Genomic DNA, 113,849 nt, shown 5'->3' on the forward strand with positions numbered 1-113,849 from the left:
GTGAGCGCCCCACCCAATGCCGGGCCAACGCCGGAATCGACCAGCACCTGCTTGAATACCCCGCCCGCACCGATCACCAGCAGGATAATGCCCGCCGGCTGCAGCGCGTGACCGCAGATCTCCATCACTCTGTCTTTCGCCATCCCCTGGCGCATCGCCAGACCGTAAATCGCCACCAGACAGGCCACCAGGATCGCGGTGAACGGATGGCCGATAAACTCAAACCACTCGTAAGCACTCGAGCCCACCGGCACAAAGCGCGCGGCGATGGTTTTCAGCCCCACCAGCACCAGCGGCAGCAGGATCAGCGCGAGGCTAAAGCCGAAGGACGGCATTTTGTTCTCGCCCAGATGCGGCTCGGAGACGTCATCAGGAATGTGCAACTCAACGTAACGGCTGATGAAATTGCCCCACAGCGGACCGGCAATCAGCATCCCCGGGATCGCCGCGCACAGACCAATCAGGATCATCCAGCCAAAATCAGCGTGCATCTGCGAGGCCAGCAGCATCGGAGCAGGCCCCGGCAGCAGGAACGCCGCGGCGGCGGCCACACCGGCAAACAGCGGGATCACCAGCTTCACCAGGTTGGTGCCGGTATGGCGGGCCATGGAGAAGGCCACGCTAATCAGCAGCACCACCGCCACTTCGAAGAACAGCGGCAGCGCGCAGATCAGACCGGCCAGACCAATGGCGTAGTGCGCCCGGCTGTGACCGAAGGATTTCAGCATTTTGACGGCGATCTGATCGACCGCGCCGGTTTCATGCAGGATTTTGCCGAACATCGCGCCAAGCGCGACCACAATCGCCAGGAAGCCTAACGTGCCTCCCATCCCTTTTTCCATGGTCGCTGCGATTTTATCGAGCGGCATTCCGGAAAAGAGACCTGCACCAATAGAGACCACCATCAAAGCAACGAAGGCGTGCATACGGGCCTTCATCACTAAAAACAGCAGTAACAGCACGGAGCCGACTGCTGTTAAAACAAGCGTTAACGTACTCAAAACTTACTGCCTTTTGTTAATGACCTCGATGGTGCTTGCTACAACACCGTCCAGCGGTTGATCGATATCCACCACCAGCACATCGCTTTCGTCAGCGCCCGGTTCCTGCAGCGTTTCGAACTGCGTCACCAGCATCTGGGTTTTGAAGAAGTGCCCTTTGCGCGCTTTCAGACGGGTTTCGATCACATCGAAATCGCCCTTCAGGTAGATAAAGGAGAGATTGGCGTTACCTTCGCGCAGCTGGTCGCGGTAGGTCTTTTTCAGCGCGGAGCAGACGATCAGCGACACTTTATTGGTGCGCTGCATGGCAAAGGCGGCATCGTTCAGCGCCTGCAGCCACGGCTTACGATCGTCGTCGTTCAGCGGCTCACCGGAGGCCATTTTGGTGATGTTGCTGCGCGGATGGAGAAAATCACCATCAAGGAACGCGGCATGAATTTGATGCGCCACTTCACTGGCAACGGCGGACTTACCGCTACCGGAAACGCCCATCAGGACATAAACGTGGTGATCAGGATTAGTGGTGCTCAAGGTATGTCCCTCAGTCGATTGTTACGGGTAACAGTTATCGGTAACATTGTCCTGCCGGGGCTATCGAGAAGCAATATCCAAACGTGCGCGAAGTGAATAAGTGTGAGCTAGTTCAAACTTGTCAGGCTAAATAGATCCACCTGGTGACAGCGTGAAACCTAAATCTAACATTTTAGGCGTCACCGTCTCACCGCGAATGCGCGCCAGCAGGCGTTCCGCACCGATACGGCCCATGCGCTCGCGCGGCGTCAGGACGCTCGCCAGACGTGGCTCCATCACCTGGCCGATGTCATGACCGTGGAAACCGGCGATCGCCATATCCTGCGGGATGGAAAGCCCCAGACGCTGGCATTCAAAAGCGGCGCCCACCGCGAGGTCATCGTTGGTACAGAAGATGCCATCAAGCTGCGGATATTCACGACGCGCCTGACGCATCAGCTCAATGCCGGAGGTGTAGGAAGAGGATTGCTCGACCATCACACTGTACGGCGTTAAGTTCGCGTCGAGCATCGCCTGCTCGTACCCCTTCTGTTTGATGATAGTACGTTCATCCAGACGTGCGCCAAGATAGGCGACATGACGATGGCCGCGGGCGATGATCGCCGCCGTCATCTGGCGTGCGGCTTCAAAGTTGTCGAATCCGACCGCGATATCGAGACAGGGTGACTGGCTGTCCATCAGCTCCACCACCGGAATACCCGCCACTTCGATCATCTTCAGGGTGCGGGGGGTGTGGGTGCGCTCGGTAAGGATCAGGCCGTCAATGTTCCAGGAGAGCATCGACTCCAGACGCTCCTCTTCCAGCTCCGGCTTGTAGCCGTAGTGGGCGAGCATGGTCTGATAGCCAAAGGCGTCGGTCACGCTTTCAATGCCGCGAAGCACTTCGGCGAAAACCTGGTTGGTCAGGGAGGGAAGCAGGACACCCACCGCGCGGCTGGTGGCGTTGGAGAGAATATCCGGGGCGCGGTTAGGAATATAACCCAGTTCATCGAGAGCAGCGGCAATCTTGCCACGTAACGCCACGGAGACCTGCTCCGGGTTACGTAAGAAACGGCTGACCGTCATTTTAGTCACACCGACGCGATCGGCTACATCCTGAAGTACGGGTCTTTTCTTTTTCATCGTCCTGAGAGAAATCGGTAGCAATAGATTTCCTCAGTTTATCACGGACAAAGACCAACCTTCCCCTGCGAAAGGAGAAGGCTGGAAATTATTTATGATTTAGACCGGCGGCAGGTCGAACAGCAGGATTTCAGCAGCGCTGTCGGCATGCACGGAGATCGCCTGCTCATCCCAGATAGCCAGACCATCGCTGGTGGTGGCTTTAGTGCCGTTGATGGTCACTTCGCCTTTCACCACCTGGATCCACACTTTGCGGTTGGCGGCAATCTGGTGCACGGACTGCTCGTCTTTCGCCAGCGCCCAGCGGTAGAGCTCCATGTCCTGATGCACTTTCAGCGAGCCGTCACGGGCATCCGGGGAAAGCACCAGCTGTTTACCCTGCTGCGCGTCAAAGCGGCGTTGCTCGTAGCGCGGGGTGATGCCTTTCGCTTCCGGAATGATCCAGATCTGGTACAGACGCAGACGGTCGGTTTTGCTTGGGTTGTACTCGGAGTGACGCACCCCGGTACCCGCGCTCATAATCTGAAACTCGCCCGCCGGAACCTGCTCTTTGTTACCCATGCTGTCCTGGTGCTCAACCGCCCCTTCCAGCACGTAGGTCAGGATTTCCATGTCTTTGTGCGGGTGGGTACCAAAGCCCTGGCCGCCATCGATCACGTCATCGTTAATCACGCGCAGTGCCGAGAAACCCATAAAATTCGGGTCGTAATAATCGGCGAACGAGAAGCTGTGCCATGAGTCCAGCCAGCCATGGTTTGCGTGACCGCGGTCGTTTGCTTTGCGTAAGAAGATCATTGTTTTTACCCTCAGTTCGTTTCGATGGAGTAAGTGTGGACGCAATCGACCTGGGATCATAGAGGGTGAAAATTGACTCCTCTGTTCAAAATATCTGAACAAACACAGAGGAGTCATTCAGGCTTATCTGGCAAGGGTTACTGTGGCAGGTGAAGCCTGTTCAAAGGCCCGTTCAAGGATTTCAAGGTTGGTCATCACTTCAATTTCCTTGACGTAATTAGGGGCGCCGCTGGTGAGGGTTTCAAACAGCGCGTCGTAGACCTGACCGTAGTCGCCGGTGCCCGGTTTGATCTCCTCTTTCACCGTCACGCCCGCGTCGTTAACGTACTCCAGCACGCCCACGGAATCATCCGCCGCAAACCCTGGCTCGCCCGGCATGATGTTGGCTTTCAGGCTGGTCTCCTGCTGGTCGATACCGTATTTGATAAACGAGCCTTTGGTGCCGTGGACGATGAATTTCGGGTAGTCGATTTTCACCAGATGGCTGGTTTTGACGATTGCCTTCAGGTCGCCGTAGAACAGCTGCGCTTCAAAGGTATCGTCAGGATTAGCTTTGTTACGCAGGCTGCGGATGTCATAGGCCACGTGGTCCGGGCGACCGAACAGGGAGATGATTTGATCCATGGTGTGCACGCCGAGGCCGTAGAACGAGCCGTCCTGCGGCAGGCCGGGTTTGGTCTCGGCCACCGGACGGTAGTAATCGAAGTGGCTTTCAACTTCGACGATGTTGCCCAGCTTGCCGCTCTCAATGGCCTGTTTCGCGGTGAGGAAGCAGGTGTCGAAGCGGCGGTTCTGATACGGGCTGACGGTCAGCCCTTTGCTGCGGGCCAGCTCGAAGAGCTCTTTTGCTTCGGCCATCGTCGGGGTGAACGGCTTTTCCACCAGCACGTTTTTACCGGCTTCCAGGGCGCGTTTCGCGTACTCAAAATGGCTGTCGGCATGAGTACAGACGATCACCAGCTTCACTTCAGGATCGTTCAGTACCTCGTCGAGATCGCTGGTGAAGTGAATATGGGAGTACTGCGGGGACTGCTCTTCCGGTTTCGGGTGGCGGCGGAAGATGTGCGCCACGTGCCAGCTGGCTTTACGGGTAAGAACATACGGAAGGTGATAGCGGGTGGTGCTTTTGCCAAATCCAATAAATGCGCAATGTAGTGTCATGGTGTTGTTCCTGGCTAAGGTCTCTGCTTTCAACCATAGCGCAACATGACGCTGAAATATATTTCTATAAAGAATCCTAAAATGGCAGCCAGGACCTTGATCCTGGCCGAAATTATCAGGATAAGGAGGCGGTCAAATCAATCTGCTCGCGAACGGAGTCGCGCTCATTTTCTATGGACAGAAAATATCTCGCGTTGAATAGCGCACTTCTCTTCTGGCTGCTCGCCCTGGTCGCCTGGTGCTTTAACGCCCGCTCCCTGACGTGGCTGTTCGCGGCATTGACCCTAATGGCTTTTGCTATTCCCCTCTTATCTAATCAGGTCAACCTTATGTTTAAAAAGCAAAAAATCACCGAAATTGACAAGCCAGAGATGATCGCACCGGCCCCGGTCAGCGAGAAAGAGCCCACCGCGGTGGAGAAACACGGCACCACCGTTATCGCCAGCGATGTGCACTTTGAAGGCAATATCGTCTCAGGCGGACACGTCTACGTTCACGGTACGCTGACCGGCAATATCGACTCCAAAGAGAGCCTGATAAAAATCATGCGCGGCGGCCAGGTGGAGGGAAACATCACCTGCCGGGAGCTGATTGTCGATGGCAAGGTTATCGGCCAGTGCAGCGGCGATGCCATTGAGATCTGCGAAAACGGTCAGGTCACGGGCACCCTGCTCTACCGGACGCTGGCGGTCAAAAAGGGCGGTGTGTTTTCCGGCCAGGCGGAGGTGTTACCCGCTATTGTGGAGAAGAATAACGTGGTGGGCATGGTGAAAGAGAACGTGCCTGACGCGCCTGAACTCATACCGTTGCAAAAGCTTTAGGCAAAAAAAAGCCAGCGAAACGCTGGCTAAAATAATACTGGAAGCAATGTGAGCAATGTCGTGCTTTCAGGTTTCCGTCGCGGACTTCCTGAATGCAGGACAATAATAATCATTCTCATTCGCACTTGTCCACTCATTTTTTGCAAAAAATGCTAGTTGACTCACATTTCAATCTCATGGATGTTGGAAAGGAACCTAACTAACTGAGGACGAAGGAATGAGTGAGATAGTGATACGCCACGTTGAAGCCGCCGATGCCGAAGCTTTACGCCAGCTAAATGCCCATCCAGGGGTGTATCACAACACACTACAACTTCCTCATCCTTCGATGGAGATGTGGCAGGAACGGGTGATGAGAAAGCCAGGCAGACGCCAACTGGTGGCCTGCCTGGACGATAAGGTAGTCGGTCATCTGGTGCTGGATGTGATGGAAAACCCGCGCCGCAGCCATGTGGCAACCTTTGGCATCGGCGTTTCTGCCGACGTGCAGGGCCACGGTGTGGGCAGCGCGTTAATGCGGGAGATGATCAACCTGTGCGACAACTGGCTGCGCATCGAACGCATTGAGCTGACGGTATTTTCCGACAATCCGTCCGCCGTTGCCCTGTACCGCAAATACGGCTTTGTCGTGGAAGGCACCGGGAATAAGTTTGCCCTGCGCGACGGCGAATTTGTGGATGCGCTTTATATGGCGCGGGTGAAGTAGCCCCTCACCCTAACCCTCTCCCCATAGGGGAGAGGGAACTTGAACACCCTCTCCCCTATGGGGAGAGGGCCGGGGTGAGGGGAATAACTCAATACCCCGCCGTTAAATCCCCTGGCGTACGCGGATCCGATGCCCCATACAGCGTGCCATCCGGCCCGACCATAATGCTCTGGGTGCTGCCCATCGCCTCTTTCACCGCCACTTTCTGCCCGCGCTGCTCCAGCAGTTTCAGGGTATCCGGGCTGAAGCCCTTCTCCACCCGCAGCTCATCCGGCAGCCACTGGTGATGGAAGCGCGGCGCGTTGGTAGCTTCCGCCACGTTCATCCCGAAATCGATGCTGTTGACCACCATCTGCAGGACGGTGGTGATAATGCGGCTCCCGCCCGGGCTGCCGGTCACCAGCCAGGTTTTACCGTCTTTCACCACGATGGTCGGCGACATCGACGACAGCGGACGCTTCTTCGGCCCGACGGCGTTGGCATCCCCGCCCACCAGCCCGTAAACGTTCGGCACGCCCGGCTTGGCCGAGAAGTCATCCATCTCGTTGTTCAGCAGAATGCCGCTGTTGCCCGCCACGATCCCGGTCCCGAAGGTGGTGTTGAGCGTATAGGTCACCGCCACCGCGTTTCCGTCTTTATCCACCACCGAGAAGTGGGTGGTCTGGTTGCTCTCATACGGCGCCAGCTTGCCGGGGCGGATCTCGCTCGAGGGTTTGGCTTTGTTGATATCGATCTGATCGGCCAGGGATTTGGCATAGGCTTTGTTGGTCAGCGCCTGCCACGGCACCTTGACGAAGTCCGGGTCGCCCAGATACTCCGAGCGGTCGGCATAGGCATACTTCTCTGCCTCGGCCATCACCTGCAACGTATCCGCGCTGCCGAAGCCAAATTTGTGCATATCGAAGTTTTCAAGAATGTTGAGGATCTGCACGATATGGATGCCCCCGGAAGACGGCGGCGGCATGGAGTAGACCTGATACCCGCGATAGTCGCCGCTGATTGGCGTGCGCTCCACCGCTTTGTAGGCGGCCAGATCCGCTTTGGTGATCAGCCCGCCATTTTTACTCATCTCTTCGGCAATCTGGTCGGCAATCGGACCTTTATAGAAGGCATCCGGGCCGTTCTCCGCGATCATCTCCAGGCTTTTGGCGAGGTTGGTCTGCACCAGCTTGTCGCCCTTCTTCAGCGGCTCGCCATCCTTCCAGAAGATCGCTTTGCTGTTCTCATGGTTGGGGATCACTTCGCTGCCGTAGGTTTTCAGATCGTCGGCCAGGGCGTCGTTGACCTCAAAGCCGTCGCGCGCCAGCTTGATGGCCGGCTGCACCACCTTGTTCAGCGGCAGAGTGCCGTATTTATCCAGCGCCAGCGAGAAGCCCGCCACGGTGCCCGGCGTACCGGTCGCCAGATGGGAGGTGAGGGATTTTTTACTGTCGGCGTTGCCCTGCTCGTCGAGGAACATGTCGCGCGTCGCCTGATCCGGGGCCATTTCACGGAAGTCGATGGCCGTGGTCACGCCCTCTTTGGTGCGCAGCATCATGAAACCGCCGCCGCCGAGGTTACCAGCCTGCGGGTGGGTGACCGCCAGCGCGTAACCCACCGCCACCGCCGCATCTACCGCATTACCGCCCTGCCTGAGGATATCCACCCCGACCTGGGTGGCGAGAGCATCTACCGAGGCAACCATCCCCTTCTGCGCCCGTACGGGATGGAACACATCCTCCTCCACGCCGTAGGATACCGGCGGTGCCGCCGGAGGATTCGCCGCCACGCAAAACGTACCGCCTGCCGTCAGGGCAGCAATCGCTACCCAGCGTATAAACGTTGGTTTCATCTTTATAATTCTCCAGGTGATGGGACTCGGGCTCCCGCTTAATCCTGGTTCATAACTCTTAAAAAATCATCGTAATGGCGGATTCGAGGTAAACTTAGGTAAGGCCTCAGAAGGAGGGAATGACCATGAAACGACTCATTCTTGTTGCGGCGTTACTGCCGTTTGCCGTGTTCGCGCAGCCGATCAACACCCTGAATAACCCCAACCAGCCGGGCTATCAGAACCCCAGCCAGCAGCGAATGCAAAATCAGATGATGATCCAGCAGCAGCGGCAGACAGGGATGCTCAACCAGCAGCTGCAGACGCAGACCCGCGTCCAGCAGCAGCATCTGCAAACCCAGATGAATAACAACACCCAGCGGATTCAGCAGAGCCAGCCGGGGGCGCAGGTTCTGCCTAACACCAACGGCGGGATGCTCAGCGGCGGTGGGGTCGATGCCAGCGGCGTGCAGCAGCAACATATGCTGCCGCAGCCGCAGAATGGCTCGATGCTGAATAACCCTTAGGGCTGAAAGTCCGGGCCAATAAGGGCAATCGCATCGGTACAGATACAATCCACACCCCAGCGCAGCAGTTCGGCTGCACGCTGGGGCTGGTTGACGGTATAAACCAGGATATGTAATCCCGCGGCTTTCAGCGCCTCTACCCGCCCTTCATTCAGCAGACGATGGTTCAGGTGAATCGACACGCAGCCCAGCCGGGTGGTCAGTTCGCGCCAGTCTTCCCGCCACTCGTCCAGCAATAGCCCGCGCGGCAGTTCCGGAGCCGCAGCCTGGGCCGCTTCCAGCGCATCCATTTCAAACGACGACAGCAGCGGCGGCGTCATGCCTGCCCACAGCTCCCGGGCCGCTAACGCAATCACCTTGCCGGTTAACGGCCCCGTGCCGGTGGTCGGTTTAATTTCGATGTTGGCCATCATCCCGTGCTGGCGACAGCGATCGGCCACTTCCGCAAGCAGCGGCAGCGGCTCGCCTGTGAATTCGCCGCTGAACCAGCTTCCGGCATCCACTTTCAGCAGGTCGCGCCACGGCAGATCCCCCGCCACGCCCCAGCCGTTGCTGGTACGCTCGAGGTTGTCATCATGCAGGAGGAAGATCTCCCCGTCTTTCGACAGCTTGGCGTCGAACTCGATCATGGTGTGACCGTAGCGTGCGCCGGTGTCGATGGCCGCCAGCGTGTTTTCCGGGGCCAGTTTACCGCCGCCCCGGTGGGCGACGATGCGGGGATAAGGCCAGTTACTCATATGCGTTGTCCTGTTTCACCATCAAATAAGTGCAGATGATTTTCCGGCAGGTGCAGCCACAGCGTGCTGCCCGCTTTCGGGCGCTCCTGATGCGACATGCGCACCACCAGCTTCTGCTCGCCCCAGCGTCCGTGCGCCAGGTTATCGGCCCCCAGCATCTCCAGGGTGTCCATCACCAGCGGTACGCCGCCTTCCGCCTGCGAGCTTAGCGCAATATGTTCCGGGCGGATACCCAGGGTCATCTTGCGTCCGGCATAGCCGCGATAGAACCAGTTGATGGGCAGCGCCATGCCGCTGTCCATTTCAAAATGGGTGCCCGCAGCGCTGATGCGCCCCTCCAGCAGGTTCATCGCCGGGCTGCCGATAAAGCTCGCCACAAAGCGGCTGGCAGGCTTTTCGTACACCTCCACCGGGGTGCCAATCTGCTCGGCGACACCTTTGTTCATCACCATCACCCGCTGGGCGAGGGTCATCGCCTCGACCTGATCGTGGGTGACGTACAGGGAGGTGGTTTTCAGGCGGCGGTGCAGCTGCTGCAGCTCAAGACGCATCTGCACGCGCAGCTTGGCGTCGAGGTTCGAGAGCGGTTCGTCGAAGAGGAATACCGCCGGGTCGCGCACGATGGCGCGGCCCATCGCCACGCGCTGACGCTGGCCGCCGGAGAGCTCGCGCGGGCGGCGCTTCAGCAGGCCGTCCAGCTCCAGAATGCGCGCCGCCTCTTTGACGCGCTCCTCAATGTGGCCCTTGCCCATGCCGCGGATTTTCAGCCCCCAGGCCATGTTCTCCTCCACGCTCATGTGCGGATAAAGCGCGTAGTTCTGGAACACCATCGCGATGCCCCTGTCTTTCGGCTCCATCTCGGTGACGCGCTTGCGGTCGATCCAGATATCGCCCGAAGTGACGCGCTCAAGGCCAGCCACCATCCGCAGCAGGGTTGATTTGCCGCAGCCCGACGGGCCGACCATCACGATAAATTCTCCGTCCGCCACGTCGAGGGTGAGGGGCTGAATGACCTGGGTTTTGCCGTCCCAGCTTTTGGTAACTGCCTGTAGTTTTAAACCTGCCATCTTATTTCTCGCTATCGACCAGGCCGCGGACAAACGCACGCTGCATGGCTAAAACAATGACTACGGGTGGGATAAGGGTGAGCAGCATCGCCGCCATCACCTGGTTCCAGAGGGTGGTGCCTTCGCCGGTGGCGATCATGCCTTTGATGCCCGCCACGGCGGTGCCGAGGTTGACGTCCTGGATAATCAGCAGCGGCCACAGGTACTGGTTCCAGCCGTAGATAAAGGTGATCACAAACAGCGCCGCGAGGTTGGTTCTCGACAGCGGCAGCACGATGTCGCGGAAGAAGCGCATCGGTGACGCGCCGTCGATACGCGCGGCCTCAATCAGTTCGTCCGGCAGGGTCATAAAGAACTGGCGGAACAGGAAGGTGGCGGTGGCCGAGGCCATCAGCGGCAGGGTTAAGCCCGCATAGCTGTCCAGCATCCCGAGGTTGGCGATCACCTCCACCGTCGGGAAGATACGCACCTCAACCGGCAGCATCAGGGTGATAAAGATCATCCAGAAAAACAGGTTACGCAGCGGAAAGCGGAACCAGACGATGGCGAAAGCCGAGAGCATCGACACCGTGATTTTGCCGATCGTAATGCCCAGCGCCATGATGAAGCTGTTGAGCATCATCAGCCAGAACGGGGCGCTGTTAACGCCGACGCCCTGGGTCCAGATGGTTGCCATGTTCTCGAAAAGATGGCCGCCGGGGATAAGCGTCATCGGGGTTTCGAATATGGCGTTGCGATCCAGCGTGGCGGCAACAAAGGCCACGTACAGCGGGAACAGGATGACGACGATCCCCAGAATCAGCATGGTGTGGCTGAAAATCGTCAGCCAGCGACGGTTCTCAATCATTGGTAGCGCACCTTACTTTCGACATAGCGGAACTGCACCACCGTGAGGATGATGACAAGGAACATCAGCACCACCGACTGGGCGGCAGAGGCCGAGAGATCCAGACCGGCAAACCCTTCGCGGTAGATCTTATAGATAAGCGTGGTGGTCGCCTGCACCGGGCCGCCTGCGGTGGCGGCGTCGATCACCGGGAAGGTGTCGAAGAAGGCGTAGACCAGGTTGACCACCAGCAGGAAGAAACTCACCGGGGCGATCAGCGGCAGCGCCAGTTTAAAGAAGCGGCGGATCGGGCCTGCGCCGTCAATCGCGGCGGCTTCCACCAGCGAGCGCGGGATGGACTGCAGCGCGGCAAAGAAGAACAGGAAGTTGTAGCTGATCTGCTTCCATACCGAGGCGAACACGACCAGGAACATCGCCTGGCCGCTGTTCTGGGCGTGGTTCCAGTCATAGCCGAATTCACCGAGAAAATGGGTGATCAGCCCGCGCCCGGGGTTGAAGAGGAAGATCCACAGCACGGCGGCGACGGCGGGCGCCACGGCGTAGGGCAGCAGCATCAGGGTCTGATAGAGACGGCTGCCGCGCACCACGTAATCCACCAGCGCGGCGAAAAACAGCGAGGCGATCAGGCCGCTGAAGGTAACCAGGGTGCTGAACTTGATCGTCGTCCAGAAGGCGTCGATGTAGTAGCTGTCGTGCCACAGGGCAGCGAAATTATCCAGGCCAACAAACTGGCTGGAGAGCCCGAACGGATCGACGCTCTGCACCGAGTACCACAGCGCTTCGCCCGCAGGCCAGATAAAGAAGATAACGGTGATGACCAGTTGCGGCGCGACCAGCAGGTACGGCAGCCAACGGGAACGAAACACCGGACGGGATGAGGACATAGGTTAGCTCAAGTTGGTTTCCCCTCACCCTAACCCTCTCCCCATAGGGGAGAGGGAACGATTACACCCTCTCCCCTATGGGGAGAGGGCCGGGGTGAGGGGCAGGTTTTAATTACGATTTAGTCGACTGCTCAAAGCGGCGCAGCAGCTGGTTACCACGCTCTACAGCCGCATCCAGCGCCTGCTGTGGGGTTTTCTTACCGGTCCATACGCTCTCCAGCTCTTCATCCACGATGGTACGGATCTGCGGCATGTTGCCCAGGCGCAGGCCTTTGGTGTACGGCAACGGCGGCTTGTTCAGCATCTGGCGCGTGGCGATATCCGCCCCTGGGTTCTTGTCGTAGAAGCCCTGCTCGCGGGTCAGGTCATAGGCGGCTTTGGTGATCGGCAGGTAGCCGGTCTTCTGGTGCCATTCCGCCGCGTTTTCTGGTTTCGCCAGGAAGTCGAGGAACTCGGCTACGCCTTTGTAGGTCTCCTTGTCTTTGCCCTGCATCACCCACAGGCTTGCCCCGCCGATGATGGCGTTCTGCGGCGCGCCTTCAGAATCAGCGTCGTACGGCATCATCCCCACGCCGTAGTTGAATTTGGCGTAGTGGCGAATATCCGCCAGCGAGCCGGATGAGGCGGTGGTGATGGCGCAGTCGCCGCTGTAGAACTTCTCGGTGGATTCGTCTTTACGCCCGAAGTAGCTGAAATCGCCCTTCTTGTTTAGTTCTTCCAGCAGGGCGATGTGCTTCACCTGCTCCGGCTTGTTGAATTCCAGTACCGCGTTGGTGCCGTTGAAACCGTTGTTTTCGGTCGCCACCGGCTTGCCGTGCCAGGCGCTGAAGTTCTCGATCTGGATCCAGCCCTGCCAGCCGCTCGCGTAGCCACACTTCATGCCGGCCGCTTTCAGTTTGGCGGTGTACGCCGCCAGATCCTGCCAGGTTTTCGGCGGCTGCTCCGGATCTAAACCGGCTTTTTTGAAGGCGTCTTTGTTGTAGTACAGCACCGGGGTGGAGCTGTTAAACGGCTGGGAGAGCAGATGGCCGGATTTTGAGTCGGTGTAGTAACCGGAGACGGTCGGCACGAACTGGGATTCGTCGAAGTTGATGCCCGCATCTTTAAACACTTCATAGACCGGCTTGATGGCTTTGGAGGCCATCATGGTGGCGGTGCCCACTTCGTAAACCTGCAGCAGCGCAGGGGCGTTGCCGGTACGGAATGCGGCAATGCCCGCGCTCAGGCTCTGCTCGTAGTTGCCTTTATACACCGGCACAATCTTGTAGTCCGGGTGGCTGTCGTTGAAACGTTGCGCCAGGGAGTCAACTTCTTTACCCAACTCCCCTTCCATGGAATGCCAGAACGGAATAGTGGTGACGGCCATTGCGTTAGTCGCAAACGCCAGACCCATTGCCAGACCCAAAGCTGTGTGTCGTAACGATGTCATTGTCATCTCTCTTATTGTGCCGGATGCGCGATATCACGCGTTTTGTGCTCGCGAGGTAACATGACATGCTCGAATTACAGAAAAATAACTTTTTGTTTACAGAGAGATGACAGCAAGGCGTCAGGGGGATGATGGAAATATGAAAAAGTTGGGTGCGGTCGGTTGCCCTCACCCCGGCCCTCTCCCACAGGGAGAGGGTGCAAACATTAAAAAAGGCAACTTGCGTTGCCTTTTTGCTTTTACCTACCCGCCCAGGTACGCACTCCGCACCGCTTCGTTCGCCAGCAGCGCGTCGCCGGTGTCTTCCAGCACCACGCGACCGTTCTCCAGCACGTAGCCGCGATCCGCGAGCTTCAGCGCCTGGTTGGCGTTCTGCTCCACGAGGAAGATGGTCATCCCTTCGCTACGCAACTGCTCGATGGTGTCGAAGATCTGCTGAATGATGATTGGCGCCAGCCCGAGGGACGGTTCGTCGAGCAGCAGCAGGCGCGGCTGGCTCATCAGCGCACGGCCAATGGCCAGCATCTGCTGTTCACCGCCGGACATGGTGCCCGCTCGCTGAATACGACGCTCAAACAGACGCGGGAACAGGTCATACACGCGCTTGATGCGGGTCTGGAACTGCTCGCGCTCGGCAAAGAAACCGCCCATCGCCAGGTTCTCTTCCACCGTCATGCGGGAGAAGACGCGACGCCCTTCCGGGACAATCGCCACTGCTTCACGCATGATTCTGGCGGTCTGCCAGTCGGTGATGTCTTTACCATCAAAAACGATACGCCCGCTGGTGGCGCGCGGATCGCCGCACAGGGTGCCGAGCAGGGTGGTTTTCCCCGCGCCGTTGGCCCCAATCAGGGTGACGATCTCCCCCTGGTTGATGTGCAGGCTGACGTCGTGCAGCGCCTGGATCTTGCCGTAGTGGGCATTAACCTTGTCAAAAGATAACATCGCTTTTTCCATCTTATGCCTCACCCAGATAAGCGCGGATCACGTCCGGGTTGTTGCGGATCTCTTCCGGCGTCCCGTTCGCCAGCGGCGTGCCCTGGTTCACCACGTAAATACGATCCGAAATGCCCATCACCAGCTTCATATCATGCTCAATCAGCAGGATGGTGGTGTCGTGATGGTTACGCAGCTCGACAATCAGCTCGTCCAGCTCTTTGGTCTCTTTCGGGTTAAGCCCTGCCGCCGGTTCGTCGAGCATCAGGATCTCCGGCTGAGTCACCATGCAGCGGATAATCTCCAGACGACGCTGGTCACCGTAGGCCAGGTTGCTGGCCTGACGGTTAGCGTGCTGCAGCAGGCCGATACGGTCGAGCCAGGTGGCGGCGCGATCTAAAGCTTCATCCTGGGCACGGCGAAACGCCGGGGTTTTCAGCAGGCCGGAGAAGAGCCCGGTTTTCAGCTGCTGATGTTGCGCCACCAGCAGGTTCTCGATCACCGTCATCTCGCGGAACAGACGCACGTGCTGGAAGGTACGCACCACGCCCATGCGGGCAATCTGCTGGCCCGGCAGCCCTTCCAGGTGCTGGTCGCGCAGCATGATGGTGCCGCCCGTCGGTTTGTAGAAACCGGTCAGGCAGTTAAAGACCGTGGTTTTACCGGCACCATTCGGGCCGATCAGCGAAACAATCTCTTTTTGATGCAGATCCAGAGACACATTGTTGACCGCCAGCAGGCCGCCAAAACGCATCATCAGGCCGTTAACGGATAATAATGGCTGACTCATGCCTGCTCTCCTTTCGCTTGCCCGTTTTTCAGTTTCAGCTGTGGACGGGTCATCGGCAGCAAGCCCTGCGGACGCCAGATCATCATCAGTACCATCAAACCACCGAGCATCAGCATGCTGTACTCGTTAAAGTCGCGCATCAGCTCACGGGAGACCACCAGCAGGATGGCCGCGAGAATAACGGCAAACTGCGAGCCCATCCCGCCGAGCACCACGATAGCCAGCACGAATGCGGATTCCGCAAAGGTAAAGGATTCCGGGCTGACGAAGCCCTGGCGCGCGGCAAACAGCGTTCCGGCAAAACCGGCAAACGCGGCGCTGATGGTAAAGGCGGTCAGCTTGATGCGGGTCGGGTTCAGGCCCAGAGAGCGACAGGCGATCTCATCTTCACGCAGCGCTTCCCACGCACGTCCCAGCGGCATGCGCAGCAGGCGGTTAATCACGAACAGGGTGATGACCACCAGCAGCAGCGCCACCAGGTAGAGCCAGATCACGCGGTCGGACGGATCGTACTTCACGCCGAAGAAGTTGCTGAAGGTATCCCAGCCGCCTTCACGGGCGGAACGGCTGAACTCCAGACCGAAGAAGGTCGGTTTTGGGATCTGGCTGATACCGTTCGGGCCGCCGGTCACTTCGGTATTGTTGAGCAGCAGGATACGGACGATTTCGCCGAAGCCTAAGGTCACAATCGCCAGATAGTCACCGCGCAGGCGCAGCACCGGGAAGCCGAGCAGGAAGCCCGCCGCCGCAGAGACCAGCCCCGCCAACGGCAGACAGGTCCAGAAGCCGAGACCGTAATAGTGGTTCAACAGGGCAAAAGTATACGCGCCGATGGCGTAGAAGCCGCCGTAGCCCAGCACCAGCAGGCCAGACAGACCTACCACCACGTTCAGGCCGAGGCCCAGAATGACGTAAATCATGGTCAGGGTGGCGATGTCCACCGTCCCGCGCGAGACCACGAACGGCCACGCCACGGCAGCCACCAGCAGTGCCACCAGGAACAGCTTCTGTTTAACGGTCGAGCCGTCAATCGCCGGCAGAACAAACTTCGGCCCGGAGACGTTTTTCAGCGCCTTCTGGAACAGCGGACGCAGCAGCTGGAAGAAGAAGACCACCGCGGTGCCGACAAACACCCACTGCCAGCGGATATCAGAGGCGGAATCCACCACCAGCTTTGTGCCGCTCAGCTGCAGCTGCACGCCCATAAAGACGCCCGCCAGCAGGAAGAACATCGCCGCAGAAAGCAGCGCCATCGCAAAATGCATCGGTTTCATACTTTCTCTACCTCCGGACGACCCAGAATACCGGTAGGCATAACCAGCAGAACCAGAATCAGCAGGGCAAATGACACCACATCTTTATATTCGGTACTCAGGTAAGCAGAGGAGAGCGCTTCGGCCACGCCCAGAATCAGGCCGCCGATCATCGCGCCCGGAATGCTGCCGATACCGCCCAGTACCGCTGCGGTGAAGGCTTTCATCCCGGCCATAAAGCCGATGTACGGGTTGATCACGCCGTAGAACTGGCCGAGCAGAACACCCGCGACGGCCGCCATCGCCGCACCAATCACGAAGGTCAGGGCGATCACGCGGTCGGTGTTGATGCCGAGCAGGCTCGCCATTTTCAGATCTTCCGCACAGGCGCGGCAGGCGCGGCCCATACGGGAGTAGCGGATAAACAGGGTCAGCGCCAGCATGGCGAGGAAGGTCACAATCCAGATCACCAGCTGCATGGTGGTAATCGACGCCGAGAAGTTCTCGCTGGCACCTACAATCCACTGGCCGTTAAACAGGCTTGGCAGCGCCACGTCGCGGGACCCTTCGGTCAGGCTGACGTAGTTCTGCAGGAAGATGGACATACCAATCGCGGAGATCAGCGCAATCAGACGCTTGGAGCTACGCACCGGGCGATAGGCCACCCGTTCGATACTCCAGCCGTAGGCGCTGGCAATGACAATCGCCCCGACAAATCCGGCGGCCACCAGCAGCCAGCTGCTGTCGATCCCCATCATCATCAGTGCGGCGATAATCATAAAGGAGACATAACTGCCGATCATATACACCTCGCCGTGGGCGAAGTTGATCATGCCGATAATGCCATACACCATCGTGTAGCCGATGGCGATCAGTGCATAGGTGCTTCCCAGCGTAACGCCGTTAAACATCTGCTGCAGAAAATAGAGAAACTGCTCGGACATAAGGTAACCTTTCTATTCCCGCCCGGACCTGCCGGGCGGTGGGATCATGATTATTTGGCGACCGAGGATGACCCGTCGGCGTGCCACTTAAAGACACCAAACTCAAATCCCTTCAGATCGCCTTTCTCATCCCAGTTCAGCGGCCCAATCACGGTATCTGCCCCGTGTGCTTTTAAATCTTTAATCAGATCCTGCGGCGCTTTGCTGCCGGTACGATCCATGGCGGTGGCCAGAGACTGTACGGCGGCATAGGTGATCCAGACGTAAGGACCACTTGCGTCTTTCTTCTCGGCTTTCAGCGCGTTCACGATAGCGCTGTTCGCCGGATCCTGGTCATAGCGTTTTGGCATCGTCACCAGCATGCCTTCGCCCGCATCGCCCGCAATGTTCGACAGCGAGGCGTTACCCACCCCTTCCGGCCCCATAAACTGGGTTTTCAGGCCGATAGAACGCGCCTGGCGCAGCATCTGCCCCATTTCCGGGTAGTAGCCGCCGTAGTAAACGAAGTCAATATTCTCTTTTTGCAGTCGCGCCAGCAGCGCGGAGAAGTCTTTTTCGCCCGCGGTAATGCCGTCGAAGAAGACCACGTTAGCGCCGCCTTTCTTCAGGCCGTCCTGGACGGAGCGGGCCAGCCCTTCGCCGTACTGCTGCTTATCGTGAATGATGGCAATACGCTGCGGCTTAACGCTTTCGAGGATGTACTTCGCCGCGGTCGGCCCCTGAGACGAGTCGAGCCCGGCGGTACGCATGATGTACTGATAGCCGCGCTGGGTCAGTTCCGGGTTAGTGGCGCCCGGCGTGATCATCAGAATGCCTTCGTCCTCGTAGATATCGGACGCTGGCTGGGTGGAGGAGGAGCAGAGATGGCCAATCACATACTGAATGCCATCGTTAACAATTTTGTTAGCAACGGCAACGGCCTGTTTCGGGTCGCAGGCATCGTCATATTCCACGGCAACCAGTTTGTCGCCTTTGATGCCGCCTTTGGCGTTGATGTCTTTAATTGCCTGGCGCGCGCCATTGAACTCCATATCACCCCATTGGGCAACAGGGCCGGACAACGCACCTACTACGGCAACTTTAATATCTTCCGCCATGGCCGCCTGTGAAACTGCCAGTGCAACCATTCCCGCGAGTAATGCTTTCGCGTTCCTTTTCATCGGTGAATCCCCATTCGTGACGTGATGTATATATTTTGTTTTATTATGGTTAAAAAGCATTCTGTACTTTTAATAAACAACGCAACTTTTGCTATTGCCTTTAATGGTTTAGCGCAGTTTTTTCACAAAAATCAGACTAAAATCTCTATATTTCAGGCGATTAAGCAAAGATAATATTCTGAAATCAGGCAGAGATAAACAAATAAAAGTACGAATTGCAGCATAAAATAACGGTACATTGCGCCGAATAAAACGCTGCCTTTTAGGTTAAAATTCTGCTTATTTTTCGATCCCTGCGTTTTAAAACTACGCAACGCAACGCTAAAAAAGTAATCAGCTAGGTAATGGGTTTAAAAAGTGGAAGCGTCTGACAGAATAAATTGAGTACACTGCCTGCACTCTTTTTGATTTGGACAAGCGGCTAATGAAACTGACCATCCACCGTCTGGAGAACTTTAGCGACCAGGATCATATCGACCTCAACAAGATCTGGCCGGAATATTCCCCCTCCTCCCTCAACGTTGACGACACCCACCGTATTTATGCTGCGCGCTTTAACGAGCGGCTGTTAGGCGCGGTGCGGGTAACGCTGAGCGGGACGCAAGGGGCGCTGGATTCCCTGCGCGTGCGCGAAGTCACCCGCCGTCGCGGCGTGGGGCAATATTTGATTGAGGAAGTGATTCGCGACAACCCGAGCGTGGCCTCGTGGTGGATGGCGGACGTCGGCGTGGAAGACAGGGGCGTGATGGCGGCCTTTATGCAGGCGCTGGGGTTCACGGCGCAAAGTAATGGTTGGGAGAAGCGTTAAAAAAGCCGGGTGGCGCTACGCTTACCCGGCCTACATGCTCCGCAGCATTTTCCCAAGAATTTCGTGTTGCAGGAAGGCGGCAAGTTATGAAATCCCCGGGAGCTTACATAAGTAAGTGACCGGGGTTGAATAACGCAGCCAACGCACCTGCGGCGCGAAAGGCGACGGGAAAATTATTTGGCGTCGGTCGCTGTACCGTTAGCATGCCAGTCGAATACACCAAACTCGAAGCCTTTCAGGTCACCCTTCTCATCCCAGGACAGCGGCCCCATTACGGTTTCAACGGAGTTCGCTTTCAGCCAGGTGGCGATTTCAGCCGGTTCAGCTGACTGATTCAGGCCCGCCTGCAGGGTTTGCAGCGCAGCGTAGGTGGTCCATACGAAAGCACCGCTTGGATCCTGTTTCTTCGCCTTGATGGCATCTACGATAGGTTTGTTCGCAGGAACCTGGTCGTAGTTCTTCGGCTTGGTCACCAGCAGACCTTCAGCAGATTCACCGGCGATGTTAGACAGGGAGACGTTCGCAACGCCTTCCGGACCCATGAACTGGGTTTTCAGACCGGCCGCACGAGACTGACGCAGGATCTGGCCCATCTCCGGATGGTAGCCACCGTAGTAAACGAAATCGATGTTCTCTTTCTTCAGGCGCGCCACCAGGGTAGAGAAGTCTTTCTCACCGGCGGTGATACCGTCGAAGAACACCACGTTGGCGTTAGATTTTTTCAGGTTGTCCTGCACGGAACGCGCCAGGCCTTCACCGTACTGCTGTTTGTCATGAACGATTGCGATACGCTTCGGCTTCACTTTATCGACGATGTATTTCGCCGCAGTTGGGCCCTGGTCGGAGTCCAGACCGGTGGTACGCATCACCATCTTATAGCCACGGGAAGTCAGCTCCGGCGCGGTGGCGGCAGGGGTGATCATCAGAATGCCTTCGTCTTCGTAGATGTCAGACGCTGGCTGTGTGGAAGAGGAGCACAGGTGGCCGATAACATATTTGATGCCGTCATTCACCACTTTGTTGGCAACCGCAACCGCTTGTTTCGGGTCACAGGCATCATCATATTTTACGATCTGCAGCTTTTCGCCTTTGATTCCGCCCTTGGCATTAATGTCGGCAACCGCCTGCTCTGCACCAGTAAATTCCTGGTCGCCGTACTGCGCTACCGGACCGGACATGGCGCCAACCACGGCCACTTTGATATCCGCCTGAGCCATAGTGCTGAATGCCAGCGCGATACATCCTGCCAGTAAGGCTTTACCCTTCATATTCATCCTGAGAATCCCCATTGTGATGGTTATTGTGTTTGTTGTGATGTTGTTTTATGGCGCTTTATTTCGATTATGTGTCTGCCGTGCGCGCCTTTTCAGCATACTCTGCTAAAACATACCCCATTTTTATCTATTTGGAATAGCTATTTTGAAATGTATATAAGGTAAGCGAGGCTTTAACGAGTCAGCACACAACGCTGCGATAAGTGTTTGCGAAGGAGGGAGAATTCGCCAGGAGAGGGGCTAAAAAAACAAAACCCCCGAATTTGCATTCGAGGGTTATCGGGGCACTTCGCGAGGATTAGGCTTCGATAGCGGCGCGAAGTTTTTTCATGGCGTTCTTTTCCAGCTGACGTACACGTTCAGCGGAGACGCCGTAGCGGTCGGCCAGCTCCTGCAGGGTGGACTTGTTGTCTTCGTCCAGCCAGCGGGCACGGATAATATCCTGACTACGCTCGTCGAGGCCTTCCATTGCATAGGTCAGCTTGTTAGCGGCCTGCTCTTCCCAGTTGTCGTCTTCAATGCCGTCAGCAAAGTTGGACGATTTATCCTGCAGATACAGGACCGGGGCCATCGGCTGGCTGTCGGAGGCATCGTCGTCGGAGGACATATCAAAGGTCATGTCCTGCGCGGCCATCCGCGATTCCATTTCACGCACGTCTTTGCTGGAAACACCCAGCTCGCGGGCAACCATTTCAACTTCATCCTGGTTGAACCAGCCCAGACGCTGCTTGGTTTTACGCAGGTTAAAGAACAGCTTACGCTGTGCTTTGGTGGTCGCGACCTTCACGATACGCCAGTTACGCAGCACGTATTCGTGGATTTCCGCTTTGATCCAGTGCACAGCAAAGGAGACCAGACGCACACCCACTTCCGGGTTAAAGCGACGCACCGCCTTCATCAGGCCGATGTTACCTTCCTGGATCAGGTCTGCCTGCGGCAGGCCGTAGCCCGCGTAGTTACGAGCAACGTGAACAACAAAGCGCAGGTGAGACAGGATCAGCGTCTTAGCTGCTTCCAGATCGCCCTGGTAATGCAGCTTTTCAGCAAGCTCCTTTTCTTCCTCAGCCGTCAACATCGGCCAGGTGTTAGCGGCCCGGATGTAAGATTCCAGGTTACCAACAGGGGCTAAAGCTAAAGTTTGCATTTCTTTGGTCATTCATTCCTCTCAATCTATTCTTTCTGGCGGCGGTTTGTCCCCATCAGGCAACGAACATGCCAGAATTAATGAGCAACGAGAATATCATTCACTCTTTTATCAGACAGTGATTTTATCCACAAGTTCCGTGTGTAACTGTGAATAAATTACGCACAAATTGTGACACGGGGATGATAATGCGGGTCAGAGACAACAGGGGGACTCTTTCCCTGCACGGTGATTCTCAATGCAGGGAAAGATTATACCAGAGATTTTTTAGTCAGGGGTAAAGTGACGTAAATGTTGCACAGTTGCTAACCAGGCGGCTATCCAGCCAATCATCGAGCAAACCAGCAGCAGTAACAGGCACTCATCGAAGGATAAGCCACTGATATTAAACTTGGTTCCGAAAACCTGCGCCACATCGGTCACCGCAGCGGAAAGACGCATCACCAAAATTTCTGACAAAATCAGTGAAAGAAATGCGCCGACAAAACCGAGCAGTGCGCCGCCATAAAGGAACGGACGCAGGATGAAACCATCGGTGGCGCCAATCAGCTTCTGCACGTTGATGGTGTCGCGACGGGCGAAGATGCTCAGACGCACGCTGTTACCGATCACCAGGAACACCGCCGCCACCATCAGCACGCCGATCATCGCCGCCACGCGTCCGACCAGACCGGTTAACGCCGTGAGGCGGGCGAACCAGCTGTCGTCCATCCGCACTTCATCAATACCATGAATACGGGAAACGCGATCGCGCAGAGTATTCAGCGACTCGGTGCCCTGGAAATCCAGTTTCGGGATCACCACCGCCACCGCCGGCAGCGGGTTCTCTTCCAGCATATCCAGCGCGCCGCCAAACCCGGACCAGTTACGGAACTCACCCAGCGCGTCTTCCCGCGACAGGTAGTTCACCTTCTCGACGCCCTGCTCGGCCTGCAGCTGCCCTACGACCTGCGCAGCGGCGTTATCGTCGAGGGATTTATCGAGATAGACGGTGATCTGCGGGGAAGGATAGTACTGCGATGCCGCCTCATTGACGTTTTTGTAAACCATGTAGCAGACGCTGGGCAGGGTCAGGGAGATGGCGATAACCATCACCGTCAGGAAGGTAGCGAAGGGTTTGCTTTTCAGATCCTGCAGCGCGCCCTGGAAGGCGTAACGCACCTGCTCGTTAAAGACGTTCGTCTTGCGCGAGTTGGGTTTTGGCGAGGATTTGCTGCGCTTCGGCACGTTGCGGTTGCCGTCACCCGGGCCGCCTGCCGATTTACGAAAACGGTCGAGTTTGCTACCAAACTGCCGCATCTGGTTCATTGCGTCACGCTTATTCACCGAGGCCTCCGTGCAAATGCCCGTCGCTGAGCGTCAGCATGCGGTACGAACGACGGGAGATAAGCCCCATGTCGTGCGTCGCCATCAGTACTGTCACTCCCACGCGGTTAAACTCCTCAAACAGACGCAGGATCCCTTCGGAAAGGGCGTCGTCCAGGTTACCGGTCGGTTCATCCGCCAGCAGCACCGCCGGTTTGTTCACCACCGCACGGGCAATGCCGACGCGCTGCTGTTCACCGCCGGAGAGCTGGATAGGGAAGTTCTTCGCTTTGTCCAGCAGCCCGACCTTATCCAGCGCCGCCGACACGCGACGACGAATATCATCCCCGCTTGCGCCCGCGATAATCAGCGGGATCGCCACGTTGTCGAATACCGTGCGGTCCATCAGCAGATGGTGATCCTGAAAAATCATGCCGATCTGCCGACGCAGGAACGGCACTTCGCGGTTTTTCAGGCGGCTGATGTCATGGCCGCTGAACCAGATTTTCCCGGCGCTGGGCCGTTCGATCCCGCAGATAAGCTTGAGCAGGGTACTTTTCCCCGCGCCGGAGTGGCCGGTCAGAAATGCCATCTCGCCCGGCTGCAGGTGGAAATTAACCCCCTGCAGCGCTTGTCTCCCACCGAGATAGGCCTTGCTGACGTGTTCAAAGCGAATCATTGTTAATCCTCTCGGGCAAAAAGTGCCTCAATAAAGTCGCCCGATTTAAACGGACGTAAATCCTCGATACGTTCGCCAACACCGATGTAACGGATAGGAATACCAAACTGGTCCGCCACCGAGAAGATCACCCCGCCTTTCGCGGTGCCATCCAGCTTGGTCAGCGTGATCCCGGTCAGCCCTACCGCTTCATGGAACAGCTTCGCCTGGCTGATGGCGTTCTGCCCGGTGCTGGCATCAATAGTCAGCATAATTTCATGCGGTGCATCTTCGTCCAGCTTCTTCATGACGCGGACGATCTTCTTCAGTTCTTCCATCAGGTGCGATTTATTCTGCAAACGCCCTGCGGTATCGGCAATCAGGACATCCACATTACGCGCTTTCGCCGCCTGAATGGCGTCAAAAATTACCGATGCGGAGTCTGCGCCAGTGTGCTGGGCAATCACCGGAATATTGTTGCGCTGGCCCCACACCTGCAGCTGCTCAACGGCGGCAGCACGGAAGGTATCCCCCGCGGCCAGCATCACCGATTTGCCCTGCTGCTCAAACTGACGCGCCAGCTTGCCGATGGTGGTGGTTTTACCCACGCCGTTAACGCCGACCATCAGAATAACAAAAGGCATTTTGCCTTCAATATTAAGCGGTTCGTCAACTTTTGCGAGGATTTCGCCCATCTCTTCTTTCAGCAGTCCGTACAGCGCTTCGGCGTCGCGCAGCTGCTTACGGCTGGCGCTCTCGGTCAGGCTGCTGATGATTTTGCGGGTAGTTTCCACACCAACGTCGGCAATCAGGAGCTGTTCTTCCAGCTCTTCAAAGAGATCATCGTCGATTTTCTTGCCGCGGAACAGGCTGATAAATCCGGAACCGAGGTTCTCTTTGGTCTTGATCAGGCTGCGTTTCAGGCGGGCGAAGAACCCTTCTTTAGTCGGTTTTTCCTGCTCCTGAACAATCTCTTCGACCGGCTCGTCTTCTTCAGCGACCGGAACAACGATCACCGCCTCTTCTGCCGCCTCGGCCGCCAGCGCCTGAGCTTCCAGCTCTTCGTCGCTGATTACCTCTTCTTCAGACTCTGGCAGATACTCTTCCGGAATGACTTCTTCAATCTGTTCGGCGATCTCTTCCGGCAGCGGCAGCTCTTCATGCTCAACCGCCTGCACCGGCTCGGCTTCAGGCTCGGGCTCGACAACCGGTTCCGGCACAATGGCGACAGGTTCTGGTTCTACGGCGACAGGCTCCGGCTCGACCGGCTGCGGTTTTTCGCTCTCCTGAACCTGCTCAGTAACCTCAACCACCTCTTCAGCAAAGGCTTCAGTCTCTTGCTGGCTGTGGGCGTGTTCTTCTGCTTCTACGTCAGCGACGGTTTCAACAGGGGTTTCAGGCTGCGGCTGTTCAACAACCGCCGGCTGCTCTGCGACCTGTTGTTCTTCGTTCTGCTGCTCGGTTTCCTGCTCTTTTTGACCAAATCCCAGCCAGGAAAAGAAGCCACGTTTTTTCTCTTTTGCCATCTGCGACTACACCCCTCGCGGTTAATTACTGGCGCTATATACATGGAAGCTAAAAAAATGATGAAATAGTTTATCACTTAACTTAACGCACATCACCGCCTGCAAGCGCAGGCCGTACGAGTGACCTGAGCAACAATATGAAGAAACCCAACCGTGCCGCCGCTGGCCAGATCCGCATTATCGGCGGCCAGTGGCGAGGCCGTAAACTTCCCGTACCGGACAGCCCCGGCCTGCGCCCGACCACCGACCGCGTCCGCGAGACGCTGTTTAACTGGCTGGCACCTTCAATGGTAGATGCCCGCTGCCTGGACTGCTTCGCCGGAAGCGGCGCGCTCGGCATCGAAGCCCTGTCGCGCTACGCCGCCAGCGCCACGCTGCTGGAGATGGATCGCAGCGTCGCCCAGCAGCTGCAGCAAAACCTCGTTACGTTAAAAGCGGCGCACGCCCGCGTCGTTAACACCAACTCCCTCGCGTTTCTGGCCCAGGCGGGCACGCCGCACGATGTGGTGTTTGTCGATCCGCCGTTTCGTAAAGGGCTGCTGGAAGAGACGTTAACGCTGCTGGAAAACAACGGCTGGCTGGCGAATGATGCGCTAATCTACGTCGAGAGCGAGGTAGAAAACGGTTTACCGCCGGTGCCTGCCCACTGGGATCTGCACCGGGAAAAAGTGGCCGGACAGGTCGCCTATCGTCTTTATCACCGACAATCACAAGGAGAGACTGATGCCGGTACTGATTAATCTGGGTCGTTTGCTGATGATTGGGGTCTGGGCATTTTTACTGCTCAACCTCGTCCACCCGTTCCCGCGCCCAATGAACATTTTCGTCAACGTGGCGTTGATTTTTACCTCATTCATGCACGCCCTGCAGATGGTGATGCTGAAAAACGGGATGCCGAAAGATGGCCCGAAAATGACCGGCTGGCAGCAGTTCCGGGTCTTTGTTTTTGGCGTGTTTGAGCTGCTGGTATGGATGAATAAGTTTAAGGCGCAGGCGAAGAAGTAACGTGCGCGCTGTTGCCCGGTGGCGCTTCGCTTACCGGGCCTACGGGTTCGCCGCACATCACGGCGCCGGATCAAACCCCTCAAACCGCGATCCCTTGTAGCTCAGCACCCCTTTATCCCCCACCGTCAGTTGATGGTACTGCTTCTCGTCGAGGCGAAAGGTCATCTCCAGACCGCCGCTTTCCGGCTTAAAGCTCGCTTCATAGCGCATGGTGGTGCCGACAGGCGTCACCTGCTGCTGGCGCGAGCGCCTGTCGTTGAGGGCTTTTTCCCGTTTATTGCTCACCACCACCCGCTTTTGCAGCAGCGGCGCGGCGTCGTTATCGGCCTTTTCCCGGCGCTGCTGCACAAAGCGAAATGACGCTGCAACGACGATAATCGCCAGCACGATAATAAAAAAGAGCGGCATCTTGCTCATTAGACCATCCTATAAGACCAGGCTGAAATCAGAATAGCGTGCCGCGTCAGGCATTGCTATTGGCCCGTCTGCACCACTACACTGAAGTGAAACTGTTTATTCAACAATAACAGATACAGGGACTTAATATGCTTTGGTCATTTATCGCTGTCTGTTTCTCCGCATGGCTGTATGTCGATGCGTCCTACCGCGGCCCTGCCTGGCAGCGCTGGCTTTTTAAACCCGTCACCCTGTTGCTCCTGCTGCTGCTGGCCTGGCAGGCGCCGATGTTTAACGCGATCAGCTACCTGGTACTCGCCGGGCTCTGCGCCTCGCTGGCAGGCGATGCCCTGACTCTGCTGCCGCGCCAGCGTCTACTGTATGCCGTGGGGGCGTTCTTCTTATCCCACCTGCTCTACACCATCTATTTTGCCAGCCAGATGACGCTCTCCTTCTTCTGGCCGCTGCCGCTGGCGCTGCTGGTGATTGGCGCGCTGCTGATCGCGGTGATCTGGTCGCGTCTGGAAGAGCTGCGCTGGGCGGTGTGTACTTTTATCGCCATGACCCTGGTGATGGTGTGGCTTGCGGGCGAACTGTGGTTCTTCCGTCCAACGGCTCCGGCGCTGTCGGCCTTCATCGGCGCTACGCTCCTGCTGCTGGGCAATATCGTCTGGCTGGGGAGCCACTATCGTCGCCGTTTCCGCGCCGATAACGCCATTGCCGCCGCGTGCTACTTTGCCGGGCACTTCCTGATTGTGCGTTCGCTCTATATTTAACGCTTGACTCTGGAGTCGACTCCAGAGTGCATACTGCGGTTAATGAGAAAATTATCATTGCCGGAGAGTGCCATGTCGACTCCAGAAACACCGAAAAAAGTGCCGCAGTTCTCGGCGCTTAAACTTGCCCCCCTTCCCGCTAAAGACGCCTGTTGCGCCGTGGATCACGCTGCGCCGCAGGCCGAAACCGTGCCGCCCGAAGACGGCCAGCGTTACAGCTGGGTGGTCAACGGCATGGACTGCGCCGCCTGCGCCCGCAAAGTAGAAACCGCCGTTCGCCAGGTGCCGGGCGTGAATCATGTCCAGGTGCTGTTTGCCACGGAAAAACTGCTGGTGGATGCGGCAAGCAACGTCAGCACCCAGGTCGAGGCCGCAGTGGTGAAAGCGGGCTACACCCTGCGCAACGAAAACACCCCGGCCGAAAAAACCTCCCTGCTGCGCGATAACCTGCCGCTCATCACGCTGGTGGTGCTGATGGCGCTGAGCTGGAGCCTTACGCAGTTCAACCACCCGCTCGGCAACCTTGCCTTTATCGCCACCACCCTCGTCGGGCTATGGCCGGTAGCCCGTCAGGCGCTGCGCCTGATGAAAAGCGGCAGCTGGTTCGCCATCGAAACGCTGATGAGCGTGGCCGCCATCGGGGCGCTGTTTATCGGCGCCACGGCGGAAGCGGCGATGGTGCTGCTGCTGTTTCTGATTGGCGAGCGGCTCGAAGGCTGGGCGGCGAGCCGGGCGCGTAAAGGGGTGAGCGCGCTGATGGCGCTGAAGCCCGAGACCGCCACCCAGGTGATTAACGGCGAGCGCAAAACCGTGCCCATTGCCGCGCTGCGTCCGGGGGATGTGATCGAAGTCGCCGCCGGGGGCCGTCTGCCCGCTGACGGAACGCTGCTTACCGCCGCGGCCAGCTTTGACGAAAGCGCGCTGACCGGCGAATCCATCCCGGTCGACCGTGCAGCGGGTGAAAAAGTCCCGGCAGGCGCCACCAGCGTCGATCGGCTGGTCGAGCTGAGGGTATTGTCCGAACCCGGTGACAGCGCCATCGACCGCATCCTGAAGCTGATCGAAGAGGCCGAAGAGCGCCGCGCCCCGGTGGAGCGTTTCATCGACCGTTTCAGCCGCATCTATACCCCGGTGATTATGCTGGTTGCCCTGCTGGTGGCCGTGGTGCCGCCGCTGCTGTTCAGCGCCCCGTGGGAGGGCTGGATCTATAAGGGGCTGACCCTGCTGCTGATTGGCTGTCCATGCGCGCTGGTGATCTCCACCCCGGCGGCCATCACCTCCGGGCTGGCGGCGGCGGCGCGACGTGGCGCGTTGATTAAGGGCGGCGCGGCACTGGAGCAGCTGGCGCAGGTGCAGCAGGTGGCCTTTGATAAAACCGGCACTCTGACGGTCGGCAAGCCGCAGGTGACGGGCGTTTATCCTCTCGACATCAGCGAAAACGATCTGCTGGCGCTGGCGGCGGCGGTGGAGCAAGGTTCCACCCACCCGCTGGCGCAGGCAATTGTGCGTGAAGCAAAGGCCCGGAGTCTGACGATTGCGGCAGCGAGTGCCCAGCGCGCGCTGATGGGTTCGGGCATCGAGGCCAGGGTAGCGGACAGCACGATCCTGATTTGTGCGGCGGATAAATTCCCTGCCCCGCCGTTGACGGCGCAAATCGCGTCTCTTGAGCAGGCCGGACAAACTGTGGTCATGCTCGTGCAGGATGGCGTGGCAAAAGGGCTGATTACCCTGCGCGACACTTTGCGTGAGGATGCGAAGGAGGCGGTTCAGGCCCTGCACCAGCTTGGGGTCAACGGGGTGATTTTGACCGGGGATAACCCGCGCGCGGCCGCCGCCATTGCCGGGGAGCTGGGGCTGGACTTCCGCGCTGGCCTGCTGCCCGCCGATAAAGTGCAGGCGGTGACGGCGCTGAATGCGCAAGCGCCGCTGGCGATGGTCGGGGACGGGATCAACGACGCCCCGGCGATGAAGGCAGCTACGATTGGGATCGCGATGGGCAGCGGCACCGACGTGGCGCTGGAGACCGCCGACGCGGCGCTCACCCACAACCGCCTGACCGGGCTGGCGCAGATGATTGCTCTTTCCCGCGCCGCCCGGGCCAATATCCGGCAGAACATCGCTATCGCGCTGGGGTTAAAGGGGATTTTCCTGGTGACCACGCTACTGGGAATAACGGGATTGTGGCTGGCGGTGCTGGCGGATACCGGGGCGACGGTGTTAGTGACGGCGAACGCGTTGCGGTTGTTGCGTCGTCGGTAAGAAAACGCCCGGTGGCGGCTACGCCTTACCGGGCCTACAAAACATTTGCACTGGCCGTAAAACGCCCGGTGGCGGCTGCGCCTTACCGGGCCTACAACGTCCTCGAACCGTAGGCCGGGCAAGCGCAGCGCCGCCCGGCATTTTCACTACTGCATACCCAACATCCTCGGCAACCACAACGATATCGCCGGAATGTAGGTCACCATCCCCAGCACCACCAGCAACATGCCGTAGAATGGCAGCATCTCCCGCACCACCACCTCAATCTTCTGCTTGCTCACCGCACTGGCAACAAACAGCACCGATCCTACCGGCGGGGTAATCAGGCCGATCCCAAGGTTAACCATCATGATCATGCCGAAATGCACCGGATCGATGCCCAGCGAATTGGTCACCGGCAGCAGGACAGGGGTCAGGATCAGGATGATCGGCGCCATGTCCATCAGGGTGCCAATCAGCAGCAGCATGATGTTGAGGTACATCAGGATCACGTACTTGTTATCCGAGAGTGAAGTAAAGAACTCGGTGATCCGCATCGGCAGCTGCATGTAGGTCATCACCGCGCCAAACGCCGCCGCAAAGCCAATCAGGATCATCACGATGGTTACCGTCTTCACCGTGCGGCACATCAGCTTCGGCAGCTCGTTCCACTTGTAGTCGCGATAGATAAACATGGTGACAAAGAATGCCCACAGACAGGCGACCGCCGCAGATTCCGTGGCGGTAAAGATCCCCGACAGGATACCGCCAAGGATAATCACCACCGTCATCAGCCCCCACAGGGCATCGAAGAAGATCTTCAGCGCCTGTTTAAAAGGCACCCTTTCGCCTTTTGGATAACCCCGTTTGTGGGCAAAGCCCAGGCACAGCACCATCAGGCTTAACCCGAGGATCAGCCCCGGCAGCACGCCCGCGATAAACAGCGTGGCGATGGAGACGGTCCCCCCGGCCGCCAGCGAGTAAATCACCGAGTTGTGGCTGGGCGGGATCAAAATCGCCTGCACCGAACCGCTGGCGGTCACCGCCGCCGCGTATTCGCGTGGATAGCCCTTCTTCTCCATCTCGGGGATCATCACGGTCCCGATGGAGGCAGTATCCGCCACCGACGAGCCGGAAATCGCGCCGAAGAAGGTCGAGGCGACGATATTCACCAGCGACAGCCCGCCGCGAATAAAGCCGACAAAGATGTAGGCAAAGTTCACCAGACGGCGGGCAATCCCCCCTTCCGCCATGATCGCCCCGGCGAGGATAAAGAACGGGATCGCCAGCAGGGTGAACTTATTCACCCCGCTGGTTATCTGGATCATCAGCGCTTCCAGCGGCAGGTCAATCCACAGCGCACCGGCCACGGCACTTAAGCCGACGGCAAAGGCCACCGGCATCCCCAGCGCCAGCAGAATGGCGAGGGTGAATAACAAAACAAATGCATCCATTGTTCACCCCTTAACTGTGGTTGCCGATCAGGACGACCGGGCGATGTTCCTGAGAGCCAAACATCAGGCGCTCAAGCACAAACAGGATTAACACCGCCGATCCGATCGGCAATGGCAGATAGCTTTCGCCGGAGGTCATGATCGGGAACTCCGCCACCGGTTGCTCCCAGAGTTCAATGCACAGCAGGTAGCTGTACCAGAACATGATCCCCGAGATCGCCAGCATCAGCAGATCCACCGCGCGCGCGCAGAGCGTTTTCAGTGAAGCCGGTAATCTGTCAGTAAGCATATTCACCGCAATATGCGAGCCGGCGCGGTAGCTCACCGCCGCGCCGATAAAGGTGAACGTCACCATGCAGATAATGGCAATCGGCTCCGGCCACGACTCACCGCGGTTGAGTACGTAGCGCGAAAAGATGCCAATGGGGATAACGATAGTCATCACCAGCAGCGACAGCCCGGCTACGGCCATCGCCAGCAGGTAGAGACGGTCCATCCACTTTAGATAAAGTTCGGACATAGAGACTCCGGCTTACTGAACGTCAGCGATCGCTTTCATCAGATCCTGATGCTTCTCGCCATACTGGGCGCGCACCGGCTCTGTCGCTTTGATAAAGACGGCCTTGTCGATGTCATGGAACTGCACGCCGCCGGCCTTCATTTTTTCCAGCGCCTGGGCGTTGTATTCCTGCCACAGTTTGCGTTGCTCCATCTGGGCTTCACGGGCCAGAGTCTTAATCTTCTCCTGCTCGTCGGCGCTCAGCTTGTCCCACTTCACTTTGGAGTAGAGCAGCATTTCCGGGGTGATAAAGTGGCCGCTGAGGGTGTAGTTTTTGGCAACCGGCATGTAGTTGTGGGCGATAAAGGTCGGTGGGTTATTCTCTGCGCCGTCGATAACGCCGGTCTGCATGCCGCTGTACACTTCACTGACCCCCATCGCGACCGAGTTGGCGCCCATATCTTTCAGCGTGGCCAGCGCCACCGGGCTACCCTGAACGCGGATCTTCATCCCTTTCAGATCTTCAGGTTTCACCACCGGGTTCTTGGTGATCAGGTTACGGGTGCCGGAGTCCATCCAGCCGAGGAAGACGAGACGGGATTTCGGGTTATTCGTGAGCTTCTCGCCGATGGATTTGCCGATATCGCCGTCGATCACTTTGTGCATATGGTCTTCATCGCGGAAAACGTAGGGCAGGGTAAAGACTTCGATATCCGGCAGAATCGCCGCAACCGGCGCCATAGAGACGCGGATCATGTCGATGGCGCCCATTTGCGCCTGCTCGATCATCTGCTTCTCATCACCCAACACGCCGCCCGGGAAGACTTTGATATCCAGCTTGCCGTCGGTTTGTTGTTTGAGTTTTTCACCCATATGCTGTACCGCCACCACGTTGGGGTAGCCTTCGGGATGCACATCAGCGGCTTTAATGGTTTGCGCAGAGACGGAGGCAGCAAAAGCTGACAGGCACAGAGCAGCCAGCAACGGCTTGAGGGTCGTTTTCATTGAGTCAACTCCAGGGTAGTGAGGGTGAGTATCGGAACGTTGTTTTAATTATTAACGCTTCAAAACTAGCCTACTGCCTGGAAAACGTGGGTGAAGCACTTCACAAAAAGCGCTAAAAAATGAAATGGTGGTTTAAATTTGTGGCGGCGGTCATGCCGGGTGGCGGCTGCGCCTACCCCCGGCCTACACGTAGGCCCGTGCAAGCGAAGCGCCGCCGGGCAAAATGGCATTAGCCTTTGCGGATAAGATACCGATACGGCAGCGACGCGGTCTCCTGCGCCAGCAGCTCATGTTCCATAAAGGTACAGAAGCCGGGAATATCGCGGGTGGTAGCCGGATCGTCGGCAATAATTAACAGCGTTTCGCCGGTTTGCATCGTGCGCACGGTTTTGCGCACCATCATGACGGGTTCCGGGCAGCGCAGGCCCTGGGCATCAAGGGTGTGGTCCGGGTGGGTTAACAGATCGGTCATCGTCGTCTCGTCCAGATAAAAACGGCAGTAGTTTACGCCCCGGACCGGGCAATGCAAACCAGGTTAACGATTGCGTAAAAATTAGCCGTTGCAAAGCATAGTGAAAGCAGTATGATGCGGCGGTTTTATTGGGTTCCCTCACCCCAAATTTTTAATCAAAAAGGTCACAATATGACGCAGTTCTCTCAATCGCAGCGCGTAAAAGCGTTGTTCTGGCTTTCGCTTTTTCATCTGCTGGTGATCACCTCCAGTAACTACCTTGTGCAGCTCCCGATCTCCATTTTTGGTTTTCATACCACCTGGGGCGCGTTCAGTTTCCCGTTTATCTTCCTCGCGACCGACCTCACCGTCCGTATCTTTGGCGCACCTCTGGCCCGACGCATTATTTTTGCCGTCATGCTGCCGGCGCTGTTTGTCTCGTACGTGATCTCCTCGCTGTTCTACATGGGAAGCTGGCAGGGCTTCGGGGCGCTGGCGCACTTTAACCTGTTTGTCGCCCGTATCGCCGCCGCCAGCTTTATGGCCTACGCGCTGGGGCAGATCCTCGACGTGCATGTGTTTAACCGCCTGCGCCAGAACCATCGCTGGTGGATGGCACCGACCGCCTCCACGCTGTTTGGCAACGTCAGCGATACGCTGGCCTTCTTCTTTATCGCTTTCTGGCGTAGCCCGGATGCCTTTATGGCCGAACACTGGATGGAAATCGCGCTGGTGGATTACGCCTTCAAGGTGCTTATCAGCCTGGTCTTCTTCCTGCCGATGTACGGCGTGCTGCTGAATATGTTGCTGAAAAGATTCGCGGATAAATCTGAAATCTCAGCATTGCGGGCAGGTTAAGGGTTCCCCTGAACAGTTGTGTTAAGATGAGCAGATGCGCCGTTATGGCCGTTTATCGAAAGGAAGAATTCAATGCGCAATCTGGTTAAATATGTCGGGATTGGCCTGCTGGTGATGGGGCTTGCTGCTTGTGACAACAGCGACACCAAAACGCCTGCTCAGGGTGCGTCTGCTGAAAGCAATGCCACGGGTCAGCCGGTCAGCCTGATGGATGGCAAACTCAGCTTCTCGCTGCCTGCGGATATGACCGATCAGAGCGGCAAGCTGGGCACCCAGTCGAATAACATGCACGTCTACTCCGATGCCACCGGGCAAAAAGCGGTGATTGTGATCGTCGGCGACGACACCAGCGAAGACCTGGGCGTGCTGGCGAAACGTCTGGAAGATCAGCAGCGCAGCCGCGACCCGCAGCTGCAGGTGGTCACCAACAAAACCATCGAGCTGAAAGGCCACAACCTGCAGCAGCTGGACAGCATCATCTCTGCCAAAGGCCAGACCGCCTACTCTTCCGTGGTGCTGGGAAAAGTGGACAACAAGCTGCTGACCCTGCAGATCACGCTGCCTGCTGACGATCAGCAGAAAGCGCAGACCGCCGCAGAGAACATCATCAATACCCTCGTGATTCAGTAAGTTATCACGATGAAATGGCCTCCTCCGGAGGCCATTTTTTTAGCCGCCACGTCAGCAGTAACGCCACCGCCACCAGCCCCGCCGCTGCCAGATAGATAACCGGCACGCCGGCCCACGCCATTACCAGCCCGGCCAGCGGCCCGGTGATCCCCAGCGACATATCCATAAACACCGTATAGGTCGCCAGCGCCGCGCCCTGATTCTGCTGCGGCACGGCCTTTACCGCCACCACGCCCAGCGCCGGGAAGACCAGCGAGAAACCTGCCCCGGCGAGGAACACCCCGATCCGCGCCACCCACGGCTCCCCGGCGATGCCGGTCAGCAGCAAGCCGATAATCTCGACGCCAAAGCAGATCATCGCCACATTCAGCCCGCCCAGCCGGTTGATGCCGTTCGGGAACAGCAGACGCGTACCGACGAAGGCGCAGCTAAACAGGGTCAGCGCAAAGGCCGCCCCGTCCCAGCCTTTATCGGCGTAGAACAGCGTAATGAAGGTGGCGATCACCCCAAAGCCCGCCGAGCCGAGGGCCAGCGCCATACCGTAGGGCCAGACGCGCCCCAGCACCGCGCGAAACGGCATCGGCTTGCCCTTGCTGGCTTTGACTTTCGGGCGCGGCAGGGCGAACAATATCGCCAGCAGCGCTACCCCCATGATGGTCAGCGCCAGCCCGTTCAGGCCGGTGTAGCGATAGCAAAGCACGCCCAGCGGGGCCCCCATCGCCATCGCCCCGTAGGTGACAATCCCGTTCCAGGAGATCACCCGCTCGATGTGCGAGGCTCCCACCACGCCCACGCCCCACAGGGTGGAGCCGGTGCCGGCAAGGCTCTGCCCGACGCCTAAAATCACCCGACCAAAACAGAGCAACGCAAGGCTCACCACCGGCCAGCCGCTGGTGAGTCCGGCGAGAAAATAGCTCACCCCACTGAGGAAGCAGCCGCACAGCCCCAGCACCACGATGCTTTTTGGCCCGAACAGATCGGCATAGCGCCCGGCATAGGGGCGGCTTAGCAGGGTGGCGAAGTATTGCAGGCTGATTACCAGGCCCGCCCAGAAGGCGCTAAAGCCCATGATGTCATGCACATAGCCCGGCAGGACGGCCAGCGGCAGGCCGATGGTCAGGTAGCTGGCAAAGTTGAAAATAACGACGGAAACAATACGCAGGTTGAGGCGTAATCCACTCAGTGCCGGTTCGGCGGCAGGTTCGGGCATCAGGTTCACCAGAATTTTTACAACAGTGTTTCACTATTACCATGCCAGGGGCAGAAATGCAGCAGTGACTTTAAGAATAACAGCGTCAGCCGAAGCGCCGCGCGCGCACTACACTTATGAGCATCTTATAAGAGGAAAAACCATGATCATCACACCACCCGATAAAACGGGTCTTCCGCCCACTGATAAAGCGGGTCTCCATATTTTGATGAAGCTGGCCTGTCTGGTCATCATCCTGGCAGGCATTCACGCCGCAGCAGATATTCTCGTACAGCTCTTGCTGGCGCTCTTTTTCGCCATCGTCCTTAACCCTCTCGTCACCTGGTTTTTGCGCCGGGGGGTGAGCCGTCCTGTCGCCATCACCATTGTGGTGCTGGTGATGCTGATTGGCCTGACGGCGCTGTTTGGGGTGCTGGCGGCCTCGCTCAATGAATTTGCCGCCATGCTGCCGAAATACAACAAAGAGCTGACGCGCAAGATTGTCGATCTGCAGCAGATGTTCCCGTTCCTCAACCTGCATATCTCCCCGGAGCGCATGCTGAGACGGATGGACTCGGAAAAGGTGATGACCTTTGCCACGGCGCTGATGACCCAGCTGTCCGGGGCGATGGCCAGCATCCTGCTGCTGGTGATGACCGTGGTGTTTATGCTGTTTGAAGTGCGCCACGTGCCGTACAAAATGCGTTTCGCCCTCAATAATCCGCAGATCCATATCGCCGGTTTACACCGCGCGCTGAAGGGCGTTTCCCACTATCTGGCGCTGAAAACGCTGTTAAGCCTGTGGACCGGGGCCATCGTCTGGCTGGGGCTGGCGCTGCTGGGGGTACAGTTTGCCCTGATGTGGGGCGTGCTGGCCTTCCTGCTGAACTATGTTCCCAACATCGGGGCGGTGATTTCCGCCGTGCCGCCGATGATCCAGGCGTTTCTGTTTAACGGTTTTTACGAATGCATGATGGTGGGCGCGCTGTTCCTGGTGGTCCACATGGTGCTGGGCAATATCGTCGAGCCGCGCATGATGGGCCACCGGCTGGGGATGTCCACCCTGGTGGTATTTCTGTCGTTATTGATCTGGGGCTGGTTACTCGGTCCGGTAGGAATGTTACTGTCCGTGCCGCTCACCAGCGTCTGTAAGATCTGGATGGAGACCACCAAGGGCGGGAGCAAACTGGCGATCCTGCTCGGGCCAGGCAGACCGAAAAGCAGGCTACCGGGATAACATTCATGTACGAAAAAGACAGCCTCAGCGCGCTTGAGGCTATCACTGAAGCGCAACGTATCGCCTTTGCCCCGATGCTGTTCCAGACCGCGCTCTGCCTGCGTAATTCCGGGGTACTCGCCTGGCTGGACCAACAGGGCCAGCGCGGCGCGACGCTTGAGGAGATCGTGGCCAACAGCACCCTCGGCGACTATGGCGTCGGGGTTCTGCTGGATATGGGGTTAAGCGGGCGGATAGTGACCCACAGCGACGGCCGCTACTATCTGGCGAAAATCGGCCACTATCTGCTGCACGACAGCATGACCCGCGTAAACATGGATTTCACCCAGGACGTTTGCTACCAGGGGCTGTTTCACCTTGCCGATTCCCTGAAAGCGGAGAGACCGGCGGGGCTTGCGGTCTTTGGCGACTGGCCGACCATTTATCCGGCGCTCTCTGCCCTGCCCGACCAGGCGCGACGGAGCTGGTTTGCGTTCGATCACTTCTATTCCGACGGCGCATTCGACGCCGCGTTGCCCCTTATATTCGCAAGCAAGCCGACAAAATTGTACGATGTCGGCGGCAATACGGGTAAATGGGCGCTACGCTGCTGTAGATACGATGAAAATGTCGCCGTTACGCTGCTCGATCTGCCGCAGCAAATTGCACTGGCCCAGGAAAATATCGCAAAAGCAGGATTATCTCATCGTATTGGGTTCCATCCTGTCGATATGCTTAGCGACGCTGCTCTGCCGGATGACGCTGATGTCTGGTGGATGAGCCAGTTTCTGGACTGCTTCTCTCCCGATCAGATTGTGACCCTGCTGAGCAACGTGGCGAAGGTGATGAAGCCGGGTGCCCGCCTGTGCATCCTGGAACCGTTCTGGGATGCGCAACGATTCGAAGCGGCCGCCTTCAGCCTGAACGCCACCTCGCTCTATTTCACCTGCATGGCGAACGGCAACAGCCGTTTTTACAGCGCAGAGAAATTTTATCACTATCTGGAACAAGCAGGATTCCGGGTAGAAGAGCGGCATGACAATCTCGGAGTGGGCCACACCCTGTTGATTTGCCAGAAAAATGACTAATAACGCCGCCTGATCCTGGCGGCGCTACCGGATGACGGGTTTTCGCGGACGCGCGCAGATGAAATTTGCACTTAACATTCTCGACTGGCAAGCCAGAGCGCCAGGCCTTTGTGATGCCAGTCAGTGGCAGGCATGGTCACAGGGTCTGCACGCCATCGATCCTGCTGCGCCGCAGGCCAAACTGTCCGAACTGCCGATGATGACCGCCCGCCGCCTGAGCTCGGGCAGCAAGCTGGCGGTGGAGTGCGGGATGGCGATGGTGAGAAAGCACGCCATCGACGCCGTGGTCTACACCAGCCGTCATGGCGAGCTGGAGCGTAACTATCGTCTCCTGCATGCCCTGGCGACCGGGCAGGATGTCTCCCCCACCGACTTCGCCATGTCGGTGCACAACTCCGCGGTGGGCAATCTCACCATCGCCGCGCGTCAGCCGATTGTCTCCTCGTCGCTCTCCGCCGGCATGGACACCTTCCAGCAGGGGCTGTGCGAGGTGCTGAGCCTGCTGCATGCCGGGTATAAGCGGGTGTTGATGGTGGATTTCGACGGCGCCCTGCCCGACTTTTACCGCCCTTCGCTTCCAGAGCAGATGCCCGCCTGGCCCTATGCCCTGGCGCTGGTTATCGAGGCCGGTAACGACCTGTGCTGCGAAACCCGCCCTGCCCGCTGCGACGAAGAGCTCCCCCTGCCGCAGAGCCTGCTGTTCCTGCGCCACTACCTGGGTGACGATGCGCAGTTTGCGGTGCCTGGCGAGCGCCTGCGGTGGCAGTGGACGCGGGCATGAACGCTGTCCGGGCGGCGCTGAGCCGCGGCTGGCGGCTGGTGATGACCGGTCTGTGCTTCGTGCTGTTTGGCGTGGGCGGGCTGCTGCTGTCCCTGGTGTGGTTCAACCTGCTGAACCTGGTCCAGCGGGATCGCGCCCGTCGTCGTCGCCTCGCCCGACGCAGCATTGCCGCCAGCTTCCGGACGTTTTTAACCGTGGCGCGCGCGCTCGGCGTGCTGGATTACCGCTTCGACAATCTCGACGTGCTGCGCCAGGAGCGCGGCTGTCTGGTGGTGGCGAACCATCCGACGCTGATCGACTACGTGCTTATCGCCTCGGTGATGCCGGAAACCGACTGCCTGGTGAAAGGCGCCCTGCTGCGCAACCCCTTTCTCAGCGGGGCGATCCGGGCGGCGGATTACCTGATCAACAGCGAGGCCGACACGCTTCTGAGCGCCTGTCAGCAGCGGCTGAGCCAGGGCGACACCCTGCTGATCTTCCCGGAAGGGACGCGCACGCAGGCGGGAAAAGCCATTACCCTGCAGCGCGGCGCGGCGAACATTGCGGTGCGGTGCGCCAGCGACCTGCGGCTGGTGCTGATCCACTGCAGCGAGCATCTGCTCGATAAACAGAGCCGGTGGTATGACATACCGCCGAACAAACCCTTTTTCACGGTCGATGTCCGTGAGCGGGTGAATATTAATGATTTTTACGATGCAGCAGTTCAGGAGCCCGCTCTGGCGGCCAGACAGCTCAACCGGCACCTGCAGCATCGCTTAACAGCCGGTCTTCAATCTTTGTCAGGAATTAATGATGCAAGCGCTCTACCTGGAAATTAAAAATCTTATTATTACGACCCTGAATCTGGACGAATTGACCGCAGAGGATATCGATACGGATGCCCCGTTGTTTGGCGATGGGTTGGGGCTCGACTCGATCGATGCCCTTGAACTGGGTCTGGCGGTAAAAAACCAGTACGGCGTGGTGTTATCTGCCGAAAGCGAAGAGATGCGTCAGCACTTCTATTCCGTTGCCACCCTGGCCTCTTTCATTACTGCCCAACGCGCCTGAGATTGAACTGAACATGACGACTGAACAAAAATCCGTTTATCAGGAAGTGACCTCCCTGCTGATCACCCTGTTTGAAGTTGCGCCCGATGACATCACCCCTGAGGCGCGCCTGTACGAAGATCTTGAGCTGGACAGCATCGACGCCGTCGACATGGTAGTGCATCTGCAGAAGCGCACCGGTGCCCGCATCAAACCGGAAACCTTCAAGTCGGTGCGTACCGTGCAGGACGTGGTGGATGCGGTAGAAAAACTGCTGCGCGAAGCCTGATACCTCATGCGTGGCGGCAAGTCATTTCCGGCGATCCCGCTGCTGACGGGGCTGATGCTGCTCGGCTGGCCCTTTCTGGTGGGCTTTGGGCTGACGCACAACAACCTGCACTGGCTGTTGCCGCTGATGGCCATCCTGCTGCTGTGCCGTTTTTACCAGGCGCGGCGCAACGCCGGGCCGCTGCGCTATGTGATCCAGAGCGTGGCGCTGGTGGGTATCGCCCTGTGCGCGGCCAGCTACCTGCTGAAGGCGCACCACTGGCTGCTGCTCTATCCGGTGGTGGTGAACCTCGCGATGCTGGCGGTGTTTGGCGGCTCGCTGTGGACGGCGATGCCGCTGGTCGAGCGGCTGGCGCGCCTGCGTGAACCCAACTTACCCCCTGCCGGGGTGCGCTATACCCGCGTTGTGACCCGGGTATGGTGCGGCTTTTTCATCTTTAACGGCAGCGTGGCGCTGTTCACCGTATTGCACGGGGATATGCGGCTCTGGACGCTGTGGAACGGCATGATCGCCTACATCCTGATGGGAACCTTAATGGCATGCGAGTGGCTGGTACGTCAGCGGATCAAAAAAGATGCATAACCCTCTGCCTTTGAACCAGTGGCTGAACGCCCCCCGCCCGGACGACACCCCTGTCGCCTGGTCCGGCGATCGTCGCTGGACGCTGGGGGAGCTGCGCTACGACGTCCACGCCCTGATGGCTCGTTTACAGCAGCAGGAAGGCGAGCGCTGGGCGCTCTGCTTTGACGACAGTTATCTGTTTATCGTCGCCCTGCTGGCGACCCTGCACGCGGGCAAAACCCCGGTGCTGCCCGGCCACAGCCGCGAATCGCAGCTCGACGAACAAAAGGCGCTGTTCAGCGGCGTGCTGAGCGACAGAACGCTTAACGTCAGTGGTCCCCTGCTGGTGGTCAGCTCTGCCTGTCGCCGTGCCACCACCTTCACGCCGCTGCCGCTTATTGAAGACGCCCGCGTTATCGAGCTGTTCACCTCCGGTTCGACCGGGGTGCCCGAGCGGATAGGCAAAACCATCGCCCAGCTTGACCAGGAAGCCCGCCTGCTGGCGGCCCGCTTCGGGGAGCGAATTCAGGGTTGCTCCGTCGTCTCCTCGGTGGTGCCGCAGCATCTTTACGGCCTGACGTTTCGTATCGTGCTGCCGATGGCGCTGGGGCTGGTACTACACACAGGGATGCTCGCCTACGCCGAGCAGCTGGCGGCGCTGGAGGGCGATAAGCGCTACCTGTTCATCAGCAGCCCGGCGTTTCTGAAGCGGCTTGATCCACAGCTTGCTCCGCCGCCCGTCGCGGTGCTGGTTTCGGCCGGGGGCGTGCTGGAATGGGCAGCAGCCTGTGAAACCCAGCGCTGGCTGGGGCTGTGGCCGGATGAAATTTACGGCAGCAGCGAAACCGGGGTGCTCGCCTGGCGCTATCGTCAGGCGGAGGCGGATCTCTGGCAGCCTTTTCCGGGTGTCATATTTACCCGCGATAATGACGCCCTGCGCGTCAGCTCCCTGCTGATTGATGCGGACGGCGTGCTGCTCGACGACAGGTTGCAGTTTGCCGATAATGGCCAGTTCAGCATTGTCGGCCGCCGGGGCCGGGTGGTGAAAATCGAAGAGAAGCGCATTTCGCTCAATGAGATCGAGCAGCGTCTGCTGGCGCTGGACGGCATCCGCGAGGCGGCGGCGCTGCCGGTGACCCGCGGCGGACGACAGGGGATTGGCGTGCTGCTGGTCCTGAGCGAAGCCGCTCGCCAGCGCAGCAGTAAAACGCAGATCCTCGCCTGGCGACGCGCCCTGCGGCCGTGGCTGGAGCCGGTCGCCATCCCCCGCTACTGGCGCATTGTTGATGAGATGCCGGTGAACAGTATGAACAAGCGTGTCTATGCGCAGTTACAGGAGTTATTTCATGAAGATCCATGAAATCGGGCGCCATCAGGCACAACCTCAGCATCTTGAGATCGTCCTGCACCTCGACCCGGCGCTGTTCTGGTTCCAGGGCCATTTTGCCGTGCAGCCGCTGCTGCCGGGCGTGGCCCAGCTCGACTGGGTGATGCACTACGCCACCACGCTGCTGGCCCCGGAGTACCGTTTTCACAGCATTCAGAACGTGAAGTTCCAGGCACCGCTGCTGCCTGACGCCACCGTGACGCTGCTCCTCGACTGGAACGCGGAGCGCCAGATGCTCACCTTCAGCTATCAGCGCCACGATGGCGACGCGCGCCACACGGCCAGCAGCGGGAAGATTCGCCTGTGCCGTTAACCTTCCGCCCCTGCATCCTGATCCCCTGCTACAACCACGGGGCGACAATGGCGAGCGTGCTGGCCTGCCTGGCGCCCTATCAGCTGCCGGTGATTGTGGTGGATGACGGCAGCGACCTCAGCACCCGTCAGGAACTGGACAGGCTGGCCGCCGAAGATCCGCAGATGACGCTGGTGCGGCTGACCCACAACAGCGGCAAAGGCGCGGCGGTGATCCGCGGCCTGAAGGTCTGCGCCGGGGCCGGTTTTACCCATGCGGTGCAGGTGGATGCCGACGGTCAGCACGCGCTGGAGGACATTCCCCGGCTGCTGGCGCTGGCCGAACGCCACCCGACGGCGCTGATCTCCGGCCAGCCAATCTTTGATGCCTCGATCCCCCGCTCGCGCCTGTATGGCCGCTGGGTCACCCACGTCTGGGTGTGGATCGAAACCCTGTCATTACAGCTTAAGGACAGCATGTGCGGCTTTCGGGTCTACCCGGTAGCCCCCACGCTACGGCTGGTAAACAGCGTGCCCCTTGGCAAGCGGATGGATTTTGACACCGAAGTGATGGTCCGCCTCTACTGGCAGGGCAATACCAGCTATTTCCTGCCCACCCGGGTGACCTACCCCGAGAATGGCGTCTCCCATTTCGATGCCCTGCACGACAACCTGCGTATCTCGTGGATGCACACCCGGCTGTTCTGCGGCATGCTGCCGCGCATCCCTTCTCTGCTGTTCCGCCGCCGCACTCAGCACTGGGCGAAGCAGCAGGAGGTGAAAGGGCTGTACGGCATGCGCCTGATGCTGCGGGTCTGGCAGCTGCTGGGCCGCCGGGCCTTTACCCTTCTGCTGTGGCCGGTGATTGCCGTCTACTGGCTTACCGCCCGTCCGGCGCGGCAGGCGTCGCAGCAGTGGATCGCCCGGGTGAGCGAGACGCTGGCCCAGCGCCAGCAGCCAAAGCCCGCGCGCCTGAACAGCTTTTTCCACTTCATGCGCTTTGGCAATGCGATGCTGGACAAAGTCGCCAGCTGGCAGGGCGAACTCAAACTGGACCGGGACATACTTTTTGCGCCGGGCGCCCGGGAAAAGCTCGATTTGACCGTGCCGCAGGGCAAGCTGCTGCTGGCCTCCCATCTCGGGGATGTCGAGGCGTGCCGCGCCCTGGCCCAGATCAAAGGGGGCAAAACCGTCAATGCGCTGGTGTTCAGCGATAACGCCCAGCGTTTCAAACAGATCATGCAGGAGATGGCCCCCCAGGCCGGACTAAACCTGATCCCGGTGACCGACATCGGCCCGGAAACCGCCATCCTGCTGAAAGAGAAGATCGATCGCGGGGAGTGGGTAACGATCGTCGGGGATCGGATCGCCGTCGATCCGCAGCGCGGCGGCAACTGGCGCGTGGTGTGGAGCGAATTCATGGGCCAGCCCGCGCCGTTCCCCGAGGGGCCGTTTATCCTCGCCTCGCTGATGCGCTGCCCGGTGGTGCTGATCTTCGCCCTGCGCCAGCAGCAGAAGCTGCATATCCACTGCGAAGACTTTGCCGATCCGCTGCTGTTACCGCGCGGCGAGCGCCAGCAGGCGTTACAGCAGACCGTCGACCGCTATGCTAAGCGGCTGGAGCACTATGCCCTGCAGGCCCCGCTCGACTGGTTTAATTTTTTCGATTTCTGGCGTCTGCCGGATGCCAAAGAGAAGGAGTAAAGGGTGCTGACCGATCCCCGCTTTACCACTGAAGTAGAGCTGACCATACCGTTTCACGACGTCGATATGATGGGCGTGGTGTGGCACGGCAACTATTTCCGCTATTTTGAGGTCGCCCGCGAGGCCCTGCTCAACCAGTTCGATTATGGCTATCGCCAGATGAAAGCGTCCGGCTATCTCTGGCCGGTGGTGGATACCCGGGTGAAATACCGCGATGTCCTGACCTTCGAGCAGCGCATCCGCGTCCGGGCCCATATCGACGAGTTCGAGAACCGCCTGCGCATTGTCTATCAGATTTTTGACGCCGCCAGCGGCAAGCGAACCACCACCGGTTACACCATTCAGGTGGCGGTAGAGGAGAAGAGCCGCGAGCTCTGCTTTGTCAGCCCGGCCGTGCTGTTCGAGCGCATGGGAGTGACGCCATGAAGTGGTTACCCCTGCTTGCCCTGCTGGTCAGCCCGTGGGTCAGCGCCGTGACGCTGGATGAGCTGCAGCAACGCTTTACCGAACAGCCGGTGGTGCGCGCCCACTTTGAGCAGACCCGCACCATCAAGGACCTGCCCCAGCCGCTGCGCTCCAGCGGCGAGATGCTGATCGCCCGGGATAACGGCCTGCTGTGGGATCAAAAAGCGCCCTTTCCGATGACGCTGCTGCTGGACGACAAGCGGATGGTGCAGACCATCAATGGACAGCCGCCGCAGACCATCACCGCCGACAATAATCCGCAGATGTTCCAGTTCAACCATCTGCTGCGCGCCCTGTTCCAGGCCGATCGCAAGGTACTGGAGGAGAACTTCCGCATCGATTTTAAAGACCTCGGTAATGGCCGCTGGTCGCTGGTGCTGACCCCCACCACCACGCCGCTGGACAAGATTTTCGCCTCGATGGATCTGGGTGGCGCGACCTACCTGGAGTCCATTGTGCTGAACGACAAGCAGGGCGACCGCACCGATATCACCCTATCCCGCCACCAGCTCACGCCCGCCAGCCTGACCGATGCCGAACGCCAACGCTTTGCCGCACCGTAATTCCCGTCGCCCGGCGCTGGTCTGGGCGCTGATCTGCCTGGCACTGCTGGGGGTGCTGCTCACGCTGTTGCCCGGGGCGCGGCTCAACAGCAGCGTGCTGGCGATGCTGCCCAAACAGAGCCTCGGGGCGATCCCCCCGGCCCTGAACGACGGCTTTATCGAACGCCTCGACAGGCAGCTGGTGTGGCTGGTCAGCCCCGGCAAACGGCCCGACCCGCAGGTGGCCCAGCAGTGGCTGAGCCTGTTGCAGCAGTCAGGTTCCCTGCGCAAGGTGAAAGGGCCGATGGACGCCGCCGGGCAGAAGGCCTGGGGCGAGTTCTTCTGGCAGCACCGTAACGGCCTGATCGACCCCGCCACCCGCACGCGGCTGCAAAACGGCGGCGAGGCGCAGGCCCAGTGGATTTTGTCCCAGCTGTACTCGGCCTTCTCCGGCGTCAGCGGCAAAGAGCTGCAAAACGACCCGCTGATGCTGATGCGCGGCTCGCAGCTTTCACTGGCGCAAAACAGCCAGAAGCTGCGGCTGATGGACGGCTGGCTGGTGACCAAAGACGAGGCCGGAAATTACTGGTATCTGCTGCACGGCGAGCTGTCCGGTTCGTCGTTCGATATGCAGCAAACCCACCGGCTGGTGACCACTCTCCACGACCTCGAAGGCCAGCTCAAAACGCACTACCCGCAGGCGCAGCTGCTGTCGCGCGGGACGGCGTTTTACAGCGACTACGCCAGCCAGCAGGCGAAACGGGACATCTCCACGCTCGGCGTGGCCACTATCCTCGGGGTGATCCTGCTGATTGTGGCGGTATTCCGCTCCCTGCGCCCGCTCCTGCTGTGCCTGCTCTCCATCGCGATTGGCGCGCTGGCGGGGACGGTGGCGACCCTGCTGCTCTCTGGCGAGCTGCATCTGATGACCCTGGTGATGAGCATGAGCATCATCGGCATCTCGGCGGATTACACCCTTTATTACCTGACCGAGCGGATGGTTCACGGGGATCAGCATTCACCCTGGCAGAGCCTGGTAAAGGTGCGCAACGCCCTGGTGCTGGCGCTGCTTACCACCGTGGCGGCCTATCTCATTATGATGCTGGCGCCGTTCCCGGGCATTCGCCAGATGGCGGTGTTTGCCGCCGCGGGGCTGAGTGCCTCATGCCTGACGGCGATCTTCTGGCATCCGTGGCTCTGTCGCGGCTTACCGGTGCGCCCGGTGCCGCTGAAAACCCCGATGCGGCGCTGGCTGGCGGCATGGCGCCACCGACGTCTGTCGGTGGGGCTGCCGGTGGCGCTTACGCTTGTTGCTGTGGCAGGGATTGCTACGCTGCGCATCGATGATGATATCGCCCAGCTCCAGGCCCTGCCGCAGGATATCCTCGCCCAGGAGAAAGCCATCACGGCGCTTACCGGCCAGGGCGTCGATCAAAAATGGTTCGTGGTGCATGGCGACTCGGCCCAGCAGACACTGGAGCGGCTGGAGGCCTTTACCCCGGCGCTGGCCCGGGCGCAGCAGGCGGGTGAGCTTAAATCCTGGCGCAGCCTGCCGCTGAACTCGCGGGCGCAGCAGGCGCGCGATCTGGCCCTGCTGCGTGAAGCGGCCCCGGCGGTGATTAAGGTGCTGCAAAGCGCCGGGCTGACCGCCGTATCGCCGGATCTGCGCCCGATGCCGGTGGACGTCAAAACCTGGCTTGCCAGCCCCGCCAGTGAAGGCTGGCGTCTGCTGTGGCTCACCCTGCCCAACGGCGAAAGCGGCGTGCTGGTGACGGTGGATGGGGTGAAAAACAGCCCGGCGCTGGGCAAGCTGGCGGAGCAACATCCGGGCGTGGTGTGGGTGGATCGCAAGGCGAGTTTCGACAGCCTGTTTGCCCTCTACCGCAACGTGCTGACCGGCCTGCTGGCGGTCGCGCTGGGAGTGATTGCCTGTGGCGCGATGCTGCGACTCGGCTGGCGCAAGGGGCTGATTACCCTGGTGCCCTCCCTGCTGTCGCTGGGCTGCGGCCTGGCCGCGCTGACGCTAACGGGCCATCCGGTTAACCTGTTTTCGCTTCTGGCGCTGGTGCTGGTCCTCGGCATCGGCATCAACTACACGCTATTCTTCAACAACCCGCGCGGTACGCCGTTGACCTCGATGCTGGCCATCAGCCTGGCGATGATGACCACCCTGTTGACCCTCGGCATGCTGGTCTTCAGCGCCACCCAGGCCATCAGCAGTTTCGGGATCGTGCTGGTCAGCGGGATTTTCACCGCCTTTCTGCTGGCCCCGCTGGCGATGCCAGACAAAAAAGAGAGAACATGATGATCACCCCTTTTTACCGCGCCGCCGCTCTGATCGGCGCGCTGCTGCTGGCCGGTTGCAGCCACAATGCCCAGGAGCGTGACGATACCCGCCCGCAGGCCTGGCTCCAGCCGGGCACCCGGGTCACGCTGCCGCCGCCGGGTATTACCCCGGCGCTGAGCTCCCAGCAGCTGCTGACCGCCAGCGTTAATGGCAAAACCCAGTCGCTGCTGGTGATGCTCAATGCCGACGCGCAGAAGGTCACGCTGGCCGGGCTGTCGTCGGTGGGTATCCGTCTGTTCCTCGCCACCTATAATGAAACGGGCATCCATACTGAACAGTCGATTGTTGCGCCAGAACTGCCTCCGGCCAGCCAGGTGCTGGCGGACGTGATGCTGAGCCACTGGCCGGTCAGCGCCTGGCTGCCGCAGCTGCCACAAGGCTGGACGTTAAAGGATCAAGGCGACCGGCGTGAGCTGCGCAATGCCGACGGCAGGCTGGTGACGGAGATTGTCTACCTGCAGCGCAAAGGCAAGCGCGAGCCGATCAGCATCGAACAGCATGTGTTCCACTACCACATCACCATTCAATATCTGGATGACTGAGATGATCTACATTTCTGCCGTTGGCCTGGTCAACGCCCTGGGCAACTCTCCCGACGAGATTGCCGCTAACCTGACGCGCGGCGTCGCCCCCGGCATGCGCCCGCGCAGCGGCTGGCTGCAGGGGCAGGATGCGGTGCTGGGGGGCGTCGATGGCGAGCTGCCCGCGATCCCGGACAGCTTTGCCACCCACCGCTCGCGGAACAATCAGCTGCTGCTGGCGGCGCTGGCGCAGATCCAGCCTGCCGTTGACGAGGCCATTGCCCGCTACGGCCGCGACCGGGTGGCGGTGGTGATGGGCACCAGCACCTCCGGGCTCGACGAGGGCGACGCGCACGTGCGCCTGTCGCACAGCGGCGAAGAGAGTAGCCACTGGCGGTACGCGCAGCAGGAGCTGGGCGATCCGTCACGCTTTCTGGCGAACTGGCTCGGTCTGGACGGCCCGGCCTTTACCCTGTCCACCGCCTGCTCCTCCAGCGCGCGGGCCATCATCAGCGGGCGTCGGCTGATTGACGCCGGGCTGGTGGATGTCGCTATCGTTGGCGGCGCAGATACGCTGAGCAGGATGCCGGTGAACGGTTTTAACAGTCTCGAATCGCTCTCCACCACGCTGTGCGAGCCCTTTGGCCTTGAGCGCCGGGGGATCACCATTGGCGAAGCGGCGGCCCTGATGCTGCTCACCCGGGAGCCGCAGCCCGTGGCGCTGCTGGGCAGCGGCGAGTCGAGCGATGCGTACCATATTTCTGCCCCACATCCCCAGGGCGAAGGGGCCATCAGCGCCATTCACCAGGCGCTGAACGAAGCCGGGCTGAAGCCGGATGACGTGGGCTATATCAACCTGCACGGCACGGCAACGCCGCTCAATGACCAGATTGAATCTCAGGTGATCCACGACCTGTTTGGCGAGGCGGTGCCCTGCAGTTCCACCAAGCATTTAACCGGGCATACGCTGGGGGCGGCGGGGATCACCGAGACGGCGCTAAGCTGGCTGATCCTGACCCGCGATCTCCCCCTGCCCGCCCAGGATTTCAGCCGCTATGCGCCGGACCCGACCCTCGCCGCGTGCGGCGTGCTGCATCAGCCCACCGCGCTGAAAAAAGCGGTGATTTTGTCTAATTCGTTCGCCTTTGGCGGCAATAACGCCAGCATCCTGCTGGGGAGAGTGTCATGAGTTATTTAGCCCCGGCAGCGTACCTGCCCCACGATGCCCCCATGCTGCTGCTGGAGTCGGTGGAGAGCGTCACCGCTGAATCCGCCGTCTGCCGCGTCACCGTCAGCCCGCAGGGGGTGCTGGCGCCGTTTTTAAATACCGCAGGCGATCTGCCCGGCTGGTACGCCCTTGAGCTGATGGCCCAGACGGTGGGCATCTGGTCTGGCTGGCACCGTGAGCAGAAGGGCCTGCAGAGCAGCACGCTGGGCATGGTGCTGGGGGCGCGGGAACTGGTCTGCGCCGCCGGGCTTTTTCCGGCCAGCAGCGCGTTAACCGTCACCGCCACCCTGCTGATGGAGGATGAGCGCTTCAGCAGCTTCGAGTGCGCCATCACCCTTGATGATTCCACCCTGGCCACCGGGCGGGTGAACACCTTCCAGCCCAGCCAGCAGGAGTTAGCTTCACTGTTTAAGACGGGAGTGAGTCAATGAGTCGTTCCGTTCTGGTTACCGGCGCCAGCAAAGGCATTGGCCGGGCTATCGCCCTGAAACTTGCCGCGGACGGGTTTACCCTCGGCGTGCACTACCACCGCGACGCTGAAGGCGCAGAGGCCACCCTTGAAGCTATCAAGCAGGCTGGCGGCAGCGGGCGTCTGCTGGCGTTTGACGTGGGCAACCGGGCGCAGTGTCGCGAGGTGCTGGAGCAGGATATGGCGGCCAACGGCCCCTGGTATGGCGTGGTGAGCAACGCCGGGATCGCCCGGGACGGTGCTTTCCCGGCACTCAGCGAAGAGGACTGGGATAGCGTAATCCACACCAACCTCGACAGCTTTTACAACGTCATTCACCCCTGCATGATGCCGATGATTGGCGCGCGTCAGGGCGGGCGGATCATCACCATCTCGTCGGTGTCCGGGGTGATGGGCAATCGCGGCCAGGTGAACTACAGCGCGGCAAAAGCGGGCATTATCGGGGCCACCAAAGCCCTGGCGGTTGAGCTGGCGAAGCGCAAAATCACCGTAAACTGCATCGCGCCCGGTCTGATTGATACCGGGATGATCGAGATGGAAGAGGCCGCGCTGAAAGAGGCGATGGCCAGCATCCCCATGAAACGGATGGGTCAGGCGGACGAGGTGGCCGGCCTTGCCAGCTACCTGATGTCGGATATCGCGGGCTATGTGACCCGCCAGGTTATCTCCATTAACGGGGGAATGTTATGACGCGTCGGGTGGTGATCACGGGCATGGGCGGCGTCACCGCCTTCGGGGAGTCGTGGGGGTCGGTGGCGGCCCGCTTACGGGAGTATAAAAACGCGGTACGCAGGATGCCGGAGTGGACGATCTATGAGGGTCTGCACACCCTGCTGGCCGCACCGATCGATGATTTTACTCTGCCGGATCACTACACCCGCAAGCGCATCCGCGCTATGGGCCGCGTCTCTTTACTGTCGACCCGCGCCACCGAACTGGCCCTGGAGCAGGCGGGGCTGATTGACGATCCGATCCTCACCCAGGGCGAAACCGGCATTGCCTACGGTTCGTCCACCGGCAGCACCGGCCCGGTCAGCGAATTTGCCACCATGCTCACCGAGAAGCACACCAACAACATCACCGGCACCACCTACGTGCAGATGATGCCGCACACCACGGCGGTGAATACCGGCCTGTTCTTCGGCCTGCGCGGGCGGGTGATCCCCACCTCCAGCGCCTGTACCTCCGGCAGCCAGGCGATTGGCTATGCGTGGGAGGCCATCCGCCACGGCTATCAGACGGTGATGGTGGCAGGCGGAGCCGAAGAGCTCTGCCCATCGGAAGCGGCGGTGTTTGATACCTTGTTCGCCACCAGCCAGCGTAACGATGCCCCGCAATCCACGCCGTCTCCCTTCGATATCCAGCGCGACGGGCTGGTGATTGGCGAGGGGGCAGGCACCCTGATCCTGGAGGAGCTGGAGCATGCGAAGGCGCGGGGTGCCACCATCTACGGCGAGATTGTGGGCTTCGCCACCAACTGCGACGCGGCGCATATCACCCAGCCGCAGCGGGAAACCATGCAGATCTGCATGGAGAAGTCGCTGACGTCAGCCGGGCTGAGCCCGCAGGATATCGGCTATATTTCGGCGCACGGCACCGCCACCGACCGGGGGGATATCGCCGAAAGCCAGGCCACCGCCGCAGTGTTTGGCGACAGTGTGCCGATCTCATCTCTGAAGAGCTATTTCGGCCATACCCTGGGGGCCTGCGGCGCGCTGGAGGCGTGGATGAGTCTGCAAATGATGCGCGAGGGCTGGTTCGCGCCCACCGTCAATTTAAGACAACCGGATGAGCAATGCGGCGCGTTAGATTATATTATGGGGGAAGTCCGTCACCTTGACTGCGAATACCTTCAAAGCAACAACTTCGCGTTCGGCGGCATTAATACCTCCATCATCATTAAACGCTGGGCGTGACTATGTACCAGTTCCTTCTGGGAAAGATTTCTACCCTCAGCGCTGACCCTCTGGCGTCAGCGCTTTCTGAGCAGGCGCCGGAAGGCGCGCGCCGCATCCCCTGGCTGGCCGGGCGGACGCTGCTCGCCCGGGCCTTATCCCCCGCCCCGGTACCGGAAATTGTCTTTGGTGAACAGGGCAAACCGGCGTTTGTCGATGCCAGGCCATACTGGTTCAACCTGAGCCACAGCGGGGATGATATTGCCCTGCTGCTAAGCGACGAGGGCGAAGTGGGCTGCGATATCGAAGTGATCCGCCCGCGGGATAACTGGCAGGCGCTGGCCAATGCCGTCTTTAGCGTCGCCGAACATGACGAGCTGGAGCGGGAGTTGCCTGAGGCAAAACTGTCGGCCTTCTGGCGCATCTGGACGCGCAAAGAGGCTATCGTCAAACAGCGCGGCGGCAGCGCCTGGCAGATTGTCAGTATCGACAGCACCTTTCCTTCAGCGCTCAGCGTCAGCCATTTTCAGTACGGCGAACTGAGTCTCGCGGTCTGTACCCCTACCCCCTTCACCCTGCATAACGACGCGCTGCGGGTTCTGTAACCTGCTTATTTCAAATTATTCGGAAAGTCTGCCGGCAGCTCGCTGGCAGCACAGTCAATGACAGCATCGTTATTGGCACCGCAGTCGCGCACAAAAGTAATGGTGGCGAACTCATCAATGACCTCGGTTGGGTAGGCCGGGCCCGCCTCGCGATAAGAGACCATCAGCGGAATATGATCGTTCTGGAAGCAGACGGTTTTTTCCGGGTTATTAATCACCCAGCGCGGGAAGAAGATAGTGCCGTGGAACAGCCTGTCGCCGAGGTTCACAATCAGGCTCACATCGGTACCGGTCGGTTCAGTCCACGAAATTTTATAAATACTCTCGCCCACGCGAACGATATAAGCCTGCTGATCTTTTACCCAACGGTTTGCCACGATCCCGCTGTGGATACGGTAGTCGAGGGTCTGCTCGTTTTTGACATAAATCTCGTAGTTCCAGCCGTTGTCGTAGGTGTAGACCAGATGTTTGCCGACGAAACCGCTCAAATCATGTTTATCAAAATGGCTCATAGTTTTTCTCCTCTGTTTCAATGAGCCCATCTTACGCCTGCAAAAAATGGATGAATAACGCTATGATTTAATCAAATTCATTCAAAAATCAGATGAGTTATGCACAAAACTACCCTTGAGCAGTGGTCACTGCTTGAACGCGTCGTTGAGTTGGGCAGCTTTGCCCGCGCCGCAGAGGAGACGCATCGCAGCCAGTCCTCCGTCAGTTATAACCTGGCGTTGTTACAGGAGCGGCTGGGCGTGTCGCTGCTGGTTCAGGTGGGGCGTAAGGCGGTGCTGACCCCGGAAGGGGAGCTGCTGTTAAATCAGGTTAAACCGCTGCTGAACGCTTTTACCCTGCTGGAGACTCGCGCCGCGACGCTGCGCAACGGGATGCGTACCCGACTGGATGTGGTGGTGGACAGCATTTTCCCTCGCCGTCATCTGTTTGCCATTCTGCGCCAGTTTCAACAGCGCTATCCGCAAACCGAGGTGCATCTGACTGAAATACTTGAGAACACCGGTGAGGCGCTGAACCAGAGCGAAGCCGACGTGATGGTGCTAACCCGCCGCCAGGATGTGACCGGGCGCGGCGAATGGCTGATGAATATCGATTTTGTCGCCGTGGCGCATCGGGAGCATCCACTGTTTGAACACGGCACGCCGCTCACTGATGAAATGCTACGCCCCTGGCCACTCATCCAGATCGCCGGGCAGGATTACGCCGCGCCTCCCGGCGGCGAAGCCTGGACCTTCTCCACCATTGATGCCGCTATCGATGCGGTGATGTATCAGGTGGGGTATGGCTGGCTACCGGAAGAGCGAATTCAGCAGCAGCTGGAAAGCGGTGTGCTGAAAACAGTGCCCCTGACCCATGGCACGCGCCGTGCGACACCGCTGCATCTGATTGTAAAACGCACGCTCGCCCCGCTCGACGAACAGGTTGAAACCTTACTGCACCTCTTCAGACAGCCGTCGTAGAGGTGAACTGCTACGCTTAACGGTCTGAACTTCAAATATGACAAGGAGCAGACCGTGAAAATCGATCTTACGGGGAAAGTGGCGTTAGTGACCGCCTCCAACGGCGGCATTGGCTTCGCCATCGCCAGAGGGCTGGCGGAAAGCGGCGCAGAGGTGATTGTTAACGGACGCAGCATCGACTCGGTCAACCGGGGCATCCAGCAGCTGCAACAGCAGATCCCCGGCGTTCAGGTGCGGGCGGCGATTGCCGATCTCAGTACGGCTGAGGGGGTGGATGCCCTGCTGAAGGTCGCCTCGGGCGTCGATATTCTCGTCAACAATGCCGGGATCTACGGACCCCAGGATTTCTACGCCACCGACGATGAGACCTGGAATAACTACTGGCAAACCAACGTGATGTCCGGCGTGCACCTCTCACGCGCCCTGCTGCCCGGCATGGTGCAAAAAGGCTGGGGCCGGGTGGTGTTTATCTCCTCAGAGTCGGCCTGCAATATTCCCGCAGACATGATCCACTACGGCGTGACCAAAACCGCGCAGCTGTCGCTGGCGCGCGGGCTGGCAAAATTTGTCGCCGGCAGCGGCGTCACCGTCAACAGCGTCCTGCCTGGCCCGACGATGTCGGATGGCTTTGCGGAGATGATGAAAGACGAGATAGAGAAAACCGGCAAGTCGCTGGAGACGCTGGCGAAAGAGTTCGTGATGGCCAACCGCCCAAGCTCGGTGATCCAGCGGGCCGCCACGGTGGACGAAGTGGCGAACATGGTGGTTTACGTCTGTTCCCAGCAGGCTTCAGCTACCTCCGGCGCGGCGCTGCGCGTGGATGGCGGCGTGGTGGACGACATCATCTAGCCGCCCGAAGGCCGCCCGCCCGCTGGCGGGTGGCATCTGCCGCTAAAGCAGGTAAACTGAGGGCAGAATGTCTCTTTACGCTAAGACCCTGTTATGACCAATATGATTGCCGATGAGGCCGTGGCGAAATCCCGCGTCCTCTCCGTGTTCGACTTTGATGGTACGCTGACGCATCACGACAGCTTTATCCCGTTCTTACGCTTTGCGTTCGGTAAACGCTACTTTGCCGGTCGCCTGGTGCGAATGGCCCTGCCGACCATTCACTGCGTGCGCCGCAAGCTGACCCGCGACGAGCTGAAAGAGGTGCTGATCAAAACCTTCCTGACCGGCGTGGATGAGCACTGGCTGCGCGAGCAGGCCGAGCGGTTCTGCGAAAAGTACTGGGACAGACTGATGCGCCCGCAGGGCGTGCTGGCGGTCGCGGCGGAGGTGAACTCCGGTGCGGAAGTGACGATCTGTTCCGCTTCCCCGGCGCTGGTGCTGCAGCCGTGGGCCGACAAGCTCGGCATTAAACTGATTGGCACCCAGCTGGAAGTGAAAAACGGCAAGCTGACCGGGCGGATCACCGGCCATAACTGCCGCTGTGCGCAGAAAGTGGCGCGGCTGGAGCACGTCTACGGCAGCCTGACCAACTATCACGTGCGCGCCTGGGGCGACACCCGTGGCGATCACGAGCTGCTGGCGGCGGCGCAGGATCCGCACTGGCGTCATTTCCATCCGCCGCGTGCGCGTCGTAATTCACCCATCAAGCCGTAAACCATGCCGGGTGGCGGCTTCGCCTTACCCGGCCTACAACTGCATATCCCGTCGTAGGCCCGGCAAACGAAGTGCCGCCGGGCAAAACCACCATCCGTAGGCCCGGCAAGCACAGCGCCGCCGGGCAAAACCACCCTCCGTAGGCCCGGCAAACGAAGTGCCGCCGGGCAAAAAACTCAGGCTTCCCGTTTCCCCGGGAACAGCAGGCTCGCCACGATCCCCGCCGCCAGTACGCCCAACACCACCAGCAGACTCGCCGTGGCGCCGATGCCGTAGCCGTGATGCCAGAAGTGATCCGTGGCGTTCAGGCCGAGCTTAAAGGCCACGAAGAACAGCAGCGCAATCACCGCTTTCTCCAGATGCACCAGATACTGCTTCAGCGCTTCCAGCACGAAATAGAGGGTACGCAGGCCGAGGATGGCGAACATCATGGCGCTGTAGATAATCAGCGGCTCGCGGCTGACGGCGATGATCGCCGGTACGGAGTCAAAGGCGAACATCACGTCTGAAAGCTCAACCACCGCCACACAAAGCAGCAGCGGCGTGGCGTAGCGCTTCGCCTTCTTCACCCGTCCAACCATCACGTCCTGGTTCTCGGGTTTTTCCAGCTCGGCGTCCACCTCTTTCTGGCTCAGCAGGAAGGCGTTACCGGTGATTTTTGGCCAGATTGGATAGAAGCGTTTTACCGCGCGATAGGCCAGATGCTGGGAGTAATCCTCGATCTCGTCCTGCTCTTCGCCGCGCTTGAGCATCATCACCGCCGTCCAGGCCACAATCAGGGCAAAGACCACTTCAACGTAAGGCCCGAGACTCAGCAGGCTGGTACCGATGGCAACGAAAATACCGCGGAAGACGATAGCGCCGATCACCCCCCAGTAAAGCACCCGGTGACGATACTGATCCGGTACGCCAAACCAGGCGAAGATCGCCATCATCACGAACAGGTTATCAACGGAGAGCACCTCTTCCAGCGCATAACCGGTGAGGAACAGGCTCGCCACTTCGGCACCGTGATGAACGTAGAGGAACCCGGCGAACGCCATCGCCATCATCACCCAGAACAGGGACCACAACGAGGCACTTTTTAGTGAAATTGGTTTGTCATGGCGATGCATGAAGAGGTCGATAAACATCGCCCCGACAGCCATCACCACAAAAACAACAACGGTTTCCGTCGGGAAACCGAGATGAGCAGATGACATAGACAACCCTTTTTGAAGACAAAATACATACCATGCAGACTGGCGAGGCCAGTGAAGAAAAAGGGGGACCGTTTACCGGCTTCTCCCTTAAAACGCATAACCCTGCGTGAGGGAGTGTACTTTACCTCACAATGCGGAGGTTCTGCCATCGGCGCTTTACTGGCTCATGCCGCGCAGCCGCTGCAGGACGGCCACCAGCACCGCCACCGACCAGCCAACCATCAGCGCGCCAGTCAGTCCTTCTATCCCGCCGATCAGCCGCCAGTGCTCCGGCAAGGTGACGTCGCCGTACCCCACCGTAGCGTAGCTGACCAGTGAGAAATAGAGGCTGGTATTCCAGTCAGAAAACGCCTCCACATAGCGATAAAAGGCGGCAAACAGGCCGGCTTCAAGCAGATGGGCGAATAGCGCGGTCATGATGATGGCGATATTGCGAAACACAATGCGGATAACCGATTCCACATTCAGGTTGATGACTTTCAGGACAAAAAACATCCATATGGAATGAATGATTACCGTCAGGTTAATCAGGATAATAATGCTGACAAGCTGCATATCACACTCTCTGCTGGCAACGAAATACGCCCTGTTCAGCAGAACAGGGCGCAGGATAGAGGCACGTTTGAGATGCAGTGTAGCGGATGTGGATGAAACAAAAGGGGCAATAGTTGCGCCGGGGGACTACTTCTCCGCCAGCGCTTCTGCGCAGGCCCAGGCGCTGGCCCACGCCCACTGGAAGTTATAGCCGCCCAGCCAGCCTGTCACGTCCATCACTTCGCCGATAAAGTAGAGTCCCGGCACGTTGCGCGCTTCCATGGTGCGCGAGGAGAGCTCGTTGGTGTCCACCCCGCCCAGCGTCACTTCCGCGGTGCGGTAGCCTTCGGTGCCGTTCGGCTGTACGCGCCAGGCGGTTAAGGTGTCGACCAGCGCCTGCTGCTCGCGGGTGTTGAGCTGCTTCAGGGATACGTCAGGGATCTGCCCCAGCAGTTGCAGACACTCCACCAGCCGCTTCGGCAGCTGCATCGCCAGGGTATTTTTCAGGCTCTGATTAGGGTGTGCCGCGCGCTGCTCGTCGAGGAAACTCTCCAGATCGCAATCCGGTACTAAATTGATGGTGACGAACTCGCCCGGCTGCCAGTAGCTGGAGATTTGCAGCACCGCCGGACCGGAGAGGCCGCGATGGGTGAACAGCAGATTCTCACGGAACACCGTCCCGTCTTCGGCAGTGATAACTGAAGGTACAGAGACCCCGGACAGCGTCTGCAGCTGTTCCAGCAGCGGTTTGTGCAGGGTGAAGGGCACCAGCCCGGCGCGGGTGGGCAAAACCTTCAGGCCAAACTGTTCGGCAATTTTATAGCCAAACGGCGTCGCACCCAGTCCCGGCATCGAGAGGCCGCCACTGGCGATCACCAGCTTTTCGGCGCTCACGGTTTCACCGTTCAGTTGCAGGGTATATCCCGCATCGTCTCGCGCCACTTCCAGCACTTCGCTGCGCAGTCGTAGGGTAACCTCGCCTTTTTCACACTCCGCCACCAGCATATCAACGATTTGTTGCGCAGAATCGTCGCAAAAAAGTTGCCCCAGCGTTTTCTCATGCCAGGCGATGCCGTGTTTCCCTACGAGGTCAATGAAGTCCCACTGGGTATAACGTGCCAGCGCAGATTTGCAAAAATGACGGTTCTGGCTCAGATAAGCCGCAGGCTCGATATAAAGGTTAGTAAAGTTGCAGCGCCCGCCGCCCGACATCAGGATTTTTCGGCCTGGTTTTTTGCCGTTATCGAGTAGCAGAACCCGGCGCCCTGCCTGTCCGGCCATCGCCGCACAGAATAAACCTGCCGCACCGGCGCCAATAATGATGGCATCATACTTTTCCACGTCTCGATCCTCCTGTTTTGGGGGCGCGAATTGTAAAGTTTCCTCAAGAAACGCACCAGCGCAAAGATCTGCAATTTCATTCATTTAATTGAAATCTAAAAAATAATTCTTTTACTGCTACGCTTATGTCAGTAGGCAAATCAAAAAAAAGCTATATTTCACTTTGCCCGTTGCGCATTTGTCCTGGATAATGCGCCGCGTTCATGTCCTCAAGATGGCGTAACGTCCTATGCTACATTTGTTTGCCGGCCTGGATTTACATACCGGGCTTTTACTCTTGCTTGCTCTGGCCTTTGTATTGTTCTACGAAGCGATTAACGGCTTCCATGACACTGCGAACGCAGTCGCAACGGTTATCTACACTCGGGCATTACGATCGCAGGTTGCGGTAGTGATGGCTGCGGTGTTTAACTTCTTTGGCGTTCTTCTGGGGGGTCTGAGCGTAGCCTACGCGATTGTGCATATGCTGCCAACGGATCTGCTGTTGAATGTCAGCTCCGGCCATGGCCTTGCTATGGTGTTCTCTCTGCTGTTTGCTGCAATTATCTGGAACCTCGGTACCTGGTATTTCGGCCTGCCAGCATCCAGTTCTCACACGCTGATCGGCGCTATCATCGGGATTGGTTTAACCAATGCGCTGATGACCGGTACGTCTGTGGTGGACGCGCTGAACATCCCTAAAGTTCTGGGTATTTTCGGTTCACTGATTATCTCCCCGATTGTCGGTCTGGTTGTGGCGGGTGGTTTAATCTTCCTGCTGCGTCGTTACTGGAGCGGCACCAAAAAACGTGCCCGTATCCACCTGACGCCAGCCGAGCGTGAAAAGAAAGACGGTAAGAAAAAGCCGCCATTCTGGACGCGTATCGCCCTGATCATCTCTGCTATCGGCGTGGCCTTCTCTCACGGCGCTAACGACGGTCAGAAAGGCATTGGTCTGGTGATGCTGGTGCTGATTGGCGTGGCACCTGCTGGCTTCGTGGTGAATATGAATGCTACCGGTTACGAAATTACCCGTACCCGTGACGCCATTAACAACGTTGAAACCTATTTCCAGCAGCGTCCTGATCTGTTGAAAAAAGCGACCGGCGTTGATCAGCTGATCCCTTCTCCGGAAGCAGGTGCAACCACCGCCCCAGGCGAGTTCCACTGCCACCCGGCCAATGCGATCAATGCCCTGGAGCGCGCTAAAGGCATGCTGACGGACGTCGAAAGCTACGACAAGCTCACTCCAGAGCAGCGTGGCCAGATGCGTCGCATCATGCTGTGCATCTCCGACGTGACTGATAAAGTGTCTAAGCTGCCTGAAGTCTCTTCTGACGACCAACGTCTGCTGAAGAAACTGAAAGTGGACATGCTGAACACCATCGAGTACGCACCTATCTGGATCATCATGGCGGTCGCACTGGCGCTGGGTCTGGGTACGATGGTTGGCTGGCGTCGCGTGGCGACAACCATTGGCGAGAAGATCGGTAAGAAAGGCATGACCTATGCCCAGGGGATGTCCGCTCAGATGACGGCGGCAGTCTCTATCGGTCTGGCCAGCTACACCGGTATGCCGGTATCCACAACCCACGTTCTCTCTTCGTCCGTGGCGGGTACTATGCTGGTTGATGGCGGCGGTCTGCAACGCAAAACCGTGACCAGCATTCTGATGGCCTGGGTATTTACCCTGCCGGCATCGATTCTGCTGTCTGGCGGTCTGTACTGGATCTCCCTGCAATTCATCTAATCGCAGGCAGATAACGATAAGAGCGGGTCAGGTAACTGGCCCGCTTTTTTTTGCGCTCAATGCCAGATGAGGAGAGCAATCATGCTCACCACCACCAGGCCGCACAGCGCGCTGGTCAGAATGAACTGACGACGCAGGCGTTCACAGCGACGGATAAACTCATCATCATGATGATCGCGATAGCGCTGGGCGTAGATATACCACACCAGGCGCATCTGTTTGCTGGGCTGCCCGTGCGAGGTGAAGAAGCCCCCGCCGTCCACATATTGATAAAGCAACGGATCGCAGCCACGCAGTACCACTAACAGCGCGCGCAAGGATGAGAAATAACGCGCCATATTCACAATGCAAACCACACATAACGCCCAAAACAATGCGACGGTGCTAATCATACTTCCTCCCCGGCGTCCGCCCACGAAGCAACGCTTCGGGACTACCGCACCCATGCCCTGACAGACGGTTCAGTGAAAGAGAGACTCAAAAGCGGATCGGCTTCACATTTTATTATCCGAACGGCTTATTCAATAGTGTAGGAGATCCGTTAATTTTTTTGCCACAAGGTTAATCGTTATCAACACCAATGCTTGAAAATTTTGTTTAACTGGGCCGTAATGAAAGCAGGTAGACGACTGCTACACGCATTGGTCATCGATAACTTAAGGAAGGAGTAACACTATGGCTTATAAACATATTCTGATCGCTGTTGACCTCTCCCCGGAGAGCAAAGTGCTGGTTGATAAAGCGGTATCCATGGCGCGTCCGTACAATGCGAAAGTTTCCTTGATTCACGTGGACGTGAATTACTCCGATCTCTATACCGGCCTGATTGACGTGAATCTGGGGGATATGCAGAAGCGTATCTCCGAAGAGACCCACCAGGCGCTGACCGAACTCTCCACCAATGCCGGCTATCCGATCACCGAAACCCTGAGCGGCAGCGGCGATCTGGGCCAGGTGCTGGTTGATGCCATCAAGAAATACGATATGGATCTGGTGGTCTGCGGCCATCACCAGGACTTCTGGAGCAAGCTGATGTCGTCAGCCCGCCAGCTGATTAACACCGTGCACGTTGATATGTTGATTGTGCCGCTGCGCGACGAAGACGACGAGTAAGTGGGAAATACCCCTCACCCTGGCCCTCTCCCCATAGGGGAGAGGGAACGATCGAGCCCCTCGCCCCTATGGGGAGAGGGGTTGGGGTGAGGGGCATCAGGCCGCACCCTCCTCCGGCGTGCCGGAGTAAATATCAAACCGGTGGCCTTTGGTCACCACCGCATTGGTCGTCGCAACATCCGCCAGCGGCGGTGCGTAATCCGGGCGCTTCACCACCACGCGCTTCGTTGCCAGCAGACGGGCAGGCTCCAGCAAGCCGTCCGCATCCAGATCCGGCCCCACCAGCGACTGAAATACCCGCATCTCCTTTTTCACCAGCGCGCTTTTCTGCTTGTGCGGGAACATCGGGTCGAGATAGACCACCTGCGGACGCGGAGTGATGTCGGTCAGCGCCGTCAGGCTTGAGGCGTGGATCAGCTGCAGCCGCTCCTGGAGCCAGCCGCCGATTTCCGGGTCCGCATAGCCGCGCGCCAGGCCATCATCCAGTAACGCAGCCACAACCGGGTTACGCTCCAGCATCCGCACCCGACAGCCCACCGAGGCCAGCACAAAGGCATCGCGCCCGAGTCCCGCCGTGGCATCCACCACATCCGGCAGATAGCTGCCCTTAATCCCCACGGCTTTTGCCACCGCTTCACCGCGGCCGCCGCCGAACTTACGCCGGTGCGCCATCGCCCCGCCGACGAAATCGACAAAAATGCCGCCGAGTTTGGGCTCGTCGCGTTTGCGTAATTCCAGATGCGCTGTAGTCATCACCAGCGCCATCAGGTTCTCTTCATCGTGCTCCAGCCCCCAGCGGGCCGCCAGAACAGATAAGGCGCCGTCTCCGGCGCCTGTTTCATCTACTAAATGAATCTTCACGAATCAATTAACCCTTGATGCCGTAATGCTCCAGCATCGCATCCAGCTGCGGTTCGCGGCCACGGAAGCGTTTGAACAGCTCCATTGGCTCTTCGGAACCGCCGCGGGTCAGGATGTTATCCAGGAACGACTGACCGGTTTCGCGGTTGAAAATCCCCTCTTCTTCGAAGCGGGAGTAAGCGTCTGCCGCCAGCACGTCCGCCCACAGGTAGCTGTAGTACCCTGCCGCATAACCGCCAGCAAAGATGTGGCTGAACGCGTGTGGGAAGCGACCCCAGGCCGGGCCTGGAATAAGGGCAACCTGCTTTTTGATCTCCGCGAGGGTTTCGAGCACCTTCGCGCCCTGCTCCGGGCTGAACTCGGCATGCAGGCGGAAATCGAACAGGCCGAACTCCAGCTGGCGCAGGATAAACATCGCCGCCTGGTAGTTTTTCGCTTCCAGCATCTTATCCAGCAGCGCTTTTGGCAGCGGCTCGCCGGTCTCATAGTGGCCGGAGATAAACGCCAGCGCGTCCGGCTCCCAGCACCAGTTTTCCATAAACTGGCTTGGCAGTTCGACGGCATCCCACGGCACACCGCTGATACCGGCAACGCCTGCCGCTTCAATACGGGTCAGCATATGGTGCAGGCCGTGGCCGAACTCGTGGAACAGGGTGATCACTTCGTCATGGGTGAACAGCGCAGGTTTGCCGTTTACCGGACGGTTGAAGTTACAGGTCAGGTAGGCCACCGGCTTCTGCAGCGAGCCGTCGGCTTTACGCATCTGGCCCACGCAGTCGTCCATCCACGCGCCGCCGCGTTTATTTTCGCGGGCGTACAGGTCGAGATAGAAGCTGCCGCGCAGTTCGTTTTTGTCGTCATACAGCTCGAAGAAACGCACGTCGTCGTGCCATACGTCCACATCGTTACGCTCTTTCGCGGTGATGCCGTAAATGCGTTTGACCACTTCGAACAGGCCGTTAACGGCTTTGTTTTCCGGGAAGTACGGGCGCAGCTGCTCATCGCTGATGCTGTAGAGGTGCTGTTTCTGCTTCTCGCTGTAGTACGCGATATCCCACGGCTGCAGCTCATCCACGCCGAACTCCGCTTTCGCGAAGGCGCGCAGCTGGGCCAGCTCTTTCTCACCCTGTGGACGGGCGCGTTTTGCAAGATCGGTTAAGAAATCGAGCACCTGCTGTGGGTTCTCGGCCATTTTGGTGGCGAGGGATTTATCCGCGTAGCTGTCAAAGCCCAGCAGCTGCGCCAGCTCGTGACGCAGGGCGAGGATTTCGGCCATTACCGGGCTGTTGTCCCATTTACCGGCGTTCGGGCCCTGATCGGAGGCACGGGTGCTGTAGGCGCGATACATCTCTTCACGCAGAGCCTGGTTGTCGCAGTAGGTCATCACCGGCAGATAGCTCGGGATATCCAGGGTCAACAGGTAGCCTTCCTGCTCTTTTGCTTCGGCCTGGGCTTTTGCTGCCGCCAGCGCGCTCTCCGGCATGCCCGCAAGCTCGGCTTCGTCGGTAATCAGCTTCGTCCAGCCCATGGTGGCATCCAGGACATTATTGCTGTACTGGTTACCAAGCTCAGACAGGCGGGTGGCAATTTCGCCGTAGCGCTGCTGTTTCTCTTTCGCGAGGCCGATGCCCGACAGTTCAAAGTCACGCAGGGCGTTATCGACAGACTTTTTCTGGGCGATGTTCAGCGTCGCATAGTGATCGCCATCGCGCAGGTCGCGGTACGCTTTGTACAGCCCCTCGTGCTGCCCGACCCAGGTGCTGTATTCCGACAGCAGCGGCAGGGTTTGTTCGTAGGCTTCACGCAGTTCCGGGCTGTTTTTCACCGAGTTCAGGTGGCTGACCGGGGAGAAGATGCGGCCAAGCACATCATCCACTTCCGCCAGCGGCTGACACAGGTTTTCCCAGGTATAGGGCGCGCCTTGCGCAACCACGCTCTCGACTGCGGTACGGCAATCGTCCAGTGCTTTAGTGACCGCGGGGACAACATGTTCAGGCAGAATGGAGGAGAACGGTGGCAACGAAAAAGGCGTCAGTAATGGGTTGGTCATAAACACTGTCCTGTTAAATGAGTGAATGAAGCGCGCATCCTGCGCGAGCATATTGTTCCAGGATGGGGTTAAGTGTAGTGAATTTCAATGGCTGCGGTGACAGAAAAGCAGCCGCTGCGACGCCGCGTGCCGGGCCTACGGGTAATCTGTGCCGTTCTGCTGTAAACTGTGGCCAATCGACATTATCTGGAATTTATCTACCCATGTTCAGTTATCGCCACAGCTTTCACGCGGGCAACCACGCCGACGTCCTTAAACATACCGTTCAGAGCCTGATTATCGAAGCGCTGAAAGAGAAAGATAAGCCTTTTCTCTATCTGGACACCCATGCTGGCGCGGGCCGCTATCAGCTGAGCGGCGAACACGCCGAGCGCACCGGGGAGTATCTGGAAGGTATCGCCCGTATCTGGCAGCAGGACGACCTGCCGGCAGAGCTTGAGCCCTACATCAGCGTGATCAACCACTTCAACCGCAGCGGCCAGTTACGCTACTACCCGGGCTCGCCGCTGATTGCCCGCCAGCTGCTGCGCGAGCAGGACAGCATTCAGCTCACCGAACTGCACCCGAGCGATTATCCGCTGCTGCGATCCGAATTCCAGAAAGACAGCCGCGCGCGCGTGGAGAAATCGGACGGCTACCAGCAGCTGAAAGCGAAGCTGCCGCCGGTTTCCCGTCGCGGCCTGGTGCTGATCGACCCGCCTTACGAAATCAAAAGCGACTATCAGGCGGTGGTTGCGGGCATCAACGAGGGTTATAAACGCTTTGCCACCGGCACCTATGCCCTGTGGTATCCGGTGGTGCTGCGTTCGCAGATCAAGCGCATGATAAAAGACCTGGAAGCCACCGGCATCCGTAAGATCCTGCAAATTGAACTGGCGGTTCTTCCGGATAGCGATCGACGCGGCATGACTGCCTCCGGCATGATCGTGGTTAACCCGCCGTGGAAGCTCGAAGCGCAGATGAATAACGTTCTGCCGTGGCTGCACAAAAAGCTGGTTCCGGCCGGAACGGGCCACATGACCGTCAGCTGGATCGTGCCAGAGTAATCGCAGCCATCGATGGAAACTATTGATTTCAAGTATACAATCGCGGCAATTAACGATTAAGGATAAGACCATGACTAAGCATTATGACTACATCGCTATCGGTGGCGGCAGCGGCGGCATCGCCTCGATTAACCGTGCGGCCATGTATGGCCAGAAGTGCGCGCTGATTGAAGCGAAAGACCTCGGCGGCACCTGCGTCAACGTCGGTTGTGTACCGAAAAAGGTGATGTGGCATGCGGCGCAGATCCGCGAGGCTATCCATCTTTATGGCCCGGATTACGGTTTTGACACCACCATCAACAACTTCGACTGGGATCGCCTGATCGCCAGCCGTACCGCCTACATCGATCGTATTCACACCTCCTACGATAACGTGCTGGGCAAGAACAACGTCGACGTGATCCGTGGTTTTGCCCGCTTTGTGGATGCGAAGACGATCGAAGTCAACGGCGAGACGATCACCGCCGATCATATCCTGATCGCTACCGGTGGCCGTCCGAGCCACCCGGCTATTCCGGGTGCGGAATACGGCATCGACTCTGACGGTTTCTTCGAACTGCCTGCCCTGCCGAAACGCGTCGCTATCGTGGGCGCAGGTTATATCGCCGTGGAGCTGGCGGGTGTGATTAACGGTCTGGGCGCTGAAGCGCACCTGTTTGTGCGTAAACACGCCCCGCTGCGCAACTTCGACCCGCTGATTGTGGATACGCTGGTAGAAGTGATGAACGCCGAAGGCCCGCATCTGCACACTGAAGCGATTCCGAAGGCAGTAGTGAAAAACGCCGACGGCAGCCTGACCCTGGAGCTGGAAGATGGCCGCAGCCAGACCGTGGATTGCCTGATCTGGGCCATTGGTCGTGAACCGGCAAACGACAACTTCAACCTGGCCGTCACGGGCGTTGAAACCAACGAGAAAGGCTATATCGTTGTCGATAAGTTCCAGAACACCAGCGTATCAGGCATCTACGCCGTGGGCGATAACACCGGCGCAGTCGAACTGACCCCGGTGGCCGTGGCCGCGGGTCGTCGTCTTTCCGAGCGTCTGTTTAACAACAAACCGGAAGAGCACCTGGATTACAGCAACATCCCGACCGTGGTCTTCAGCCACCCGCCAATCGGCACCGTCGGTTTAACCGAACCGCAGGCGCGCGCGCACTATGGCGACGACCAGGTGAAAGTGTATAAATCCGCCTTCACCGCCATGTATACCGCAGTGACCTCTCACCGCCAGCCGTGCCGCATGAAATTAGTCTGCGTCGGCCCGGACGAGAAGATCGTCGGCATTCATGGTATCGGCTTTGGTATGGATGAGATCCTGCAGGGCTTTGCGGTGGCGCTGAAAATGGGTGCGACTAAGAAAGACTTTGATAATACCGTGGCTATTCACCCGACGGCGGCAGAAGAGTTTGTGACCATGCGTTAATCACGCATAGCGACCGGTGTCAGGCAATCACAATCTGCCCGACGCCGGTACACTCCTCAAAAATAAACATCCTTAACGACATATTTAACAGACGCATCCCCGCAACATCACAGTGACGTAAATGAATGGGCTGCGTCACGGTACTATTTGAGAAAAAGACATTGCGCAAATCACAACTCTCAAAACAGAGCCCGTCGATATAACAACGGTTAATTAATAAACTGCCAAACTGAATATTGCGGAATACACTTTTCTTCAGATTGCTGCGAAAAATAATCGCTTTGTTCTCTCCTTCACAAATATCCAGCCACGCAAAATGGCGGCTTTCCAGCAACCCCTCCAGTTCTGTTATAGTGGATTTATATTCTTCAGGTTTTTCAAAAGAAAAAGGCGTAACGCCCTGACGCTTCGCGTTAAGGTTCATAAGGATCCCTGGTTTGAAGTTGTCATCTGAAACGATGACGACGGAGTGGAATCTCTTAATTACTTATTTCAGCGTGGCGAAACAATATCGATTTTGGACAATTATTTGCAGAGTTGGCCGATGAGATAAAAGTTCAAATACATAGCGTTATTAATCCAATAAATAATTAATTTCACTTAGGTGTCTATTTTATGCCAATTAACAGCAATAAGAATGCCATTCTGGTTCTGGAATCTCCGTGGAAGCTCGACGATCACGATGCCCATCGCTCGTCGGTATTGCCGTTTGTGCAAGGGATCGCGAAGATGCATGGCAATACCGAGGTCTATTGCCTGAACTTCTACAACAAAAGCAGCTTTGATGTTGCGCTGGAATGCCTGTGTCGTCAGAAGTTCGACAACACCATCGTTTATGTGGCGGCGCATGGCAGTAGAACTCATATTGGAGATGTTTCCCTGGACCATCTCCTCTATGCCATTAATGAAAAATCGAAGAAATTTAATATCAAAGGCCTGATGCTTGGCTCATGCTTTGCGGGCAGTAAAATCGAACACCTGGAAGCTTTTATCGAAGGCAGTAAACTGACCTGGTGCGCAGGCTATTCATCTTCATGTTACTGGCTTCAGGGAACGATGCTTGACTGCGCCATCATTCATAGCGCGCTCAATATTGAAGACGAACAATATAAAACGCGTGAAGAGATGGAAGAGACTTTTGCCGCTGCGGTCGCGCCATTCGCCCCAAATGCGGTCATCGGCTCAAACGCGAAAGATGAAGATGTGGCGCTGTCTGACTCCCTACAGTTTGTTATACAGCCGGAAGGCAGAGGCTTTCGCGCGCAGTGCTCATCAAACAACGTGTTTGAACGGGCGCTAGGGTATCGCTTGAATGAAGAGACGGAAACGGCCTCCTCATAAGCGCGCTAATGCATAGCGAAAGATCCGAATTTTATCTGCCCTTTTTACTGCTGGATGCCCTGTTTACTGCCCTAAAAACATCAACATGGCTCCAGCAACCTCTTATTTCCCTCAATCACAAAACGTGATCTACCGCACATTTCCCTCACCACAGACCGAAGCGAATGTCTAAGATTAGTAGGCAACCGGATAAAACCAGACCTGAGACAACGTAAACCGGAGGTCCTGACCACCATGTTCAACCAGAATATACGCACTGTAGAGACCGTAGAGTTCGACATAGAACAAGAACTTCTCTACGAAATCGATCCCTGCGAGTTAAAACTGGATGAAATGCTCGAGGCGGAACCGGAACCCGAAATGATTGAAGGGCTGCCCGCATCCGATGCGCTCACCCCTGCCGATCGCTACCTTGAGCTCTTCGAGCATGTGCAGTCGTCGCGACTCTTTGCCGACAGCAAAACTTTCCCCGACTGCGCGCCCAAGATGGATCCGCTGGATATTCTCATCCGTTACCGGAAGGTGAGACGCCACCGGGACTTTGACCTGCGCCAGTTCGTGGAAAACCACTTCTGGCTGCCGGAAGTCATGTCGAGCGAATATGTTTCGGATCCTTCGTTCTCGCTCAAAGACCATATCGACACCCTGTGGCCGGTGCTGACCCGCGAGCCGCAGGATCACATCCCCTGGTCATCGCTGCTGGCGCTGCCGCAGGCCTACATTGTGCCCGGCGGGCGGTTCAGCGAAACCTACTACTGGGACTCCTACTTCACCATGCTGGGGCTGGCCGAGAGCGGCCGCCACGACATGCTTAAGTGCATGGCGGATAACTTTGCGTGGATGATCGAAAGGTACGGCCATATTCCTAACGGGAACCGCACCTACTACCTGAGCCGCTCCCAGCCGCCGGTGTTTGCCCTGATGGTGGAGCTGTTTGAAGAGGATGGCGTGCGCGGCGCCAAGCGCTATCTGGATCACCTGAAAATGGAGTACGCCTTCTGGATGGACGGCGCGGAGTCGCTGCTGCTCAACCAGGCCTACCGTAGCGCGGTACGTATGCCGGACGGCTCTCTGCTCAACCGCTACTGGGATGACCGTGACACGCCGCGTGACGAATCCTGGATAGAGGACGTCGAAACCGCCCGCCACTCCGGACGTCCGCCTAACGAGGTCTACCGCGACCTGCGCGCCGGGGCCGCTTCCGGCTGGGACTACTCCTCCCGCTGGCTGCGGGATCCGAGCCGGCTGGCAAGTATTCGCACCACCCAGTTTATCCCTATCGATCTCAACGCCTTCCTGTTCAAGCTGGAGAGCGCCATCGCCAATATTTCGGCATCGAAAGGGGATAAAGAGACCGCAGAACTCTTCCGCCAGAAGGCGAGCGATCGCCGCGCGGCGGTTAACCGCTATCTGTGGGATGACGAGAACGGCTGCTATCGCGATTACGACTGGCGTCGGGAGCAGCTGGCGCTGTTCTCCGCGGCCAGCATCGTGCCGCTGTACGTCGGCATGTGCACCCATGAACAGGCTGAACGCCTGTCCGATGCGGTAAAAGCGCGGCTCCTGACGCCGGGCGGTATTCTTGCCACCGAGTACGAAACCGGCGAACAGTGGGATAAACCCAACGGCTGGGCACCGCTGCAGTGGATGGCGATCCAGGGGTTCAAGCAATACGGTAACGACTCCCTGGGGGATGAAATTGCCTGGAGCTGGCTGCACACGGTAAACCACTTCTACAAAACGCATCACAAGCTGATTGAGAAGTATCACATCGCCAGCAGCCAGCCCCGGGAAGGTGGCGGGGGTGAGTATCCCCTGCAGGATGGGTTTGGCTGGACCAACGGCGTGGTGCGCAGACTGATTGGCCTGTACGGGGAGCCGTAACTCCCCTCCTGGTCAGCGGATGACCTCATAAATGGCCGTCTGAATGGTCTGCCATTTTTTGGTGCTGGCGTCCGGCTGGGCCTGCGCCCGCCGCTTCGCCTGGTCCATATCATGCCGCTGGCGCTCAACCACCGCCGGAACGGTACAGAAGGCCTGGAGATACTCTTTACGCAGATCCGTCAGCGGCTCTCCGCCTGCCATCGCGTGCCCGAGGGTATTGATAAATTGCCGGCAGGGCTTCTCCTGCCCCATTTGCAGACGGTAGCGCATCAGCAGGTCCAGCACCTCGCGATGGTTCATGGAGAGCGCATGCTCGGTCCAGGAGAGTTTCCACTCCATTCCCGCCTTCAGGAACAGCTTCGCCACGCGGGTGTCGTTTCTGTCGATTGCCGCGCGGAAGTTATTTTCATCCCAGGTGACGCCCATACGCGTCAGCGTTTCGCGGGAGGAAGGCGTCTCGCGCATCTCTTCCGTTGCCACCGTCTTCACAGGGGGTGCCACGGTGCTGGCCGCCTGGGTCGGGCCGCTGCTCTCAATTAACAGCCAGGTGCCCATCATCAGCATGCCCATCACCATCACCCCGACCGCGCCCCACAGCACAACCGAGATCAGGTAATCGCGCTGCTCCGGGGTACGCGCAGGCCGACGGTTCGGTTTATCGATGGTGTCGCGCACCTCAAAGATGTCGTCGCCTGTGAGCTGATTTTTTTTCCTCGCGTTCTCCCAAAAGAGATCCAGCTCGTGGGTGCCCTCTGCCATCAGCCCCGTCGGGTTCACGGTGGTGCGGCCCTCGTTAAAGGCGCGCTGAACAGGGCTGGCGATCTGGGCGTAATAGTTATCCAGCAGAAGGAGTTGCGCGGAGGTCAGCGGCTGCCGGGCAATAATGTTATTGCGGATCAGGCGGATATCATCAAGAAAGGACTGGAGCGTTTTACGCGGCTCCACCATTAACGTCAGCAGGGCCGGATCGCTGAACAGCGCCGAATAAGAGCGGGAATACTCTTTTTTATCCACCAGCATCAGCGCCAGCTCGCTAAACATCATGCCGCCGAGGGCGTCGTTGCGTTCGCCCTGCTGCAGCCAGCGACGAACCCGATCGGCACCAAACAAGGTTTTCAGATGATTGTTCAGGCGCGTCGGGTCTGGCCAGGCCTGCACGATCAGCCCTTTCATCATCAGCTCCAGCGCCCGCACCTGTTTCTGGGCGTGCTGCTGGCGAAGCTCATCGCCGGGGCTCAATTCCGTACTGTAGGTCAGCAGCGGCTGCTGCAAACGCAGGTGTTCCAGCGCCGTGACGAAGCGCATCGCGGCAATCAGCTGGTTATCGCTCACCTCCTGCCCGCTCTCATACTGCGGCACCCGCTGCTGTAAAAGCCGCAGCTGCAGGGTGAACTGCGACAGCTCGGCATCGTTGAGGTTCAGCCGTTTCGCCACGCTCGCCCAGCCGCCCAACGCCAGCCTGGCGGAATCCAGCTGCTCAAGGAACCAACGGGGATCTTTGCCTTCGGCAACATGCACCTTTAACAGGAGCAGGATCTCCACGGAGGCCTGACGAATAATTCCCAGACAGCGTTCAAACTGCTCGCGGATCACGTGCGAATTACTGAGGGTCATCATTTTCCTTTAAATGCCGCGCAAAGATTCAGGCGCAGCTAACGGAGAGCGTTTATTTTTTAAGTGGTTATACCAGATTAAACATAACCGATAACCGCTACTATTTCAGTGATAATGTTAAAATCATTTACAAAAGCTCCCGGAGATCTGGCATGCCTGTGTTGCACACCCCGCGTTTAACCTGCTCCCCGTTACAGGAAGAAGACTGGCCCTTTTTTCTCTCGCTGCAGCAACACCCCGATGTGATGCGCTACGTCGCCGAAGCCCGCCCGGAAGAGGCCATCCGCCAAGCCTTTACGGCGCGTCTGCCCGCGTGGACGCCGGGCAGCGCCCACTGGTTGTGCCTGGTAGTGCGCGATAACGCCAGCCAGACGCCGCTCGGGGTCACGGGCTATATCCATCATGATGATGACTGCGCCGAAGTGGGCTTTCTGTTTGCTCCGCAGGCGCAGGGAAAAGGCTACGGCTTTGAGTCTTTACAGGGAGTGTGCGATTACGCCTTTACTCAGGGGGGCATCCGCCGCTTAACCGCCACGGTGACGGCGGGCAATGTGGCGTCGAAACGCCTGCTGGAAAAAGTGGGGTTTGTGCTGGAAGGTGAACTGCGCGAAAGCTACTGGCTGGCAGGCGAGTGGCATAACGACTGGCTGTTTGGGCTGTTAAGAAAAGAGTACGACTAAACGTGCCGCGGGGATCCCTCCCCGGCACCTTCTTACAGGAACATCCCTCCGGAAACTTCAATGCGCTGGGCATTCATCCAGCCGAGTTCGTCACTGAGCAGCGCGGCAATCGCATCGCCGATATCGTCCGGCAGCCCGACGCGTCCCAGCGCCGTCTGGGAGGCAATCTGCTGATTGATCTCTTTATTATCACGCACGCGACCGCCACCAAAATCGGTTTCGATGGCCCCGGGGGCGATAATATTGGCGGTGATGCCACGCGCGCCCAGCTCTTTGGCCTGATAGCGGGTGAGCACTTCCATCGCCCCTTTCATCGCCGCATAGGTGCTGGAGCCCGGCAGGGCAAAACGGGCCAGACCGGATGAGACGTTGAAGATCCGCCCGCCGTTTTTCATCAGCGGTAACAGGCCCTGGGTCAGAAAGAAGGGTCCTTTGAAATGGATGTTCATCACTTCATCAAACTGGGCTTCCGTGGTCTCCACATAAGGGGCGTATAAACCCACGCCGGCGTTGTTCAACAAATAATCGAAGGTGTTACGCTGCCATACCGAATGCAGTTTTTCGGTCACCTGAGTAACGAAACGCTCAAAGCTGGCGACATCGCCGACGTTCAGCTGCAATGCTGCCGCTTTCACCCCTTTTTGCTCAATTTCGCGTACAACATCAAGCGCTTCCTGCTCGCTGCGGTTGAAGGTGAGCAGGATCCCGACACCTTTCGCTGCCAGCTTCAATGCCGCGTTTTTACCGAGCCCGCGGCTGCCGCCAGTCACTATTGCAATACGTTCAGTCATAAGAAACCTCGTTTCGGCTGTTGTGGTGATTGAGAAAGAGCTTATTAGGTGATAGAAAATCAATAAATACGCTCTGCAACGCTTCACTGTTTCAAACTTAACAACAATGAGCGCTCCCTATGGATAAAATTCACGCAATGCAGCTGTTCATTCGCGTCGCTGAACTGGAGAGTTTTTCCCGCGCCGCGGACTCAATGGGCCTTCCTAAAGGTAGCGTATCGCGCCAGATTCAGGCGCTGGAGAACGGGCTTGGCACGCAGTTGCTGCACCGCACCACGCGGCGCGTCAGCCTGACGCAGGACGGCATGGTCTATTACGAGCGGGCCAAAGATCTGCTGGCAAACATGGATGAACTGGATGGTCTTTTTTTGCACGACCCTGCCAGCGTCAGCGGAAGGATCCGAGTGGATATGCCGGCAGGCGTTGCGCGAAATTTAGTCATCCCCAAACTGCCGCTTTTTTTACAGCAGTATCCCGGCATTGAACTGGAGCTGAGCAGCAGCGACCGGCTGGTGGATGTGATCCGCGAAGGATTTGACTGCGTGGTGCGCGTCGGCACCCTGAAGGACTCCGGCTTAATCGCCCGCCCGCTCGGCAGGCTGTCGGTGATTAACTGCGCCAGCCCCGATTATCTGTCGCGTTTTGGCTATCCGGACGGGCTGGATGATTTAGCCTCCCATGCAGTGGTGCACTACGCGACGCATCTCGGCACCCGGCCTCAGGGGTTCGAATATTTTGATGGCGACATTAGCCACTGGATCAAGACCGGCGGCGTCCTGACGGTCAACAGCACCGAAACCTACCACGCCTCGGCCCTCGCTGGACTCGGGATTATTCAGGTTCCAAGGGTCGGCGTGCGTGACGCGCTGCGCGCCAAAAAGCTGCTGGAGATCCTGCCGCAGTACCGCGCCAGACCGATGCCGGTGTCGCTCATTTATCCCCATCGCCGCAATCTTTCCCGCCGGGTGCATCTGTTTATGGCCTGGCTCACGGAAATCATGAAAACCTACGTTGACTGAGCGCAGGCTATAATTGCAGGGACTACTCGCTAAACGATAAGGAAAACGTGACTGATGCCGGATAGCAACCCGCAACGTCCCACCCAGGATCTGGATTACGAGCCGATTAAGAAACTGGAAAACAGCCCGCCCCCGAAGCCAGCTGAAGCCAAAATTACCGCCGTGCGTAAAACGGGCAGTCTGCTCGACAAGGCGAAAGACGTCATTCAGCTGATTCAGCAAAGGCCGATGATTGCCCACCTGCTGCGCGCGACCGAGCGGTTTAACGATCGGCTGGGCAATCAGTTTGGCGCGGCGATCACCTACTTCTCATTTCTGTCGATGATCCCCATCCTGATGCTCTCCTTTGCCGCAGCAGGGTTTGTGCTGGTGTCGCATCCGACGCTGCTGCAGGACATCTTCACTAAAATCCTGCAGAACGTCAGCGATCCGACGCTGGCCACCACCCTGAAAAGCACCATCAGTACCGCCGTCCAGCAGCGTACTACCGTGGGGATTGTCGGGCTGTTTGTGGCGCTCTACTCCGGCGTTAACTGGATGGGTAACCTGCGGGAGGCGATCCGCGCCCAGTCGCGCGACGTCTGGGAACGTAAGCCGCAGGATGAGGAGAAGATCTGGACCAAATATTTCCGCGACTTCGTCTCGCTGATTGGGCTGCTGGTGGCGCTGGTTATCACCCTCACCATCACCTCCGTGGCGGGCTCGGCGCAGCAGATGATCATCTCCGCGCTCTATCTCGACACTATTGAGTGGCTGAAACCCGTCTGGCATCTGGTGGGGTTAGGTATCTCGATGCTGGCGAACTATCTGTTGTTCTTCTGGATCTTCTGGCGTCTGCCGCGTCACCGGCCTCGCCGCAAGGCGCTGATCCGCGGCACGTTCATTGCCGCTATCGGCTTTGAGGTGATCAAAATCGTGATGACGTACACCCTGCCATCGCTGATGACCTCCCCGTCCGGGGCGGCGTTTGGCTCCGTGCTGGGGCTGATGGCCTTCTTCTACTTCTTCGCCAGACTGACCCTGTTCTGCGCGGCCTGGATCGCCACCGCCGAGTACCCGGATGACCGGCGAATGCCCGGCAAAACGCACCGTTAAATACCCCATCGGGCTGAATAAGAATGAAATATATCAGCCCGATTCATCATTTCAGCATATAAATCCAGCCTGTAACTTTTATTTAACCGAAAACCAGTTTTATCCTCTAACTTTTAATTTCTGTGAAGCATTTCATAGATGTGATTTTCCTGGTCTGAAAATTATCCGCTTTTTGCTGCCTTTTTCACCGCCCGCTGCGTTTGTTACAGATTGAAATGTCGCTTTTGCTGTGCGTAATATGGCCTTTCGTTCGCCAAAAATAAGAAAAGTTTATGCAAGCCACAGCCACAACACTCAATTCAGAGCAGGAAAACGTCCCGGTTAACTCGCGCAATAAAGTCGTCGTCGCGTCACTGATTGGCACCGCCATCGAATTCTTCGACTTCTATATTTACGCTACCGCTGCGGTTATCGTTTTCCCGCATATCTTCTTCCCGCAGGGCGACCCGACGGCGGCAACGCTGCAGTCGCTGGCAACCTTCGCCATCGCCTTCGTCGCGCGTCCTATCGGCTCTGCGCTGTTCGGTCACTTCGGCGATCGCGTCGGACGTAAGGTGACCCTGGTCGCCTCGCTGCTGACCATGGGGATCTCTACCGTTGCCATCGGCCTGCTGCCGACCTATGAAACCATCGGTATTCTGGCTCCGCTGCTGCTGGCGCTGGCCCGTTTTGGTCAGGGTCTGGGGCTGGGTGGTGAATGGGGTGGTGCGGCGCTGCTGGCCACCGAAAACGCGCCGCCGCGCAAGCGTGCGCTGTATGGCTCCTTCCCGCAGCTGGGCGCGCCGATTGGCTTCTTCTTTGCCAACGGCACCTTCCTGCTGCTCTCCTGGCTGCTGACCGACGAGCAGTTCATGACCTGGGGCTGGCGTATTCCGTTTATCTTCTCGGCGGTGCTGGTGCTGATCGGCCTGTATGTGCGCGTCTCCCTGCACGAAACGCCGGTGTTTGCCAAAGTGGCCGCTGCGAAGAAACAGGTAAAAGTTCCGCTGGGCACGCTGCTGACCAAACACGTTCGCGTGACCGTGCTGGGCACCTTCATCATGCTGGCGACCTATACGCTGTTCTACATCATGACCGTCTACTCCATGACCTTCAGCACCACGGCTGCGCCGGTGGGTCTGGGTCTGCCGCGTAACGAAGTGCTGTGGATGCTGATGATGGCGGTAATCGGTTTTGGTGTGATGGTGCCGATCGCGGGCCTGCTGGCCGACCGCTTTGGTCGTCGCCCGAGCATGATCGTCATCACCTCGCTGATTATCGTGTTTGCGCTGTTCGTTTTCCCGCCGCTGCTCGGTTCCGGTAACCCGGCCCTGGTGATGGCGTATCTGCTGATTGGTCTGAGCCTGATGGGGCTGACTTTCGGCCCGATGGGCGCGCTGCTGCCAGAGCTGTTCCCGACCGAAGTGCGTTATACCGGAGCATCCTTCTCCTATAACGTCTCCTCGATTCTGGGCGCGTCCGTGGCGCCGTATATCGCCACCTGGTTACAGGCGAATTATGGTCTGCAGTATGTGGGGTTCTACCTGGCAGCGATGGCGGCACTGACGCTGATTGCGCTGCTGCTGACCCACGAAACCCGTCACCAGTCGCTGTAATATGACAAGGCCGGGTGGCAGCTACGCCTTACCCGGCCTGTAAAACTCAAGGCCCGGCAAGCATCGCGCCGCCGGGCAACAACTCCCGCACTATTTCTTCATCTGCGACAGAATGGTCTGACACTGGTTAGCCTGCCCCTCTGACGGCGAGATCAGCGCCAGCAGTGCCGCCGCCGGGGTCACCAGCGTCGCCAGCGCAGCAGCCACCGCGCCGCGAGCAATCAACGGCCCTGCTTTCACCCCCGCATCCGGATCTTTAAAGCTACCGCGCACGTACAGCGGCGAGCGCAGCGTCACGATGCGAATACCCTTGCTTTCCGGGTTGATGGTGAGATCGAGCTGCTCCGAGGCCATACTGGCCGTGCCGGTAATGTTGATCACCGCATTTTCGGTATCAAAGGCAAAGATTTGCGGACGCGCCACGCCGTTCACCAGGTCGATATTGGCGGCGGCACAGTTCACCCGCACTTCATCATCGCCAAAGATCTGCCCGATAATAAAGTTGCCGACGTTCAGACCGAGGATCTCCATCAGGTTACGGCTCACCAGCCCGTCATTCATCAGCAGCTTCAGGTTGCCGTTGCCGTTACCCAGCAGGGCCGCCACCGAGTTGCCGGTGCCGCGAATTTTGGCATCGCCGTTCATTTCGCCGAGGGTTTTCTGCATCAGTTCCACATCCGGCATCAGCTCTTTCAGCTTCAGCCGTCGCGCCTGAATATCCGCCTGACCCCGCATCGGGTTTTTATCCCCTTCCAGATGAATATTTGACGAGATGGTCCCCCCGGCCAGGCCGAACTTCAGCGGCTCCAGGCGCAGATCGGCATTTTTCAGAATGATATGGGTAGAGAGGTTGCTGATGGGCAGGCTGCTGCCATGCTCGATTCGACGCCCCTTGAAGCGCACGTCGGCATCCATCACGTCCCACTTATCGGTTTCGAAGCGGTCATTCGGCAGCACTTTGCCCGACGGCGGTGCCTCCTTTCTGACCTTCTGCGCTTTCGTGCCTTTACCGGAATCGACGCCAATCAGCGGCCCTAAATCGGCAAGGCGCAGCTGACGTGATTCCACGTCGCCTTCCAGCTTCGGTCGCGGTTTACCGGTGCTGTAGGTCAGCGAGCCGTGAATATCGCTGTCACCGATCCGGCCATTAAAGTCGCGGTAATCGTAGACCGAGGATTTTTCCGTATCGATTTTCGCCACCAGATGGCCGTCCGTTTCAAACGGCGGGGTATCCGGCAGCAGAACGCCGGTCAGCTTATAGAGTTCACCCAGTGAATCCCCGGCGAATTTAAGCCGCAGGTCAACGCCCCCCATTTTCATCGGGTCGTTCACCGTGCCGACAAAGGCCACCCGGGTATTACCGGAGCGGAAGTCGGCCTGCACCGGGAACGGCGTGCCTTCGCTGCGCAGCGCCAGCATGCCGCCAATTTTACCGGTGCCACGTAACGGCTGATCGTTATAGCGCCCTTCGGCCTTCAGGCCAAAGACGTAATCCCCCACCTTGCCCTTCTCATCTTTCCCCTTCGCGCCGGTCACTTCGCTGAACGGCAGCGGTTTACCGAGCGGATCGACAAAGATCTCGAGGTCGGCTTTGCTCACTGCATCATCAATGGCGACGCGACCGCGATCGAAAATAATGTTGTCGAGCCGGAACGACCAGGCCGAAGGCTGCGCGTTTTCCTCTTTGTCTTTGCTATCAGCGAGATCAAAGGTCCAGTTGTTGGTTTTTTCCGACAGGCGGATCAGCCGGGCATCGGGCTGTTGCAGTTTGATCCACGGCAGATAGACCGTTTTGGTGAGCAGCGCCAGCGGCGCCAGCGTGGCTTCAACGCGCGGCAGATGGACCATCGTGATATCGGGTATCTCCGGCGGATTGCCGAGGAGGACATCGTTAGCGTGAACGTGCGGCCAGGGGATCCAGCTGCGCCAGCCCGTTTCGCCCTTCTGGCGCTCCCACACGACGCCCAGATCGCCGCGAATGGCGAAAGGTCGGTTAAGTTCGGTTGAGACTTTCTGGTTGATGGTCGGTTTGAGGCGGTTCCAGTCAAACGTCGCAATGATGACGATTGCCACCACAATCAACAACAAGAAGACCCCCAGGATCCAGGTGATAATCTTTGTTGTTTTTGTCATTCCATTCTCCCTTTCAGTAATCACTTGCCTTTCATGAATATAGTCCAGACAAGGGGAAAGGGGCGGCAGCGTCCGGTAATAACGCGTTAAGCACGCGCTATTATGGGAAGCTGCCGGAATTCAGAGGGTGATGATAACGTTGTCGAGCGTCTCCATCGACACCGGACGGGAGAGGAAATAGCCCTGCGCGGCGGCGGCTGGTGAGTTCTGAACATCGCGCCACTCTTCCAGCGTCTCGACGCCTTCGACGATCACGCCCTGGCAGTAGCGGTTCATCAGCTGCAGCAGGAGCGTGAACAGATTACGGCCTTCCGGGGTCTGGCGCAGCATGATGAACAGGTCACGCGCCACTTTGATGTAGTCGTAACGCACTTCACTCAGGGCGGAGAAGTTCGCCATGCCGGTGCCGAAATCGTCCAGCCACAGTGGACCAAACTCGCACATGGTGGCAAACGAGGAGTCCTGCGGCAGACGAACATGTTCCACCAGCTCAAAGCGCAGCCACGGCAGCCGCTGGATCAGCTTCTGCAGACTCTCATCCTGACGCACCGCCAGCAGGGTTGGACCATCGACGTTAACCGAAGCCAGAATGTTATTGTCGGCGAAAAACGCCTGCCTGGCCGCCAGCATGGTGAGCTGCTCTTCCAGAATATCCAGACGATGGCGCACGGGTACTTCCGCGAAGTAGCGATCCGGGGCGATCCGCTGAGCCGGATTTGAAGGATGAGTCACGACGGTCAGGATCTCAATCGCCATCAGCTTACCGTCGGTGCGGTAGATCGGCTGATAAGTGTAAGCGCGCTCACATTGCAGCCAGTAGCGATGTTCCTGTAAGTTCTCAATACTCGCTTCAGGGATGCTCAGCAGCTGGATGTCCTGCCTTAACTTCATTTCACATATCCTGTTGAATGGGGAATAGCCTGTCGGGACTGGTCAAAGGATTATCGGCCTCAGGGAAGAGAACTTTATGTCCGGTTGCCGACGAAAATGAAAATCTGGGATCTCTTACCCGCCAGGAACTTGTCCGAGTTCAAAAAAATAATGGAACGTCGTTTTAATACAGTTGACCGCTCCCGGCCTCCAGCGCAAACTAACCGCAGTTTAATTATCCAGGTTCACGACTATGTCCAAGAAAATTGCCGTGATCGGCGAATGTATGATCGAACTGTCCCAGAAAGGGGCGGAAGTCAGCCGCGGTTTCGGCGGCGATACCTTAAACACCTCGGTGTATATTGCCCGTCAGGTCGATGCTGACGCGCTGGCGGTAAACTATGTTACTGCCCTGGGCACCGATAACTTCAGCCAGCAGATGCTGGACGCATGGCAGAGTGAGAACGTCGATACCTCGCTGACCCAGCGGATGGAGAACCGCCTGCCGGGTCTCTATTACATCGAAACCGACAGCACCGGCGAGCGTACCTTCTACTACTGGCGTAACGAGGCTGCCGCCAAATTCTGGCTGGAGAGCGACAGCGCGGCGCAGATCTGCGAAACGCTGGCCCACTTCGACTATATCTACCTGAGCGGCATCAGCCTGGCGATCCTCAGCCAGAGCAGCCGCGAAAAACTGCTCTCCCTGCTGCGCGAATGTCGCGCCAACGGCGGGAAGGTGATTTTTGACAATAACTACCGTCCACGCCTGTGGGCCAGCCGCGAAGAGACGCAGCAGGTCTATAGCCAGATGCTGGAGTGCACCGACATCGCCTTCCTGACCCTCGACGACGAAGATGCGCTGTGGGGCGAGAAGCCGGTTGATGAGGTGATTGCCCGCACGCAGGCCGCCGGTGTCAGCGAAGTGGTGATTAAGCGCGGCGCGGATTCCTGCCTGGTGGCGATTACCGGTGAAGCGGTTATCGAAGTGCCTGCAGTGAAGCTGGCGAAAGAGAAAGTGATTGATACCACCGCGGCGGGTGACTCCTTCAGCGCCGGATATCTGGCAGTGCGTCTGACGGGCGGTACGCCACAGGCAGCAGCCCAGCGCGGCCACCTCACCGCCAGCACGGTGATCCAGTATCGCGGCGCCATTATTCCACGGGAAGCGATGCCGGAGTAACTACGGTCTGATGCCCTCACCCCGGCCCTCTCCCACAGGGAGAGGGAGCAAACACTAAAAAAGCAACTTACGTTGCCTTTTTGCTTTTATTTCGCTGGCGCCATAATTCCGTCCCACGTCGCCTGCAGATCCTTCATGTCATATTCCGGCTCACCTTTCGGCTGCATTAGAATCAGCGACATATCCTGAGAAAGCTGCTGACGCAGATCCTGGCTCAGCATATCCGCGGTCAGGCTGTTAAGGAAATCCTGACGCAGTTTCTGATACTGTTCTGGCGCGATATCCACCACCTGATTTTGCAGGGAGCGAATACGCTGGCTGATCAGGATATCAGTATCGGTGCGGGCGTAGGTGGCGAACAGTTTTTGCAGCTCGAGGTTTTTCTGCGCCACCAGCGCGTTGAACTCCTCTTCGCTCAGGCCGTTGTCGCGCACTTTCGCCAGCTCTTTCGCCACCACCGCCATATTGGCGTTCAGCTTGTCGCCCGGCGACTCAACGTTAATGGCGCACTGGGCACGCTGGAACAGCACCCGGCAATCAAAGCCCAGACCAATGTCTTTGGCGTTGTTCTTACTCAGGGTTTGCTGAACATGCCAGAACAGCGCTTCACGGGCCAGATCGGCGCGCCAGTAACGCAGCAGCGCGGCAGACTCGCGAATCGGCTGCCACGGGCTGTCCCACATAATAGAGAGACGATCCTGACGCACGGCATCGGTCATGATGCTCACCGGCTCTGCGCGCAGAGGCGAAAGCGTTGGCACTGGCGCAGGCGTACTGCGTTTGCCCTTCAGCTCGCCAAAGGTTTTGCTGATTTGCTCAATCACCGCGCGGCTATCTACGTTGCCGACCACAATCAGGGTCATGGCATCCGGGGTGTACCAGGTCTGGTAGAAGGACTTCACCTGCTCAATATCAACCGGCTGCTTTAGCGGCTCTGCCGGGTCGTGGCCGAGCAGCGCAGATCCTTTCAGGCGATAACGCCACCAGCCCTCTTTGGTATCCGCCGGCCAGGTCGCCACCATATCGCTGTTGCTCAGGGCGTAATTCACCGTTTCAGGGGTAATGGAGACGCTACCGGCGGTATCGGAAAGCCAGGTCAGCGCCTCTTTGAGCAGATCGTTGCGGTTGTTTGGCAGGCTGAGGTTAAACATGGTGTAGTCGTAGGAGACGACTGCAGGCGGCAGCGGGCGCTTTGGATCGATGCCCTGTTGCCATAATGAACGGGCCTGCACGGCCTGCAGGCTGCCGCTTTGCGTCAGCGCCAGGCGGGGCAGAAAGTGGCTGAAACCGCTCTGTTGCGTGCTCTCGGTCAGGGAGCCGGTATTGACGGAAAGGCGGATTTCAATGCGGTCGCTGGGGCGTTGTGGGGTGGCTAATACCTGCCACTGAAACCCATTCGCCAGCGTTCCCTGTTGCCAGGCCGGGTCCGGCTGGAGCGCGTCAGCCTGCACGTAACTGGCTGCTGCCATCATAAGCAAACCGCCGGTTAAGAGTCGAATTTTTGTGCCCTGCATGTGAACCCCTGATCAACATTCCTGGTTACAAAGAGTGCCACACGCCCTGTAGCACTCTAAAGATGATGTTCAAAACACTCCGATTAGACCGCGCATGAAGCGAAACGTCACGGCATGAAGTGAAATTTACCCGAAATAAATCTTATCGAATTATGACAAGTATGCTGGGCCATTATGCGCAGGAGCCCGCACCCCGACAAGGGAATGCGGGCCAGAGGGAAGATTTTAGGAGGACAAACCGTGTGTTTTGCCGTCTGGCGCACGATTATTCAGCGTATCGTCGAGCTTTTTGTGGTCCAGCTCTTTCACCCACTTCGCCACAACCACCGTCGCCACACCGTTGCCGACCAGGTTAGTCAGGGCACGGGCTTCAGACATAAAGCGGTCGATACCGAGGATCAGCGCCAGCCCGGCCACCGGCAGGTGTCCGACGGCGGAGATCGTTGCCGCCAGCACGATAAAGCCGCTTCCCGTCACCCCTGCCGCCCCTTTCGAGGAGAGCAACAGCACCACCAGCAGCGTGATTTGATGGAAGATATCCATATGGCTGTTGGTGGCCTGGGCAATAAACACCGCCGCCATCGTCAGGTAGATGGACGTTCCGTCGAGGTTGAAGGAGTACCCGGTCGGAATAACCAGTCCCACCACCGATTTACGGCAGCCCAGCTTCTCCATCTTGTCGAGCATGCGCGGCAGCGCCGACTCGGACGAGGAGGTGCCCAGCACAATCAGCAGCTCTTCACGGATGTAGCGGATGAACTTGAAGATGCTGAAGCCGGTCGCGCGCGCAATGCTTCCCAGTACCACCACCACAAACAGAATACAGGTGATGTAGAAACAGATAATCAGCTGGCCCAGCTGCACCAGGGTACCAACGCCATATTTACCGATAGTAAATGCCATCGCCCCGAAGGCGCCAATAGGTGCCAGACGCATGATCATATTGATGATGCCGAAGATCACCTGCGAGAAGCTCTCAATGACGTTGAAAATCAGCTGGCCTTTGCTGCCGAGACGATGCAGGGCAAAACCAAACATCACGGCAAACAGCAGCACCTGCAGGATATTCCCGCTGGCGAAGGCACCAATCACGCTGCCGGGGATCACATCCAGCAGGAAGGCGACCACGCCCTGATCTTTTGCCTGATCGGCGTAAACCGCGACTGCTTTTGCATCCAGCGTCGAGGGGTCAACGTTCATGCCCGCGCCGGGCTGCACGACGTTAACAATCACCAGACCAATGATAAGCGCCAGGGTACTGACCACTTCGAAATAGAGCAGCGCTACCGCACCGGTGCGGCCAACGGCTTTCATGCTTTCCATGCCTGCGATGCCGGTCACAACGGTACAGAAAATAACCGGCGCGATAACCATCTTAATCAGCTTAACGAAGGCATCACCAAGCGGTTTCATCTGGGCGCCTAATTCAGGGTAGTAATGACCAAGCAGAATACCGATGGCAATCGCGGTTAAGACCTGAAAATAAAGACTTTTGAAGAGAGAGGTTTTCATAAGGTGTCCTTGGGAAGAAAAGCCACAGGTTTTGTAGGGTTGCTGCTCACCTGCGGCCTTAAAATACCACCCATAAATCAGGACAGATAGGAGTTCAGGCTGAATTTGAAACGAAAATGTTAAGAATTTTGAGCTGGCTCGCACAAGCCAGCAACATTTCAGTCATCTGCGCTATTGTCATCCTGTTTCAGATAACGACTTTCAAAAATATCGCCCGGCACCGCTTTGTCGAACAGGTATCCTTGTCCGCATTCAACCCCGGCATCGGCCAGCCAGCGACGCTGGGCTTCGGTTTCGATACCTTCCGCGATAATCCTCAACTTCAGGCTACGCGCCAGCTGGATAATCGCCTCGACCATGCTGCTGTCGTCCGGTAGCCCCTCCACGAAGGCCTTATCAATCTTCAGCACGTCTACCGGCAGGGTTTTCATATGCTGCAGCTGACGCAGCCCGGCGTATCCCATGCCAAAGTCATCCAGCGCAATACGCACCCCGGCATTGCGCAGCGGGCGAAGGATTGCCACGGCTTCGTTAGGATCGTCAATCCGGCGGCTCTCGGTGACCTCAAGAATTAGGGTATCGGGCTTGATCTGGTAGCGGTGAATCAGCGCCAGCAGGTCCGGGACCATGTTCGGATGCATCAGCTGTAGCGCCGACAGGTTGACCGACAGTGGCATCATCATCCCCCGCGACTGCCAGGCTGACAGCAAGCGGCAGGACTCTTCCAGCACCCAGTGACCCACGGTCACAATCAGGCCGCAGTTCTCAATACGGTCAATCAGCCCTTCCGGAAGCGCCCAGTTGCCATCCGCCTGCCGCACCCGCAGCAGCGCTTCGGCGCTATGAACCTTGCCGGTGCGCAGATCGACCTGCGGCTGCAGCCAGATGGCGAAATGGTTGCTGTCCAGCGCGGTGAGGATATCGTTCTCTTCTGACAGCCGCTGCTGCGCCTTCTCCATCTGCTCAGGTTCGAAGAACTGAATCTGATTTTTACCCTTCTGGCGAGCGGTAAACGCGGCGGAAAACGCCCGGCGGTAAAGTTGTTCTGCGGTCAGGTTGCCGTAAAACATCGCGATACCAATACTGGCGCTCGGACGCAGCTGGATCCCCTGCACCGGCAACCGCTCATTAATAACAGTGAGCACTTGCTGACCTAATGTGATGGCGTGCCACGGCTCCTTAACGCCATTGGCGATAATGACGAAGTCATAGCCGCTTACCTGGGTCAGCACCATGCGGGGCGCCAGCACAGTTTTCAGCTTTTCGACCAGCGTCAGTAACACCATTTCCCGCTGGCTCTCTTTCAGCACGCCGGCGGTATCCTGCAAGGTTTCGCAGGCCACCACCATCAGCGCCATGGTGTGCTGACGCTTCACCGCCTGCTCCAGCAGCACCATCAGAAACGCCTTGTTGGGCAGATCCGACACCGGGAAGCGGGTGGCATTGTGGTTGAGCTCATCATTCTGGCGCATCATGCGCTGCTGATTGAGGTTGTAGCTGCGTACCAGCATACCGATTTCGTCATCATGGTGCAGGCGCTGCAGGGGCAGCTGGTGCCCCATCTGTTGCTGCGGCGAGAGGGAGTCGAGCTCGCGGGCAATTCGACGTAACGGGTGGACAATCAACCGGTTAATGCACCAGGTCAGCGCCACGGTCAGCATCAGCGTCAATAATAAGTAAGTGGTTACCAACGTGGAGACCCAGCTGATAACGAATTTGTACATCCGCCAGGAGTCAGACTGCAGCACCAGATAGGCCAGCGGCTGCGGGTTGGCCGGCCGCTGCAGCGAATAGACCGGCAAAGAGATTTGCACCGGCATCTCAAACAGGCGTTTCATCATCACCGGTACCGGACGCTCCGGGATAAAGTTCATGCGCAGCGCCTGAAACTGGTTCGGCAGTACGACATCCGCCTGGCTGACGACGCCTGCCGGCTTGATGCTTTTAATAATGGCCTCCGCCTGGGGGATATCACCCTTCAGAATGGCGGCAGAAAGGGGCTCACGGATTGAGCGGGCGATGCTCTCGAGTTGTGTAGCCGTGTTGTAGCGATTCTGCTGAATGGCATGAAACAGCAAAATGACGCAAAAGACGAAAACAAACACCATGGTAACGGCAGTGACCATCGCCATTTGTTTGATAGTTAAAGAGCGGCTGACACGCAAAATGTATCTCCAGAAACGCGAAAGGCAGGTTAATCTACGAGTGCCCTGCTGCTTTGAGAGTATACCTTATCGGGAACTGATTAAGAGAGTGTAACCAGGTGTTTAGGGATTATTCTGGTTGCCGCTTCGCACAGAGGCTGGCGGCGGTATAGCTTCAGAACGCGGGAGCCAGCGGCTCCCGGTAATTTATTCGGCGCTGCGCAGCGAAATCTCGCCGCCGACCCAGGGTTTAATCACCCCATCCTGCTCCAGTAACAACGCGCCCTGCTCGTTGATACCGCGCGACGTGCCGTAAATCTCTTTGTCGCCGATGATCAGTTTTACCGCACGGTGGGCAAAGTTATCCAGCTTTTCCCAGCGAGGCAGGAACGGCGTTAACCCCTCCTGTTCGAAGATTTTCAGCGAGTGGCGCAGCTCATTGATAACACGCACGGCGAGGACATTACGATCGATAGCGATCCCCGCTTCCTGCAGGTTGATCCAGCCCTGATTGATGTCTTCGGCCTGCACGTTGCGCATCATCAGGTTGATCCCGGCTCCCATGACGATCTGCGCAGCATCACCGGTTTTCCCCGTCAGTTCCACGAGGATACCGGCCAGTTTACGATCGTTCAGATAGAGATCGTTTGGCCACTTCACGCGCACTTTATCGGCGCCCAGCGACTGCAGAACTTCTGCCAGCACAATGCCAATCACCAGACTCAGGCCGATCGCCGCGGCAGGCCCTTGTTCCAGACGCCAGTACATAGAGAGATAAAGGTTAGCGCCAAAAGGCGAAAACCATTTACGTCCCCGACGGCCACGACCCGCCTGCTGATACTCTGCTACGCAGCAGTCACCGGACTTTAGCTCGTTGAGCCTGTTGAGCAGATACTGGTTGGTAGAGTCGATCACCGGCAGAACGGCGACGCTGTTGTCGGTAATTTGACTGTGGATAAAGCCTTCATCCAGCAGCTGGATTGGCTCCGGCAGGCTGTAGCCCTTGCCCGGCACGGTAAAAACATCCACTCCCCAGTCACGCAGGGTCTGAATATGTTTATTGATGGCGGCGCGGCTCATGCCGAGCTGTTCACCCAGCTGCTCACCGGAATGAAAATCGCCGTCGGCCAGAATAGAGATCAGCTTCAGGGGGACGGTATGGTCTTTCATGCAATGGCCTCCACCGCATTCACTTCGCCATGATGGCCGATAAAGCGCACCTCTGGCTCCAGCCAGACATCAAATTTATCACCTACGCGCTGACGCACCTGATGAGCCAGCTGTACGACATCGTCGCTGGTCGCATTGTTTTCATTGATCAGTACTAGTGCCTGCTGGCGATGTACCGCCGCGCCGCCACAGGTTGTGCCTTTAAGCTGACACTGATCGATCAGCCAGCCCGCAGCCAGCTTGACGCTGCCGTCGGCCTGGGGATAGTGCGGTGCATTCGGCCACTGTGCGATTAAGGCATCAGCTTTTTCGCCGGAGATCACCGGGTTTTTAAAGAAACTCCCGGCATTGCCGTTCACTTTCGGGTCGGGCAGTTTACTCATGCGCATGTGGCAAACCGAATCGAAAATGTCTTTCGCAGTGACGGTTGCAGGGTCCAGCCGGGTGAGATCGCCGTAGGTGAGAACAGGCTGCCAGTTTTTTGTCAGGCGCAGGCCAACCGCGACGATGACATATTTATCCTGATACTCATGTTTGAAAATGCTGTCACGATAGCCAAAACGGCACTGTTCTGCGCTTAAACGCAGCGCGTTGCCCGTTGCAAGCTCGATGCAATCGACATAGTCGCAGACGTGTTTGAGTTCGATGCCATAGGCACCTATGTTCTGAATAGGAGATGAACCCGCGCAACCGGGGATCAGGGCGAGGTTTTCCAGCCCCGGCATGTTGTTTTCAAGGGTAAACTGCACCAGGTTATGCCAGTTCTCTCCGGCGCCCACGTGCAGACGCCAGCAATCCTGCGTCTCTTCAACCTCGATCCCGCTGATGCGGTTAACGATCACTGTGCCAGAAAAGTCTTCCAGAAAAAGAACGTTGCTGCCTTCGCCCAGAATAAGAACAGGCTGTTGGTGTTGCGTCGCGTGATTCCATGCGGCCAGCAGTTGCTGCGCATCGTCGGCCCGCACGATCTGTCGGGCATTTCGGTCAATACCGAAGGTATTCCAGGGCTTAAGGGAGTGATTCATAGAGGCTATCCAGATGCAAAAACCGGGATAGTTTACCCCATCGGGGGATCTTTGTCGGCTGGAATCGGGACATGTAGGCCGGGTAAGGTGGAGCCGCCACCCGGCTTTTTCGCGTATACGGCAAAAAACCCCGTACCTTGCGGTACGGGGTTTCTTTAATTGATGCCTGGCAGTTCCCTACTCTCGCATGGGGAGACCCCACACTACCATCGGCGCTACGGCGTTTCACTTCTGAGTTCGGCATGGGGTCAGGTGGGACCACCGCGCTACAGCCGCCAGGCAAATTCTGTAATCTGTATCAGCTGAAAATCATCTCAAATCCACCGAAACAGCTTCGGCGTTGTAAGGTTAAGCCTCACGGTTCATTAGTACCGGTTAGCTCAACGCATCGCTGCGCTTACACACCCGGCCTATCAACGTCATCGTCTTTAACGTTCCTTCAGGACCCTTGAAGGGTCAGGGAGAACTCATCTCGGGGCAAGTTTCGTGCTTAGATGCTTTCAGCACTTATCTCTTCCGCATTTAGCTACCGGGCAGTGCCATTGGCATGACAACCCGAACACCAGTGATGCGTCCACTCCGGTCCTCTCGTACTAGGAGCAGCCCCCCTCAATTCTCCAGCGCCCACGGCAGATAGGGACCGAACTGTCTCACGACGTTCTAAACCCAGCTCGCGTACCACTTTAAATGGCGAACAGCCATACCCTTGGGACCTACTTCAGCCCCGGATGTGATGAGCCGACATCGAGGTGCCAAACACCGCCGTCGATATGAACTCTTGGGCGGTATCAGCCTGTTATCCCCGGAGTACCTTTTATCCGTTGAGCGATGGCCCTTCCATACAGAACCACCGGATCACTATGACCTGCTTTCGCACCTGCTCGAGCCGTCACTCTCGCAGTCAAGCTAGCTTATGCCATTGCACTAACCTCCTGATGTCCGACCGATTAGCTAACCTTCGTGCTCCTCCGTTACTCTTTAGGAGGAGACCGCCCCAGTCAAACTACCCACCAGACACTGTCCGCAACCCGGATTACGGGTCCACGTTAGAACACCAGCCATTAAAGGGTGGTATTTCAAGGATGGCTCCACGCAGACTGGCGTCCACGCTTCAAAGCCTCCCACCTATCCTACACATCAAGGACCAGTGTTCAGTGTCAAGCTATAGTAAAGGTTCACGGGGTCTTTCCGTCTTGCCGCGGGTACACTGCATCTTCACAGCGATTTCAATTTCACTGAGTCTCGGGTGGAGACAGCCTGGCCATCATTACGCCATTCGTGCAGGTCGGAACTTACCCGACAAGGAATTTCGCTACCTTAGGACCGTTATAGTTACGGCCGCCGTTTACCGGGGCTTCGATCAAGAGCTTCTCCTTACGGATAACCCCATCAATTAACCTTCCGGCACCGGGCAGGCGTCACACCGTATACGTCCACTTTCGTGTTTGCACAGTGCTGTGTTTTTAATAAACAGTTGCAGCCAGCTGGTATCTTCGACTGATTTCAGCTCCACCCGCAGGGGCTTCACCTACATATCAGCGTGCCTTCTCCCGAAGTTACGGCACCATTTTGCCTAGTTCCTTCACCCGAGTTCTCTCAAGCGCCTTGGTATTCTCTACCTGACCACCTGTGTCGGTTTGGGGTACGATTTGATGTTACCTGATGCTTAGAGGCTTTTCCCTGGAAGCAGGGCATTTGTTGCTTCAGCACCGTAGTGCCTCGTCATCACACCTCAGCGTTAACAAGGTACCGGATTTACCTGGAACCTCCGCCTACATGCTTAAACCGGGACAACCGTCGCCCGGCCAACATAGCCTTCTCCGTCCCCCCCTTCGCAGTAACACCGAGTACAGGAATATTAACCTGTTTCCCATCGACTACGCCTTTCGGCCTCGCCTTAGGGGTCGACTCACCCTGCCCCGATTAACGTTGGACAGGAACCCTTGGTCTTCCGGCGAGCGGGCTTTTCACCCGCTTTATCGTTACTTATGTCAGCATTCGCACTTCTGATACCTCCAGCATGCCTCACAGCACACCTTCAACGGCTTACAGAACGCTCCCCTACCCAACAACACATAGTGTCGCTGCCGCAGCTTCGGTGCATGGTTTAGCCCCGTTACATCTTCCGCGCAGGCCGACTCGACCAGTGAGCTATTACGCTTTCTTTAAATGATGGCTGCTTCTAAGCCAACATCACGGCTGTCTGTGCCTTCCCACATCGTTTCCCACTTAACCATGACTTTGGGACCTTAGCTGGCGGTCTGGGTTGTTTCCCTCTTCACGACGGACGTTAGCACCCGCCGTGTGTCTCCCGTGATAACATTCTCCGGTATTCGCAGTTTGCATCGGGTTGGTAAGCCGGGATGGCCCCCTAGCCGAAACAGTGCTCTACCCCCGGAGATGAGTTCACGAGGCGCTACCTAAATAGCTTTCGGGGAGAACCAGCTATCTCCCGGTTTGATTGGCCTTTCACCCCCAGCCACAAGTCATCCGCTAATTTTTCAACATTAGTCGGTTCGGTCCTCCAGTTAGTGTTACCCAACCTTCAACCTGCCCATGGCTAGATCACCGGGTTTCGGGTCTATACCCTGCAACTTAACGCCCAGTTAAGACTCGGTTTCCCTTCGGCTCCCCTATACGGTTAACCTTGCTACAGAATATAAGTCGCTGACCCATTATACAAAAGGTACGCAGTCACACCACAAGGGTGCTCCCACTGCTTGTACGTACACGGTTTCAGGTTCTTTTTCACTCCCTCGCCGGGGTTCTTTTCGCCTTTCCCTCACGGTACTGGTTCACTATCGGTCAGTCAGGAGTATTTAGCCTTGGAGGATGGTCCCCCCATATTCAGACAGGATACCACGTGTCCCGCCCTACTCTTCGAGTTCACAGCAAGTGTGCTTTCATGTACGGGACTATCACCCTGTACCGTCGGACTTTCCAGACCGTTCCACTAACACACAAGCTGATTCAGACTCCGGGCTGCTCCCCGTTCGCTCGCCGCTACTGGGGGAATCTCGGTTGATTTCTTTTCCTCGGGGTACTTAGATGTTTCAGTTCCCCCGGTTCGCCTCGTTAACCTATGTATTCAGTTAACGATAGTGTGTCGGAACACACTGGGTTTCCCCATTCGGACATCGCCGGGTCAAAGGTTCATATCACCTCGCCGGCGCTTTTCGCAGATTAGCACGTCCTTCATCGCCTCTGACTGCCAGGGCATCCACCGTGTACGCTTAGTCGCTTAACCTCACAACCCGAAGCTGTTTCACTTCGCGTTGTGAAAATTTGAAGACTCGAACACACTTTCCATCTGTTCCTGTTACGGAGAACAGACACAGTGTGTCGTTTCAATTTTCAGCTTGATCCAGATTTTTAAAGAGCAAATATCTCAAACGTGACTCTGAAGTCAGTTTTGAGATACTGATTGGTTGTGCCTTTCACTCACACCCAGCAAGTGGCGTCCCCTAGGGGATTCGAACCCCTGTTGCCGCCGTGAAAGGGCGGAGTCCTAACCGCTAGACGAAGGGGACACGATGTGTCACGACTTCGCAGCCGTCTTGCTCGTTACTTTTCATCAGACAATCTGTGTGAGCACTACAAAGGCAGGTTCTTTAAGGTAAGGAGGTGATCCAACCGCAGGTTCCCCTACGGTTACCTTGTTACGACTTCACCCCAGTCATGAATCACAAAGTGGTAAGCGCCCTCCCGAAGGTTAAGCTACCTACTTCTTTTGCAACCCACTCCCATGGTGTGACGGGCGGTGTGTACAAGGCCCGGGAACGTATTCACCGTAGCATTCTGATCTACGATTACTAGCGATTCCGACTTCATGGAGTCGAGTTGCAGACTCCAATCCGGACTACGACGCACTTTATGAGGTCCGCTTGCTCTCGCGAGGTCGCTTCTCTTTGTATGCGCCATTGTAGCACGTGTGTAGCCCTACTCGTAAGGGCCATGATGACTTGACGTCATCCCCACCTTCCTCCAGTTTATCACTGGCAGTCTCCTTTGAGTTCCCGGCCTAACCGCTGGCAACAAAGGATAAGGGTTGCGCTCGTTGCGGGACTTAACCCAACATTTCACAACACGAGCTGACGACAGCCATGCAGCACCTGTCTCAGAGTTCCCGAAGGCACCAATCCATCTCTGGAAAGTTCTCTGGATGTCAAGAGTAGGTAAGGTTCTTCGCGTTGCATCGAATTAAACCACATGCTCCACCGCTTGTGCGGGCCCCCCGTCAATTCATTTGAGTTTTAACCTTGCGGCCGTACTCCCCAGGCGGTCGACTTAACGCGTTAGCTCCGGAAGCCACGCCTCAAGGGCACAACCTCCAAGTCGACATCGTTTACGGCGTGGACTACCAGGGTATCTAATCCTGTTTGCTCCCCACGCTTTCGCACCTGAGCGTCAGTCTTTGTCCAGGGGGCCGCCTTCGCCACCGGTATTCCTCCAGATCTCTACGCATTTCACCGCTACACCTGGAATTCTACCCCCCTCTACAAGACTCTAGCCTGCCAGTTTCGAATGCAGTTCCCAAGGTTGAGCCCGGGGATTTCACATCCGACTTGACAGACCGCCTGCGTGCGCTTTACGCCCAGTAATTCCGATTAACGCTTGCACCCTCCGTATTACCGCGGCTGCTGGCACGGAGTTAGCCGGTGCTTCTTCTGCGAGTAACGTCAATTGCTGAGGTTATTAACCTCAACACCTTCCTCCTCGCTGAAAGTACTTTACAACCCGAAGGCCTTCTTCATACACGCGGCATGGCTGCATCAGGCTTGCGCCCATTGTGCAATATTCCCCACTGCTGCCTCCCGTAGGAGTCTGGACCGTGTCTCAGTTCCAGTGTGGCTGGTCATCCTCTCAGACCAGCTAGGGATCGTCGCCTAGGTGAGCCGTTACCCCACCTACTAGCTAATCCCATCTGGGCACATCTGATGGCAAGAGGCCCGAAGGTCCCCTCTTTGGTCTTGCGACGTTATGCGGTATTAGCTACCGTTTCCAGTAGTTATCCCCTCCATCAGGCAGTTTCCCAGACATTACTCACCCGTCCGCCACTCGTCACCCGAAGAGCAAGCTCTTCTGTGCTACCGTTCGACTTGCATGTGTTAGGCCTGCCGCCAGCGTTCAATCTGAGCCATGATCAAACTCTTCAATTTAAGTTTGATGCTCGTGAATTAAACTTCGTAATGAATTACGTATGTTCACTCAGAGACTTGGTATTCATTTATTGTCTTGCGACATTAAGAATCCATGTCACTTTGAGTGCCCACACAGATTGTCTGATAAATTGTTAAAGAGCAGTGCCGCTTCGCTTTTTCGCTGCGGCGCGGGGTGTGCATATTACGCTTTCCCGCCTCAGAGTCAAGCAATTATTTTTGCTTTTCTCCGTGAGGTTCTTATCGAACCCCGCTGACCCGGCGGCTTGTTTGCCGTTGTTCCGTGTCAGTGGAGGCGCATTATAGGGAGTTATCTGACGGTGACAAGCATAAATCTTAAAAAGTTTTCCGTTCGCTTACTTTTCGTCCTTTACGTTTATTAAAGCCGCGATGTGCGGGTTAATTGCGCAATTTCCCGGGCGAAACTGGCGACCTGCGACCAGTCGGTGTAGACCACTTCTTTACGGGTATCCGTTTCGCCGCCGGTCATCTTCATAATAAGACGGATCATAAAGCGATCGTACCAGCGATAGCGTGGGTAACGCAGGGCACCGGCAAAGACAGCGCAGGCAACTGGCTTCCAGGGGGAGCTCAGCAAAAACTTGCGCGTATAGCTATTGGTCTGCGGCGTACGCTTTTCCGCTTTACGTGCCACCAGGTTCACCGAGTAGAAAGCGCCCGGCAGGCTGTTCAGCGTTGCCGTATGTTTTTTCACAAAGCGATCCACCGCCGGATGGAAATGGCCATAACGAATTGAGGCGCCGATCACCACGCGGTCATACTCCTGCCACGCAATCTCTTCGGTGCGGTTCAGATTGATGACATCTGAATAGATACCCTGCTCTTTTAACTCCGAAGCCAGAAAGGCGGCAATCTCCCGCGTCTGCCCGTCGCGCGTTGAAAATAGAATTAATGTTTTCATAAACGGTTCCCTTATTCGCGCCAGAATGTTGGTGTAAAGAGGACCAACAGCGTAAAGACCTCAAGACGTCCGAACAGCATGTTAGCAATCAGGATCCACTTCGCGACTGGATTCATGCTGGCAAAGTTATCTGCAACCACGCCAAGGCCTGGTCCCAGGTTGTTCAGTGTGGCGACAACGGAGGCAAACGCCGAGAAGTCATCGACGCCGGTCGCGATAATCGCCAGCATGCTGACAATAAAGACCAGCGCGTAGGCGGAGAAGAAGCCCCATACCGCTTCCAGAATACGTTCCGGCAGCGCGCGGTTACCCAGCTTGATGCTGTAAACCGCATTCGGGTGGACCAGACGTTTCAGCTCGCGGTTCCCCTGTTTAAACAGCAGCAGGATGCGGATCACCTTCAGGCCACCACCCGTCGAACCGGCGCAGCCGCCGATGAAAGCCGAACAGAGCAGCAGGACAGGCAGGAAGAGCGGCCAGCGCGCAATACTGTCGGTGGTAAACCCTGCCGTGGTCGCCATCGACACGACCTGGAAGAACGCCTGGTTAAGAGTAGTGAGCGCCGAGTTATAGACATCGTGTAGCCACAACACCAGGGTACAGATAGCCACCAGCGTCAGCTGCACGCCGATAAACATGCGGAATTCCGGGTCGCGCCAGTACACCTTCAGATTACGGCCGCTTAATAAAGAGAAGTGCAGGCCATAGTTACAGCCGGAGATCAGCAGGAAGACCGCAATAATGGTGTTGATCGTCGGGCTGTCAAAGTAGCCAACGCTGGCGTCATGGGTAGAGAACCCGCCAATAGCGATGGTGGCAAAGCTATGGCCGATAGCATCAAAGGCGGGCATCCCGGCGAACCACAGCGCCAGCGCGCAGGCCACCGTCAGCAATACATAGATAAGCCATAACGTTTTGGCCGTCTCGGCAATACGCGGGCGCATTTTGTTATCTTTCAGCGGCCCCGGCATCTCGGCACGATAGAGCTGCATCCCCCCGACGCCCAGTATGGGCAGGATAGCCACGGCCAATACGATGATCCCCATACCGCCGAACCACTGCAGCATCTGCCGGTAGAAGAGGATGGCATGGGGTAACGAGTCCAGCCCCACCAGCGTCGTGGCCCCGGTTGTTGTCAGGCCAGAGAAGGATTCAAAAAACGCATCCGTAACGCTCAGGTTGGGTTGTTCGGAGAAGATAAAGGGCAGCGAACCCACGCTTCCCAGTACGGTCCAGAACAGCACCACGATAAGGAAACCTTCGCGGGATTTCAGCTCCCCTTTCTGACGACGGTTAGGCCACCACAGCAGGGAACCAATCATCAGCGCGACAAAAAAGGTCTGCGTAAAGGCGCGGCCCGCACCATCCCGATAAATAAGCGCCACCAGTCCAGGGAGGATCATCGTCCCGGAAAAAAGTATGACCAGCAATCCAACGATTCGGGTTATGGCACGAAAATGCATCTCTGCCGCTTCCTTAGGTATTCAAAAAGTAAGGTGGGGATTATTCTTCAATCGGCCGTAATTGCAACGAACCACGACTAAAATCAGCCAGTTTTGCTGAGAATGCCGGAAGCGACGCCTGGGGTAGCGCCACCCGCAATTGCACCATCGCCTGGTAATCACTGTGCACGATCAGGCCCTGATACTGCTTCAGCAACGCTTCGATGCCGGATAACTGGGCGTAATCGCACAATAAAGTATATTCGGTAAGTGGTGTTTTGCGGAGGGTAGTCAGATGATTCAGCGCCTGCTGGACCCCACCGCCATAGGCCTTGACCAGCCCGCCCGTTCCTAACAGTACGCCGCCGTAGTATCGCACCACGACGGCGGTGATTTCGCCAACGCCGCTGCCCATTAGCTGAGAGAGCATGGGTTTGCCCGCCGTGCCCGCCGGTTCACCATCATCCGAGAAGCCGAGTTTTTGCGAGTCGTCAGGCGGCCCGGCCACCCACGCCACACAGTGGTGGCGGGCGTCAGGATGTTCCGCGCGTACCGACTCAACAAAGGCTTTTGCCGCCTCCACGCCGTCGGTATGGGCCAACAGCGTGATAAAACGACTTTTCTTGATCTCTTCCGTAAAGGTGACCGGCGCTGCCGGTATGAGCCAGCTTTCCATTACGCCAGCTTCAGGTCTCGCGTCATGTTTTCAGTACCGTTTTCGTGGATCACCACGTTATCTTCGATACGGATCCCGCCAAACGGCTTCAGCGCTTCAATTTTCTGCCAGTTGAAGTGTTTGCTGAACTGCCCTTCACGCCACGGTGCCAGCAGCGACTCAATAAAGTAGATGCCCGGCTCGATGGTCAGCACCATGCGCGGCTGCAGGATGCGCGTACAGCGCAGGTACGGATATTTGGACGGCGCTGCCAGATGCGTACCGGTGTCATCCTGCATAAAGCCTGCGGTGTCGTGTACCTGCAAACCCAACGGGTGACCGATGCCGTGCGGCATAAATGGCCCGGTCAGGTCGTTTTCCACCATCGCCTCTTCGCTCATATCGCTGACGATCTGGTGCTTGCGCAGCAGTTTGGCAATGCGCTGATGGAACTGGACATGGTAATCCACGTAGCTTACGCCCGCCTTCATGGTAGCGATGAGGGCCAACTGCTCGTCGTTCACGTCTTTGATAAGCGCAGCGAACTCGGTGTCGCTGTTTCCGGCCCAGGTACGGGTGAGGTCAGCGGCGTAGCCGTTATATTCCGCACCGGCATCCAGCAGGAAGCTGCGCATTTCGGACGGCGCGCGGTGATCGAGTTTGGTGTAGTGCAGTACCGCCGCGTGCTCGTTCAGCGCCACGATGTTGCTGTAAGGAACGTCGGTATCACGATGGCCGGTGGCCGTCAGGTAGGCCTGGTTAATATCAAACTCGCTCATGCCGGACAGGAAGGCTTCATGGGCCGCTCGATGGCCGTTCACCGCGGTTTTTTGCGCTTCACGCATGCACGCCAGTTCATAGTCGGTCTTATAAGAGCGGTAGTAATGCAGATAGTCGATAACGCCTTTCGGGTTGATGTTATCCGCAGCGATCTCCAGACCGCGCGCGCGTTCAGGCACCGGGCCGATATAGGCGATGTTGCCGCGTGCTGCAGGTAACTGGCTGCCAATGCCGTCAGCTTTCGGCAGGGCAATCACCTCGACTTCATCCGTCCAGAAGGAGGTCGGCAGCGGTTCCACGTTGTGCCAGTAATCCACCGGCAGGTAGAACCACAGTTTCGGCTTGTTCACGCCATCCACCAGCAACCAGCAGTTGGGAACCTGCGTAACCGGCACCCAGGCTTTAAATTGCGGGTTCACCTTGAAGGGATAAGCATGATCGTCGAGGAAGACATTGAACAGCTCGCCGGAGTGGATAAGTAGGGCATCCAGCTTAAAGCGAGCCAGTACGTCGCGGGTACGTTCCTGTAAGGTAACAATATGATTTTTGTAGAGCGCGGCCAGTGAGTCCATCATTATTCCTTTCGTTTTGACCTCAAGTCTCCGCATCTTAGCACACCTCAGAAAGGCTGCGTGATCTTCACCGAGCGTGATCGGGCCTACAATTATTTAATGACTAATTTGCATTTCATTAACACAAAACCCACACTCCGATTCATCTGGTATGACCAGATCCAATTGCTGGATTCAGGAGACTGACATGCTCTACAAAGGCGACACCCTGTACGTAGACTGGCTGGAAGGTGGCATTGCCGAACTGGTATTCGACGCCCCCGGCTCAGTGAATAAGCTGGACACCGCAACCGTGGCCAGCCTTGGAAATGCTCTGGACGTTCTTGAAAAACAAACCGATTTAAAAGGTCTGCTGCTGCGTTCCGAAAAAGCGGCATTTATCGTCGGCGCGGACATTACCGAATTCCTCTCGCTGTTCCTGGTGCCTCAGGAGCAGCTGAGCCAGTGGCTGCATTTCGCCAACAGCGTCTTTAACCGTCTGGAAGATCTCCCGGTCCCGACGATTTCCGCAGTCAATGGCTATGCGCTGGGCGGCGGCTGCGAATGCGTACTGGCCACCGATTACCGTCTGGCGACGCCGGATCTGCGCATCGGCCTGCCGGAAACCAAACTGGGCATTATGCCGGGCTTTGGCGGCTCGGTCCGTCTGCCGCGCCTGCTGGGTGCCGACAGCGCCCTTGAGATCATCGCCGCCGGTAAAGATGTCGGTGCCGATCAGGCGCTGAAGCTTGGTCTGGTTGATGGCGTGGTGAAGCCTGAAAAACTGCGCGAAGGGGCAGTGGCGATCCTGCGCCAGGCGATTAACGGCGATCTCGACTGGAAAGCGAAACGCCAGCCGAAACTGGAGCCACTGCACTTAAGTAAGATTGAAGCCACCATGAGCTTCACCATCGCCAAAGGCATGGTGATGCAGACGGCGGGTAAACACTATCCGGCGCCTGTTACGGCGGTGAAAACCATCGAAGCTGCCGCACGTCTGGGCCGTGACGAAGCACTGAAATTAGAAAATCAAAGTTTCGTCCCGCTGGCTCACACTAACGAAGCGCGTGCTCTGGTGGGTATTTTCCTCAACGACCAGTTCGTGAAGGGCAAAGCGAAGCAGCTCACCAAAAATGTCGAGACGCCAAAACAGGCCGCAGTGCTGGGCGCAGGCATCATGGGCGGCGGCATCGCATATCAGTCCGCCTGGAAAGGCGTGCCTGTAGTCATGAAAGATATCAACGACAAATCGCTGACCCTGGGCATGACCGAAGCGGCCAAGCTGCTGAACAAACAGCTGGAACGCGGCAAGATTGACGGCCTGAAGCTCTCCGGGGTGATCTCCACCATCCATCCGACCCTGGAATACAGCGGGTTCGATCGCGTGGACGTGGTTGTTGAAGCGGTCGTCGAAAACCCGAAAGTGAAAAAAGCGGTGCTGGCGGAAACAGAAGACAAGGTGCGCCCGGATACCGTGCTGGCGTCCAATACCTCGACTATTCCCATCGGCGAACTGGCCAGCGTCCTGAAGCGCCCGGAAAACTTCTGCGGGATGCACTTCTTTAACCCGGTGCACCGCATGCCGCTGGTTGAAGTGATCCGCGGAGAGAAAACCTCCGATGCAACCATCGCCAAAGTGGTGGCGTGGGCCAGCAAGATGGGCAAAACCCCGATTGTGGTTAACGACTGCCCGGGCTTCTTCGTCAACCGCGTGCTGTTCCCGTACTTTGCCGGTTTCAGCCAGCTGCTGCGCGACGGGGCTGACTTCCGCAAGATCGATAAAGTGATGGAAAAACAGTTTGGCTGGCCAATGGGCCCGGCCTATCTGCTGGACGTCGTCGGCATTGATACCGCCCATCACGCCCAGGCGGTGATGGCGGCAGGTTTCCCGGAGCGGATGCAGAAAGATTATCGCGATGCTATCGACGCGCTCTTCGAATCCAGTCGCTACGGTCAGAAAAACGGCCTCGGCTTCTGGCGTTATAAAGAAGACAGCAAAGGCAAGCCGAAGAAAGAGGAAGACGCCACCGTGGATAGCCTGCTGGCAGACGTCAGCAACGCGAAGCGCGATTTCAGCGACGAAGAGATCGTTGCCCGCATGATGATCCCGATGGTCAACGAAGTGGTGCGCTGTCTCGAAGAGGGCATTATCGCCAGCCCGGCGGAAGCCGATATGGCGCTGGTCTACGGCCTGGGCTTCCCTCCGTTCCACGGCGGCGCGTTCCGCTGGCTGGATACGCTCGGCAGCGCCCGCTATCTGGATATGACGCAGCAGTACGAGCATCTCGGCCCGCTGTATCAGGCTCCGGAAGGTCTGCGTAATAAAGCGCGTCACAACGAAGCGTACTATCCCCCGGTTGAGCCTGCCCGTCCGGTTGGCGCACTGAAAACGGCTTAAGGAGTCACAATGGAACAGGTTGTCATTGTCGATGCAATTCGCACCCCGATGGGCCGTTCGAAGGGCGGCGCATTTCGTCACGTGCGCGCGGAAGATCTCTCCGCACATTTAATGCGTAGCCTGCTGGCGCGCAACCCGGCGCTGGAGGCTACCGCGCTGGACGATATCTACTGGGGCTGCGTGCAGCAGACCCTGGAACAGGGCTTCAACATCGCCCGTAACGCCGCGCTGCTGGCGGAAATTCCGCACTCGGTACCGGCTGTTACCGTCAACCGCCTGTGCGGTTCGTCGATGCAGGCCCTGCACGATGCGGCACGCATGATCATGACCGGCGACGCGCAGGTGTGCATGATTGGCGGCGTAGAGCACATGGGCCACGTGCCGATGAGCCACGGCGTCGATTTCCATCCCGGCATGAGCCGCAACGTGGCAAAAGCCGCGGGCATGATGGGGCTGACGGCGGAGATGCTCTCCCGCCTGCACGGTATCAGTCGCGAAATGCAGGACAGCTTTGCCGCCCGCTCGCACGCCCGCGCCTGGGCCGCGACGCAGTCCGGCGCCTTCAAAAATGAAATTCTGCCAACCGGCGGTCACGACGCCGATGGCGTGCTCAAGCAGTTCTACTTCGACGAAGTGATCCGCCCGGAAACCACCGTCGAAGCGCTCTCGACGCTGAAACCGGCCTTTGATCCGGTGACCGGCACCGTGACGGCGGGCAGTTCTTCCGCTCTGTCCGATGGTGCAGCCGCTATGCTGGTAATGAGCGAAAGCCGCGCCCGCGAACTGGGGCTGACGCCGCGGGCGCGCATCCGCTCGATGGCGGTGGTCGGCTGCGATCCGTCAATTATGGGTTACGGCCCGGTACCGGCGTCGAAGCTGGCGCTGAAAAAAGCCGGGCTTACCACCAGCGATATCGACGTTTTCGAGATGAACGAAGCCTTCGCCGCGCAGATCCTGCCGTGCATTAAGGATCTGGGACTGATGGATCAGATCGACGAGAAGATTAACCTCAACGGCGGCGCCATCGCACTGGGTCACCCGCTGGGCTGTTCCGGGGCGCGTATCAGCACCACGCTTATCAACCTGATGGAACGAAAAGATGCCCAGTTTGGTCTGGCGACCATGTGTATCGGGTTGGGTCAGGGGATCGCGACGGTATTTGAGAGGGTGTAATCGAAGAATATTCCCCTAAATCATTCGCGTTGCATCGCGGCGGCAACTGCGCGAATCCCCGGGAACATAGTTAACTATGTGACCGGGGTGAGCAAAGGCAGCCAACAAAGAGGCAGCGTGAATGATGACGGGGAAAGGTTTAGTTGCCGTTTTCCCGCCTGTCAGGGGCGGGTTTTTTTCGTCTCAAATAAACGCAAACGCGTCGCCAAACAGACGATCTTCACGCGCGCCACGCTCGTTGCAGAACAGGTCGCGGGCAATTTTCGCCATCTCGAAACGACCGGCAATGTAGATATCGTGGTTTACCAGAGTGCCATGATCCTGCAGTACCGCCGTTAACACGGTGCCGCTGCGACCGCGCCAGCCCTCTTCAGGCTGCTCCACCACTGGCTCAACGCGCAGGTTAGGATGGGTCACGCTCAGCGCTTCCAGCTCGGAGAGATCGTAAAGGTGCTTCGACTCACGGCCACCCCAGTAGATGGTGATATCGCGGTCCGGGTTACGCGCCAGCGCCGTCAGCAGGATGGAGCGTGCGTAGGAGAAACCGGTGCCGCCGGCAATCAGGATCAGCGGACGCTCTTCATCATCGCGCAGCCAGGCTTCCCCGTGAGGGATATCAATCTCGATCTCGTTCTCTTTCAGAATGCGATCCATCACCGCCATCGCATACAGGTTGAGCTCTGACGCCCCAATGTGCAGCTCGATAAACTCTTGCTCGTCCGGCGTGGAGGCCATTGAGAAAGGACGCTTATCCCGCTCATCCATCACCACCATCAGATACTGGCCAGCGCGGAAGGAGAACGCCGATTCAGGTACTAAACGGACGCGATATACAGTGTCGGTGATAGCGTCTACCGAGGTCACTTTACAGCTTAAGGTTGTCATTCGCTCTCTCTGTCAGTCGGTAAGTCTATGAGGCTTAACGGTCGGAATCCGGCGTACCGTTATTCATTATGGCCAGTTCATCCCAGATCGCGTCAATTCGCGCAGTCACCTCAGGATCCTTTTTGATCGGTCGACCCCATTCACGTTGGGTTTCGCCGGGCCATTTATTGGTGGCATCCAGTCCCATTTTTGAGCCAAGACCGGAAACCGGCGAGGCAAAATCCAGGTAATCAATCGGCGTGTTTTCAACTAACACGGTATCGCGTGCCGGGTCCATACGGGTGGTGATGGCCCAGATAACGTCATTCCAGTCACGGGCATTGACGTCATCATCGCAAACGATCACAAACTTGGTATACATAAACTGGCGCAGGAAAGACCATACGCCCATCATCACCCGTTTTGCGTGACCCGCGTACTGCTTCTTAATAGTCACCACCGCCAGGCGATAAGAGCATCCTTCCGGAGGCAGATAAAAATCAACAATTTCCGGGAACTGCTTTTGCAAAATAGGCACAAACACTTCGTTGAGCGCCACGCCGAGTACGGCAGGTTCATCCGGCGGACGTCCGGTGTAGGTGGAGTGGTAAATTGCATCTTCCCGCTGGGTAATGTGCGTCACGGTAAACACCGGGAAGTTGTCAATTTCATTGTAATAGCCGGTGTGGTCGCCATACGGCCCTTCCGGTGCCATCTCACCCGCCTCGATGTAGCCTTCGAGGACAATTTCGGCGCTGGCGGGCACTTCCAGATCGTTAGAAATGCACTTCACCACTTCGGTTTTGGTGCCGCGCAGTAACCCGGCAAAGGCGTATTCGGACAGCGTGTCCGGCACCGGCGTCACCGCGCCGAGGATGGTGGCCGGATCGGCACCCAGCGCTACGGATACCGGGAAGCGTTCGCCCGGATGCGCCGCACACCACTCCTGGAAATCAAGCGCGCCGCCGCGATGCGACAGCCAGCGCATGATAAGTTTGTTCTTGCCGATCAGCTGCTGACGGTAGATCCCGAGATTCTGGCGCTCTTTATGCGGACCGCGCGTCACGGTCAGACCCCAGGTGATCAGCGGGGCGGCGTCTTCGGGCCAGCACTGCATGATCGGAATACGCGTCAGATCGACCGCGTCGCCTTCCACAATTTTCTGCTGGCAGGGCGCGCCGCGCAGACGTTTGGTCGGCATGTTCAGCACCTGCTTAAACTGCGGCAGCTTATCAAAGAGATCGCGAAAACCTTTTGGCGGCTCAGGCTCTTTCAGAAAAGCCAGCAGCTTACCCACTTCACGCAACGCGCTGACATCCTCCTGGCCCATGCCCATCGCCACACGCTTTGGTGTGCCAAACAGGTTACAAAGCACCGGCATGGTGTAGCCTTTCGGGTTTTCAAACAGGAGCGCGGGCCCACCGGCACGGAGGGTGCGGTCGGCAATCTCTGTCATCTCCAGATAAGGATCGACAGGAAGGGTAATACGTTTGAGTTCGCCCTGCTTTTCCAGCAGTTCCAGGAAGTCGCGTAGATCGTTGTATTTCATGCAGTTAGTCAAGCTCTCTCTGTAAGCGTTTCATTATACGGCGTAAGACTGCGTGATGCTGTATTTTTGTTAAATTAGCGTGAAGATTCATGCCTTCTTCTGCGTACTGCCATTATAATCAGCTTAGCGATCCCGCCAGGGTTTTGATATGCTTGCCGGCATAACAAGCGGAAAAGAGTCATTATGCAGGCCTGGTATTTACTGTATTGCAAGCGCGGGCAACTTCAGCGTGCTCAGGAACATCTGGAACGCCAGGCGGTGAACTGCCTGACGCCCATGATCACGCTTGAAAAAATGGTCCGCGGTAGACGCACAACGGTCAGCGAGCCGCTGTTCCCGAACTATCTGTTTGTTGAATTCGACCCCGAAGTGATCCACACCACCACCATCAATGCGACGCGCGGTGTCAGCCACTTCGTGCGCTTTGGCGTGCATCCGGCTACGGTGCCCTCTTCCGTCATCCACCAGCTCTCGGTCTATAAACAGCCAGAAGACATTACCGATCCTGATACGCCCTTCTCCGGCGATGATGTGGTGATCACCGAAGGAGCGTTCGAAGGGCTGGTGGCGATTTTCGCTGAGCCGGACGGTGAAGCCCGCTCCATGCTGCTGCTGAACTTACTGAATAAAGAAGTGAAGCAGAGCGTGAAAAATACCAGCTTCCGCAAAGTTTAAAATTCAACGCCAAACAGACGACACACGTTGTCATCCGTCTGTGCAGCCAGCCACTGCGCATCCTCTGTGCGCCAGTGCGCAACCCGCTCAAGGATATGCCCTAAATACGCCGGTTCGTTGCGGCGTGATGCCGGTTTGGGGCTGAGATCGCGCGGCAGCAGGTACGGCGCATCGGTCTCAATCAGTAGACGATCGGCAGGAATAACCGGCAGCAGCTCGCGTAACTCCAGCCCGCGTCGTTCATCGCAGACCCATCCGGTTATCCCCAGATACAGACCGCGATCCAGACAGTCTGCCGCCTCCTGCCGCGTGCCGGTAAAACAGTGCAGCACCGCACCGGGCAGCTTATTCAGCCAGGGTTCCAGCAGCGCCAGAAAACGTTCATGGGCGTCGCGGCAGTGCATAAACACCGGCATCCCCAGCTCTGCTGCCAGCGCAAGCTGGGCGCTGAAGGCGTGTTCCTGCTCGGCGGGGGTCGAGAAGTTGCGATTAAAGTCGAGGCCACACTCGCCGATAGCCACCACTTCCGGCGAGGCGGCCAGTGCCCGCAGCCTGTCTGCGCTTTCGGCCGTCCATTGACTGCTGTCATGAGGATGGACGCCCGCCGTTGACCAGCAACGGTCGTAACGCTGCGCCAGCTGGTGCGCCTGCTCACTTTCATGCAGGTTGGTGCCCGTCAGCAGTAATCCGTTTACGCCTGCGGCGAAGGCCCGGGCGACGACCTCATCGCGATCCTGGGCAAACTGCGGGCTGGTCAGGTTCAGACCGATATCAAACATGCTCGCTCCCATATGACAACCGCCCTGGCGGGCGGTTGATATTACTCTTCTGACTCTTCCTCGTGATCTTCACGTCGCTTGCCGGTATAGAAGCGCGAGAAGAAGACACCCACCTCAAACAGGCAATACATCGGGATCGCCAGCAGGGTTTGCGAGAAAACATCCGGCGGCGTTAACAGCATGCCAACCACAAAGGCGCCCACCAGAATGTACGGGCGTTTTTTACGTAAATCTTCCGGGGTGGTGACCCCTACCCAGCAGAGCAGCACGATGGCAACCGGCACCTCAAACGCCACGCCAAACGCCATAAACAGCGCCATGACGAAGCTCAGATAGCTGGCGATATCGGTTGAAACCTGCACCCCTACCGGCGCGGTATTTGCCAGGAAGCCAAACGCCAGCGGGAAGACCACGAAGTAGGCAAAGGCCATGCCGATATAGAACAGCAGCGAGCTGGAGACCAGCAGCGGGATCACCAGACGGCGTTCATGCTTATACAGCGCCGGGGCGATAAAGGCCCAGACCTGATAAAGGATCACCGGCGCAGAGGCAATCAGCGATACCCAGAAGGTCAGCTTGATCGGCGTGAAGAACGGCGAGGCGACGTCGGTCGCAATCATGGTCGCGCCGAGCGGCATCTGCTTAATCAGCGGCGCAGAGACCACCTGATAGATGTCGTTGGCGAAATAGACCAGGCCTAAAAAAATGAGGCAAACCGCAATAATGCAGTTCATCAGGCGCTTACGCAGCTCGATCAGGTGCGTAATCAGCGGTTGAGTTTCATCTACTGCCATGTTTACGATTTATCACTCGACGAGGAGGACGGCTCAGCGGCGGGTGCAGGTTTCTTCTCTGCAGGCGCTGGCGTCGGTTCTTGTTTTTTGATCACCGGCTCTGAAGGCGTCTGTTCGGGCGCACTGGCCTGGTGTTCAGCAGTGGCAGGCGTCACGCCTTCGTGCTGCGCTTCGTTATCTTTGACCAGCGGATTGCGAATGGTATTGGCTTCATCACTCGATTTTTCCGGATCGTTGACGCTGTAGGAGCGCTTCATGGATTCCGCCGCTTCGCGCAGTTCGTCCATAGAGGCTTTGAGTTCCGGCGTCAGGTTATCCATGCTCGCCTTCTCTACTTTTTTCAGGCTATCCTGAAACTCCTGCAGCTTAAGCTCCTGCGCCAGCTCATTCTGAACCGTTGTCGCCAGCGATCGTAGCGCGCGCACCCAGCCTGCAATTGTTTTGACTGCCACCGGCAGACGCTGAGGCCCCAGAACGATGAGGCCAATCACGAATACCAGCAGCAGTTCGCTAAAACCGATATCAAACACGTATTACACCTGCTCGTTATCGTGGCGTTTAGCATTTTCCTTTTTGACATCGTCTTGTTTATCGGCGATGGATTTAGCAGTGAAATCCGCATCCTGGCTGGATTTATCCTGCTTCTCGTCATCATCTTTGATCGCTTTCTTGAAGCCTTTAATGGACGCGCCCAGATCGGAACCGATAGAGCCAAGCTTTTTGGTACCGAACAGCAGCACGACGATGACGGCAATGATCACTAATTGCCAGATACTGATACCACCCATACATCTTCCTCAGTTGTAGATGATAAATTAATCAGGCCGCATTATACGTTATGCGGCCCTGCGATAGCGATGCAATTCAGCGCGTTTTACGCCATCCCGCCAGCCAGACCACCACGCCGCCGGCCATCAGCCAGGCGGGCATTAACTCCCAGTCAGGGCGGTTTATCAGCAACAGCGTGCCGCTTAACAGCAGCGTGGCGCCAATGCCAAACAGATACCGGGACTGGCCCTGACGCACATGGTTGGTTTGCAGTTCGCGAGCAATTTTATCCACGCTGTGTTCCAGGTTCTTGCTCTGACGCAAACTGTCATACACCAGTTCCGGCAATTCTGGCATTTTTTCAATCCAGAACGGCGCTTTCTCTTTCAGGGAGCGGAACAGGGCAGGCAGACCCACCTGGTCTTTGATCCATGACTCAAGGAAAGGTTTTGCCGTTTTCCATAAGTCTAACTGAGGATAGAGTTGTCTCCCCACCCCTTCAACGTAAAGTAGTGTTTTCTGAAGTAAAACTAACTGCGGCTGCACTTCCATATTAAAGCGGCGGGCGGTGTTGAACAGGTTCAGCAGCACATGGCCAAACGAGATCTCAGCCAGCGGCTTCTCGAAGATCGGCTCGCACACCGTACGAATGGCGAACTCAAACTCTTCAACGTTGGTATCCGGCGGAACCCAGCCGGAGTCGACGTGCAGTTCGGCCACTTTGCGGTAATCGCGGTTAAAGAAGGCGATAAAGTTCTCCGCCAGGTAGCGCTTATCTTCTTTGTTCAGCGAGCCGACGATACCGCAGTCGATGCCAATGTATTGCGGATCTTCAGGATGTTCGTAGCTGACGAAGATATTGCCCGGGTGCATGTCGGCATGGAAGAAGCTGTCGCGGAACACCTGGGTGAAGAAGACCTGCACGCCACGCTCAGCGAGTAATTTCATGTTGGTGCCCTGCTTTTCCAGGGTCGCGACATCAGAGACCGGGATCCCGTAGATGCGCTCCATCACCATCATGTCCTGGCTGCAGTAGTCGGAATAGACTTCCGGCACGTACAGCATCGGGCTGTTTTCAAAGTTACGGCGCAGTTGAATGGCGTTTGCCGATTCACGCAGCAGGTTCAGCTCATCAATCAGCGTCTTTTCATATTCGCGCACCACTTCCAACGGGCGCAGGCGGCGGCCATCCGGCAGCAGGCGCGGCACCCAGCGGGCCAGACGGTAGATAAGCTTCATGTCGGCCCTGATGATTGGCAGAATGTCAGGGCGGATCACCTTGATGACCACCTCTTTGCCATTCTCTTTCAGCCGTGCGGTATGAACCTGGGCAATGGAGGCCGAGGCCAGCGGTTGAATGTCAAAATCATCAAACCAGCTCTCTACCGGGATATCGCCCATCGCTTTTTCGATCTGCTGCTTTGCCAGCCGACCGTCGAACGGGGCAACTTTGTCCTGCAGCAGGGCCAGCTGATCGGCAATCAGGGGTGGGAAGAGATCGCGGCGGGTCGAGAGCATCTGGCCGAACTTGATCCACACCGGACCCAGCTCCTGCAGCGCCAGACGCAGCCGTTCACCAAGCAGCTTGTCTTTATGACGATTTGGCATCCAGAAAAGCGTTTGCCGCCAGAGGCGCAGCGGCAACGTGATGCGCATTCGAGGGATCAACTCATCGAGCCCGTAGCTCAAAAAGGTGCGGATGATAAAATAGAGGCGCCGAATTTCACCTGGCGTCATTTGCCCTCCAGCTTTTCAAGCCGTTTTGTCAGTGCGTCAACCGAACGCTCAACCGCGGCGGTTTCTTCTGCAAACCATGCCGCTTCCAGCGGCCCGGGCGCCATGCGCCACTCTTCGGTAAGCACTTCCGCAGCATAGCGCTGCTGACGCTGAAAACCTTTCTTCAGAAAAGAGGCGCCGCCGCGCAGCACTTTACCGATCCCCTCTGCGGCAATATCGCCCGTCCAGGGGGCCAGCAGCTCGGCCGGATCGAATTCCGCCAGATCGGCCAGCGCAACGAAGTTCTGCACCACCTGAATGTCGCCTTCGACCTCCAGCTCACCGCTGCGGATCAGAGCAGTGAGCTGCTGGCGATCGCGCAGTTTAGGCAGCGTGCTCATATGGGTGATAACGGAGCAGTCCGCCTCGCCTTCCCACTCGCCCAGCACGTCGAGTTGGCGCTCGCTGAAAACCAGCACCAGAGGGGTCGAAAACTCTTTTACCACCACCCGCAGCACCTTGCCGTTCAGCCGCTGACGCGCCGTTTTCAGCGCAGGTGAGCGATACAGAAAAGTATTGAGTACGTTCTCAACGCCCGCTGTGATCAAGGGTTTAAACGGCATTCGCCACCTCCACTCAGAACTTGTAACCGCGATGCAGCGCCACAACGCCCGCCGTCATGTTGAAGTAATTAACATTGTCGAAGCCTGCGTCCTGCATCATGGCTTTCAGGGTGTCCTGGTTGGGGTGCATACGGATAGATTCGGCCAGGTAGCGATAGCTGTCGGCGTCGTTAGCCACCACTTCGCCAATGCGCGGCAGAATGTGGAACGAATAGGCGTCGTACGCTTTGCTCAGCGGCTCAATAATCGGTTTGGAGAACTCCAGCACCAGCAGACGTCCACCCGGTTTCAGGACACGGTACATGGAACGCAGCGCTTTCTCTTTATCGGTGACGTTACGCAGACCGAACGAGATGGTGATGCAGTCAAAGGTGTTATCCGGGAAAGGCAGCGCCTCGGCGTTAGCCTGGACATATTCAACGTTGCCGACCACGCCGATATTGCGCAGTTTTTCACGACCCATTTTCAGCATGGAGTCGTTGATGTCAGCCAGCACAACGCGGCCGGTTTCACCCACCAGACGCGAGAATTTCGCCGTCAGGTCGCCGGTACCGCCCGCCAGATCCAGCACGGTTTGCTCACGACGTACGCCGCTACAGTCAATAGTGAAGCGCTTCCACAAGCGATGAATGCCAAATGACATCAGGTCATTCATTACATCGTACTTCGCCGCCACGGAATGGAATACGTGGGCCACCATGTCAGCTTTCTGCGCTTTAGCGACAGTCTGAAAGCCAAAGTGCGTTGTGTCTTGTGAATCTTCAACCATCTCAGAGCCTGCTTATCAGTCAAATGTACGAGAAGTGTAACAGATTGGGCGCATTTGCCCTACGATTCAACCTCCCCGGGAATAACGCTCCAGGGGGTCTGCCGGTGCGTGAGCATCCGCTAAGGTGTTGTTTGTCTTTTGAACAGCCCCGTCACTGCGCAGCCGGTACTCTTCATCCTGCGCGGTGGCCTGTTCGACCAATTCCGGATTAATCTCGCGTTTAACTTCCACGCCAAGGCTGCGGAAGGATTCGGCCTGTGCCAGCAGGTTTCCGCGCCCGGACGCCAGCTTTTTCATCGCCTGGCGATAGTTCTCCTGGGCGCGATCCAGGCTCTGTCCGACCGAAGACATATCATCGACGAACAGGCGCATTTTGTCGTACAGGCGGCTGGCGCGATCGGCAATCTGCTGGGCATTGCGGCTCTGGTGCTCGTAGCGCCAGAGGTTGGCGATGGTGCGCAGCGCCACCAGCAGCGTGGTCGGGCTCACCAGCATAATGTTGTTTTTCAGCGCCTCGGAGATCAGCTCCGGCTGACGGTCCAGCGCCAGTAAGAAGGCCGGCTCAACCGGGATAAACATCAGCACGTAGTCCAGCGAACGCAGTCCGGGAAGCTGCTGATAATCTTTGCGTCCCAGCAGACGGATATGGTTACGCACCGAGGCAATATGCTCCTGCAGCGCCGCCTCGCGGGTGTAGTCGTCCTCGGCGTTGAAGTAGCGCTCATAGGCCACCAGCGTCATTTTGGCGTCGATGACCACGTCTTTTTCCTGCGGCAGACGGACGATGACGTCGGGCTGCATTCGCGCGCGATTCTCCGTTTCAATGCTGACCTGGGTCTGGTATTCATGCCCTTCACGCAGACCGGAGGCTTCCAGCACGCGAGTCAGCACCACTTCCCCCCAGTTGCCCTGGGTTTTATTGTCGCCTTTCAGCGCTTTGGTGAGGTTGATTGCCTCCTGCGCCATCTGGGCATTCAGCTGCTGGAGATTGCGGATCTCATGGGCCAGAGTGTGCCGCTCCCGCGCCTCCTGGCCAAAGCTGTCCTGCACCTGGCGACGAAAACCGTCCAGCTGTTCACGCAGAGGCGTCAGCAGGCCGTTCAGGCTCTGGCGGTTTTGTTCATCGACACGGCGATTGCTCTGCTCAAAGATGCGGTTCGCCAGGTTTTCGAACTGCTCGCTCAGGCGCTGTTCGCTGTTGATCATCTGGCGGATTTTGTCTTCCGCATGCAGCTGGGTCGATTCCAGGCGGGTGGTGACTTCGCGCAGGTCGGCTTCCAGCGAGGTGTTGATATCCCGCAGATTGCGCAGTTCGTTATTGAGCAGCTCGCACTCGTCGCGCCAGTGCCCGCTTTGGGCAATGTTCTGTCGCAATGCGCTGAGATCGGCCACCATCTCTTCACGTTCGGCCAGCTGATCGGCTTTTTGCTGCGCATGCTGGTAGCTGGCGAACAGCCAGCCCACGCCGACGCTAACCAGCGCAATAACGGCATAAAAAAGGACAGAGATATCCACGACGCCCCCTGCATCAAGGTATGACCCGCACAAAATAGAATTGTGCTGTATAAACGTCCAGTTTGAAAAGAGTTTTCTGCGAGGCGTTACGCAAAGAAAAAGGCCGAACGGGTCGGCCTTTAGCGTAGAAAAGGGGAGAATTACAGCAGGCGGCGGGCCGCTTCCACCACGATTTTCACCGCGTGGCTTTCGGTCTGCTTCATGGTCTCGGCGTTCGGGATCTCTTGCTGAGTCCGGTTAACAATGACACCTGCAACCATACCGGCACGCAGACCCTGGCTTGCGCACATGGTCAGCAGCGTGGCGGATTCCATTTCATAGTTCATCACGCCCATGGACTGCCACTCTTCCATCGAGCCTTTGAAGCGGCTAACCACGCGACCGGAGAAGGTGTCGTAGCGCTCCTGGCCCGGGTAGAAGGTGTCAGACGAGGCGGTTACGCCCACGTGGGTGGTTGCGCCAACGGATTTCGCCGCTTCCACCAGCGCGGTGGTGCACTCGAAATCGGCCACTGCCGGGAACTCCATCGGCGCAAAGTGCAGGCTTGCGCCATCCAGACGAACGGACGCCGTGGTGACCAGCACGTCGCCAACATTGATATGCGGCTGGATTGCGCCGGTGGTACCGATACGCAGGAAAGTACGGATGCCCAGCTGCGCCAGCTCTTCAACGGCGATAGAGGTAGACGGACCGCCGATACCGGTTGAACAGACGATCACCGGTTTTCCGTCCAGCTCTGCGCGCCAGGTGGTGAATTCACGATGAGATGCCAGCTTAACCGGCTTATCCATCAGCGCGGCGATCTTTTCCACACGCTCTGGATCGCCAGGGACGATAGCGAGCGTAGCCCCTTGTAAATCGTTTTTAGTGAGGCCGAGATGAAAAACATCAGACTTAGACATAGAAAACTCCTCTGTGGGTCAGTTTGTCAGCAGAAGCAAAGCGGTACTTTACCGAAGCAAACAGCTTATTTTCGTGACAGACATCACCGGGAATGAAATTGATTGCAGTTAATTACCACAAAAATGTGACTAACATCACATTAACAAGTTATATCGATCACGCTTGCACAAAAGATAGCCTGTTTCGGGCACTGTGGATTGATAACCTGCGGACTATATTTACCTTTGCGCTAATTGGTACGGAGAATGCCATGACTGGAAAAACTGGATTTGCACCTGCTGCTGACCTACAAACGTCAACCGTAGTCACCACCGCCGGCGATGCGATTTCCGCCGGAGAGACCTCCATTCCGACTCAGGGCGACAATATGCCCGCTTATCATGCCCGGCCAAAAGAGGCGGAAGGGCCGCTGCCGATCGTCATTGTGATTCAGGAAATTTTCGGCGTGCATGAACATATTCGCGACCTCTGCCGTCGTCTGGCGCTGGAAGGGTATCTGGCGGTCGCACCGGAGCTCTATTTCCGCCAGGGCGATCCGAACGAGTACAGCGACATCCCCACCCTGTTCAGCAACCTGGTGAGCAAAGTGCCGGACGCACAGGTGCTGGCGGATCTCGATCACGTCGCCAACTGGGCAGCGCGCAATGGCGGCGATCCCCATCGCCTGCTGGCGACCGGCTTCTGCTGGGGCGGGCGCATCAATTGGCTGTATGCCGCGCACAACCCGCAGCTGAAAGCGGCCGTGGCGTGGTATGGCAAGCTGGTCGGCGAGAAGACCCTGAATTCACCGAAGCATCCGGTTGATATTGCCACCGATTTAAACGCCCCCGTGCTTGGGCTCTATGGTGCCGAAGACACCGGCATTCCGCTGGATACCGTCGAGACGATGCGTCATGCCCTGCGGGCGGCAAACGCAACGGCGGAGATTGTGGTCTATCCGGGCGCGGGACACGCGTTTAATGCCGATTATCGTCCGAGCTATCACGAAGAGTCAGCGAAAGATGGCTGGCAGCGAATGCTGGCGTGGTTCCGCCAGTACGGCGGTAAAAAAAGTTAAGCGGCTCACATTTCAATACGCAAAGAGACGTGACCGTTTGACTTTTAATCACAATCCGGACGATATAAAAACCACAGGCGTGTAACTACGATCCGTAGGCAAGACCTGAACCCCCTCTCCGTTTTCGAGCGCAGAGGGGGTTCAGGTCTTTTTTTTTGCTCTGGAGACAGGGGCCAGAACATGAACCACTTGCAAACAGCGCTGGAAATCATCGCCCAGGTCGGCGGTGCTGAGAATATCGAACATATCGAACACTGCTCTACCCGCTTGCGGCTGAGCCTGTATGACAATAACAAGGTCAATGAGACGGCACTGGCAAAGGTCGACGGCGTCCTGGGCGTGCGGGTGAACGTGCAGTGTCAGGTGATTATCGGTCATGACGTGGTGCAGGTTTTTGAAGCGGTGCGCTCGCTGGTGGGGTCGCCTCAGTCCGCAGGCCAACACGCGGCGGCTAAAACCTCGCGTGGCGCGCAGATTGTCGATTTCGTCATCAGCGTTTTTCAGCCGCTGGTGCCTGCCATTGCCGGTGGCGGCGTGCTGAAGTCGCTACTGCTGTTGCTGGACGTCATGGGCTGGCTCAGCCGCGACAGTTCAACCTACAAGGTGCTGGATAACATCGGCTCTGCGCCACTCTACTTCCTGCCCATTCTGGTGGC

At 57.7% G+C, this 113,849-nt stretch carries 105 protein-coding genes, 1 tRNA gene, 3 rRNA genes and 2 pseudogenes (2 of these 111 running past the window's edge); 48 read left to right on the forward strand and 63 right to left on the reverse strand.

Annotated elements, in window-relative coordinates; genetic code table 11:
* From gntU to FHN83_RS10055, 5 genes are all read right to left on the reverse strand, one after another.
* Positions 1-1,001 carry the 5' portion of a gluconate transporter gene (gene gntU, locus FHN83_RS10035; RefSeq protein ID WP_139563760.1) on the reverse strand. The gene continues 340 nt to the left of window position 1, outside the view, so the window shows 1,001 of its 1,341 coding nt (coding positions 1-1,001); the start codon lies at positions 999-1,001; the stop codon falls past the left edge of the window.
* A gap of 3 nt (positions 1,002-1,004) precedes the next feature.
* A complete protein-coding gene (gntK, locus tag FHN83_RS10040) occupies positions 1,005-1,532 on the reverse strand; it encodes a gluconokinase (RefSeq protein ID WP_039032525.1) in 528 nt (175 codons plus the stop codon).
* Positions 1,533-1,658: 126 nt separating this feature from the next.
* Positions 1,659-2,654, reverse strand: a complete 996-nt coding sequence (gntR, locus tag FHN83_RS10045) for a gluconate operon transcriptional repressor GntR (RefSeq protein WP_039032524.1) — start codon at positions 2,652-2,654, stop codon at positions 1,659-1,661.
* A gap of 99 nt (positions 2,655-2,753) precedes the next feature.
* Positions 2,754-3,449 (reverse strand): pirin family protein, encoded by a 696-nt coding sequence (locus FHN83_RS10050; protein ID WP_039032523.1) that lies wholly within the window; start codon positions 3,447-3,449, stop codon positions 2,754-2,756.
* 123 nt (positions 3,450-3,572) lie between these two features.
* Positions 3,573-4,610, reverse strand: a complete 1,038-nt coding sequence (locus tag FHN83_RS10055) for an oxidoreductase (protein WP_139563761.1) — start codon at positions 4,608-4,610, stop codon at positions 3,573-3,575.
* Positions 4,611-4,783: 173 nt separating this feature from the next.
* Here FHN83_RS10055 and FHN83_RS10060 point away from each other — a divergent pair, with 173 nt between their 5' ends.
* Positions 4,784-5,431: a bactofilin family protein gene (locus tag FHN83_RS10060; protein WP_139563762.1), complete on the forward strand. Its 648-nt coding sequence runs from the start codon at positions 4,784-4,786 to the stop codon at positions 5,429-5,431.
* A 217-nt stretch (positions 5,432-5,648) separates the two neighbouring features.
* A complete protein-coding gene (gene yhhY / locus FHN83_RS10065; protein ID WP_139563763.1) occupies positions 5,649-6,137 on the forward strand; it encodes an N-acetyltransferase in 489 nt (162 codons plus the stop codon).
* A gap of 88 nt (positions 6,138-6,225) precedes the next feature.
* Here yhhY and ggt read toward each other — a convergent pair whose 3' ends face one another.
* Positions 6,226-7,968, reverse strand: a complete 1,743-nt coding sequence (gene ggt, locus FHN83_RS10070) for a gamma-glutamyltransferase (protein WP_139563764.1) — start codon at positions 7,966-7,968, stop codon at positions 6,226-6,228.
* 125 nt (positions 7,969-8,093) lie between these two features.
* Here ggt and FHN83_RS10075 point away from each other — a divergent pair, with 125 nt between their 5' ends.
* Complete coding sequence (locus FHN83_RS10075; protein ID WP_139563765.1) at positions 8,094-8,474, forward strand: DUF2756 family protein; 381 nt, start codon at positions 8,094-8,096, stop codon at positions 8,472-8,474.
* Here FHN83_RS10075 and ugpQ read toward each other — a convergent pair.
* The 10 genes from ugpQ to livK all read right to left on the reverse strand — a co-directional run bounded on the left by ugpQ (position 8,471) and on the right by livK (position 18,521).
* On the reverse strand, positions 8,471-9,211 hold the full coding sequence (gene ugpQ / locus FHN83_RS10080; protein WP_139563766.1) for a glycerophosphodiester phosphodiesterase: 741 nt from the start codon (positions 9,209-9,211) through the stop codon (positions 8,471-8,473). The genes FHN83_RS10075 and ugpQ overlap by 4 nt on opposite strands.
* Positions 9,208-10,278 carry a sn-glycerol-3-phosphate import ATP-binding protein UgpC gene (locus tag FHN83_RS10085; protein WP_039032517.1) on the reverse strand — a complete coding sequence of 357 codons (1,071 nt, stop codon included), beginning with the start codon at positions 10,276-10,278 and terminating at the stop codon, positions 9,208-9,210. The genes ugpQ and FHN83_RS10085 overlap by 4 nt, the downstream gene beginning before the upstream one ends.
* Position 10,279: 1 nt before the next feature.
* On the reverse strand, positions 10,280-11,125 hold the full coding sequence (gene ugpE / locus FHN83_RS10090; protein ID WP_139563767.1) for a sn-glycerol-3-phosphate ABC transporter permease UgpE: 846 nt from the start codon (positions 11,123-11,125) through the stop codon (positions 10,280-10,282).
* A complete protein-coding gene (gene ugpA / locus FHN83_RS10095) occupies positions 11,122-12,009 on the reverse strand; it encodes a sn-glycerol-3-phosphate ABC transporter permease UgpA (protein ID WP_039032515.1) in 888 nt (295 codons plus the stop codon). The genes ugpE and ugpA overlap by 4 nt, the downstream gene beginning before the upstream one ends.
* 112 nt (positions 12,010-12,121) lie before the next feature.
* A complete protein-coding gene (gene ugpB / locus FHN83_RS10100; protein ID WP_039032514.1) occupies positions 12,122-13,438 on the reverse strand; it encodes a sn-glycerol-3-phosphate ABC transporter substrate-binding protein UgpB in 1,317 nt (438 codons plus the stop codon).
* A 243-nt stretch (positions 13,439-13,681) separates the two neighbouring features.
* Positions 13,682-14,395: a high-affinity branched-chain amino acid ABC transporter ATP-binding protein LivF gene (livF, locus tag FHN83_RS10105; protein WP_039032513.1), complete on the reverse strand. Its 714-nt coding sequence runs from the start codon at positions 14,393-14,395 to the stop codon at positions 13,682-13,684.
* Position 14,396: 1 nt separating this feature from the next.
* Positions 14,397-15,164 (reverse strand): high-affinity branched-chain amino acid ABC transporter ATP-binding protein LivG, encoded by a 768-nt coding sequence (gene livG, locus FHN83_RS10110; RefSeq protein ID WP_039032512.1) that lies wholly within the window; start codon positions 15,162-15,164, stop codon positions 14,397-14,399.
* On the reverse strand, positions 15,161-16,438 hold the full coding sequence (locus tag FHN83_RS10115; protein WP_039032511.1) for a high-affinity branched-chain amino acid ABC transporter permease LivM: 1,278 nt from the start codon (positions 16,436-16,438) through the stop codon (positions 15,161-15,163). Before FHN83_RS10115 ends, livG begins: the two co-directional genes overlap by 4 nt.
* Complete coding sequence (livH, locus tag FHN83_RS10120) at positions 16,435-17,361, reverse strand: high-affinity branched-chain amino acid ABC transporter permease LivH (protein ID WP_039032510.1); 927 nt, start codon at positions 17,359-17,361, stop codon at positions 16,435-16,437. The genes FHN83_RS10115 and livH overlap by 4 nt, the downstream gene beginning before the upstream one ends.
* A gap of 50 nt (positions 17,362-17,411) precedes the next feature.
* The gene (livK, locus tag FHN83_RS10125; RefSeq protein WP_039032509.1) at positions 17,412-18,521 is read right to left on the reverse strand and encodes a high-affinity branched-chain amino acid ABC transporter substrate-binding protein LivK; all 1,110 of its coding nucleotides are present in this window, start codon (positions 18,519-18,521) and stop codon (positions 17,412-17,414) included.
* 424 nt (positions 18,522-18,945) lie between these two features.
* Between livK and panM the strand changes: the two genes are divergently transcribed.
* On the forward strand, positions 18,946-19,329 hold the full coding sequence (gene panM / locus FHN83_RS10135) for an aspartate 1-decarboxylase autocleavage activator PanM (RefSeq protein ID WP_039032508.1): 384 nt from the start codon (positions 18,946-18,948) through the stop codon (positions 19,327-19,329).
* A 173-nt stretch (positions 19,330-19,502) separates the two neighbouring features.
* On the opposite strand, the gene FHN83_RS10140 is transcribed toward panM, so the two are convergent.
* The 5 genes from FHN83_RS10140 to ftsY all read right to left on the reverse strand — a co-directional run bounded on the left by FHN83_RS10140 (position 19,503) and on the right by ftsY (position 25,236).
* Positions 19,503-20,603, reverse strand: coding sequence for a branched-chain amino acid ABC transporter substrate-binding protein (locus FHN83_RS10140; RefSeq protein WP_082019626.1), 1,101 nt, complete (start codon positions 20,601-20,603; stop codon positions 19,503-19,505).
* Between the two features lie 298 nt (positions 20,604-20,901).
* Complete coding sequence (gene rpoH / locus FHN83_RS10145) at positions 20,902-21,759, reverse strand: RNA polymerase sigma factor RpoH (RefSeq protein WP_032614938.1); 858 nt, start codon at positions 21,757-21,759, stop codon at positions 20,902-20,904.
* Between the two features lie 255 nt (positions 21,760-22,014).
* Positions 22,015-23,073: a permease-like cell division protein FtsX gene (ftsX, locus tag FHN83_RS10150; RefSeq protein WP_138370736.1), complete on the reverse strand. Its 1,059-nt coding sequence runs from the start codon at positions 23,071-23,073 to the stop codon at positions 22,015-22,017.
* Positions 23,066-23,731, reverse strand: a complete 666-nt coding sequence (gene ftsE / locus FHN83_RS10155; protein WP_039032505.1) for a cell division ATP-binding protein FtsE — start codon at positions 23,729-23,731, stop codon at positions 23,066-23,068. The genes ftsX and ftsE overlap by 8 nt, the downstream gene beginning before the upstream one ends.
* Before the next feature lie 2 nt (positions 23,732-23,733).
* Positions 23,734-25,236 carry a signal recognition particle-docking protein FtsY gene (ftsY, locus tag FHN83_RS10160; RefSeq protein WP_139563768.1) on the reverse strand — a complete coding sequence of 501 codons (1,503 nt, stop codon included), beginning with the start codon at positions 25,234-25,236 and terminating at the stop codon, positions 23,734-23,736.
* A gap of 137 nt (positions 25,237-25,373) precedes the next feature.
* Between ftsY and rsmD the strand changes: the two genes are divergently transcribed.
* Together rsmD and FHN83_RS10170 are read left to right on the forward strand one after the other, a co-directional pair.
* Positions 25,374-25,976, forward strand: coding sequence for a 16S rRNA (guanine(966)-N(2))-methyltransferase (rsmD, locus tag FHN83_RS10165; RefSeq protein WP_138370734.1), 603 nt, complete (start codon positions 25,374-25,376; stop codon positions 25,974-25,976).
* On the forward strand, positions 25,960-26,241 hold the full coding sequence (locus tag FHN83_RS10170; protein ID WP_039032502.1) for a DUF1145 family protein: 282 nt from the start codon (positions 25,960-25,962) through the stop codon (positions 26,239-26,241). The genes rsmD and FHN83_RS10170 overlap by 17 nt, the downstream gene beginning before the upstream one ends.
* Before the next feature lie 57 nt (positions 26,242-26,298).
* On the opposite strand, the gene FHN83_RS10175 is transcribed toward FHN83_RS10170, so the two are convergent.
* A complete protein-coding gene (locus FHN83_RS10175; RefSeq protein WP_139563769.1) occupies positions 26,299-26,658 on the reverse strand; it encodes a DUF2500 domain-containing protein in 360 nt (119 codons plus the stop codon).
* A 128-nt stretch (positions 26,659-26,786) separates the two neighbouring features.
* Between FHN83_RS10175 and FHN83_RS10180 the strand changes: the two genes are divergently transcribed.
* The gene (locus FHN83_RS10180) at positions 26,787-27,413 is read left to right on the forward strand and encodes a lysoplasmalogenase (RefSeq protein WP_039032500.1); all 627 of its coding nucleotides are present in this window, start codon (positions 26,787-26,789) and stop codon (positions 27,411-27,413) included.
* Between the two features lie 72 nt (positions 27,414-27,485).
* A complete protein-coding gene (gene zntA, locus FHN83_RS10185) occupies positions 27,486-29,672 on the forward strand; it encodes a Zn(II)/Cd(II)/Pb(II) translocating P-type ATPase ZntA (RefSeq protein WP_139563770.1) in 2,187 nt (728 codons plus the stop codon).
* A gap of 146 nt (positions 29,673-29,818) precedes the next feature.
* On the opposite strand, the gene FHN83_RS10190 is transcribed toward zntA, so the two are convergent.
* The 4 genes from FHN83_RS10190 to tusA form a co-directional block, all read right to left on the reverse strand.
* A complete protein-coding gene (locus tag FHN83_RS10190) occupies positions 29,819-31,105 on the reverse strand; it encodes a TRAP transporter large permease (RefSeq protein ID WP_139563771.1) in 1,287 nt (428 codons plus the stop codon).
* A 10-nt stretch (positions 31,106-31,115) separates the two neighbouring features.
* A complete protein-coding gene (locus FHN83_RS10195) occupies positions 31,116-31,625 on the reverse strand; it encodes a TRAP transporter small permease (protein WP_138370730.1) in 510 nt (169 codons plus the stop codon).
* Between the two features lie 12 nt (positions 31,626-31,637).
* Positions 31,638-32,609, reverse strand: a complete 972-nt coding sequence (locus tag FHN83_RS10200) for a TRAP transporter substrate-binding protein (RefSeq protein ID WP_039032497.1) — start codon at positions 32,607-32,609, stop codon at positions 31,638-31,640.
* A 229-nt stretch (positions 32,610-32,838) separates the two neighbouring features.
* Positions 32,839-33,081, reverse strand: coding sequence for a sulfurtransferase TusA (gene tusA / locus FHN83_RS10205; protein WP_139563772.1), 243 nt, complete (start codon positions 33,079-33,081; stop codon positions 32,839-32,841).
* Positions 33,082-33,252: 171 nt separating this feature from the next.
* Between tusA and FHN83_RS10210 the strand changes: the two genes are divergently transcribed.
* Together FHN83_RS10210 and FHN83_RS10215 are read left to right on the forward strand one after the other, a co-directional pair.
* Positions 33,253-33,918: a 7-cyano-7-deazaguanine/7-aminomethyl-7-deazaguanine transporter gene (locus FHN83_RS10210; RefSeq protein WP_139563773.1), complete on the forward strand. Its 666-nt coding sequence runs from the start codon at positions 33,253-33,255 to the stop codon at positions 33,916-33,918.
* A 72-nt stretch (positions 33,919-33,990) separates the two neighbouring features.
* Complete coding sequence (locus FHN83_RS10215; RefSeq protein ID WP_039032494.1) at positions 33,991-34,548, forward strand: DcrB family lipoprotein; 558 nt, start codon at positions 33,991-33,993, stop codon at positions 34,546-34,548.
* Between the two features lie 4 nt (positions 34,549-34,552).
* Here FHN83_RS10215 and FHN83_RS10220 read toward each other — a convergent pair.
* Positions 34,553-35,792, reverse strand: a pseudogene (locus FHN83_RS10220) (MFS transporter).
* A 108-nt stretch (positions 35,793-35,900) separates the two neighbouring features.
* Here FHN83_RS10220 and FHN83_RS10225 point away from each other — a divergent pair.
* The 19 genes from FHN83_RS10225 to acpT are packed head-to-tail and all read left to right on the forward strand — an operon-like array spanning position 35,901 to position 52,155.
* Complete coding sequence (locus FHN83_RS10225; RefSeq protein ID WP_139563775.1) at positions 35,901-36,974, forward strand: AI-2E family transporter; 1,074 nt, start codon at positions 35,901-35,903, stop codon at positions 36,972-36,974.
* A gap of 5 nt (positions 36,975-36,979) precedes the next feature.
* Positions 36,980-38,041, forward strand: a complete 1,062-nt coding sequence (locus tag FHN83_RS10230) for a methyltransferase (RefSeq protein WP_139563776.1) — start codon at positions 36,980-36,982, stop codon at positions 38,039-38,041.
* Positions 38,042-38,099: 58 nt separating this feature from the next.
* Positions 38,100-38,822 (forward strand): beta-ketoacyl synthase chain length factor, encoded by a 723-nt coding sequence (locus FHN83_RS10235; RefSeq protein ID WP_139563777.1) that lies wholly within the window; start codon positions 38,100-38,102, stop codon positions 38,820-38,822.
* Positions 38,819-39,640 carry a lysophospholipid acyltransferase family protein gene (locus tag FHN83_RS10240; RefSeq protein WP_039032491.1) on the forward strand — a complete coding sequence of 274 codons (822 nt, stop codon included), beginning with the start codon at positions 38,819-38,821 and terminating at the stop codon, positions 39,638-39,640. Before FHN83_RS10235 ends, FHN83_RS10240 begins: the two co-directional genes overlap by 4 nt.
* Positions 39,615-39,872: a phosphopantetheine-binding protein gene (locus tag FHN83_RS10245; protein ID WP_039032490.1), complete on the forward strand. Its 258-nt coding sequence runs from the start codon at positions 39,615-39,617 to the stop codon at positions 39,870-39,872. The genes FHN83_RS10240 and FHN83_RS10245 overlap by 26 nt, the downstream gene beginning before the upstream one ends.
* A 13-nt stretch (positions 39,873-39,885) precedes the next feature.
* Complete coding sequence (locus FHN83_RS10250) at positions 39,886-40,140, forward strand: acyl carrier protein (protein ID WP_039032489.1); 255 nt, start codon at positions 39,886-39,888, stop codon at positions 40,138-40,140.
* A gap of 6 nt (positions 40,141-40,146) precedes the next feature.
* Positions 40,147-40,722 carry a hypothetical protein gene (locus FHN83_RS10255; protein ID WP_139563778.1) on the forward strand — a complete coding sequence of 192 codons (576 nt, stop codon included), beginning with the start codon at positions 40,147-40,149 and terminating at the stop codon, positions 40,720-40,722.
* Positions 40,715-42,061: an acyl-CoA synthetase gene (locus FHN83_RS10260; RefSeq protein ID WP_139563779.1), complete on the forward strand. Its 1,347-nt coding sequence runs from the start codon at positions 40,715-40,717 to the stop codon at positions 42,059-42,061. The genes FHN83_RS10255 and FHN83_RS10260 overlap by 8 nt, the downstream gene beginning before the upstream one ends.
* Entirely contained in the window at positions 42,048-42,401 is a 354-nt protein-coding gene (locus FHN83_RS10265) for a hydroxymyristoyl-ACP dehydratase (protein WP_039032486.1), read from the forward strand. The genes FHN83_RS10260 and FHN83_RS10265 overlap by 14 nt, the downstream gene beginning before the upstream one ends.
* Positions 42,392-44,083, forward strand: coding sequence for a glycosyltransferase family 2 protein (locus FHN83_RS10270; RefSeq protein WP_139563780.1), 1,692 nt, complete (start codon positions 42,392-42,394; stop codon positions 44,081-44,083). Before FHN83_RS10265 ends, FHN83_RS10270 begins: the two co-directional genes overlap by 10 nt.
* Positions 44,084-44,086: 3 nt before the next feature.
* The gene (locus FHN83_RS10275; RefSeq protein WP_039032484.1) at positions 44,087-44,509 is read left to right on the forward strand and encodes an acyl-CoA thioesterase; all 423 of its coding nucleotides are present in this window, start codon (positions 44,087-44,089) and stop codon (positions 44,507-44,509) included.
* A complete protein-coding gene (locus FHN83_RS10280; protein ID WP_139563781.1) occupies positions 44,506-45,111 on the forward strand; it encodes a LolA family protein in 606 nt (201 codons plus the stop codon). Before FHN83_RS10275 ends, FHN83_RS10280 begins: the two co-directional genes overlap by 4 nt.
* A complete protein-coding gene (locus FHN83_RS10285; protein WP_139563782.1) occupies positions 45,080-47,395 on the forward strand; it encodes an MMPL family transporter in 2,316 nt (771 codons plus the stop codon). The genes FHN83_RS10280 and FHN83_RS10285 overlap by 32 nt, the downstream gene beginning before the upstream one ends.
* Positions 47,395-47,979, forward strand: a complete 585-nt coding sequence (locus tag FHN83_RS10290) for a DUF3261 domain-containing protein (protein ID WP_419146417.1) — start codon at positions 47,395-47,397, stop codon at positions 47,977-47,979. The genes FHN83_RS10285 and FHN83_RS10290 overlap by 1 nt, the downstream gene beginning before the upstream one ends.
* A 1-nt stretch (position 47,980) precedes the next feature.
* On the forward strand, positions 47,981-49,147 hold the full coding sequence (locus FHN83_RS10295; protein ID WP_139563783.1) for a beta-ketoacyl-[acyl-carrier-protein] synthase family protein: 1,167 nt from the start codon (positions 47,981-47,983) through the stop codon (positions 49,145-49,147).
* Positions 49,144-49,617: a 3-hydroxy-fatty acyl-ACP dehydratase gene (locus FHN83_RS10300; protein ID WP_139563784.1), complete on the forward strand. Its 474-nt coding sequence runs from the start codon at positions 49,144-49,146 to the stop codon at positions 49,615-49,617. The genes FHN83_RS10295 and FHN83_RS10300 overlap by 4 nt, the downstream gene beginning before the upstream one ends.
* Entirely contained in the window at positions 49,614-50,345 is a 732-nt protein-coding gene (locus tag FHN83_RS10305) for a 3-ketoacyl-ACP reductase FabG2 (RefSeq protein ID WP_039032478.1), read from the forward strand. Before FHN83_RS10300 ends, FHN83_RS10305 begins: the two co-directional genes overlap by 4 nt.
* On the forward strand, positions 50,342-51,571 hold the full coding sequence (locus FHN83_RS10310) for a beta-ketoacyl-ACP synthase (RefSeq protein ID WP_139563785.1): 1,230 nt from the start codon (positions 50,342-50,344) through the stop codon (positions 51,569-51,571). Before FHN83_RS10305 ends, FHN83_RS10310 begins: the two co-directional genes overlap by 4 nt.
* 2 nt (positions 51,572-51,573) lie before the next feature.
* Positions 51,574-52,155, forward strand: a complete 582-nt coding sequence (acpT, locus tag FHN83_RS10315; RefSeq protein ID WP_139563786.1) for a 4'-phosphopantetheinyl transferase AcpT — start codon at positions 51,574-51,576, stop codon at positions 52,153-52,155.
* A 5-nt stretch (positions 52,156-52,160) separates the two neighbouring features.
* Here the strand turns inward: acpT and FHN83_RS10320 are convergent, their stop codons facing one another.
* Positions 52,161-52,667: a phenolic acid decarboxylase gene (locus tag FHN83_RS10320; protein ID WP_139563787.1), complete on the reverse strand. Its 507-nt coding sequence runs from the start codon at positions 52,665-52,667 to the stop codon at positions 52,161-52,163.
* Positions 52,668-52,766: 99 nt separating this feature from the next.
* Here FHN83_RS10320 and FHN83_RS10325 point away from each other — a divergent pair, with 99 nt between their 5' ends.
* The 3 genes from FHN83_RS10325 (at position 52,767) to FHN83_RS10335 (ending at position 55,232) form a co-directional block, all read left to right on the forward strand.
* Positions 52,767-53,627 carry a LysR family transcriptional regulator gene (locus FHN83_RS10325; RefSeq protein ID WP_139563788.1) on the forward strand — a complete coding sequence of 287 codons (861 nt, stop codon included), beginning with the start codon at positions 52,767-52,769 and terminating at the stop codon, positions 53,625-53,627.
* Between the two features lie 54 nt (positions 53,628-53,681).
* Positions 53,682-54,476: an SDR family NAD(P)-dependent oxidoreductase gene (locus tag FHN83_RS10330; RefSeq protein ID WP_139563789.1), complete on the forward strand. Its 795-nt coding sequence runs from the start codon at positions 53,682-53,684 to the stop codon at positions 54,474-54,476.
* A gap of 93 nt (positions 54,477-54,569) precedes the next feature.
* Positions 54,570-55,232 (forward strand): HAD family hydrolase, encoded by a 663-nt coding sequence (locus tag FHN83_RS10335; RefSeq protein ID WP_082019625.1) that lies wholly within the window; start codon positions 54,570-54,572, stop codon positions 55,230-55,232.
* Between the two features lie 176 nt (positions 55,233-55,408).
* Here the strand turns inward: FHN83_RS10335 and FHN83_RS10340 are convergent, their stop codons facing one another.
* The 3 genes from FHN83_RS10340 to FHN83_RS10350 all read right to left on the reverse strand — a co-directional run bounded on the left by FHN83_RS10340 (position 55,409) and on the right by FHN83_RS10350 (position 58,309).
* Positions 55,409-56,434, reverse strand: a complete 1,026-nt coding sequence (locus FHN83_RS10340; RefSeq protein ID WP_039032472.1) for a TerC/Alx family metal homeostasis membrane protein — start codon at positions 56,432-56,434, stop codon at positions 55,409-55,411.
* A 156-nt stretch (positions 56,435-56,590) separates the two neighbouring features.
* Positions 56,591-56,989 (reverse strand): potassium channel family protein, encoded by a 399-nt coding sequence (locus FHN83_RS10345; protein WP_139563790.1) that lies wholly within the window; start codon positions 56,987-56,989, stop codon positions 56,591-56,593.
* 126 nt (positions 56,990-57,115) lie between these two features.
* The gene (locus tag FHN83_RS10350; RefSeq protein ID WP_139563791.1) at positions 57,116-58,309 is read right to left on the reverse strand and encodes an NAD(P)/FAD-dependent oxidoreductase; all 1,194 of its coding nucleotides are present in this window, start codon (positions 58,307-58,309) and stop codon (positions 57,116-57,118) included.
* 229 nt (positions 58,310-58,538) lie between these two features.
* Between FHN83_RS10350 and pitA the strand changes: the two genes are divergently transcribed.
* Complete coding sequence (gene pitA / locus FHN83_RS10355; RefSeq protein ID WP_039032469.1) at positions 58,539-60,038, forward strand: inorganic phosphate transporter PitA; 1,500 nt, start codon at positions 58,539-58,541, stop codon at positions 60,036-60,038.
* Between the two features lie 56 nt (positions 60,039-60,094).
* On the opposite strand, the gene uspB is transcribed toward pitA, so the two are convergent.
* Positions 60,095-60,430 carry a universal stress protein UspB gene (gene uspB, locus FHN83_RS10360; protein ID WP_032615027.1) on the reverse strand — a complete coding sequence of 112 codons (336 nt, stop codon included), beginning with the start codon at positions 60,428-60,430 and terminating at the stop codon, positions 60,095-60,097.
* Between the two features lie 283 nt (positions 60,431-60,713).
* Here uspB and uspA point away from each other — a divergent pair, with 283 nt between their 5' ends.
* Positions 60,714-61,151, forward strand: a complete 438-nt coding sequence (uspA, locus tag FHN83_RS10365) for a universal stress protein UspA (protein ID WP_032615029.1) — start codon at positions 60,714-60,716, stop codon at positions 61,149-61,151.
* A gap of 96 nt (positions 61,152-61,247) precedes the next feature.
* On the opposite strand, the gene rsmJ is transcribed toward uspA, so the two are convergent.
* Positions 61,248-62,012, reverse strand: coding sequence for a 16S rRNA (guanine(1516)-N(2))-methyltransferase RsmJ (rsmJ, locus tag FHN83_RS10370; protein ID WP_039032468.1), 765 nt, complete (start codon positions 62,010-62,012; stop codon positions 61,248-61,250).
* A 7-nt stretch (positions 62,013-62,019) separates the two neighbouring features.
* Positions 62,020-64,062 carry an oligopeptidase A gene (prlC, locus tag FHN83_RS10375; protein ID WP_138370710.1) on the reverse strand — a complete coding sequence of 681 codons (2,043 nt, stop codon included), beginning with the start codon at positions 64,060-64,062 and terminating at the stop codon, positions 62,020-62,022.
* Positions 64,063-64,265: 203 nt separating this feature from the next.
* Between prlC and FHN83_RS10380 the strand changes: the two genes are divergently transcribed.
* The gene (locus FHN83_RS10380; RefSeq protein WP_139563792.1) at positions 64,266-65,108 is read left to right on the forward strand and encodes a 23S rRNA (adenine(2030)-N(6))-methyltransferase RlmJ; all 843 of its coding nucleotides are present in this window, start codon (positions 64,266-64,268) and stop codon (positions 65,106-65,108) included.
* A gap of 70 nt (positions 65,109-65,178) precedes the next feature.
* Positions 65,179-66,531 (forward strand): glutathione-disulfide reductase, encoded by a 1,353-nt coding sequence (gene gorA / locus FHN83_RS10385; protein ID WP_139563793.1) that lies wholly within the window; start codon positions 65,179-65,181, stop codon positions 66,529-66,531.
* A 19-nt stretch (positions 66,532-66,550) separates the two neighbouring features.
* Here the strand turns inward: gorA and FHN83_RS10390 are convergent, their stop codons facing one another.
* Entirely contained in the window at positions 66,551-66,955 is a 405-nt protein-coding gene (locus FHN83_RS10390) for a hypothetical protein (protein WP_139563794.1), read from the reverse strand.
* Between the two features lie 191 nt (positions 66,956-67,146).
* Here FHN83_RS10390 and FHN83_RS10395 point away from each other — a divergent pair, with 191 nt between their 5' ends.
* Entirely contained in the window at positions 67,147-67,872 is a 726-nt protein-coding gene (locus FHN83_RS10395) for a hypothetical protein (RefSeq protein WP_039032464.1), read from the forward strand.
* Between the two features lie 234 nt (positions 67,873-68,106).
* Entirely contained in the window at positions 68,107-69,756 is a 1,650-nt protein-coding gene (locus FHN83_RS10400) for an alpha,alpha-trehalase (RefSeq protein ID WP_039032463.1), read from the forward strand.
* A 12-nt stretch (positions 69,757-69,768) separates the two neighbouring features.
* Here FHN83_RS10400 and FHN83_RS10405 read toward each other — a convergent pair whose 3' ends face one another.
* Entirely contained in the window at positions 69,769-71,370 is a 1,602-nt protein-coding gene (locus FHN83_RS10405; RefSeq protein WP_039032462.1) for an STY4199 family HEPN domain-containing protein, read from the reverse strand.
* Positions 71,371-71,522: 152 nt separating this feature from the next.
* Here FHN83_RS10405 and FHN83_RS10410 point away from each other — a divergent pair, with 152 nt between their 5' ends.
* Entirely contained in the window at positions 71,523-72,050 is a 528-nt protein-coding gene (locus tag FHN83_RS10410; protein ID WP_039032461.1) for a GNAT family N-acetyltransferase, read from the forward strand.
* Positions 72,051-72,082: 32 nt separating this feature from the next.
* Here the strand turns inward: FHN83_RS10410 and FHN83_RS10415 are convergent, their stop codons facing one another.
* Complete coding sequence (locus FHN83_RS10415) at positions 72,083-72,841, reverse strand: SDR family NAD(P)-dependent oxidoreductase (RefSeq protein ID WP_139563795.1); 759 nt, start codon at positions 72,839-72,841, stop codon at positions 72,083-72,085.
* 119 nt (positions 72,842-72,960) lie between these two features.
* Here FHN83_RS10415 and FHN83_RS10420 point away from each other — a divergent pair, with 119 nt between their 5' ends.
* The 3 genes from FHN83_RS10420 (at position 72,961) to FHN83_RS10430 (ending at position 76,550) form a co-directional block, all read left to right on the forward strand.
* Positions 72,961-73,860: a LysR family transcriptional regulator gene (locus FHN83_RS10420; protein ID WP_039032459.1), complete on the forward strand. Its 900-nt coding sequence runs from the start codon at positions 72,961-72,963 to the stop codon at positions 73,858-73,860.
* A 54-nt stretch (positions 73,861-73,914) separates the two neighbouring features.
* A complete protein-coding gene (gene yhjD, locus FHN83_RS10425) occupies positions 73,915-74,955 on the forward strand; it encodes an inner membrane protein YhjD (protein ID WP_375540656.1) in 1,041 nt (346 codons plus the stop codon).
* Positions 74,956-75,227: 272 nt separating this feature from the next.
* Positions 75,228-76,550 (forward strand): MFS transporter, encoded by a 1,323-nt coding sequence (locus tag FHN83_RS10430; protein WP_039032457.1) that lies wholly within the window; start codon positions 75,228-75,230, stop codon positions 76,548-76,550.
* Positions 76,551-76,640: 90 nt separating this feature from the next.
* Here the strand turns inward: FHN83_RS10430 and FHN83_RS10435 are convergent, their stop codons facing one another.
* A complete protein-coding gene (locus FHN83_RS10435) occupies positions 76,641-78,683 on the reverse strand; it encodes an AsmA family protein (protein WP_039032456.1) in 2,043 nt (680 codons plus the stop codon).
* Positions 78,684-78,803: 120 nt separating this feature from the next.
* On the reverse strand, positions 78,804-79,574 hold the full coding sequence (gene pdeH, locus FHN83_RS10440; protein ID WP_039032455.1) for a cyclic-guanylate-specific phosphodiesterase: 771 nt from the start codon (positions 79,572-79,574) through the stop codon (positions 78,804-78,806).
* 232 nt (positions 79,575-79,806) lie between these two features.
* Here pdeH and FHN83_RS10445 point away from each other — a divergent pair, with 232 nt between their 5' ends.
* The gene (locus FHN83_RS10445) at positions 79,807-80,736 is read left to right on the forward strand and encodes a sugar kinase (RefSeq protein WP_138370702.1); all 930 of its coding nucleotides are present in this window, start codon (positions 79,807-79,809) and stop codon (positions 80,734-80,736) included.
* Between the two features lie 95 nt (positions 80,737-80,831).
* Here FHN83_RS10445 and FHN83_RS10450 read toward each other — a convergent pair.
* From FHN83_RS10450 to pepQ, 13 genes and pseudogenes are all read right to left on the reverse strand, one after another.
* A pseudogene (locus FHN83_RS10450) lies at positions 80,832-82,250 on the reverse strand (M16 family metallopeptidase); the annotation flags it as partial.
* A gap of 225 nt (positions 82,251-82,475) precedes the next feature.
* On the reverse strand, positions 82,476-83,762 hold the full coding sequence (dctA, locus tag FHN83_RS10455; RefSeq protein WP_039032453.1) for a C4-dicarboxylate transporter DctC: 1,287 nt from the start codon (positions 83,760-83,762) through the stop codon (positions 82,476-82,478).
* Positions 83,763-83,920: 158 nt separating this feature from the next.
* Positions 83,921-85,927, reverse strand: a complete 2,007-nt coding sequence (hmsP, locus tag FHN83_RS10460) for a biofilm formation regulator HmsP (RefSeq protein WP_218015344.1) — start codon at positions 85,925-85,927, stop codon at positions 83,921-83,923.
* A 186-nt stretch (positions 85,928-86,113) separates the two neighbouring features.
* Complete coding sequence (birA, locus tag FHN83_RS10465; RefSeq protein WP_039032451.1) at positions 86,114-87,076, reverse strand: bifunctional biotin--[acetyl-CoA-carboxylase] ligase/biotin operon repressor BirA; 963 nt, start codon at positions 87,074-87,076, stop codon at positions 86,114-86,116.
* Positions 87,073-88,101, reverse strand: a complete 1,029-nt coding sequence (gene murB, locus FHN83_RS10470; RefSeq protein WP_039032450.1) for a UDP-N-acetylmuramate dehydrogenase — start codon at positions 88,099-88,101, stop codon at positions 87,073-87,075. Before murB ends, birA begins: the two co-directional genes overlap by 4 nt.
* 164 nt (positions 88,102-88,265) lie before the next feature.
* Positions 88,266-88,381, reverse strand: a 5S ribosomal RNA gene (gene rrf, locus FHN83_RS10475).
* Between the two features lie 64 nt (positions 88,382-88,445).
* A 23S ribosomal RNA gene (locus tag FHN83_RS10480) occupies positions 88,446-91,348 on the reverse strand.
* A 208-nt stretch (positions 91,349-91,556) separates the two neighbouring features.
* Positions 91,557-91,631: transfer RNA gene (locus FHN83_RS10485), tRNA-Glu, on the reverse strand.
* Between the two features lie 87 nt (positions 91,632-91,718).
* A 16S ribosomal RNA gene (locus tag FHN83_RS10490) occupies positions 91,719-93,260 on the reverse strand.
* Together the 16S, 23S and 5S rRNA genes with 1 tRNA gene alongside form the textbook arrangement of a ribosomal RNA operon.
* Positions 93,261-93,639: 379 nt before the next feature.
* Positions 93,640-94,182, reverse strand: a complete 543-nt coding sequence (gene hemG, locus FHN83_RS10495; protein WP_139563797.1) for a menaquinone-dependent protoporphyrinogen IX dehydrogenase — start codon at positions 94,180-94,182, stop codon at positions 93,640-93,642.
* An 11-nt stretch (positions 94,183-94,193) separates the two neighbouring features.
* Positions 94,194-95,645, reverse strand: a complete 1,452-nt coding sequence (trkH, locus tag FHN83_RS10500) for a Trk system potassium transporter TrkH (RefSeq protein ID WP_039031175.1) — start codon at positions 95,643-95,645, stop codon at positions 94,194-94,196.
* Positions 95,646-95,685: 40 nt separating this feature from the next.
* On the reverse strand, positions 95,686-96,300 hold the full coding sequence (locus FHN83_RS10505) for an IMPACT family protein (protein WP_039031176.1): 615 nt from the start codon (positions 96,298-96,300) through the stop codon (positions 95,686-95,688).
* Positions 96,300-97,631, reverse strand: a complete 1,332-nt coding sequence (gene pepQ, locus FHN83_RS10510; protein ID WP_039031177.1) for a Xaa-Pro dipeptidase — start codon at positions 97,629-97,631, stop codon at positions 96,300-96,302. The genes FHN83_RS10505 and pepQ overlap by 1 nt, the downstream gene beginning before the upstream one ends.
* Before the next feature lie 187 nt (positions 97,632-97,818).
* On the opposite strand from pepQ, the gene fadB reads away from it, so the two are divergent.
* Positions 97,819-100,008, forward strand: a complete 2,190-nt coding sequence (gene fadB, locus FHN83_RS10515; protein WP_139563798.1) for a fatty acid oxidation complex subunit alpha FadB — start codon at positions 97,819-97,821, stop codon at positions 100,006-100,008.
* 9 nt (positions 100,009-100,017) lie between these two features.
* Entirely contained in the window at positions 100,018-101,181 is a 1,164-nt protein-coding gene (gene fadA, locus FHN83_RS10520; RefSeq protein WP_138370958.1) for an acetyl-CoA C-acyltransferase FadA, read from the forward strand.
* A gap of 183 nt (positions 101,182-101,364) precedes the next feature.
* On the opposite strand, the gene fre is transcribed toward fadA, so the two are convergent.
* Both fre and ubiD read right to left on the reverse strand, forming a co-directional pair.
* A complete protein-coding gene (gene fre, locus FHN83_RS10525) occupies positions 101,365-102,066 on the reverse strand; it encodes an NAD(P)H-flavin reductase (protein ID WP_039031181.1) in 702 nt (233 codons plus the stop codon).
* Between the two features lie 34 nt (positions 102,067-102,100).
* Positions 102,101-103,594: a 4-hydroxy-3-polyprenylbenzoate decarboxylase gene (ubiD, locus tag FHN83_RS10530; protein ID WP_138370959.1), complete on the reverse strand. Its 1,494-nt coding sequence runs from the start codon at positions 103,592-103,594 to the stop codon at positions 102,101-102,103.
* A gap of 183 nt (positions 103,595-103,777) precedes the next feature.
* On the opposite strand from ubiD, the gene rfaH reads away from it, so the two are divergent.
* The gene (gene rfaH / locus FHN83_RS10535) at positions 103,778-104,269 is read left to right on the forward strand and encodes a transcription/translation regulatory transformer protein RfaH (RefSeq protein WP_039031183.1); all 492 of its coding nucleotides are present in this window, start codon (positions 103,778-103,780) and stop codon (positions 104,267-104,269) included.
* Here the strand turns inward: rfaH and tatD are convergent.
* The 9 genes from tatD to udp form a co-directional block, all read right to left on the reverse strand.
* Positions 104,266-105,048 carry a 3'-5' ssDNA/RNA exonuclease TatD gene (gene tatD / locus FHN83_RS10540; protein WP_139563799.1) on the reverse strand — a complete coding sequence of 261 codons (783 nt, stop codon included), beginning with the start codon at positions 105,046-105,048 and terminating at the stop codon, positions 104,266-104,268. The genes rfaH and tatD overlap by 4 nt on opposite strands.
* A gap of 41 nt (positions 105,049-105,089) precedes the next feature.
* Entirely contained in the window at positions 105,090-105,842 is a 753-nt protein-coding gene (gene tatC / locus FHN83_RS10545; protein WP_039031185.1) for a Sec-independent protein translocase subunit TatC, read from the reverse strand.
* A 2-nt stretch (positions 105,843-105,844) separates the two neighbouring features.
* Positions 105,845-106,372, reverse strand: coding sequence for a Sec-independent protein translocase protein TatB (gene tatB, locus FHN83_RS10550; RefSeq protein WP_039031186.1), 528 nt, complete (start codon positions 106,370-106,372; stop codon positions 105,845-105,847).
* A 3-nt stretch (positions 106,373-106,375) separates the two neighbouring features.
* A complete protein-coding gene (gene tatA, locus FHN83_RS10555) occupies positions 106,376-106,630 on the reverse strand; it encodes a Sec-independent protein translocase subunit TatA (RefSeq protein ID WP_039031187.1) in 255 nt (84 codons plus the stop codon).
* 76 nt (positions 106,631-106,706) lie between these two features.
* Positions 106,707-108,347: a ubiquinone biosynthesis regulatory protein kinase UbiB gene (gene ubiB / locus FHN83_RS10560; RefSeq protein WP_039031188.1), complete on the reverse strand. Its 1,641-nt coding sequence runs from the start codon at positions 108,345-108,347 to the stop codon at positions 106,707-106,709.
* On the reverse strand, positions 108,344-108,949 hold the full coding sequence (gene ubiJ, locus FHN83_RS10565) for a ubiquinone biosynthesis protein UbiJ (RefSeq protein WP_138370960.1): 606 nt from the start codon (positions 108,947-108,949) through the stop codon (positions 108,344-108,346). Before ubiJ ends, ubiB begins: the two co-directional genes overlap by 4 nt.
* Before the next feature lie 13 nt (positions 108,950-108,962).
* Complete coding sequence (gene ubiE, locus FHN83_RS10570) at positions 108,963-109,718, reverse strand: bifunctional demethylmenaquinone methyltransferase/2-methoxy-6-polyprenyl-1,4-benzoquinol methylase UbiE (RefSeq protein WP_139563800.1); 756 nt, start codon at positions 109,716-109,718, stop codon at positions 108,963-108,965.
* Between the two features lie 66 nt (positions 109,719-109,784).
* The gene (rmuC, locus tag FHN83_RS10575) at positions 109,785-111,233 is read right to left on the reverse strand and encodes a DNA recombination protein RmuC (RefSeq protein WP_039031191.1); all 1,449 of its coding nucleotides are present in this window, start codon (positions 111,231-111,233) and stop codon (positions 109,785-109,787) included.
* 140 nt (positions 111,234-111,373) lie between these two features.
* A complete protein-coding gene (gene udp, locus FHN83_RS10580; RefSeq protein WP_039031192.1) occupies positions 111,374-112,135 on the reverse strand; it encodes a uridine phosphorylase in 762 nt (253 codons plus the stop codon).
* 251 nt (positions 112,136-112,386) lie between these two features.
* On the opposite strand from udp, the gene FHN83_RS10585 reads away from it, so the two are divergent.
* Entirely contained in the window at positions 112,387-113,193 is an 807-nt protein-coding gene (locus FHN83_RS10585; protein ID WP_139563801.1) for a dienelactone hydrolase family protein, read from the forward strand.
* A 180-nt stretch (positions 113,194-113,373) separates the two neighbouring features.
* Positions 113,374-113,849, forward strand: partial view of a beta-glucoside-specific PTS transporter subunit IIABC gene (locus FHN83_RS10590; protein WP_139563802.1) — the 5' portion only. 1,336 nt of this gene lie beyond the right edge of the window; 476 of the gene's 1,812 nt are visible here — the first part of the coding sequence; its start codon is at positions 113,374-113,376; the stop codon falls past the right edge of the window.

Origin of the sequence: Leclercia adecarboxylata (genome assembly GCF_006171285.1) — a bacterium.
Lineage (GTDB): Bacteria > Pseudomonadota > Gammaproteobacteria > Enterobacterales > Enterobacteriaceae > Enterobacter > Enterobacter barmai.

What these genes read in the sequence shown, in the direction of transcription:
- prlC (WP_138370710.1), bottom strand. Translation starts at nt 64,062, where the DNA reads ATGACCAACCCATTACTGACGCCTTTTTCGTTGCCACCGTTCTCCTCC.
- zntA (WP_139563770.1), top strand. Translation starts at nt 27,486, where the DNA reads ATGTCGACTCCAGAAACACCGAAAAAAGTGCCGCAGTTCTCGGCGCTT.
- FHN83_RS10585 (WP_139563801.1), top strand. Translation starts at nt 112,387, where the DNA reads ATGACTGGAAAAACTGGATTTGCACCTGCTGCTGACCTACAAACGTCA.
- FHN83_RS10195 (WP_138370730.1), bottom strand. Translation starts at nt 31,625, where the DNA reads ATGTCCGAACTTTATCTAAAGTGGATGGACCGTCTCTACCTGCTGGCG.
- FHN83_RS10390 (WP_139563794.1), bottom strand. Translation starts at nt 66,955, where the DNA reads ATGAACCTTAACGCGAAGCGTCAGGGCGTTACGCCTTTTTCTTTTGAA.
- FHN83_RS10280 (WP_139563781.1), top strand. Translation starts at nt 44,506, where the DNA reads ATGAAGTGGTTACCCCTGCTTGCCCTGCTGGTCAGCCCGTGGGTCAGC.
- FHN83_RS10380 (WP_139563792.1), top strand. Translation starts at nt 64,266, where the DNA reads ATGTTCAGTTATCGCCACAGCTTTCACGCGGGCAACCACGCCGACGTC.
- FHN83_RS10115 (WP_039032511.1), bottom strand. Translation starts at nt 16,438, where the DNA reads ATGAAACCGATGCATTTTGCGATGGCGCTGCTTTCTGCGGCGATGTTC.
- tusA (WP_139563772.1), bottom strand. Translation starts at nt 33,081, where the DNA reads ATGACCGATCTGTTAACCCACCCGGACCACACCCTTGATGCCCAGGGC.
- FHN83_RS10250 (WP_039032489.1), top strand. Translation starts at nt 39,886, where the DNA reads ATGACGACTGAACAAAAATCCGTTTATCAGGAAGTGACCTCCCTGCTG.
- ggt (WP_139563764.1), bottom strand. Translation starts at nt 7,968, where the DNA reads ATGAAACCAACGTTTATACGCTGGGTAGCGATTGCTGCCCTGACGGCA.
- FHN83_RS10230 (WP_139563776.1), top strand. Translation starts at nt 36,980, where the DNA reads ATGTACGAAAAAGACAGCCTCAGCGCGCTTGAGGCTATCACTGAAGCG.
- FHN83_RS10265 (WP_039032486.1), top strand. Translation starts at nt 42,048, where the DNA reads ATGAAGATCCATGAAATCGGGCGCCATCAGGCACAACCTCAGCATCTT.
- livK (WP_039032509.1), bottom strand. Translation starts at nt 18,521, where the DNA reads ATGAAAAGGAACGCGAAAGCATTACTCGCGGGAATGGTTGCACTGGCA.
- ftsE (WP_039032505.1), bottom strand. Translation starts at nt 23,731, where the DNA reads ATGATTCGCTTTGAACACGTCAGCAAGGCCTATCTCGGTGGGAGACAA.
- FHN83_RS10435 (WP_039032456.1), bottom strand. Translation starts at nt 78,683, where the DNA reads ATGACAAAAACAACAAAGATTATCACCTGGATCCTGGGGGTCTTCTTG.
- FHN83_RS10345 (WP_139563790.1), bottom strand. Translation starts at nt 56,989, where the DNA reads ATGCAGCTTGTCAGCATTATTATCCTGATTAACCTGACGGTAATCATT.
- pepQ (WP_039031177.1), bottom strand. Translation starts at nt 97,631, where the DNA reads ATGGACTCACTGGCCGCGCTCTACAAAAATCATATTGTTACCTTACAG.
- fadA (WP_138370958.1), top strand. Translation starts at nt 100,018, where the DNA reads ATGGAACAGGTTGTCATTGTCGATGCAATTCGCACCCCGATGGGCCGT.
- pitA (WP_039032469.1), top strand. Translation starts at nt 58,539, where the DNA reads ATGCTACATTTGTTTGCCGGCCTGGATTTACATACCGGGCTTTTACTC.
- FHN83_RS10210 (WP_139563773.1), top strand. Translation starts at nt 33,253, where the DNA reads ATGACGCAGTTCTCTCAATCGCAGCGCGTAAAAGCGTTGTTCTGGCTT.
- FHN83_RS10060 (WP_139563762.1), top strand. Translation starts at nt 4,784, where the DNA reads ATGGACAGAAAATATCTCGCGTTGAATAGCGCACTTCTCTTCTGGCTG.
- FHN83_RS10295 (WP_139563783.1), top strand. Translation starts at nt 47,981, where the DNA reads ATGATCTACATTTCTGCCGTTGGCCTGGTCAACGCCCTGGGCAACTCT.
- yhjD (WP_375540656.1), top strand. Translation starts at nt 73,915, where the DNA reads ATGCCGGATAGCAACCCGCAACGTCCCACCCAGGATCTGGATTACGAG.
- FHN83_RS10415 (WP_139563795.1), bottom strand. Translation starts at nt 72,841, where the DNA reads ATGACTGAACGTATTGCAATAGTGACTGGCGGCAGCCGCGGGCTCGGT.
- FHN83_RS10320 (WP_139563787.1), bottom strand. Translation starts at nt 52,667, where the DNA reads ATGAGCCATTTTGATAAACATGATTTGAGCGGTTTCGTCGGCAAACAT.
- fadB (WP_139563798.1), top strand. Translation starts at nt 97,819, where the DNA reads ATGCTCTACAAAGGCGACACCCTGTACGTAGACTGGCTGGAAGGTGGC.
- FHN83_RS10175 (WP_139563769.1), bottom strand. Translation starts at nt 26,658, where the DNA reads ATGAGCAAGATGCCGCTCTTTTTTATTATCGTGCTGGCGATTATCGTC.
- FHN83_RS10410 (WP_039032461.1), top strand. Translation starts at nt 71,523, where the DNA reads ATGCCTGTGTTGCACACCCCGCGTTTAACCTGCTCCCCGTTACAGGAA.
- tatA (WP_039031187.1), bottom strand. Translation starts at nt 106,630, where the DNA reads ATGGGTGGTATCAGTATCTGGCAATTAGTGATCATTGCCGTCATCGTC.
- FHN83_RS10075 (WP_139563765.1), top strand. Translation starts at nt 8,094, where the DNA reads ATGAAACGACTCATTCTTGTTGCGGCGTTACTGCCGTTTGCCGTGTTC.
- FHN83_RS10190 (WP_139563771.1), bottom strand. Translation starts at nt 31,105, where the DNA reads ATGGATGCATTTGTTTTGTTATTCACCCTCGCCATTCTGCTGGCGCTG.
- ubiE (WP_139563800.1), bottom strand. Translation starts at nt 109,718, where the DNA reads ATGGTTGAAGATTCACAAGACACAACGCACTTTGGCTTTCAGACTGTC.
- trkH (WP_039031175.1), bottom strand. Translation starts at nt 95,645, where the DNA reads ATGCATTTTCGTGCCATAACCCGAATCGTTGGATTGCTGGTCATACTT.
- dctA (WP_039032453.1), bottom strand. Translation starts at nt 83,762, where the DNA reads ATGAAAACCTCTCTCTTCAAAAGTCTTTATTTTCAGGTCTTAACCGCG.
- FHN83_RS10405 (WP_039032462.1), bottom strand. Translation starts at nt 71,370, where the DNA reads ATGACCCTCAGTAATTCGCACGTGATCCGCGAGCAGTTTGAACGCTGT.
- gorA (WP_139563793.1), top strand. Translation starts at nt 65,179, where the DNA reads ATGACTAAGCATTATGACTACATCGCTATCGGTGGCGGCAGCGGCGGC.
- FHN83_RS10505 (WP_039031176.1), bottom strand. Translation starts at nt 96,300, where the DNA reads ATGGAAAGCTGGCTCATACCGGCAGCGCCGGTCACCTTTACGGAAGAG.
- FHN83_RS10445 (WP_138370702.1), top strand. Translation starts at nt 79,807, where the DNA reads ATGTCCAAGAAAATTGCCGTGATCGGCGAATGTATGATCGAACTGTCC.
- livG (WP_039032512.1), bottom strand. Translation starts at nt 15,164, where the DNA reads ATGAGTCAGCCATTATTATCCGTTAACGGCCTGATGATGCGTTTTGGC.
- livF (WP_039032513.1), bottom strand. Translation starts at nt 14,395, where the DNA reads ATGGAAAAAGCGATGTTATCTTTTGACAAGGTTAATGCCCACTACGGC.
- FHN83_RS10335 (WP_082019625.1), top strand. Translation starts at nt 54,570, where the DNA reads ATGACCAATATGATTGCCGATGAGGCCGTGGCGAAATCCCGCGTCCTC.
- FHN83_RS10305 (WP_039032478.1), top strand. Translation starts at nt 49,614, where the DNA reads ATGAGTCGTTCCGTTCTGGTTACCGGCGCCAGCAAAGGCATTGGCCGG.
- rsmD (WP_138370734.1), top strand. Translation starts at nt 25,374, where the DNA reads ATGAAGAAACCCAACCGTGCCGCCGCTGGCCAGATCCGCATTATCGGC.
- FHN83_RS10430 (WP_039032457.1), top strand. Translation starts at nt 75,228, where the DNA reads ATGCAAGCCACAGCCACAACACTCAATTCAGAGCAGGAAAACGTCCCG.
- panM (WP_039032508.1), top strand. Translation starts at nt 18,946, where the DNA reads ATGAAACTGACCATCCACCGTCTGGAGAACTTTAGCGACCAGGATCAT.
- udp (WP_039031192.1), bottom strand. Translation starts at nt 112,135, where the DNA reads ATGTCTAAGTCTGATGTTTTTCATCTCGGCCTCACTAAAAACGATTTA.
- FHN83_RS10290 (WP_419146417.1), top strand. Translation starts at nt 47,395, where the DNA reads ATGATCACCCCTTTTTACCGCGCCGCCGCTCTGATCGGCGCGCTGCTG.
- tatC (WP_039031185.1), bottom strand. Translation starts at nt 105,842, where the DNA reads ATGGCAGTAGATGAAACTCAACCGCTGATTACGCACCTGATCGAGCTG.
- FHN83_RS10200 (WP_039032497.1), bottom strand. Translation starts at nt 32,609, where the DNA reads ATGAAAACGACCCTCAAGCCGTTGCTGGCTGCTCTGTGCCTGTCAGCT.
- yhhY (WP_139563763.1), top strand. Translation starts at nt 5,649, where the DNA reads ATGAGTGAGATAGTGATACGCCACGTTGAAGCCGCCGATGCCGAAGCT.
- hemG (WP_139563797.1), bottom strand. Translation starts at nt 94,182, where the DNA reads ATGAAAACATTAATTCTATTTTCAACGCGCGACGGGCAGACGCGGGAG.
- rfaH (WP_039031183.1), top strand. Translation starts at nt 103,778, where the DNA reads ATGCAGGCCTGGTATTTACTGTATTGCAAGCGCGGGCAACTTCAGCGT.
- ugpE (WP_139563767.1), bottom strand. Translation starts at nt 11,125, where the DNA reads ATGATTGAGAACCGTCGCTGGCTGACGATTTTCAGCCACACCATGCTG.
- gntR (WP_039032524.1), bottom strand. Translation starts at nt 2,654, where the DNA reads ATGAAAAAGAAAAGACCCGTACTTCAGGATGTAGCCGATCGCGTCGGT.
- FHN83_RS10085 (WP_039032517.1), bottom strand. Translation starts at nt 10,278, where the DNA reads ATGGCAGGTTTAAAACTACAGGCAGTTACCAAAAGCTGGGACGGCAAA.
- ubiB (WP_039031188.1), bottom strand. Translation starts at nt 108,347, where the DNA reads ATGACGCCAGGTGAAATTCGGCGCCTCTATTTTATCATCCGCACCTTT.
- birA (WP_039032451.1), bottom strand. Translation starts at nt 87,076, where the DNA reads ATGAAAGACCATACCGTCCCCCTGAAGCTGATCTCTATTCTGGCCGAC.
- uspA (WP_032615029.1), top strand. Translation starts at nt 60,714, where the DNA reads ATGGCTTATAAACATATTCTGATCGCTGTTGACCTCTCCCCGGAGAGC.
- acpT (WP_139563786.1), top strand. Translation starts at nt 51,574, where the DNA reads ATGTACCAGTTCCTTCTGGGAAAGATTTCTACCCTCAGCGCTGACCCT.
- FHN83_RS10050 (WP_039032523.1), bottom strand. Translation starts at nt 3,449, where the DNA reads ATGATCTTCTTACGCAAAGCAAACGACCGCGGTCACGCAAACCATGGC.
- uspB (WP_032615027.1), bottom strand. Translation starts at nt 60,430, where the DNA reads ATGATTAGCACCGTCGCATTGTTTTGGGCGTTATGTGTGGTTTGCATT.
- ubiJ (WP_138370960.1), bottom strand. Translation starts at nt 108,949, where the DNA reads ATGCCGTTTAAACCCTTGATCACAGCGGGCGTTGAGAACGTACTCAAT.
- FHN83_RS10260 (WP_139563779.1), top strand. Translation starts at nt 40,715, where the DNA reads ATGCATAACCCTCTGCCTTTGAACCAGTGGCTGAACGCCCCCCGCCCG.
- livH (WP_039032510.1), bottom strand. Translation starts at nt 17,361, where the DNA reads ATGTCCGAGCAGTTTCTCTATTTTCTGCAGCAGATGTTTAACGGCGTT.
- FHN83_RS10400 (WP_039032463.1), top strand. Translation starts at nt 68,107, where the DNA reads ATGTTCAACCAGAATATACGCACTGTAGAGACCGTAGAGTTCGACATA.
- FHN83_RS10310 (WP_139563785.1), top strand. Translation starts at nt 50,342, where the DNA reads ATGACGCGTCGGGTGGTGATCACGGGCATGGGCGGCGTCACCGCCTTC.
- tatD (WP_139563799.1), bottom strand. Translation starts at nt 105,048, where the DNA reads ATGTTTGATATCGGTCTGAACCTGACCAGCCCGCAGTTTGCCCAGGAT.
- FHN83_RS10225 (WP_139563775.1), top strand. Translation starts at nt 35,901, where the DNA reads ATGATCATCACACCACCCGATAAAACGGGTCTTCCGCCCACTGATAAA.
- FHN83_RS10255 (WP_139563778.1), top strand. Translation starts at nt 40,147, where the DNA reads ATGCGTGGCGGCAAGTCATTTCCGGCGATCCCGCTGCTGACGGGGCTG.
- FHN83_RS10300 (WP_139563784.1), top strand. Translation starts at nt 49,144, where the DNA reads ATGAGTTATTTAGCCCCGGCAGCGTACCTGCCCCACGATGCCCCCATG.
- ftsY (WP_139563768.1), bottom strand. Translation starts at nt 25,236, where the DNA reads ATGGCAAAAGAGAAAAAACGTGGCTTCTTTTCCTGGCTGGGATTTGGT.
- FHN83_RS10240 (WP_039032491.1), top strand. Translation starts at nt 38,819, where the DNA reads ATGAACGCTGTCCGGGCGGCGCTGAGCCGCGGCTGGCGGCTGGTGATG.
- rpoH (WP_032614938.1), bottom strand. Translation starts at nt 21,759, where the DNA reads ATGACCAAAGAAATGCAAACTTTAGCTTTAGCCCCTGTTGGTAACCTG.
- murB (WP_039032450.1), bottom strand. Translation starts at nt 88,101, where the DNA reads ATGAATCACTCCCTTAAGCCCTGGAATACCTTCGGTATTGACCGAAAT.
- fre (WP_039031181.1), bottom strand. Translation starts at nt 102,066, where the DNA reads ATGACAACCTTAAGCTGTAAAGTGACCTCGGTAGACGCTATCACCGAC.
- FHN83_RS10340 (WP_039032472.1), bottom strand. Translation starts at nt 56,434, where the DNA reads ATGTCATCTGCTCATCTCGGTTTCCCGACGGAAACCGTTGTTGTTTTT.
- FHN83_RS10180 (WP_039032500.1), top strand. Translation starts at nt 26,787, where the DNA reads ATGCTTTGGTCATTTATCGCTGTCTGTTTCTCCGCATGGCTGTATGTC.
- FHN83_RS10420 (WP_039032459.1), top strand. Translation starts at nt 72,961, where the DNA reads ATGGATAAAATTCACGCAATGCAGCTGTTCATTCGCGTCGCTGAACTG.
- FHN83_RS10395 (WP_039032464.1), top strand. Translation starts at nt 67,147, where the DNA reads ATGCCAATTAACAGCAATAAGAATGCCATTCTGGTTCTGGAATCTCCG.
- ugpB (WP_039032514.1), bottom strand. Translation starts at nt 13,438, where the DNA reads ATGACATCGTTACGACACACAGCTTTGGGTCTGGCAATGGGTCTGGCG.
- FHN83_RS10170 (WP_039032502.1), top strand. Translation starts at nt 25,960, where the DNA reads ATGCCGGTACTGATTAATCTGGGTCGTTTGCTGATGATTGGGGTCTGG.
- ugpA (WP_039032515.1), bottom strand. Translation starts at nt 12,009, where the DNA reads ATGTCCTCATCCCGTCCGGTGTTTCGTTCCCGTTGGCTGCCGTACCTG.
- FHN83_RS10325 (WP_139563788.1), top strand. Translation starts at nt 52,767, where the DNA reads ATGCACAAAACTACCCTTGAGCAGTGGTCACTGCTTGAACGCGTCGTT.
- FHN83_RS10055 (WP_139563761.1), bottom strand. Translation starts at nt 4,610, where the DNA reads ATGACACTACATTGCGCATTTATTGGATTTGGCAAAAGCACCACCCGC.
- ugpQ (WP_139563766.1), bottom strand. Translation starts at nt 9,211, where the DNA reads ATGAGTAACTGGCCTTATCCCCGCATCGTCGCCCACCGGGGCGGCGGT.
- FHN83_RS10245 (WP_039032490.1), top strand. Translation starts at nt 39,615, where the DNA reads ATGCAAGCGCTCTACCTGGAAATTAAAAATCTTATTATTACGACCCTG.
- FHN83_RS10235 (WP_139563777.1), top strand. Translation starts at nt 38,100, where the DNA reads ATGAAATTTGCACTTAACATTCTCGACTGGCAAGCCAGAGCGCCAGGC.
- FHN83_RS10215 (WP_039032494.1), top strand. Translation starts at nt 33,991, where the DNA reads ATGCGCAATCTGGTTAAATATGTCGGGATTGGCCTGCTGGTGATGGGG.
- pdeH (WP_039032455.1), bottom strand. Translation starts at nt 79,574, where the DNA reads ATGAAGTTAAGGCAGGACATCCAGCTGCTGAGCATCCCTGAAGCGAGT.
- FHN83_RS10140 (WP_082019626.1), bottom strand. Translation starts at nt 20,603, where the DNA reads ATGAATATGAAGGGTAAAGCCTTACTGGCAGGATGTATCGCGCTGGCA.
- FHN83_RS10285 (WP_139563782.1), top strand. Translation starts at nt 45,080, where the DNA reads ATGCCGAACGCCAACGCTTTGCCGCACCGTAATTCCCGTCGCCCGGCG.
- ubiD (WP_138370959.1), bottom strand. Translation starts at nt 103,594, where the DNA reads ATGAAATACAACGATCTACGCGACTTCCTGGAACTGCTGGAAAAGCAG.